General features: G+C 47.0%; 93 protein-coding genes, 5 tRNA genes and 3 other annotated features (1 of these 101 only partly in view). Of the genes, 20 read left to right on the top strand and 78 right to left on the bottom strand.

Translation table 11 applies throughout. The annotated features are described in order from the left end of the window. Positions 1-27: 27 nt before the first annotated feature. Positions 28-927: an NAD(P)-dependent oxidoreductase gene (locus ABN764_RS11330; protein ID WP_446671923.1), complete on the top strand. Its 900-nt coding sequence runs from the start codon at positions 28-30 to the stop codon at positions 925-927. 249 nt (positions 928-1,176) lie between these two features. On the opposite strand, the gene rarD is transcribed toward ABN764_RS11330, so the two are convergent. From rarD to ABN764_RS11310, 4 genes are all read right to left on the bottom strand, one after another. Continuing rightward, on the bottom strand, positions 1,177-2,130 hold the full coding sequence (rarD, locus tag ABN764_RS11325; RefSeq protein WP_065292415.1) for an EamA family transporter RarD: 954 nt from the start codon (positions 2,128-2,130) through the stop codon (positions 1,177-1,179). A gap of 281 nt (positions 2,131-2,411) precedes the next feature. Continuing rightward, positions 2,412-4,430, bottom strand: a complete 2,019-nt coding sequence (gene tkt / locus ABN764_RS11320; RefSeq protein WP_446671922.1) for a transketolase — start codon at positions 4,428-4,430, stop codon at positions 2,412-2,414. A 304-nt stretch (positions 4,431-4,734) separates the two neighbouring features. Next, entirely contained in the window at positions 4,735-5,640 is a 906-nt protein-coding gene (gene purU / locus ABN764_RS11315; protein WP_072727361.1) for a formyltetrahydrofolate deformylase, read from the bottom strand. A gap of 191 nt (positions 5,641-5,831) precedes the next feature. Further along, positions 5,832-6,953, bottom strand: coding sequence for a deoxyribonuclease IV (locus ABN764_RS11310; protein ID WP_072727362.1), 1,122 nt, complete (start codon positions 6,951-6,953; stop codon positions 5,832-5,834). A 126-nt stretch (positions 6,954-7,079) separates the two neighbouring features. On the opposite strand from ABN764_RS11310, the gene ABN764_RS11305 reads away from it, so the two are divergent. Further along, positions 7,080-7,550, top strand: coding sequence for a DUF2621 domain-containing protein (locus tag ABN764_RS11305; protein ID WP_021256378.1), 471 nt, complete (start codon positions 7,080-7,082; stop codon positions 7,548-7,550). Between the two features lie 112 nt (positions 7,551-7,662). Beyond that, positions 7,663-8,589 carry a TIGR01777 family oxidoreductase gene (locus ABN764_RS11300; RefSeq protein ID WP_446671921.1) on the top strand — a complete coding sequence of 309 codons (927 nt, stop codon included), beginning with the start codon at positions 7,663-7,665 and terminating at the stop codon, positions 8,587-8,589. Between the two features lie 185 nt (positions 8,590-8,774). On the opposite strand, the gene ABN764_RS11295 is transcribed toward ABN764_RS11300, so the two are convergent. The 10 genes from ABN764_RS11295 to ABN764_RS11250 form a co-directional block, all read right to left on the bottom strand. Further along, positions 8,775-10,622, bottom strand: a complete 1,848-nt coding sequence (locus tag ABN764_RS11295; protein ID WP_446671920.1) for a DUF6382 domain-containing protein — start codon at positions 10,620-10,622, stop codon at positions 8,775-8,777. Between the two features lie 61 nt (positions 10,623-10,683). Further along, positions 10,684-11,193, bottom strand: coding sequence for an A24 family peptidase (locus ABN764_RS11290; RefSeq protein ID WP_174810082.1), 510 nt, complete (start codon positions 11,191-11,193; stop codon positions 10,684-10,686). Positions 11,194-11,230: 37 nt separating this feature from the next. Next, positions 11,231-12,268 (bottom strand): AAA family ATPase, encoded by a 1,038-nt coding sequence (locus ABN764_RS11285; protein WP_268623672.1) that lies wholly within the window; start codon positions 12,266-12,268, stop codon positions 11,231-11,233. Continuing rightward, positions 12,237-14,492: an acyl-CoA cholesterol acyltransferase gene (locus tag ABN764_RS11280; RefSeq protein ID WP_446671919.1), complete on the bottom strand. Its 2,256-nt coding sequence runs from the start codon at positions 14,490-14,492 to the stop codon at positions 12,237-12,239. Before ABN764_RS11280 ends, ABN764_RS11285 begins: the two co-directional genes overlap by 32 nt. Positions 14,493-14,539: 47 nt before the next feature. Beyond that, positions 14,540-15,073: a pilus assembly protein gene (locus tag ABN764_RS11275; RefSeq protein ID WP_446671918.1), complete on the bottom strand. Its 534-nt coding sequence runs from the start codon at positions 15,071-15,073 to the stop codon at positions 14,540-14,542. Positions 15,074-15,260: 187 nt separating this feature from the next. Next, positions 15,261-15,437, bottom strand: a complete 177-nt coding sequence (locus ABN764_RS11270; RefSeq protein WP_021256385.1) for a Flp1 family type IVb pilin — start codon at positions 15,435-15,437, stop codon at positions 15,261-15,263. Between the two features lie 51 nt (positions 15,438-15,488). After that, entirely contained in the window at positions 15,489-16,370 is an 882-nt protein-coding gene (locus ABN764_RS11265; RefSeq protein ID WP_174810083.1) for a type II secretion system F family protein, read from the bottom strand. A 40-nt stretch (positions 16,371-16,410) separates the two neighbouring features. After that, complete coding sequence (locus tag ABN764_RS11260) at positions 16,411-17,184, bottom strand: type II secretion system F family protein (protein WP_065292410.1); 774 nt, start codon at positions 17,182-17,184, stop codon at positions 16,411-16,413. Beyond that, positions 17,159-18,424, bottom strand: coding sequence for a TadA family conjugal transfer-associated ATPase (locus tag ABN764_RS11255; RefSeq protein ID WP_446671981.1), 1,266 nt, complete (start codon positions 18,422-18,424; stop codon positions 17,159-17,161). The genes ABN764_RS11260 and ABN764_RS11255 overlap by 26 nt, the downstream gene beginning before the upstream one ends. A gap of 74 nt (positions 18,425-18,498) precedes the next feature. Then, the gene (locus ABN764_RS11250) at positions 18,499-19,626 is read right to left on the bottom strand and encodes a nucleotide-binding protein (RefSeq protein WP_446671917.1); all 1,128 of its coding nucleotides are present in this window, start codon (positions 19,624-19,626) and stop codon (positions 18,499-18,501) included. Positions 19,627-20,032: 406 nt separating this feature from the next. Between ABN764_RS11250 and ABN764_RS11245 the strand changes: the two genes are divergently transcribed. Then, a complete protein-coding gene (locus ABN764_RS11245; RefSeq protein WP_446671916.1) occupies positions 20,033-20,842 on the top strand; it encodes a DUF4097 family beta strand repeat-containing protein in 810 nt (269 codons plus the stop codon). A gap of 114 nt (positions 20,843-20,956) precedes the next feature. On the opposite strand, the gene ABN764_RS11240 is transcribed toward ABN764_RS11245, so the two are convergent. The 9 genes from ABN764_RS11240 to ABN764_RS11200 all read right to left on the bottom strand — a co-directional run bounded on the left by ABN764_RS11240 (position 20,957) and on the right by ABN764_RS11200 (position 32,354). Further along, positions 20,957-23,080 (bottom strand): methyl-accepting chemotaxis protein, encoded by a 2,124-nt coding sequence (locus ABN764_RS11240; RefSeq protein WP_446671915.1) that lies wholly within the window; start codon positions 23,078-23,080, stop codon positions 20,957-20,959. A gap of 149 nt (positions 23,081-23,229) precedes the next feature. Next, positions 23,230-23,511 (bottom strand): hypothetical protein, encoded by a 282-nt coding sequence (locus ABN764_RS11235; protein WP_072727370.1) that lies wholly within the window; start codon positions 23,509-23,511, stop codon positions 23,230-23,232. 373 nt (positions 23,512-23,884) lie between these two features. After that, positions 23,885-24,679, bottom strand: coding sequence for an alpha/beta hydrolase family protein (locus ABN764_RS11230; RefSeq protein WP_446671914.1), 795 nt, complete (start codon positions 24,677-24,679; stop codon positions 23,885-23,887). 87 nt (positions 24,680-24,766) lie between these two features. Further along, positions 24,767-26,374 (bottom strand): potassium/proton antiporter, encoded by a 1,608-nt coding sequence (locus ABN764_RS11225; protein WP_446671913.1) that lies wholly within the window; start codon positions 26,372-26,374, stop codon positions 24,767-24,769. A 194-nt stretch (positions 26,375-26,568) separates the two neighbouring features. Further along, entirely contained in the window at positions 26,569-27,546 is a 978-nt protein-coding gene (locus tag ABN764_RS11220; RefSeq protein ID WP_051614014.1) for an AraC family transcriptional regulator, read from the bottom strand. A gap of 202 nt (positions 27,547-27,748) precedes the next feature. Continuing rightward, complete coding sequence (locus ABN764_RS11215; protein ID WP_446671980.1) at positions 27,749-28,393, bottom strand: SGNH/GDSL hydrolase family protein; 645 nt, start codon at positions 28,391-28,393, stop codon at positions 27,749-27,751. A 133-nt stretch (positions 28,394-28,526) separates the two neighbouring features. Beyond that, complete coding sequence (locus tag ABN764_RS11210) at positions 28,527-30,443, bottom strand: heavy metal translocating P-type ATPase (RefSeq protein WP_446671912.1); 1,917 nt, start codon at positions 30,441-30,443, stop codon at positions 28,527-28,529. Between the two features lie 235 nt (positions 30,444-30,678). Continuing rightward, the gene (locus ABN764_RS11205) at positions 30,679-32,037 is read right to left on the bottom strand and encodes a DUF4097 family beta strand repeat-containing protein (RefSeq protein ID WP_446671911.1); all 1,359 of its coding nucleotides are present in this window, start codon (positions 32,035-32,037) and stop codon (positions 30,679-30,681) included. After that, entirely contained in the window at positions 32,034-32,354 is a 321-nt protein-coding gene (locus ABN764_RS11200; RefSeq protein ID WP_021256398.1) for a PadR family transcriptional regulator, read from the bottom strand. Before ABN764_RS11200 ends, ABN764_RS11205 begins: the two co-directional genes overlap by 4 nt. 390 nt (positions 32,355-32,744) lie before the next feature. Between ABN764_RS11200 and ABN764_RS11195 the strand changes: the two genes are divergently transcribed. The 6 genes from ABN764_RS11195 (at position 32,745) to ABN764_RS11170 (ending at position 38,517) form a co-directional block, all read left to right on the top strand. Then, positions 32,745-34,079, top strand: coding sequence for an ABC transporter substrate-binding protein (locus ABN764_RS11195; protein ID WP_021256399.1), 1,335 nt, complete (start codon positions 32,745-32,747; stop codon positions 34,077-34,079). A 136-nt stretch (positions 34,080-34,215) separates the two neighbouring features. Beyond that, a complete protein-coding gene (locus ABN764_RS11190; protein ID WP_021256400.1) occupies positions 34,216-35,163 on the top strand; it encodes a carbohydrate ABC transporter permease in 948 nt (315 codons plus the stop codon). 9 nt (positions 35,164-35,172) lie between these two features. Next, the gene (locus ABN764_RS11185) at positions 35,173-36,003 is read left to right on the top strand and encodes a carbohydrate ABC transporter permease (RefSeq protein WP_028531680.1); all 831 of its coding nucleotides are present in this window, start codon (positions 35,173-35,175) and stop codon (positions 36,001-36,003) included. Between the two features lie 63 nt (positions 36,004-36,066). Beyond that, positions 36,067-37,245 carry a hypothetical protein gene (locus tag ABN764_RS11180; protein WP_446671910.1) on the top strand — a complete coding sequence of 393 codons (1,179 nt, stop codon included), beginning with the start codon at positions 36,067-36,069 and terminating at the stop codon, positions 37,243-37,245. Between the two features lie 94 nt (positions 37,246-37,339). Further along, positions 37,340-37,558, top strand: a complete 219-nt coding sequence (locus ABN764_RS11175; RefSeq protein ID WP_138187730.1) for a hypothetical protein — start codon at positions 37,340-37,342, stop codon at positions 37,556-37,558. Positions 37,559-37,647: 89 nt separating this feature from the next. Then, positions 37,648-38,517 (top strand): polysaccharide deacetylase family protein, encoded by an 870-nt coding sequence (locus tag ABN764_RS11170; RefSeq protein WP_446671909.1) that lies wholly within the window; start codon positions 37,648-37,650, stop codon positions 38,515-38,517. Positions 38,518-38,712: 195 nt separating this feature from the next. Here ABN764_RS11170 and ABN764_RS11165 read toward each other — a convergent pair whose 3' ends face one another. From ABN764_RS11165 to ABN764_RS11125, 9 genes are all read right to left on the bottom strand, one after another. Then, positions 38,713-39,435: a BclA C-terminal domain-containing protein gene (locus ABN764_RS11165; RefSeq protein WP_446671908.1), complete on the bottom strand. Its 723-nt coding sequence runs from the start codon at positions 39,433-39,435 to the stop codon at positions 38,713-38,715. A gap of 438 nt (positions 39,436-39,873) precedes the next feature. Next, positions 39,874-39,959, bottom strand: a tRNA-Leu gene (locus ABN764_RS11160). 49 nt (positions 39,960-40,008) lie between these two features. Further along, a tRNA-Lys gene (locus ABN764_RS11155) sits at positions 40,009-40,084 on the bottom strand. 50 nt (positions 40,085-40,134) lie between these two features. Next, positions 40,135-40,209 (bottom strand) — tRNA-Glu (locus ABN764_RS11150). A gap of 197 nt (positions 40,210-40,406) precedes the next feature. Beyond that, positions 40,407-41,840: a magnesium transporter gene (mgtE, locus tag ABN764_RS11145; protein ID WP_446671907.1), complete on the bottom strand. Its 1,434-nt coding sequence runs from the start codon at positions 41,838-41,840 to the stop codon at positions 40,407-40,409. Between the two features lie 285 nt (positions 41,841-42,125). After that, positions 42,126-42,214 (bottom strand) — tRNA-Ser (locus ABN764_RS11140). 5 nt (positions 42,215-42,219) lie between these two features. Next, positions 42,220-42,295, bottom strand: a tRNA-Asn gene (locus tag ABN764_RS11135). A gap of 75 nt (positions 42,296-42,370) precedes the next feature. Beyond that, positions 42,371-43,186: a uroporphyrinogen-III synthase gene (locus ABN764_RS11130; protein ID WP_446671906.1), complete on the bottom strand. Its 816-nt coding sequence runs from the start codon at positions 43,184-43,186 to the stop codon at positions 42,371-42,373. A gap of 93 nt (positions 43,187-43,279) precedes the next feature. Further along, entirely contained in the window at positions 43,280-43,759 is a 480-nt protein-coding gene (locus ABN764_RS11125) for a SprT family protein (protein WP_446671905.1), read from the bottom strand. Positions 43,760-44,032: 273 nt separating this feature from the next. Here ABN764_RS11125 and cmpA point away from each other — a divergent pair, with 273 nt between their 5' ends. Further along, positions 44,033-44,152 (top strand): cortex morphogenetic protein CmpA, encoded by a 120-nt coding sequence (gene cmpA / locus ABN764_RS11120; protein WP_021254410.1) that lies wholly within the window; start codon positions 44,033-44,035, stop codon positions 44,150-44,152. Between the two features lie 240 nt (positions 44,153-44,392). Here the strand turns inward: cmpA and ABN764_RS11115 are convergent, their stop codons facing one another. From ABN764_RS11115 to ABN764_RS11095, 5 genes are all read right to left on the bottom strand, one after another. Continuing rightward, positions 44,393-46,591: a Tex family protein gene (locus ABN764_RS11115; RefSeq protein ID WP_446671979.1), complete on the bottom strand. Its 2,199-nt coding sequence runs from the start codon at positions 46,589-46,591 to the stop codon at positions 44,393-44,395. Positions 46,592-46,885: 294 nt separating this feature from the next. Beyond that, positions 46,886-47,236 (bottom strand): type II toxin-antitoxin system PemK/MazF family toxin, encoded by a 351-nt coding sequence (locus tag ABN764_RS11110; RefSeq protein WP_019422581.1) that lies wholly within the window; start codon positions 47,234-47,236, stop codon positions 46,886-46,888. A 3-nt stretch (positions 47,237-47,239) separates the two neighbouring features. After that, entirely contained in the window at positions 47,240-47,521 is a 282-nt protein-coding gene (locus ABN764_RS11105) for a CopG family ribbon-helix-helix protein (RefSeq protein ID WP_019422582.1), read from the bottom strand. A 262-nt stretch (positions 47,522-47,783) separates the two neighbouring features. Beyond that, positions 47,784-49,022 carry an alanine racemase gene (gene alr / locus ABN764_RS11100; RefSeq protein WP_446671904.1) on the bottom strand — a complete coding sequence of 413 codons (1,239 nt, stop codon included), beginning with the start codon at positions 49,020-49,022 and terminating at the stop codon, positions 47,784-47,786. 188 nt (positions 49,023-49,210) lie between these two features. Beyond that, positions 49,211-50,383 carry a LolA family protein gene (locus ABN764_RS11095; protein ID WP_142545757.1) on the bottom strand — a complete coding sequence of 391 codons (1,173 nt, stop codon included), beginning with the start codon at positions 50,381-50,383 and terminating at the stop codon, positions 49,211-49,213. Between the two features lie 239 nt (positions 50,384-50,622). Here ABN764_RS11095 and ABN764_RS11090 point away from each other — a divergent pair, with 239 nt between their 5' ends. Beyond that, positions 50,623-51,300, top strand: coding sequence for a M50 family metallopeptidase (locus ABN764_RS11090; protein ID WP_446671978.1), 678 nt, complete (start codon positions 50,623-50,625; stop codon positions 51,298-51,300). A gap of 65 nt (positions 51,301-51,365) precedes the next feature. Here ABN764_RS11090 and ABN764_RS11085 read toward each other — a convergent pair whose 3' ends face one another. From ABN764_RS11085 to ABN764_RS11015, 15 genes are all read right to left on the bottom strand, one after another. Then, positions 51,366-52,844, bottom strand: a complete 1,479-nt coding sequence (locus ABN764_RS11085) for a serine hydrolase (RefSeq protein WP_446671903.1) — start codon at positions 52,842-52,844, stop codon at positions 51,366-51,368. A 324-nt stretch (positions 52,845-53,168) separates the two neighbouring features. Beyond that, positions 53,169-54,089 carry an N-acetylglucosamine kinase gene (locus ABN764_RS11080; protein WP_446671902.1) on the bottom strand — a complete coding sequence of 307 codons (921 nt, stop codon included), beginning with the start codon at positions 54,087-54,089 and terminating at the stop codon, positions 53,169-53,171. A gap of 41 nt (positions 54,090-54,130) precedes the next feature. Further along, entirely contained in the window at positions 54,131-55,273 is a 1,143-nt protein-coding gene (locus ABN764_RS11075; protein ID WP_446671901.1) for an exo-beta-N-acetylmuramidase NamZ family protein, read from the bottom strand. 37 nt (positions 55,274-55,310) lie between these two features. Continuing rightward, positions 55,311-56,015 (bottom strand): PIG-L deacetylase family protein, encoded by a 705-nt coding sequence (locus tag ABN764_RS11070; RefSeq protein ID WP_021254418.1) that lies wholly within the window; start codon positions 56,013-56,015, stop codon positions 55,311-55,313. Positions 56,016-56,017: 2 nt separating this feature from the next. Then, entirely contained in the window at positions 56,018-56,986 is a 969-nt protein-coding gene (locus ABN764_RS11065) for a GNAT family N-acetyltransferase (protein WP_446671900.1), read from the bottom strand. A gap of 70 nt (positions 56,987-57,056) precedes the next feature. Then, on the bottom strand, positions 57,057-57,917 hold the full coding sequence (locus ABN764_RS11060) for a carbohydrate ABC transporter permease (RefSeq protein WP_174809722.1): 861 nt from the start codon (positions 57,915-57,917) through the stop codon (positions 57,057-57,059). Positions 57,918-57,937: 20 nt separating this feature from the next. Further along, positions 57,938-58,840 (bottom strand): carbohydrate ABC transporter permease, encoded by a 903-nt coding sequence (locus ABN764_RS11055; protein ID WP_044353459.1) that lies wholly within the window; start codon positions 58,838-58,840, stop codon positions 57,938-57,940. A gap of 89 nt (positions 58,841-58,929) precedes the next feature. After that, positions 58,930-60,357, bottom strand: coding sequence for an ABC transporter substrate-binding protein (locus ABN764_RS11050; RefSeq protein WP_065291381.1), 1,428 nt, complete (start codon positions 60,355-60,357; stop codon positions 58,930-58,932). Positions 60,358-60,391: 34 nt separating this feature from the next. Beyond that, complete coding sequence (gene murQ / locus ABN764_RS11045; RefSeq protein ID WP_446671899.1) at positions 60,392-61,306, bottom strand: N-acetylmuramic acid 6-phosphate etherase; 915 nt, start codon at positions 61,304-61,306, stop codon at positions 60,392-60,394. Positions 61,307-61,501: 195 nt separating this feature from the next. Further along, complete coding sequence (locus tag ABN764_RS11040; protein ID WP_021254307.1) at positions 61,502-62,362, bottom strand: MurR/RpiR family transcriptional regulator; 861 nt, start codon at positions 62,360-62,362, stop codon at positions 61,502-61,504. A 196-nt stretch (positions 62,363-62,558) separates the two neighbouring features. Beyond that, positions 62,559-63,587: an NAD(P)H-dependent amine dehydrogenase family protein gene (locus ABN764_RS11035; RefSeq protein WP_446671898.1), complete on the bottom strand. Its 1,029-nt coding sequence runs from the start codon at positions 63,585-63,587 to the stop codon at positions 62,559-62,561. Between the two features lie 96 nt (positions 63,588-63,683). Continuing rightward, complete coding sequence (locus tag ABN764_RS11030) at positions 63,684-64,526, bottom strand: MerR family transcriptional regulator (RefSeq protein WP_446671897.1); 843 nt, start codon at positions 64,524-64,526, stop codon at positions 63,684-63,686. A gap of 319 nt (positions 64,527-64,845) precedes the next feature. Beyond that, a complete protein-coding gene (locus tag ABN764_RS11025; protein WP_446671896.1) occupies positions 64,846-66,672 on the bottom strand; it encodes an adenine deaminase in 1,827 nt (608 codons plus the stop codon). Positions 66,673-66,848: 176 nt separating this feature from the next. Then, on the bottom strand, positions 66,849-68,645 hold the full coding sequence (locus tag ABN764_RS11020; RefSeq protein WP_268623643.1) for a flavocytochrome c: 1,797 nt from the start codon (positions 68,643-68,645) through the stop codon (positions 66,849-66,851). Between the two features lie 139 nt (positions 68,646-68,784). After that, entirely contained in the window at positions 68,785-69,333 is a 549-nt protein-coding gene (locus tag ABN764_RS11015) for a GNAT family N-acetyltransferase (protein ID WP_446671895.1), read from the bottom strand. A gap of 133 nt (positions 69,334-69,466) precedes the next feature. On the opposite strand from ABN764_RS11015, the gene ABN764_RS11010 reads away from it, so the two are divergent. Then, the gene (locus tag ABN764_RS11010; RefSeq protein WP_446671894.1) at positions 69,467-71,206 is read left to right on the top strand and encodes an ABC transporter substrate-binding protein; all 1,740 of its coding nucleotides are present in this window, start codon (positions 69,467-69,469) and stop codon (positions 71,204-71,206) included. A gap of 59 nt (positions 71,207-71,265) precedes the next feature. Here ABN764_RS11010 and ABN764_RS11005 read toward each other — a convergent pair whose 3' ends face one another. Both ABN764_RS11005 and ABN764_RS11000 read right to left on the bottom strand, forming a co-directional pair. Next, positions 71,266-72,291, bottom strand: a complete 1,026-nt coding sequence (locus ABN764_RS11005; RefSeq protein WP_446671893.1) for an alpha/beta hydrolase — start codon at positions 72,289-72,291, stop codon at positions 71,266-71,268. A 149-nt stretch (positions 72,292-72,440) separates the two neighbouring features. Continuing rightward, positions 72,441-74,126 (bottom strand): alpha/beta hydrolase family protein, encoded by a 1,686-nt coding sequence (locus ABN764_RS11000; protein WP_446671892.1) that lies wholly within the window; start codon positions 74,124-74,126, stop codon positions 72,441-72,443. 275 nt (positions 74,127-74,401) lie between these two features. On the opposite strand from ABN764_RS11000, the gene ABN764_RS10995 reads away from it, so the two are divergent. Then, positions 74,402-74,506 (top strand): DUF6254 family protein, encoded by a 105-nt coding sequence (locus ABN764_RS10995; protein WP_005543954.1) that lies wholly within the window; start codon positions 74,402-74,404, stop codon positions 74,504-74,506. Positions 74,507-74,722: 216 nt separating this feature from the next. On the opposite strand, the gene ABN764_RS10990 is transcribed toward ABN764_RS10995, so the two are convergent. From ABN764_RS10990 to ABN764_RS10915, 16 genes are all read right to left on the bottom strand, one after another. Further along, positions 74,723-75,037: a YerC/YecD family TrpR-related protein gene (locus ABN764_RS10990; RefSeq protein ID WP_065291372.1), complete on the bottom strand. Its 315-nt coding sequence runs from the start codon at positions 75,035-75,037 to the stop codon at positions 74,723-74,725. A 247-nt stretch (positions 75,038-75,284) separates the two neighbouring features. Then, positions 75,285-76,670 (bottom strand): Na+/H+ antiporter NhaC, encoded by a 1,386-nt coding sequence (gene nhaC, locus ABN764_RS10985; protein WP_174810417.1) that lies wholly within the window; start codon positions 76,668-76,670, stop codon positions 75,285-75,287. Positions 76,671-76,753: 83 nt separating this feature from the next. Then, positions 76,754-77,581, bottom strand: a complete 828-nt coding sequence (gene pdxK / locus ABN764_RS10980; protein ID WP_021254318.1) for a pyridoxine/pyridoxal/pyridoxamine kinase — start codon at positions 77,579-77,581, stop codon at positions 76,754-76,756. Between the two features lie 76 nt (positions 77,582-77,657). Continuing rightward, a complete protein-coding gene (gene tdc, locus ABN764_RS10975; protein ID WP_142545739.1) occupies positions 77,658-79,529 on the bottom strand; it encodes a tyrosine decarboxylase in 1,872 nt (623 codons plus the stop codon). A gap of 74 nt (positions 79,530-79,603) precedes the next feature. Then, entirely contained in the window at positions 79,604-81,013 is a 1,410-nt protein-coding gene (gene tyrP, locus ABN764_RS10970) for a tyrosine-tyramine antiporter (RefSeq protein ID WP_021254320.1), read from the bottom strand. Positions 81,014-82,083: 1,070 nt separating this feature from the next. After that, a complete protein-coding gene (locus ABN764_RS10965) occupies positions 82,084-82,764 on the bottom strand; it encodes a protein rep (protein WP_446671891.1) in 681 nt (226 codons plus the stop codon). Positions 82,765-82,844: 80 nt separating this feature from the next. Further along, complete coding sequence (gene tyrS / locus ABN764_RS10960) at positions 82,845-84,107, bottom strand: tyrosine--tRNA ligase (protein WP_065291396.1); 1,263 nt, start codon at positions 84,105-84,107, stop codon at positions 82,845-82,847. 115 nt (positions 84,108-84,222) lie between these two features. After that, positions 84,223-84,447: a binding site (T-box leader), on the bottom strand. Between the two features lie 99 nt (positions 84,448-84,546). After that, the gene (locus tag ABN764_RS10955) at positions 84,547-85,209 is read right to left on the bottom strand and encodes a hypothetical protein (RefSeq protein ID WP_446671890.1); all 663 of its coding nucleotides are present in this window, start codon (positions 85,207-85,209) and stop codon (positions 84,547-84,549) included. A 353-nt stretch (positions 85,210-85,562) separates the two neighbouring features. After that, positions 85,563-91,595, bottom strand: a complete 6,033-nt coding sequence (locus ABN764_RS10950) for an S-layer homology domain-containing protein (protein WP_446671889.1) — start codon at positions 91,593-91,595, stop codon at positions 85,563-85,565. Between the two features lie 521 nt (positions 91,596-92,116). Then, positions 92,117-92,899: a CPBP family intramembrane glutamic endopeptidase gene (locus ABN764_RS10945; protein WP_446671888.1), complete on the bottom strand. Its 783-nt coding sequence runs from the start codon at positions 92,897-92,899 to the stop codon at positions 92,117-92,119. A 692-nt stretch (positions 92,900-93,591) separates the two neighbouring features. Then, positions 93,592-95,229 (bottom strand): chaperonin GroEL, encoded by a 1,638-nt coding sequence (gene groL, locus ABN764_RS10940; protein WP_021254325.1) that lies wholly within the window; start codon positions 95,227-95,229, stop codon positions 93,592-93,594. A 124-nt stretch (positions 95,230-95,353) separates the two neighbouring features. Continuing rightward, positions 95,354-95,638: a co-chaperone GroES gene (groES, locus tag ABN764_RS10935; protein ID WP_021254326.1), complete on the bottom strand. Its 285-nt coding sequence runs from the start codon at positions 95,636-95,638 to the stop codon at positions 95,354-95,356. 299 nt (positions 95,639-95,937) lie between these two features. Beyond that, the gene (tatC, locus tag ABN764_RS10930; protein ID WP_446671887.1) at positions 95,938-96,720 is read right to left on the bottom strand and encodes a twin-arginine translocase subunit TatC; all 783 of its coding nucleotides are present in this window, start codon (positions 96,718-96,720) and stop codon (positions 95,938-95,940) included. Positions 96,721-96,797: 77 nt separating this feature from the next. Beyond that, positions 96,798-97,067: a twin-arginine translocase TatA/TatE family subunit gene (locus tag ABN764_RS10925; RefSeq protein ID WP_446671886.1), complete on the bottom strand. Its 270-nt coding sequence runs from the start codon at positions 97,065-97,067 to the stop codon at positions 96,798-96,800. Between the two features lie 127 nt (positions 97,068-97,194). Then, positions 97,195-97,695 (bottom strand): MogA/MoaB family molybdenum cofactor biosynthesis protein, encoded by a 501-nt coding sequence (locus ABN764_RS10920; protein WP_028531653.1) that lies wholly within the window; start codon positions 97,693-97,695, stop codon positions 97,195-97,197. A 139-nt stretch (positions 97,696-97,834) separates the two neighbouring features. Further along, positions 97,835-98,515, bottom strand: a complete 681-nt coding sequence (locus ABN764_RS10915; RefSeq protein WP_174811418.1) for a 5-formyltetrahydrofolate cyclo-ligase — start codon at positions 98,513-98,515, stop codon at positions 97,835-97,837. A 323-nt stretch (positions 98,516-98,838) separates the two neighbouring features. On the opposite strand from ABN764_RS10915, the gene abc-f reads away from it, so the two are divergent. Continuing rightward, positions 98,839-100,809, top strand: coding sequence for a ribosomal protection-like ABC-F family protein (abc-f, locus tag ABN764_RS10910; RefSeq protein ID WP_446671885.1), 1,971 nt, complete (start codon positions 98,839-98,841; stop codon positions 100,807-100,809). Positions 100,810-100,904: 95 nt separating this feature from the next. On the opposite strand, the gene ABN764_RS10905 is transcribed toward abc-f, so the two are convergent. From ABN764_RS10905 to ABN764_RS10875, 7 genes are all read right to left on the bottom strand, one after another. After that, the gene (locus ABN764_RS10905) at positions 100,905-101,381 is read right to left on the bottom strand and encodes a YbaK/EbsC family protein (RefSeq protein WP_446671884.1); all 477 of its coding nucleotides are present in this window, start codon (positions 101,379-101,381) and stop codon (positions 100,905-100,907) included. Positions 101,382-101,849: 468 nt separating this feature from the next. Beyond that, positions 101,850-103,424 carry a 2-isopropylmalate synthase gene (locus ABN764_RS10900; protein ID WP_446671883.1) on the bottom strand — a complete coding sequence of 525 codons (1,575 nt, stop codon included), beginning with the start codon at positions 103,422-103,424 and terminating at the stop codon, positions 101,850-101,852. Positions 103,425-103,569: 145 nt separating this feature from the next. Continuing rightward, positions 103,570-103,848 (bottom strand) — a binding site (T-box leader). 62 nt (positions 103,849-103,910) lie between these two features. Beyond that, positions 103,911-104,195: a binding site (T-box leader), on the bottom strand. 114 nt (positions 104,196-104,309) lie between these two features. Further along, positions 104,310-105,311 carry a tRNA (adenosine(37)-N6)-threonylcarbamoyltransferase complex transferase subunit TsaD gene (gene tsaD / locus ABN764_RS10895; protein WP_446671977.1) on the bottom strand — a complete coding sequence of 334 codons (1,002 nt, stop codon included), beginning with the start codon at positions 105,309-105,311 and terminating at the stop codon, positions 104,310-104,312. A 69-nt stretch (positions 105,312-105,380) separates the two neighbouring features. Beyond that, complete coding sequence (gene rimI / locus ABN764_RS10890; protein WP_446671976.1) at positions 105,381-105,830, bottom strand: ribosomal protein S18-alanine N-acetyltransferase; 450 nt, start codon at positions 105,828-105,830, stop codon at positions 105,381-105,383. A gap of 138 nt (positions 105,831-105,968) precedes the next feature. Next, positions 105,969-106,850, bottom strand: coding sequence for a tRNA (adenosine(37)-N6)-threonylcarbamoyltransferase complex dimerization subunit type 1 TsaB (gene tsaB / locus ABN764_RS10885; RefSeq protein WP_446671882.1), 882 nt, complete (start codon positions 106,848-106,850; stop codon positions 105,969-105,971). 3 nt (positions 106,851-106,853) lie between these two features. Further along, complete coding sequence (gene tsaE / locus ABN764_RS10880; protein ID WP_021254337.1) at positions 106,854-107,333, bottom strand: tRNA (adenosine(37)-N6)-threonylcarbamoyltransferase complex ATPase subunit type 1 TsaE; 480 nt, start codon at positions 107,331-107,333, stop codon at positions 106,854-106,856. Between the two features lie 296 nt (positions 107,334-107,629). Next, on the bottom strand, positions 107,630-107,821 hold the full coding sequence (locus ABN764_RS10875) for an H-type small acid-soluble spore protein (protein ID WP_028531648.1): 192 nt from the start codon (positions 107,819-107,821) through the stop codon (positions 107,630-107,632). 216 nt (positions 107,822-108,037) lie between these two features. Between ABN764_RS10875 and ku the strand changes: the two genes are divergently transcribed. The 3 genes from ku (at position 108,038) to ligD (ending at position 111,235) form a co-directional block, all read left to right on the top strand. Next, complete coding sequence (ku, locus tag ABN764_RS10870) at positions 108,038-109,141, top strand: non-homologous end joining protein Ku (RefSeq protein WP_446671881.1); 1,104 nt, start codon at positions 108,038-108,040, stop codon at positions 109,139-109,141. Beyond that, positions 109,141-110,187 (top strand): ATP-dependent DNA ligase, encoded by a 1,047-nt coding sequence (locus tag ABN764_RS10865; RefSeq protein WP_446671880.1) that lies wholly within the window; start codon positions 109,141-109,143, stop codon positions 110,185-110,187. Before ku ends, ABN764_RS10865 begins: the two co-directional genes overlap by 1 nt. Positions 110,188-110,293: 106 nt before the next feature. Beyond that, entirely contained in the window at positions 110,294-111,235 is a 942-nt protein-coding gene (gene ligD / locus ABN764_RS10860) for a non-homologous end-joining DNA ligase (RefSeq protein WP_446671879.1), read from the top strand. Here the strand turns inward: ligD and cls are convergent. Then, entirely contained in the window at positions 111,218-112,645 is a 1,428-nt protein-coding gene (cls, locus tag ABN764_RS10855) for a cardiolipin synthase (RefSeq protein WP_072727408.1), read from the bottom strand. The genes ligD and cls overlap by 18 nt on opposite strands. Before the next feature lie 185 nt (positions 112,646-112,830). On the opposite strand from cls, the gene ABN764_RS10850 reads away from it, so the two are divergent. Both ABN764_RS10850 and ABN764_RS10845 read left to right on the top strand, forming a co-directional pair. Continuing rightward, positions 112,831-115,038: a penicillin-binding transpeptidase domain-containing protein gene (locus ABN764_RS10850; protein WP_446671878.1), complete on the top strand. Its 2,208-nt coding sequence runs from the start codon at positions 112,831-112,833 to the stop codon at positions 115,036-115,038. A 148-nt stretch (positions 115,039-115,186) separates the two neighbouring features. Further along, positions 115,187-115,343, top strand: the 5' portion of a protein-coding gene (locus ABN764_RS10845) for a M23 family metallopeptidase (RefSeq protein ID WP_446671877.1). Its footprint extends 962 nt past the window's final position; the window shows 157 of its 1,119 coding nt (coding positions 1-157); it begins with the start codon at positions 115,187-115,189; the stop codon falls past the right edge of the window.

Raw genomic sequence — 115,343 nt, 5'->3', positions numbered from 1 at the left:
ATTCACAGTGCGAGAGGATGAGAGACAATGAAGGCAGCAGTACTTGGATTAGGCACGATGGGCGCGCCAATGGCAGCCAATCTGCTTAGCAAAGGATTCGAAGTAGCCGTATACAATCGTTCCACAGATAAGACCGTTCCATTAGTTGAGCAAGGTGCGACTGCCGTACATCTACCGCGTGAGGCCGCAGCACAATCCGATGTCGTAATTACCATGGTTAGTGATGATTCCTCCATAGAAGCGATCTATTACGGAGAAGACGGGGTGCTCGCAGGCGTTCGCTCTGGTCATATCGTAATTGACTGCAGCACCATATCTCCTTCTCTGGTTCAACAGCTCGCAGCAGCCTGCGCCGAGCGGGGAGCCCAGTTCCTTGATGCTCCTGTAACGGGCAGCAAGCCTGCAGCCGTCGATGGAACACTTGTCTTTATGGTCGGCGGTGAAGAGACCGCCCTGCGACAAGCTATGCCCGTGTTGGAAGCAATGGGACGAATGATCGTTCATATGGGTTCTAATGGCAGCGGCTCCATCACGAAGCTGGCCCACAACACAATTGTCGGCATTAACAATGCCGCTCTGGCAGAAGGGTTTGCAATGGTATCCAAGGCAGGCGTAAATCCCGAGGCATTCCTTCAGGTTGTGCGCAACGGCAGTGCAGGCAGTAAGGCAGCTGAACTGAAAGGTGAGAAGATTATTGCAGGCAACTTCGACAATCAATTCTCCCTGCAGTTAATGTTGAAGGACTTGAAGCTCGCTTCCGTGCTGACTGACACGATGCAGTCTCCGACACCTATGCTGGAGGTTGCCAAGAGTTTGTTCCAAATGGGCCAAACGGCAGGCTTTGGGGAAGAGGATTTATGTTCACTTGTGAAAATCTACGAGCAATGGATTGGTCACCCGATCAGACAAAGCAAGAACAACGAGTAGGATAAGCCTAATTCTAGATGTTTTATACACCAAGGGAGTGCACGGAATACACCGGCACTCCCTTTCATTATTCGTTTCAATTTCGATACTCACGATAAAGCCCAATGAAATTATTCACTAATAAGCTTTTCATCTTCACTACTGCATTTTCTGTACTGTCAGACGGTCTCTTTCTACGAAACCTGCGAACCTTGTATGATAAGCTTTTTTTGTGAAAACAGAGCGTCCACTTGCATAATGAGCTTTTCTCTATGAAGCTGTATATGAGCTATCCGAAGGATTCTGAGCTTGGGAAGCTTGCTTGGACGCTTTGGTATTCCTTACGATTCGAGAGAGCGAAAATACAGCTAATGCAATCCATATCAAGGCGAATGCAAGAAACTGTGGAGTCGTAAATTCTTCCCCGAACACAAACAAGCCAAGCAGCAACATGATCGTAGGTGCAATATATTGCAGGAAGCCTACAAGGGTAAATGATATTCGCTTCGCACCTGTAGCGAATAATAGCAGCGGAATTGCCGTTACAATTCCCGCTCCCATTAGCAGCATGATTATAGACGCTTCTTTATCCCACAGCGGGATCCCATTAGGATTGAAGAAGAAAAGAAATACAAGCGCAAACGGCGTCATGATCAAAGTTTCCACCGTTAACCCTGTCCATGGGCCTACAGATACCTTCTTCTTAATGAGTCCATAACAGCTGAATGTTGTCGCGAGCGTCAATGCTGCCCAAGGAAAGCTGCCGTAATATACGGTCAGGCATATAACCCCTGCTGCTGCGATGCCAACTGCTGACCACTCCGTCTTCGTCAACCGCTCCTTCAGGAAAAATGTCGCGAGAAAGACATTAAGCAAAGGATTGATATAATATCCAAGGCTTGCTTCCACTACATGCGCACTTTCCACAGCAAAAATATAAACGAGCCAGTTGATGCTAATTACAACGGAAGCCACAATGATACTTATAGCTTGTTTCTTATGGGTGAGCAGCTGCTTGATTTCTGCCATAGTGGACTTCCACTTCCCCAGCAATGCCAACAGGACAATCATGAATACTAATGACCAAATAATCCGATGAGCCAATACCTCTGCTGCTGGCACAGAGCCGAGCAGCTTCCAATAGATCGGAAGGAAGCCCCAAATAATATAGGACAGCCCGGCGGCTGCGATACCGGTCGCATAATGATTTTGCTTCTGTTTCACTCGTTTACTCCTCGCCCTATCCTTAATGATTTAATATATAAATTTTATTATATCAGTTCAGACCCAATATTAGGATGATATTTACAGATAAAATGGATCACAACGCGAACAAGGCCGCTACAACAGGGGACTTCCATCTCTGGTACCCGTTAAGCGGCCTTGTTCATTGCCGAGCCCCCTCGCCTGAATCGGCTAGAGAACGCACTTATTCTTATTTGCACCTAAATAAGAGTGAATCGAATCTTCCCCTATCCAGTGATTTGCTGCATTCGTTTCGTATATTACAGCAATGCCTTTACACGACTCACTACGTTTTCAACAGAGAAGCCGTACTCGCTGATGACACGATCTCCAGGAGCGGAAGCGCCAAATGTGGAGATACCAATGATGTCGCCTTGGTCTCCTACATAACGTTCCCAACCAAATGGTGAAGCCATCTCGATTGCAAGACGAGCCTTCACATCTGGAAGCAATACGGAGTCTTTATACTCCTTCGATTGCTTCTCGAACAGATCCCAGCTTGGCATGCTGACAACACGTACTTGAATGCCCTCTTCAGCCAATGCTTCTTGAGCGCGAATCGCCAATTGAACTTCAGAGCCTGTCGCAATGATTTGCGCTTGAGGCTTGCCGTCTTTCGCATCGGACACAACATAAGCTCCGCGAGCAACACCTTCGCGGGAAGCTGCTACGCCGCCTTCCAAGATAGGCAGGTTCTGACGTGTAAGCACAAGCACGACTGGGTTAGATTGGTTCTGTAATGTGTATGCCCATGCAGCGGATGTCTCATTCGCATCTGCTGGACGGATTACTGTTACGTTCGGGATGATACGTACAGACGCAAGCTGTTCGATAGGCTCATGAGTAGGGCCGTCTTCCCCAACTGCAATACTGTCATGCGTCAATACATATGTGACTGGCAATCCCATCAATGCAGACAAACGAACAGCAGGGCGCAGGTAATCCGTAAATACGAAGAACGTACCACCAAATACCTTCACACCACTATGCAATGCCATACCGTTCATTGCAGCCGCCATTGCAAATTCACGCACACCGAAGTAAATGTTGCGGCCGTCGTATTGGCCCGGACGGAACGCAGTCAGATCATTCAGGTGTGTCATTGTGGAGCTTTCCAAGTCAGCAGAACCGCCTGTCAAGTTCGGAACGTTCTTCGCAAGACCGTTCAAGGCATTTCCAGATGCGACGCGGGTGGACAATGCTTTGTCTCCTGCCGCATATGCCGGAAGATCCTTATCCCATCCCTCAGGAAGCTGTCCGCTAATTGCAGTTTCGAATTGCTTCGCAAGCTCAGGGTAAGCAGCTTGATAAGCTTGGAACATCTTATTCCACTCTTCGTTCGCCTGAATGCCCTTCTGCTTCACATTTGTATCGAAGTGGTTGTATACCTCTTCAGGCACGAAGAAGTCCTCGTGTCCCCATTGATAGAATTCCTTCGTCAGCTTCGCTTCATCAGCGCCGAGTGGAGAACCGTGTGTACCTCCATGTCCGCCCTTGCCTTGCTTGTTCGGGCTTCCGTATCCGATTACGGTCTTCACTTCGATCAATGTCGGCTTGCTGGAATCCTGCTTCGACTTCTCAACCGCTTGCGCAATTGCAGCAAGATCGTTGCCGTCTTCAACAAGCAGCGTGTTCCAGCCATAAGCCTCGTAGCGCTGACGCACGTTCTCGCTGAAGGACAGACCGGATTCGCCATCCAACGTAATATCGTTCGAATCGTATAATACGACTAATTTACCTAATTTCAAGTGACCTGCAAGCGATGCTGCTTCACTAGCAACACCTTCCATCATATCTCCATCACCACAAATAACAAACGTATGATGATCGACAACGGAATAGCCGTCACGATTATATGTTGCACCCAGTTGTGCCTCTGCCATAGCCATACCTACAGCCATTGCAATCCCTTGTCCGAGTGGACCTGTCGTTGCATCTACACCAGCCGTATGTCCGAACTCCGGATGACCTGGAGTTTTGCTTCCCCATTGGCGGAAATTCTTGATTTCTTCCATAGGAAGGTCATATCCGCTGAGGTGAAGAAGGCTGTACAGCAGCATGGAACCATGTCCAGCGGAAAGAACGAAACGGTCGCGGTTAATCCATGTTGGATTGGTCGGATTGTGCGTCATCGCCTTCGCAAACAGATGGTATCCCATTGGAGCAGCACCCATTGGCATGCCCGGGTGACCGGATTTCGCTTTTTCAATCGCATCAATGGCAAGTGTTCGAATCGCTGCCACCGATAGCGCGTCAATATTCATTTGGTTTGCAGTCATTGCTGATTTCCTCCTTGTCCCTACTCATCACAAGCTGAAAGCTATACAGAACAAATGAAATTGCGTAACTACCAAGCTTGTACGCTGTGCTCTATTTTGCATTCATTGTACCATTACTAGCCCATTCGATGCTACTTTAACGTGTGAAAAGCTATGGATATCAAGATCTAGTATAACCGAACTTCATGCTCAACTTAACAGTGGGATTATATAGTGGTGTTCAATCCCTAACCAGAGCAATTAAATAAAGCTGTTCCAGCCGCAGATTCAACTGCAAGCCGGAGACAGCCAGTATACCATCATTTTAATTAAACACAACCGTTTTGTTCTGATAAACGAGGATTCGATCCTCAATATGCCAATGCACAGCACGAGCAAGGACGACACGCTCAATCGTTCTGCCGATACGCTTCAGTTCATCCACATCCGCACGATGCGTTACGCGCTGAACGTCTTGTTCGATGATCGGCCCGCCATCAAGCTCCTCCGTTACATAATGGCCTGTTGCTCCAATCAGCTTCACGCCGCGGGTGTAAGCCTGTTGATACGGCTTGCCGCCAACAAATGCCGGTAGGAACGAATGATGAATATTAATAATTCGATTCGGATATTTCTCAATAAACTTCGGCGAAATAATTTGCATATAGCGCGCTAATACGATCAGGTCAGCCTTGCCTTCAACTGCTTCAAGCTGTTGGCGTTCAGCCTCTGGCTTGTTGCCTGATGTTACTGGAATATGAACATACGGAATTCCGAAGGACTCTACATATTCACGCATATCCGGGTGATTGCTCACCACCATCGCGATTTCAGCATCGAGATCGCCTGCTTGCCATTGCCACAGCAACTCTACTAGACAATGATCCTCTTTCGAGACAAAGATTGCAATTCGCTTTTTCTTGCTCACGCAAGCAATTCTCCACTGCATCTTGAATTCCGAGCCAATAGACTCGAATTCAGCCTGCAATTGAGGCAGCTTATCATCAAGCTGCTCCATATCGAATTCAATGCGCATGAAGAACATGCCGCCCTCTGGATCCATTGTATATTGATCGGACTGGACAATATTCGCTCCATGTTCATATAGAAATTTAGATACAGCAGAGACGATACCAGCTCGGTCCGGGCAAGAAATTAACATCCGTGCGCGATTGCGGGCTTGTTCCCCAGCCTGCTGAAGGGCATGAACCATCGTGTGTTGGTGCGTCATCTTTGTTTCTCCTCCATGAATTAGCGTTGCTTTCTGCAAATCTTACATAGATTCCCCATCATGATTTTTCTACTGCATCCCATGCTATCTTCATGCTTCACTCGTTCCTAAATTCCCCGTACAACCTACTTGTATCCTTCGGGATGCTCTGCTTCTGCTGCGACTTAATCACACACACAAGCTATAGCAGCTTATTTCCAGGCAGCTTGTCCAGCCAAGCAAACAGTCAGACGCTGATTAATTTCTTCCTCATTCAATTCAGGGAACAGGTTGGCTTCAGCAACCATATCATAGAGACGTTCCATCGGCTCGCGCGGATCTGCCTTTCTTGCTTTTGCATCCTTCTTGATAACATCCCATGTCGTCAATACGTAATCACGAGGGGATACATCCTGCTCTTTGAAGAAATGCTCAAGGCGCTCCACATCAGGGATAAAGCTTGCACCGAAACGCTTGTCTACATCACCGCGTAGAAGGGCGATTTCCGCTTCATACATCGGACGCTGCTTCTTCGCGTCCTTCCCGATCCACGGTGTCTCCAGAATAAATGGACGGCCAGCAAGCCCTTCATGATGCACGAGGCGTTGAATCGCTTCAAAGCCAAGCATTCCTGCACCGATTGGTGCGTGGCGGTCTTTACCGGCTCCAAGTGGATTTTTGCTATCATTAATATGAACAACGGCGATTCGATTCAGTCCCACAGTACGATCGAATTGCTCCAATACGCCATCAAGATCATTGACGATATCATAACCAGCATCATGAATATGGCATGTGTCCATACATACAGTTAGGCGATGGTTGTCCTCAACCTTCTCAATAATCGAGGCAATTTCCTCGAAGCTCCGGCCAACCTCTGTTCCTTTGCCAGCCATCGTTTCCAGTGCGATATTGACGTCCGTATCTTTCGTGTTGCTCAGTACCTCATTCAAGCCCTCAGCGATCCGGTTGACCCCGAACTCAGCATCTTTGTCGGTATAAGCACCTGGATGAAGAACGATATTTTTCACACCGATGCAGTCTGTGCGGCGAATTTCTTCTTGGAGGAAATTAACGGCCAGCTCAAACGTATCCGGCTTGTACGATCCAAGGTTAATAATGTACGGCGCATGCACCACAATTTCACCGATGCCGTGCTTCTCCATCAGTTCCTTGCCCTCTTCAATATATAGCGATTCAATCGGCTTACGACGCGTATTCTGCGGCGCCCCAGTATATATCATGAATGAGCTTGACCCGTAAGACAAAGCTTCCTTTGTAGCAGTCAACAGCCCTTTATCGGAAAACGAAACGTGTGATCCAATTTTCAACATGTAATTGCTCCTTTCAAAATCATTTCCCCTTATTCTACAAGGATTATCGAAATAATGCTAGGAATGGGGTATAATTCGATGTAAGCGTCTTAGTAAAAAGTACCAAAACACATGAGGTGAGAAATTATGCTTAGCTCGTCCACCCTTTTCCCAATGGCTGTCGATGGCCCCGGTCGTTGGTTTATGAATTCCATCGCATTTTGGACATTCGTCCTCTTAGGCTTCATGGCGATTGGCGGCTACTTCATGTTCCGCAAGTTTATGAAAGTACTTCCGATGAATGACGGGAAATCGAAGCTCGATTGGCAAAATTACTGGGTTGAGCAAAGCCGAAGCCTATGGACTGATGACTCCAAAGCATTTCTCGAAAAGCTTGTTGAGCCAGTTCCAACCCCCTTCCGTGATATTGCACGTCATTCGATCGCAGCCAAGATCGGGCAGGTAGCCTGTGAGAGCGGTGCGGCAGAAGTAACGCAAGATCATTGCATTCAAGGCTACATCATGGCCACACCCAAGCGAGACTATCGAAGCCTCGTTAAATTTCTCGACAATAATGGAATCGATTATACGCCATATAAGCATTTGCTTAACAAATAATCCAAGCCCTTTTCCCAACAGCAGAAATGAATGCGCCTACACAAAAATCATAATCAAGTACAATCACATCTTAGTTCTATCCATTCCATTAACGTGTTAGGAGGGATAAGACGTGAAAGTGATGATTTGCGGCGGGACTGGATTAATCGGCAGAGCTCTGGTTGACTTCTGGCTTCAAGAAGGACATGAGCTCATCGTCGTTACCCGCTCCCCAGCGAAGTTACCTGCCTATGAGGGGAGAAGTTCCATTCACGCTATTAGCTGGTCGGAGCTTGCTCATTGCCCTGAGCATTGCCATAACGTGGATGCCGTTGTCAATCTGGCGGGCGAGACGATTAATCAGCGATGGACGAATATCGCAAGGAATCGCATCCTCTCGTCACGGATCGTTCCTGCAAGAAGAATTGCGGTATGGGCGGGCAAGCTGTCCCGCAAGCTGCCCATCTATATTAGCGCCTCAGGCATCTCTATTTATGGGCCTTCCGAGACAGGGACATTCGATGAGATGAGCAATGCGGGTGGAGATGACTTCTTGACCGATGTCATCTACCAATGGGAAGATGCAGCAGATCACGTTCCGGCCGCGCGCTGTGTCAAGTTGCGGATTGCGCCAGTGCTCGCCAATGAAGGTGGGGCATATCCAATGATGAAGCTGCCGTATTTACTAGGCGTTGGAGGACGAATAGGCTCTGGGAAGCAGCCTTTATCTTGGATACATATTGCGGACATGGTTCGGCTTATTGATTTTGTCCTGCAAGACTCGATTGAGGGTGTCGTCAACGCCTCTTCCCCCGAATCCGTAACGAACGACGACTTCGGCAGAACGCTTGCGCGAGTATACCATCGCCGCCATTGGATGCCCGTTCCTGCTTTAGCCTTCAAATTTCTATTTGGGGAAATGTCCTCACTATTGCTGGAAGGGCAGCGTGTCTATCCCGCTAAGGCACTGGAGCATGGCTTCACCTTCCATTATGGAACGCTGGAGAAGGCGCTAACCGAGCTGCGTAATTCGGGGAGAAATCGCACTACATCCCGATGATCAGAAAGCATCTGATTATCATTTCGAATGGGAGTGCGACTGTACTTACATGAAACGCAATGTTGTAGATGTAAATCTTAGATCTAACTGATGTATATACTAGAATCCTTAACATGATTGACCTTAGTTACTCAGTAAGAACGGCATAACATAACAAAGAGGGTCAGACACACTATCTGACCCTTCTAACCAGCTCGGAAGATATACTGCGAACGAGCAACTGCGAGCTTATCCCCATCCTTCAACGGGTACAGCTTGTAGGGAATCAACAGTTCACCCTGCAGCTCCGTTCCATTTCTCGATCCCAAATCCCGAAGCTCTAAGTTGCCCTCTGACGTGCGAATCAATTCACAATGGTGCTTGGATACCCCCATGCTATCATTTCGATGACTCACCCCTTGCTCAGCACGCCCTATTATGAATGGAAATCCATGGAGTGGATGAGTTCCCACCACAGTTATTCCCGCTTCATCGAGCTGCTGCAGATATGGTTCCTGCTGCGAACCTTCCCCTTGCTCTTCCATTTCTCCAAGCATTACCGTTGCATCAATGCTCGAAGGGTTTAGCATTACCGTATGTTCGGTTAAAGCAGCATAATAGCGATCAGCCTTTGACATAATCGGAGCTTGATTCGTCCCATCTACCGACTGTGATCGCGGCTCATTGTCGAAGGATTGTGGCCCCAATTGAGAACTACTAGCCGGTATGCCAATTCTCTGTTGCTGCCCTATTCCCGCGATATCGGAACTTGAGACTGTTGCTTGAGGGGCTATTTGCCCATTCATATAACCTCCTGATGACTCCCTAGTCCATGTCGGGGAAGAGGGAACGAATTCCTTATGCTGCTGGCCCCCTTTTGCATGACTGCTGTGTGCATCCCTCGCATCTGCAGGATGAGGGAGATGTGACAACTCCATAGACAAAAAGTCGGGAAGCCTATTCGGATTATTCCACCCATGGCTGGAGCTTGGTTGGAAATCCTGTTCATCAGCACTAACTCGGCTGTCCTTCTTCCGAGAGAATCGTTTGCTCCACCACATGCTGGGAATCCCCGTTAAGTACATCGCTCCCAGTGCTATGACAACAATGTTCCAAATGACAGTGTAAGTGAATACCTCCGATGTAGGTTGAGACATATATCCGAACTTCCAACCTATTCCGGCTGCTGCAATTACGATTACCGAGGTTACCAAGGTATACTTCTTGGGTATCGGTGTTATTGCTTCGTTAGCCGTATCTGTTCCCGAATGGATGCTATGTTCTCGATCATATCCACCCATGGCAGGATTCGAAATTGATGCAGCGGATGTAACAGGTATTTGCTCTTGCCCATCTGCAAAAGGCTTCGCCGTCGAATTCCAACTGTTCTTCCCCTGCTCATTGTGCAAGCCAGCTTGTCCATAAGCAACCTGCTGCTTAGGTTCACGCTCATCCCTTTCACCGCTCCCCGGGAAAAACTGCCCTCGTCCAGATTGATTGGGGTTCGCAGAAGTGCCGCTTGCTGTGCCCACAATTAAGGATTGCAGCAAGCCTCGTACATCTGCAAGAGTCGTCCCCTCCTGTGACAACAACTGGACAAGACGCTGAAAGCCGTCACCATCCCAAGGGCTCACATGGGAAGAGAGCAAAATGCCTAATCTCTTCAATCCCTCTAGCCCCGCTTGGGGGTGCAAAGGTTCTTCTGTTGGAATGTACGCTGTATAAAGGCCGCTATTCCAGGAGTGCCCATCTACATAAATAAAACGCTCATGAAGCAGAATCTGATTCGGATGCAGCATATATGCACGGCATCCTTCCAACACATTGACCAGTTGGATCATCCATTCAAAATATTGAATTGCAGTAATCTGTAATGAACGCAGAACCTGCTCCAGCATTTTTTTACCACTAATATCGTACAAAAACGTGACCTCAAAATCGATTTCCCTAATTTCTATTGGAAGCAAATGAGGAACTTCGTTAAATCGCAGCATATTCACTTGATAGGTATCCAAGTCATTGGAATGAACCGCTGGTTCTCTCGTAAGGAGCATCCTCATCTTACCCTCGTGGATGAAATCCGACCGGTAACCATACATCGCCCCTCATCACCCCCTATATCCATAATTGAGTCCAATATACGGTTGCCGCTGCAGGCAGTACCGCCCACATAAATGGAAAGGTCGCTTGGTTCAATGTTAGCTGTTTCAAGGGTGTTACGGAGCGAAGCCAAAAAAATTGAATGATTGCGATCCCGATGCGCCTCCACCTTCTCCCATGCCCGAACAGCATAATCCCTGCTGCAATCAGTCCCCCATAGATAATGGCATAGATAAACGTCTCCCATGCAAAATTAGCTCCCATGCTGGCGCCAATCGCTGCAAACAACTTCACATCCCCTGCCCCGACCGCACGCAGCAAGAATAGAACAAGCATGCTCCCAAACCCACAGCCCGCTCCGAATAGACTGAACAGCAAACCGTCCCATCCACTTACAGCGCAATATCCAGTTAGAGCAGCAAGTACTATTGAGACCGTTAAATAATTTGGTATTTTACGAGTACGCAAATCCGTGGTGAACGCAGCCACTAGCAATATCCCACATAGCCAACTCGACCACATCATTTGGCAGCCCCCTTTTCCCATGCGGTATGACTCCAGATCACTTTACGATAAATTGCCTTTCCGCACTTCTACCGTCTCCCGTATTCATAACTAATCTCCACGTACCTGAGGTTGTATTGCCTGAGACATGCCATAGCCAGCTTATATTCCCATCGGCATCCGCTTCTGCCCAACCGATGTGCCTCGCTTGGCTCTTGCCGCTCTTATAGAAGATTACGAGTTCGACTTTTTCATGCGGCTTAGCCTTCGCTGTTAACTTGGCCTTGCGGCCTGGAAATAGCGGTTCCGGTTCCAAACTAACAAAAGCGGGTGGCGCACCTTTCTCTTCCGTGCCTGACTCTCTATTGGCTGAACCGGGCTGCGGACCATCCCCAATCCAAACTCTCTCAGATGCTCTTGCAGCGATCGTGATCGTCTTATATAAGAACGGCACACGCATCGGCAGATCATATTCCACTTCAATTGCGATATATGGGTCTTCCTTCTCCACAATATCCGGCAGCTTCACATGTGTGATCCGGATCCGATCTTCTCTAAGTGTCCCTTGAATCCCGTAACGGACGAACAATGGCTTTATCAAGGCTTCTCCGACTCGCGCTTGGCCCCATTCCCCCGCCGCTTCCGCTCGCTTCTCCGCCCAATCCACCACATGTTCGGATGCCCATTGATTCAATGGAGGTGGCAAAGCATTGCTGAAGCGCTCGGCGAAATGACGTGCTGTCATTTTCAGAGCGATTGCCGGCGGCTTGCGGAGCCAAGGACTGTTATTGTCCACTGCTTCCGCTCCAACCTTCTTCGTCATCAGTTCGATAGGATACATATGAGCGGCAATCTGCTTCACCGTATTCGTCGCAGCAGATTGCAAGGATGTCGTAATGACAGAAGCGTAAATCATATATACAAAAAACAAAAACAAAAGCAGCACCATAGGCAGCATTAGCGCAGCTTCGACTGTGATGCTGGCTCTACCGTCCCCCATATAGCGACGGAGCCAATTGCCAAATCGTACGAACCAGCCCCTTGCCCGAGCTAGTAACTTGCCACTAATAGGAGAACACAGATGTCTTTGTTGCATAGTATCTTCCATTCTCGACTTCACCGCCCAATATGCCGGTTTGTCCAATCCACTTCATAACCCCGGGTAGAAACCACAACGGTGTGCTTATTCGGAGCTCCGTCTCGCCATAGGTACCTCTTGTCGTGGGGTCGATACCTGTATTTTGATGAATGAGTGCGAGCATTCGCTTCAACATTCCTTCCCGACTGCCATGGACGAGCATAAATAATCGCAAGTGATCCGAGTAAGACAATGTGACGGAAGGCAAGTATTTCGAAATTGGCACTTTGTCTTGCGTAACAAGAAGGATTAAATCCTGAACTGCCTGTTCAATCCCATAAATAATAGCTGCTACTAATATAAGCAGCGGATGTCTCAAGTTCGCACATTCGATAAAGCCCTCCATTGTACGAATGGCAAGCCGCATAGCAAAGATCTCCCCCAACGCTGCAGCCACATTGCCTGCTGGATTATGAAGACCATACAATAGGTACTCCACTTCTTGATTATGTATGGATAAGGACTTTATCAGTTCTTCCGCAGACTGCTCTGAAGTAAGTATCGATTTCAAATTCGTAGGGTCATAGGTGTTGAAATAGAGAAACGCATACTCATCACGGTATAAACGATCTCTTAACATGCTAAATCCGTTAGCAATGCTATCATAGATAGAGGTAACAGCGTCCATAGACTCCTTCCCCTCTTCTACCGCATCGTCACGTTCTTGGTCAACTGCCGACTCCTCACTGGATTCATGTTCATTAAATGCAGCGATTGCATTAGCCTTCTCTTTCACTTCTTGAAACAGCTGTTCATGCTCCTTCAATTGATCATTCAGCTTCTTCAATGAGGACAATAAGTCTGCCGCTTTCCCGAGCTTTCTATTCGCTTCCTTCTCTTTCTGCTTGCGTTCATTCTCTGTAGATCGGCCCTGTTCAAATCGCTGTTCTCTAGCATCTATCACATTCGAGCTGCCAATATAATCTTTTGCATATTGCTCCCACTGCCTCCACAGACTGAGGATCGAAGTTTTCAAGTTATAAGCGGATATGCTTCTCCCGACGATTTGACTGACCATCGATTGAACACGGTTTGCTGCATCATTTACTTGTTCCATACTCCGATGCTGTTCTTCCATTTCCTGCTTCCATTCGGTAAGGAAGTCGTCTGGCAGCACTAGGTCATCAGCAGCTTCATTAATACGCTTAATCGAATCTGACATCTGGTCCGATTCATCCATTGTCCCTTCACTCTGCTCGCTAGATTGTCCAACTCGGTCATAACCGTTATAGTTCGAGCTTGCGCGTACCTCTTGAATGACACGCTTCATGTCCTCATTATATTGACGGGCTTTCTCTATATGCGACAGAGCTGTGTTCAATCCGATGCGATGTTGATCCAGCAAACTAGATGTTGTAGATGTCAGCCTACGCGATATATCCCATGAATCGGATTCATAGTCATCCGTTTCATTCTCATACTGCTTGTCCTCATCCTTACCGCGATTCGAATCCAGACGAATCTTATGTACATAGTCTGCATATTGAGCTCCCACATCCGCTGCACTTCTAATTGAACCAAGCGAGCTGTCGCGCATAATATCACTTTCTCCCGTTGCAATCCGACTAGAAAGATCAGAACGCGCCGCATAATTGCGAAGCGACTTCTGGAGCTTGAGGGCAGAGGCTATTTCCTTATCGCGCTTATCAACTAGCTTCTGCAGCTTGGATAACAGTTCTGTCGTCTGCGCTGCCTCCTTCATCACTTTGGACATCGGCTTCAACTTGCTGGACAAATCGAAGGCAAATTGAACAGGAGCTTTATACTTCATCTCCTCTAAGATTTGCCGCTCGAGTTCGTCATATCGACCAAGTTCCCTAGTGATCGAGGTAGTATGACTATCAAGCAGCACAGGCACCCAGGGAAAGACCCCCGTCGCCTTAAGCTCAGCCTGATCCCGCATCACTTCATCCATTATGAAAGCAGGATCGCTCTTCCCATAAGCAAACAATTGATACCGCTGCTGCAGTGCCGGTTCATAGGCGGACATGACGGAGCGAACTCCAGTCTGAGCGAGTACCTCTGCCCTCCATTCAGCAGCAGCAATTCGTGCGTAGTCAATCAGTACACTTGTAAATAAAAAGATTGCAGCTACTATGAAAATGAGCAGGACGGACACGGAACCTCGAATTTCTTTCCACAAATTCCGCCGTATTCGGGCATTACTCTCGTCCCCCATCATTTCCAGCACCTCCGCATGTATGAGACATCGCTACATCATTGGATTTGCTATTTCGCCGCACGCTTGATTGTATCTGCAGCTTGTTCATTCGATATCCCCTTCTTATTCCATTGAGCCAGCTTCGTTGACATGTACCTCGCAAATTCTACGGAACGAATAAATTCTACAGGCTCTACGACTGCAGCAGATGCTCCTCCTTCTCCAGATACACGACGTCTAGTTAAACGTTCGAATGCCGTTTGATACAATGGCCGTTCGAGTGAGACGGTCACCTTCCGCTCAATTGCAATATTGTCGAATTTCATCTCTCCATGGAATAACGGAGGCAGCAGTCTTCCTGCCCGTATCAGCTTCTTCTCCGGCAGAGACTCAGAGTCACTACTGACCGGCAGTGATACTTCGTTGGTCACACTGCCGGTCACAACACCAAGCAAACGATCCAGCATATAATCATCCAGAATCCGCCAGTACAGACCATCATGTTTTCCTACAGGGTAAGATCCCCTGGTTGCATCTTTATAGCTGTTGTCCCAGAACGCCGCCCCCCGTTCCGCCGCTAACGTAGCAGCATGTGATGACATAACATGCTGGAACATCAACATGGCGAAGAAGAGCATTGCTAAGCAGCAATAGAAAACAACCGGAAAGATTATACTCGCTTCAACGGTGTAGGCCCCATCTTCGGAGGCAAGCCGTTTCCACCATTTACGTAGCTTTTTATGCAGCTTGAAACCCTCCTCTATTACCTCCAATTATTACTTACAATTACTATTTAAAAATTTCATCCGTCTGTTTATCTACTTTCGTGAACAGCCTTGTCAGAAACCCTTTGATTTGCTCCCTAAAAGCAATCGCTAATACTACAATAACTGCAATGATAATGACCAGTTCTACCATTCCAAGCCCATCTTCTTCCGTCCATAACCGTTTCCAAAGTGAATTCATATCATGATCCTCCTTCAATTGAATTACATCATAAGTGAAATTGCTTATTCCTCACCCTTGCATCATTAACAATGCAGGAGCTCCTACGACAACTAGTACAACGAGGAACATGAGCATCATCGGAAACACCAGCTTGGTAGATACCTCTTCGCCTCGCTTGCGGGCCACCGCCTTGCGCTTGTCCCACAGCTGTCGACTCAAATCCGCCATCGCGAGCACAAATGTCTCTCCTCCACGCCGCTGATTAATCAGCACCGTCGTGACGAACATCGAAACTTCCTGCATCGTGCAGCGCTTCGCCAGCAGCTCCATGGCCTGAGCAAAAGAATAACCATTCTGTACATCTGACATCATTCGGAATAGTTCGATGTATAATGGGTGCTCGTTCTCCGACTTCTTCCGCTCAATGCAAGTTGCAAGAGCCTTGGGAACTGTCTCTCCCGCTTGTACGAGCAGATTCAGCTTATTAATCAATTCGGGGAGCTCCAGCTGAATATCCTGACGTCTGCGTTCCGCCTTACCGACAACCTCCTTCCCGCGTACTAGCGGCAGAACGATACCGAGCAGCATCCCTCCAGCCATGTTGGCGAAACTTCCGTCCGTCACAGCAGGGAGAATACATCCAGCTACGACGCCCGCAAATACATACAATCCCATCTCCGCCAGAAGTGCGCGATACATCGTATGGGACAGGGCTGGACCGTGCATTTGCATAAGCGACTGCCTCAACTGAACCAGTGCAGGATGCGTATCAAGCGTTGGTTGTAATCGTTCCAGCCACATCAGAGGTGCTGGAAGCCATTTCGCTGTCTTTACTTCAGACTGGATCGAGGCAAGTAATTCCGCATAGCGGGCCTTTCCTACTTGATTCATCACAGCATAAATCCCTATTACAAGCAGGCATGCCAATCCCCACATCCATGAGGGCAGCATTTACCAACCTCCTCCCTGCTATAATACATAAACGATATTACTACACTCTAATATCCATTAATTTGCGAATTAGCAAGATCCCAATAGACAACACAATCAATGCAGCTGTTGCAATCACTCTGCCGACTCCTTCATATAACGGCGTCATAAAATCAGGCGACGTCATATTGAGAAAAGCTAGAAACAAAAATGGAGCAGCCATCATCGCTTTCATCTCCAGCTTCTTCTGTGCGACTAATACTTCTATCTCCTGCATAATATCCATCTTCTCTCCAATAACGGAGGAAGTTCTGCGCACCACTTCAATGAAATCCCCGCCTGTCCGCTTGCAAGTAACAAACACATCTGCAAAATTCGCGATATCGTCCTGCTGGGCCCGCTCACTGAAGTCCATCATGGCTCGTTCCACTGGCTCGCCATTCTCCATTCGCAACGACAAAATACGAAGCTCCCGAATCATATCCACATCAGTTCCGGGATAGAGCAGCCTCAAATCCTGTGCAGCCTCACGGAAAGCATTCTCCATTGATCGCCCTGCACCTAGTGCAGAAGACAAAGAATACAAGGTCTGCTTGAACTGCTGGGTCAATTGTGACCGCTTTCGTTCCAGCAGTGTCCGCTGCCGAATCTGGGTAAATCGAACCCCAATGACTGACAGCAGGATCATCCCGATCCAATGCTGGTAGAATAGATATCCGATTCCAGCCATTACAGAACATCCAACAAAGATCGCCAGTAGCTGCTCCTTGCGGTTCAAATGATATACATCGTAGCGAGGCAGTCCAGCTTCAGTCTTGATCTTCGATCCCTTCATCGTCCGCGCCCCCTTCTGCTTGAGGCAGAGTCAGCCCCGCCATTCGCAGTTTGTCCACATGCTGCAGCGTATCGCGCTTAACAAGGCCTCCTAGAATTTTGCCGCCTTCCTGCCCATGTTCCACGAATTGATACAGGCTCGACAGCTTCACTTCACCTTCTGCAAATCCAATTACTTCTGCAATCTCCTGCACTTTGCGGGATCCATCTCGCATCCTTGCCAAATGAACAATGACATCAATTGCGGAGGCAATCTGCTGTCTAATGACGACAACCGGCAGCGAAGCCCCACTCAATACCATCGTTTCCAAGCGACTCACCATATCTTTGGGCCCATTGGAATGACCCGTAGATAAAGAACCATCATGGCCCGTATTCATTGCCTGAAGCATATCCAAAGCCTCAGCACCACGCACCTCTCCCACTATAATGCGGTTTGGCCGCATCCGAAGCGAAGCTCGAATAAGGTCACGCATGGCTATGGCTCCCTTTCCTTCCGAATTCGCATTGCGCGTTTCCAATGACACCAGATTCGGCACTGAATGAATTTGCAGCTCTGCTGCATCCTCAATTGTAATCACCCGTTCATCAGATGGAATGAACTGAGACAAAGCGTTCAAGAACGTCGTCTTGCCCGATCCAGTTCCACCACTGATGAACAAATTGTACTTCGCCCTTACCAGCGTCTGCAGAATTTGTGCCGCCTCTTCACTCATCGCGCCGTATCGTATGAGATCCTCCATATGAAGCGGCTTAGAAGGAAACTTCCGAATCGTTACCGTGGGTCCCTTAAGCGCAATTGGGGGCAGAACAACATGAACCCTTGATCCATCTCGCAATCTCGCATCGACGATTGGTGAAGACTCATTCACCGTACGATTTACTTGAGAGACGATCGCTTGAATAATGTCCTCCAGCTTCTCCTCGCTTTCGAAGGTATGATTTAATTTCTCCATATGTCCTTGACGTTCAACGAACAATTCCCGATGACTGTTCACCATAATCTCCGTAATTTCGGGATCATCAACGAGCGGCTGAAGCGCATCAAGACCACGGAAAGAATAAAAAACTCTGCGTACTACCATTCGAATATCTGCCGAGGTCAATTTCATCGCCTTCGAAAACGCAAACAACGCTTGTTCGATCCTCTCTGTTAATGCTTCATCAGATAACGGTTCCCCCCATTCCATACTCTCGCGCACCTGCTGCCGAATTGTAAGATACAATTCATCAAGCGACATCAGATTAGACTCTGTCCCAGAAGGCTTCAGCTGGAACTGGTACCCCTCGTCCCCATGTACCATCGACTCACCCCTTACCGCGCTCCGCTGAATAATCCCAACTCTGAACCTGCCCATTCCTCCAAGGTTGAGCGGAATACACTCGATTGAAGCCATTGATCAAATCGATAAATTTGCTTCCAAGCCGGTATGTAAGGCAGATATCCTGAGATCGGAGCATCACGCTGCTGCCATGAATTGAGCATCGTCCCCATATAACGATTCACACCCATCCGAATGAGCTTGCTTCGATGCCGCACAACAGACTCTTCCGCAAGCACCCACTGCTGCAGCAACAGCTTCGTCTTCTGTATATAGGCCATATCATCTAGGAGCAGCCACATTACCTGATCTGCCACATCCCATACCGCTTCGAATGGAGAGTGAAAATGCGCGCCCTCCACAATAATCAAGTCGTACTGCCCGCTGCTCCGAAGCGTATTCAACAATAATCGCAGCATACTGGCATCCATCCACTTCCATTCCTCTGCTAACTGCTTCGGATGGAGCATTCGCGCTCCTATTGCAGGAACACTCAGCATATATGGATCTAAGGACAGCAGCTCACTCCCAGGCCCTCCCTGAGCTTTCTTCAAGTAGTAAAATAATTGTGCTAAGTTGCTCTGATTTTCGTTCTGTTCGATCGCTTCTTGTAGCAGCAAACTGTATTCTTGGATCGGATCTACATTCAGAAGGAAGGGTCGAAGACCTGATTGAGCAGCCGCAGCGGATAAATGAAATGCCGTTGTTGACTTCCCAGCTCCGCCTGAGGTTGAAGTAACGCCAACGATACGGCACGCTGTGTTGCTCCGCTTGTCCCCTTCGAAGGCATTGTCCGATTCACAATATTCAATGATGGATTGGAACAGTTGCGGAATGGGCTGATATGGATTCTCTATCCTACAAGGGAAGTCGGCCTCTGTCAGTTGTTCAGACTTCTCTGCGGATAATGCGATCACGATTATTCCTCTCACATCGGATGAAGAGAGTGTCCCAAGCAGCTCAGGTGCCGCAACTAGAACATGTATGCCTGGCTTCAAACGCAAATAGTGACCAAGCGTATCCGCCTGAGTAAATACACGAAGGTGAAGCTTCTCAGCATAGGTCGATTGCTTCCAATAATCTGTGTATCCGTCTAAAATGCGCTTCTGCGGATGTGCCACTACGATATCCCATCTGTTAATCCCACTCCCCCCCTTTCTACTTCACGGATTAGAACGCCCCGCAATTCAATATGGACATAAAAAAACACCGCCATTAAACGGGCATCAATATTGATGCTTCGATTCATGACGGTGCTTCCGTACATTATTGTGTGAAGTTATTTCAACAGTATCATAATACCATCCAATTTTCAACATATTTTCCCTAAATAAATCGTTACAACCAATTTCCGGTCATTGTCAAATATGTCGATCCAAGTCTAGCCTCTCCGTCCTAGACATAAGTCTAGGACGTGAACAGACCGAAGTCCGTTACCAAATGTTTCTTAATCAGGTAACATGAAGCATGTCTTGTTTGCATAGTTCCCACTTGTAATTACACTACTATTTGAAAGGAAGACGAACAATGAGATACACCAAATTTGCATGTATTCTCTTATCCACAGCAAGTATAAGTTTAGCAGGGTGTGCTTCGGATCATACAACCACAGCTGCATCGAATACAAGCATCACAGAAGTATCTTCTTCAGCTATATCTGAAAAAGGTTCAACTGCACTGAGCAAAGTATCAACTAGCAATCCAAAGAAAAAACAATTTGATGTTAACCAAGTACATACGATCCGAATTCAAAGTACAGCTGCCCACATTACCGTTATCGGAGATCATCAATTAAGTCAAGCACAATATGAGCTTATAGATGGAACATCCAGGTCAATGGAGACAGATGTGAGCGGCACAATAAACGATAATACGCTGACGATTAAATTGCATTCTAAACAAAAAAGTTTCATAAATACAGATTCTCCGCCATCACTAATTGTCCGAGTTCCAGTCAAGGATTACGACACTTTAGAGATTATCAATGATTTTGGAAAACTCTCACTTGAATCCGAGTCTGGGCTGTATCCTAGCCATCTAGTTGTCAACGGCAGTGCGAGCGATATTTCATCCTCCAATGTAATGGGAATGGAGAGCACTAAGCTTCATACTGAGTTTGGCAAGATAACATTTGATTTTCCGGAGAAGCTGGAGTCACTGGCTGTAGAGCTGTCCACTAATATGGGAAGTATCACTAATAATGTCGAGTTGGACGGGGCAAGTACATCCAATATGATCGTATCGAAGAAAGTTAAAGGCCATATTGGGGCAGCCAATACGAAGAGCCCATCTTTATTGATTTCTACTCAGGTAGGCGAGATCGAATTAAATCGTTAAATCAGAAAATCAAGAAAAATAGCTACTGCCATTCTACTATATAGATGCTTTAAAGACGCCGATCATACAGGAGCCCGTATCTCTCGTTGGAGATACGGGCTTTCTCTATCGGTACTAATATTTGAATTGAGATAAGGTTTCCTTCAGATTCGAGGATACATCCTCAAGCTGCTGAGACAGCTCGACTAAGCGGTTCGATACATTCAACTGTTCCGTGCTTAACGATGCAACCTCTTCGGAAGTAGCAGATGCCTCTTCCGCGACCGCACTTACATTGCTCATCGCTTCTACCAGAATGGACTGTGCCTCATTTAGACGCCCAATGGAGCCTGTCACATTTCCAAGCTGCTGAATCATGCCATCCATCTGCTGCTGTACCGTTGAGAAGATGACATCTGTCTCCTGTACAGCTTCCGCTTGTTTCTGGAAGAGAGGGAATGCTTCTGACAACGCTGTTACGGTCTCCGTAATCTCTAGCTGAATCTTCTCCGTAATTTGCCCAACGATATCGATGGACTGTCTTGATTGATCAGCAAGGTTCCGAATTTCATCTGCAACGACCATGAAGCCCTTGCCTGCAGTTCCTGCACGCGCAGCCTCAATGGTTGCATTGAGGGACAGAATATTCGTTTGCTTCGTCATGTTATGAAGGACATCCAAAATTTTGCGAATCGATTGTGTACTGTCACTCAGTGTATTGACCTTCGTCGCAAGCGAGCGCATCATATCACCGGTGGAAGTCGTGCGACTCATTAAGGAAGTCATGTTCGATGCACCAAGTGTGCTCGATTCGGCAACCGCCTGTACCGAATGATCCATTTGTCCGTTGGCATCTATGACCTTCGACATTTGCGAAGCCATGCTGTGCGTGAGATCGTGACCTCGCTCAGCCTCTACCGCCAGCGAAGTGGCTCCCTTCGCAATTTCCTCTGTGGCAATCGCAATTTCCTTCGCAGAAATTGCAGTACTGCGTGATGCTTCAGACAAGTAAGAAGCTGTATCTAAGACGGCACGAGCGCTTGCATCTGTGCTCTTCACGAGATTCGTAATTTGCTCCATCATCGTATTAAACCCATTCGCAAGCTGGCCAATCTCATCCTTAGACTTAGGAACTGCGCGTACTGCCAGATTGCCCTGTGCACCCTCATTCATGAGATTCCGCAGCTTCACGAGTGGTGTCGCTACCCATTGAATCACCAACCAGCCGATTACGACTGCGATGACAGCGGCAGCCAGCATAGAGATGAATGTAAGTGTCAAGATGGACTTGGCTTCCTTCACCAGCTCAGCTACAGGGACCGCTCCAACTAGCAGCCATCGGCTCGACGGCATCTGATCATAGACCAGGAGCATCTCGCCATCGGAATCAGAGCTTATCTTCCCGCTTCCGCTAATCGCACTAGTATTGCCCTCCTCAACCTCCGGCAGAAGCCACTTCGGAGCTTCCTTGGTCAACTTCCCATCTTCCTCGGTATAAATAAAATGACCCGCACGATTCACCACTTGAACGGTAGATCCCTCGCCTAGATTAATCCCATCGAGCGACTTCTGGAAAGTAGCCAGTCTAATTTCCATCAGAACGATGTATTCAGCCATTCCGGAATTCAAATCACGCATTGGTCTTGCAATACCGAATGTAGCCTCCGGCGCCTTATCAACACCTTTCGGCATCGTATCTACCCAAATGGATTGTCCATTGCTCTTCGTTGCTTCTTCAAACCATGGTTGCTTGCGCAAATCGTCCAGCTTACTCCGAATGCCAAGTGCAGCCATCGTATTGCGCTTTGGATCAATTGGGATCAAATAAATGTTCTCGATTAATGGATTGCCAACACTGTAGGTTTGAAGCGTTTTCGTAATCGCTTCCGTAGATTGAATCTTTTCATAAGCGCTAAGCTGATTGTCCTTCAAGGTTTTGAGCGAAGCAGTCAGGTTTGGATCGAACATAATCTGCATCGTCATATTGTTGAACTGGGTCAGCTGAAGATCAATTTTTTGCGCTGCTTGGATCATAGTCTGATAATTGGACTTGGATGCTTGATCTTCAATTGCATTCTTGGAGAATAGATACGAAATCATGCCAACACTAAAAACGAACACAATAATGCTGATTACAAATACAAGAAATAACTTCGTTCCCACGGAACGGGATGGATTCTGAAATACGGATGAAACGAGTGATTTCCAATCCACTTTCCGTGATGTCGTCCCCTGTACTCTCTTAAGCCCCTTGAACAACCGATTCATCTCCTTATCGCTATAGGTACCTGTGCTGCTATTTAGAAAGCTCGTCCCCTTACGTGCGGCATCGTACCCGCTGCATAAAACACACCTAAGGGGAGAACTTAGCATCCAAATTCACAAACGCTGCTTCCTTCTCGTCTCTACTACAGTTCTAGATCAAAGCACTTCACTACATCCAATTTCGCCACCTGTACCTCACGGAAAAACTGGAAATCTGGATGCTCTTCCATCAACTTCGCGCGTGCCTCTTCCTTCAACTGTTCTTCAGTCATTGGTTCTTCTGACCCAATTACTAATTGATCGAGACGTTCTTTCTCACGGTGATCAAAATCAACTGCTTCTGTCGTTACATCCACAATATGAACATAACGGTACGGACTGTAGCCAACATGCTTAAACTCTTCATTCAATTTCTCATACTTCATCTATTTGCCTTCACCTTTCTTCTCTTAACCTCGCTGTACTTTTACGCACTACTACTAATATCGGTTAATTAGTCCTATTTCACAATAGTATTATGAAACATTTTCCTCATTTTTTTATTATTCAAACTGTATGCTCTGCAGCAAAGCCTCTAGAAAGAACAAAACGCACCCGCTCGCAAGCAGATGCGTAAATGGCGCAAAGTGTCCCGCCCTACCTGGAGTTGGGGGGCAGATGGACGGGCACATTGCATGACGTATACGCCAATGCATAGACGCCATACCTGAATCTATTGTGCAGCATTGCTCATACCAATAAAAGGAGATAAATCACATCAGTCACTTCTTTTTCCGTCCCCTACGCCATAACTTTTTGCTACTTATCTGTTAAGAATTTCACAACCGCCTCACAGACTTGCTTCGAATGCTCAGACAACGAAAATACATGATCAGAACCATCAATCCACGTAATGTTAGCACGCCCATCCATCGCAGCTGCCAATCGATAAGAAATATAAGGGGGAACAGCGCCGTCAGCCGTCCCATGAACGAACAACGTTGGACAGTGGATACGAGATGCAGCAGCATACATATCATGCTGTGCCGTATCATCCAGCAATCCTTGGCCTACGATGAAGCCATTCATGTCCATACGCCCTTCTTCCAACAGCTGCTTGAATCGTGAACCGGCCGCCTCTCTAGCTACAATATCAAAGATATTGGCAGCAGGGCAAAGCCCCACTAAGCGATGCACCTCTTCTCCCAGCTGTGAAGCTGCCAGAAGCGATACCGCTCCCCCCATACTGAAGCCCAGTAAGCTGACACGATTCGAATCAATGCCTTCCATACAACGCACGGCTTGAAATACAGTTAATGCATCCGCCAGCTCAGTTGACAGCGTCATTTCTTCAAACGTTCCATCACTCTCACCGCTGCCTGCGAAGTCAAAGCGAATCGCGGCGACACCAGCCTGTGCCAACTGTTCACTAAGCCGTCGAAAGAAGCCTCTGCCCTCCAGCATATGCCCTGTAAATCCATGACTCATTACAACTGCTGCTACTGGTTGTTCCGTAACAGGCAGAGTAATCAAGCCACGCAACGTCTTATCATCCCGCTTCCATTCCGTCGCAATTTTGCGAATTTTGTATGTGTGCTTCTCCAATCCTAGCATACGATTCCACTTCCCCCTTGAAAGTCATTGTATCGTACTAACTCATCATGGTATGTTCATCATGGTGCCTTCCCCTGCATGAATACATTAGTCTTTTCCTTGCCACTTATTCTCCGCAACCGTACGTTCTGTCGAGCTCACTATCGGTTGATTCTCTGTGTCTGATTGGGTGTCTACAGTTGTCTGGTCTCGATCCGCGGCACTGCCACTTGTCACCGTACATTGATTATCTTGGATCTGCTCGGTGAACAATCTTCTTATTTCATCCCTTTGATTTTTGGCAACGAGTACATAAGCCACATCTCCTGCCAATAACTGCGTGGTTCCTTTGGGCGCAATCATCTCTTCCCCACGAATTATAGCTGTAATCAAGGTGTCATCCGGCAACCTTAATTGATGCAAGTAGCTGTTCTCTATACAAGCACCAGGCTCAATCGTTTTCTTCACCAAGTCCATGTTCGTCTTCCCGACCGACACCAGCTCAAGCGCATGTACCTGCTGCCCGCCTGGTTCGCCAGCCAATCCAAGCCGCTTCGCAAGCGGAGAAATGGTAGCCCCTTGAATAAGGGCAGACGTCAGAACAATAAAAAATACAATATTGAAGAACAATTGTCCATGCTCTAAGCCTGCAATCATAGGATATGTCGCCATAACAATAGGCACCGCACCTTTTAACCCTGCCCAAGCAATAAGCGTCTTCTCCTTGCCTGTAAACTTACTATACATCAAGCTAATGAATACACCGAGCGGTCTTGCGACGAACATGAGAAGAATTGACAGCACCAGACCTTGCCATGTAATCTCCAGCAGTTGAAGCGGGAACACGAGAAGTCCAAGAAGGATGAACATCATGATCTGCATCAGCCAGGCGAAGCCCTCATTGAATCTTACAATTGTAAAACGATATTGCAAATCGGAATTGCCGATGACAAGTGCCATCACATATACAGCTAAGAAGCCGCTGCCCTTCAGCAGACCAACACCGCTATAAGTTAGGATCGCGAATCCGATTGCAAGTATAGGGTACATGCCAGATGTATCAAGGGCAATTCGATTCAATACTTGAACGATGAACCAGCCTGCGAGCAGTCCTAAGCCAAGTCCAAGTCCCATTTGCCATACAAATGAGAACAGCATTTCCCATACGGAAAGATCCGGAATCTGAATCCATTCAATGAATGATATCGTCAAGAAGACGGCCATCGGGTCATTCGTTCCTGATTCCGCCTCTAAGGTGGAGGTCAATCGCTTCTTCACATTCTGGCTTCCGAGAACTGCGAACACGGCTGCGGCATCCGTAGAGCCGACAATCGCACCGATCAACATGCCCTCTTTCCAATCAATTCCTAAGATAAATACCGAACACACACCAAAAACCGTAGCAGTAATCAATACACCGATGGTTGCAAGCGATACGGATCCGCCAATGACAGGTCGAATGTCACGCCAGCTTGTCTGCATTCCTCCATCGAACAATATAATGATCAGAGCCAAAATCCCGAATAGCTGCGTTAACTTCGCATTATCGTAATAAATGAGAGGATTCAATGCCATCCCTACAATAATAAACAATACAAGTGAAGGCACATTGAATCGATTCGAGAATTTGGCACTAATCACTCCCGCTAGAAGTAAAGAACCAAATAAGAAAATAATCATATCCGTCGTCCACAAATTCGCATCATCCCTTTTCATCACTATATCGCATACAGTATCGTCCAGCACAATCAAGATGGAATATGGAGGATTGCGTTTACATACTGTACCTCCATTATACTGTATACCTACCGAATAAATAAGAATAACTTATGAACAGGCTGCGAAATATACAACCGGCAACAAGAACGTGTCGCCGGTTCCTGTATATGAATCATAAGTATTCGTTATATTTAGCGGCTCTTCTTGCGATAATGAGAAGGAGGGATTCCCGTCCACCGTTTGAACATCCTTGAAAAATGCGTTAAGTCGCGAAATCCGACTGCCCGACATACCTCTGCTACTGTAGTATCTCTTGTCAGCAGCATCTCGCTTGCCTGACGCATGCGGAAATCATTCAAATATTCGTTAAATGACTTGCCTGTGTAGGATTTAAACACATCACAGAAATAGGTCTTGGATAGTGATGCAAGCCGGCAAATCTGCTCCAGACGAATATCCTCATGAAAATGCTTATGCACATAATCAAGAGAGACTTGAACAGCCTCTCGGTGCTTATTTATACGATCTTCCTCCTTCTTTACCTGCACGACTGTTCTCGTGTCATTGTCTTCACTTCCCCGGCTCAACAGAACGAGAAGCTTCAGCAAATTCGCCTTTAAAACAAGCCCGTAATGAGCTGTCTTCATCCGGAACTCCCTCTGCATCTCCTCCAGAATCGTCCTCACATGTCGTTCTTCTTCACCGGAGAGAGACATTAAAGTTGGCTTCCTTCCCCCTTCACTTAGCACAGGATGCAAATACTGATAGTCCATGAAATTACTCTGGAGTTCAGGCTGGGTAAAGCGCTCATTGATATAATAAGGTAAGAACTCGCAGCCAATGACTTCCGTCTGTCGTCCCGGAATCCATTCCACACCGTGTACCGCAAACGGAGGCACGATGCATACACTTCCCGCGAGCATTTTGTGACGTCTCCCGAGATAAGAATGCATGATCCCTCCCTTCACGACATACCAAATTTGAAAATAATCATGGGTATGCTCATGCAAATTGCCGTGAGTGTGGTCGATCCGATACAATTTGCAAGGGAGAGCCTCTGGAAATTCAAACTTCGAGTGAAAAAATACGACACCCTTTGATGAGAACTCCTCAATGCTTCTGCCAATCCACATGTTTTTCATTGCGGGCTGACTACCTATTACAGACATCAATTCCCCTCCTATTCGCTAGAAATATCGAATTTGGAAAGCTCTTAATGTAAGCGTTTGCACGAACAGCGGTTTATCCCTCTTCTCAACAAGCATGTTTAACAATGTGGAAGTTTAAAGACTGTCTATGAGGGAAAATGCGACAGGAAGGCCCAGTGATCTTACCTGAAAAAATCATGTAGGCTTCCTGTTCCCATGAGGATTACTCCTCAAAACATGCCTGATACAGAGCTTTGGCTAGAGCCATATGTCCAACCGCGCTCGGATGAACGCGATCCCATGCCAGTGTAGCCGGATAGAAATGCTCCAGCAGCTTATCCATGACCTGCTGTGTATCTACAAATAATGTACCATGCTCATTCGCGATCTCCTTAACAATTCGACCGTATTCATCCATCGTTCGGCGCATCGCATCTTCTTGGTTCGGTTCAATATAATAGGGTGTCATTAACGCAATCCAGCGTACATTCGGCTTGGATCGTTCAACGAGACGATTCAAGGTGTCATAATATTGATCCAAACCTACATGCTGCTCCGACACGAAGGGCATATCGTATTGACGCCAGACATCATTAATTCCAATACAAATAACAAGTCCGTCCGGCTCCAATTGTTCGACATCTGTCTCCCATCTACGCTCTAAATCAACCACTGTATTCCCACTAATGCCCATATTCACAATGCGAATTCCCATCTCAGGATGCTCCGTCTGAACTAGTGCATCGAACATGGATACGTATCCTTTGCCATTGGCTCCGAATAATCCTTCCCCATACGGTCTAGCCCGCTCACAATCCGTTATGGAATCTCCAATGATAACGATCTTATCCCCATGCTGCAGCATAATACAATGACCTCCCTACACATTATGGAAACAACATCCAAAACATAACCTCACTTAGGAGTTTTTTTCCACATACCTAATTCAATAGGGAGATCATCAATTCCTGCCCACTTGGGCAACCATTCAAATTTTTATGTTAGGATCGCAGTAGCCGAAGCCCATTCAGGATGACAAGAATCGTACTCCCCTCGTGTCCGACGACTCCAAGCGGGAGAGGAATCCCGAGTATGAAGTTAGTTGCAATTAACCCCGTAATGACCGCTACAGCGAATATGATGTTCTGCTTTACAATCGACTGTGTTCTTCTCCCCAGCAGGATCGCATGCGCGATGTTGGCCAGATCATCGTTCATCAAGACAACGTCGGCGGTCTCCAAAGCTGCGTCACTGCCTGCCGCCCCCATAGCAATCCCGACAGTTGCACTGGCCAGTGCAGGCGCATCATTGACGCCATCGCCTACCATCGCCACCTGTCCATATTGCTCCTTAAGCTTCTTAATAATGTTGAGCTTATCTTCAGGCAGCAGTTCGGAGAACACCAAGTCAATTCCTGCTTGGGAAGCAATAGAACTTGCCGTCTGTCTCTGATCGCCTGTCAGCATGGCCACCTCTATGCCCTGCCGCTTCAGTTGCTTCACCATTTCAATCGCCTCTGGGCGAATGCGATCCTGGAGCGCGATCACACCGACAACACGCTCGGATCTCTCCACCACAATCACCGTCTTGCCTTTGCATTGCAATGATTCGATCTGAGCGCGAATCATCTCATCCATCCCTTGCTCAGAGCAAATATATGACGGCTTGCCGATTCTCCATTGCTTCCCTTCCCATTCAGCTTCAATGCCCTGCCCGGCATGTGCTTGGAATTGAGTAGGGCGCAGCAAACGCTCAGTGGCTTCTGTATGCTCTTGGTTACGCTCTGCTTCAGCAACAATTGCCTTAGCGATCGGATGTGTGGACAGCTTCTCCAACGCTCCGGCAGCAGATAGAAGCTCCTGTTTATCCATTGATTCATACGGAATGACATCCGTAACCTCCAGCTTGCCTGAGGTGAGCGTTCCAGTCTTGTCAAAGGCAATTGCCTTTACGTGCGAGATAAGATCCAAATATGCGCCTCCCTTGAACAATACGCCTTTTCGTGCGCTGTTCGAGATAGCAGACAGTGTTGCTGGCATGATAGAGGCAACCAATGCGCATGGTGAGGCAACAACGAGAAATACCATTGCCCGATAAAAGGCATCCGACCATGCTTCTTGCAGCAGCAGTGGGGGAAGAACTGCAAGCGCCAAGGTTGCAGCAATAATCACTCTTGCGTATATATGTTCAAATTTCTCAATCATCCGCTGCGACTTGGGCATCTCACTCTGAGCTTCTTGAACGAGGCGAATGATCTTCGCGAAGAGAGACGAGTCACTTGATCTCGATACAGTAACATACAAAGCCCCTTGCCCATTCACCGTTCCTGCGTATACGTCATCCCCCATGGCCTTATCTACAGGAATGCTCTCTCCTGTAATCGAGGATTGGTTGACAGAGGATTGGCCATCCTGAACCGTTCCATCTGCTGGTATACGCTCACCTGGCTTTACAAGCACAAGATCCCCTATTATCAACTGCTCTACAGGCAGTAACCATTCAATCCCATTTCGAATGACGAGCGCTTGCTCCGGCTTCAAATCCATCAGCGCAGAGATATCCCGTGAGCTGCGGTTCATCGTAAAGGTTTCAAGTGCGCCACTCAATGCAAAAATGAAAATGAGCACTGCGCCTTCAGACCAGTATCCAATCGAAGCAGCGCCAAGTGCAGCAGCAATCATGAGTAGGTTAACATCCAAATCTCTGTCGCGAAGCAGCGTAACAATGCCTTCCTTCAGCTTAAGCCATCCTCCACACACGTAAGACAGTACATAGCACGCTACCGCCCATTGTTCAGCAAGCTGATTGCTGAACATGGCTAGCAGCAGAAACAGCAGGCTTCCAGCTGCAGCGCAGGATTCTTTATGTTCGCCAAGCCATTGCTTCCATGATGTTGTCATCGAAATTGTATTGTTCATTTCATTTCATCCTCTCTTCAAATGAAAATGACTATCGTTGTTAATCCCCTAAAAATGCATCATGCTGCTTCCGTGTTGGAAGCAGCATGTGTATTGAGAATGAGATTAATTTTCACTATGGTCATTTTTTTTGAATTGAGGCAACATTACTGTATTTATTATAATCAACAGTTCAAGAAATGTGAATATCTGCAAACAGAAAAATAAACTTTGAAATGGTGCGCACCTATATCTGTCAGGCTCTTGTCTCCCGAAGCTCGATATCGCCACTTACTGATGCAATCCGAACTACAGGTCCATCCACTCCAATACTTCCGCGGTAGTAATCCCTACGTTCCGTCTCTGTCCGTACTTGCGGAAGCTTCACGGACAAGTCTCCGTGATCTGCCATCGCCTCAATCTGAACATTCGCCGCCCACGATGAAATTCGAACGTCGATATCCCCGGATTTACTTTCAATCACCGAAGGGCCAATATCACGACCAAATGTGCACTCCACGTCCCCGCTACTCGACTTCAACAAGAGTGCTCCGTTCAATTCGTCGATTTCAACTTCTCCAGAGTGGCTAACGATATCCATATTAGCTCGAATTCGCTCTGCTTCAATATCTCCTGAAGAAGAGGACAAGTACCAATTAAGTCCGACACCGTCGATGAGACTAAGATCACCTGACGTGACTTCTGCACGCAGCTCTTCAGCATGAAGCTGCTCAATTTCTACATCTCCGGATGATGTCCTAACTGCCATTGTATGCGTGTTAATGCGGCTGACGTCCACGTCACCTGAAGATGCCTCCATACTTATCCGTTCGGCCGAGCTATATTCCATACGGATATCTCCGGATTTGCTTGTTATTCGTACATCCTGAAATGACCCTTGCCGAATCACTCCATCTCCTGATGACAATTCCATTTGTAATTGGTCTGCACGAACATGCTGCATGTCAATATCTCCTGATTCAGACACCACTTGAATGTCTCCTTGGTAGCTGCTAGGCACACGGATATATAACTTCTGGTCGCCATACCGTAAATTGATAAAGGAGAAAAAGCGCTTCGCATCGTATCTCATTCGAGCCGATATTGTATACGTATCTCCGTCTATATAATCACGAATATCGAACTTCTCTGGCTCATCCGACTCGATACGATAGCCGATCCGGTCTCCTTCATATGATTCAATGGCGACATCCACCTCACTAGTATGTATGCGGAGTGTGTGAATACACAAATTCGATTGACTGCGATCTTCTTGACTAAAGGAAGAAGCAGAGAATGTGTGAGACGATTCCTCAGCATACGTTTCTTCACTTACTGAATATCCATCACTGCGTTCTCCTTCACCATTAGAACGTGTATCCCCCTCAGTCTGTCCCTCTAGTGAAGCCTGCTGACGATGCTGTTCAAGAATTTCGCTTGCAATGGTCTGTACACTGCCCAGTGCATTTAGAATATCCTCTTCGGTCTTGCCAGTCTGCATCGCATCTTGGAAGTGAGCCTCAAAGTCCGTCATGATCTCCGCACGCTCAGCCGAAGGAATCTCCCCCAGCTCCCGTTCCAATCTTACGAGAAATTCTAACTTCTGCATGCTCATTTTGACATTACCTCCTTAATCATCTCATCTACACCTTTGGAGAATAGACTCCATTCCTTCAGCATTTCATGCATGTAGGTCTTGCCCGTATCCGTCAGCTTGTAATACTTGCGCGGAGGCCCCTCCGGTGACTCCTTCAAATAAGTTGAAAAATACCCTTCCTGTGTCAATCTGCGAAGCAGTGGATACATCGTTCCCTCTGCGACCTGGAACTTCTCTGAGATGCGATGAACAAGCTCATACCCGTATCGATCTTGTTCATAGGTAAGTACAAGTACACACAGCTCCAGAACTCCCTTTTTAAATTGAACATTCACGACATCTCCACCACCTTCCCTTGTCATTGGTAATTTCCTACATTGTATCATTCACTACTGTGTATTGCAAGATACCTTTTCATACACAATCTATTAATAATTAAAGCGATTTAGCTTTAATAGAAATTTACGAAATCATGAGTTTCTATAGTAATGATTGAAAACGCATTCACATAAGATGAGATAAGCTTTTGCCACAAGGTTCCCATAAACAAGCAATGAAATTATTTACAATTCCTTATCTTCTGCTTAACGCTATGTTTAATATTGGCATTTACAATGAGGCATGTGCACAGATTCGACGAATTTCGCTAAAGATTTGGATTAGTTAGCTAACAAGATGTATCACTATGGGAACCTGTTATTTTAATTCTACTAAGGAGTGTAATTATGAAAGCAAAACGCTGGTTTACCCTGCTCACTGTCATCTCTCTACTATTTATATCCGTTATTGGTTGTTCGAGCGGTTCATCTTCTGGAGAAGGCCAAAGCAGTGAATCAGGTGCAAGCGCGCCTGCTGTGAAGGAGGAAGATAAGACACCTGTTAAAATTCAATATTGGCACTCCCATGCAGAAGCTCAGACTGAGGGCTTGAACTATATGATCGGGGAGTTCCAGAAGAAATATCCTTACATTACTGTCGAGCCTGTATACCAGGGCGGATATGAAGACCTACATAAGAAGCTGCTTGCGGCTGTAGCTGCCGGCGATGTTCCAGCGGTAACGAACGTTGAAGTATCTTCCTTGCCTATCTTCTCTCGTGATGGTATTTTCGAAGATTTGACACCTTATGTAGAGCGCGACAAGGTTGATACTTCCGACTTCTCGGAAGGCATGCTTAAGGCATATGCGTATGAAGGCCGTCAATTTGGATTCCCGCTAATCGTAAGTACGAGTGTTATGGTCTACAACAAAACATTGCTTGATAAGCTCGGCGTTCAGCCTCCGCAAACTTGGGCAGAAATCGAAGACTACAATAAGAAAGTTACAGAGAAGAAAGACGGAAAAACAGTTCGCTATGCATTTTCCGTTCCAGGCTGGGATAACTGGTACTACGATCCTTGGATGATTAACGGCGGCGGTTCTGTTCTGAACGAAGACATGACAAAAGCAGCAATCGATACACCTGAAAGCCTGCGCTACATCGAGAACTTCAAGCGTTGGGTTGATGAAGGCAACATGCACATCGGTTACGGCAAAGGTGCTTCTGGCACAATGCGTCAAATGTTCCTGGAAGGCAAAATTGGTATGGTTGAGCACACTTCCGCAATGATCAAAACATACGTGGAAAATGCGAAGTTCGAAGTTGGCGTTTCCTTCTTGCCGGGTGACAAAACACGCATCTCCAACATCGGCGGCGCTGGCATCGTCATGATGAAAGGTGCTAAGGACAATCAAAAAGAAGCAGCTTGGAAGTTCATTCAATTCATGACAGGCAAAGAGAACAATTTGAAGTGGGCAGAAAAAGTAGGCTACCTCCCTACACACAAGTCGGCCATCGATACAGAAGAAGGCAAAGCGTACATGCAGCGTTGGCCACAATACAAAGCCGTGCTTGACAACTTCGACCAAGTGCAAGCGCGCATGCAGCATCCATTGTACCCTGAGTTCAGCAACCTCTACATCGAAGCAATGGGCAAGATGGTTCTTGAAAAAGGCGACCCAGTGAAATTGATGAAGGAAGCAGCTGTGGAAATTAACAAGGTACTCGAAGATAGCAACTAGATAGCAACTAACAATTGCGTGTGTACATCTGTGGTCAAGCAAGGTCGTCTCCCCTATATACCACACGGGAACAGGGCATGCGGCTTTGGCTTGACCTTTCTTTATCATTGTTCTAAAGGAGAGGGCGATTAAACAGATGAATGGTAATTCCGGAATTTCGAATGATACGCCGGCAGAAGCTGTGAAGTACAAGCGGCCTTGGTCATGGTACCGCTTCTCCGAGAAGTTGAAGGATTTCAGCTTCGCGCTGCCGGCACTGTTGTTCCTGCTTATTTTTACGTATGTTCCACTGGTATTCTCGATCTTCATTAGTACAACGAACTGGAATATGTCGCGGCCAGTGATGAAATTTATCGGGGCGGATAACTATACGAAGCTGTTATCCAGTGAAGACTTCTGGAAGGTACTTACGATTACGTTCAAATACACGATTTTCGACGTGTTCTTTACGATTGTTATTGGGCTTCTACTCGCACTTTTATTCAACTCTAAATCCAAGTTTTATAATTTCTTGCGTTCGATCATCTTCATGCCATACTACATCTCTATGGTCGTCGCAGCCATGATTTTCTTGTGGATATTTAACGGTGAATACGGCCTTGCCAACTACCTATTGGACTTGGCAGGATTCGATAAGATCAACTGGATGACGAATCCGAACACGGCGCTCGGCGCTCTTATTACAGTATCCCTATGGAAAGGCGTCGGCTTCGCAATGCTGCTGTTCATTGCCGGCTTGCGCAGCATCCCAGTTGAATACTATGAGGCTTCTAGCATCGATGGCGCTTCTCGCTGGAACCAATTCTGCAATATTACGATCCCATTGCTGTCTCCAATGACGTTGTTCCTTGTTATTACAAACTTCATCGGATCGATGCAAGTATTCCAGTCGATCAATATTATGACGAACGGCGGACCGCTGAATGCAACGAAGGCGATGGTGTTCTGGATCTATCAGATGGCCTTCTCCGAGTTCCGGACAGGCCGCGCATCTGCACTGGTCGTTATTTTCTTCATCATTATTATCGCCTTAACCGTAATCCAGCTGTGGATATCGAAAAAAAGAGTTCATTACGAAGGGTAGGCTTAGCGGATGTCAAAATCCTTATTTTCATCCATCCGGTTGGCAGCAGCCATCCTCATTACATTAGTGATGTTCTTTCCAACCTATTGGCTCGTTGTCACTTCTTTAAAAACACCGTTCGAGCTGCGGCTCGCGATTCCATCCTTCTGGCCAGAATCGTTCCGCTTCCAGAACTATATTGATGCATTCCAGGCTTCACCGTTCGGCCGTTATTTCTTCAATACAGCCGTGCAGACGCTTGGGATTATGATTCTGCAGATTAATGTTGCCATCTGGGCTGCCTTCGCCTTCGCGAAGGGAAATTTCTGGGGACGCGATAAATGGTTCGTTCTCGTGCTTGCTGCGTTGATCGTTCCGGAACAAGTAACCTTCGTTCCTGTATATGTGATGATGTCCAAGATTGGCTGGCTCAACACTTTCTTGGCATTGATCGTTCCGCATGGTGCGTCTGCTTACGGCATCTTCCTGCTTCGTCAAGCTTTCAAGTCGCTTAACAATGATGTGCTGGAGGCTGCTCGAGTCGACGGTGCTGGCCGGTTCCATCAGCTGTATCGCATTCTCGTTCCGATGGCGATGCCGACGATTGCGACACTGATCGTGCTCACCTTTATCGGCAGCTGGAACTCGTACTTCTGGCCGCTTATTATGACGAACTCGGACAGCATGCGTGTGTTGACGGTTGCGGTTGCGATGATGCGCGATGCAGTAGCAGGCGACGAAGCACTTACCTTCCATTTGCTTAGCGCTGCAAGTGTGATGGTTATTCTGCCGATCGTCATTGTGTTTGCTTTTGCACAGAAGCATATCGTCTCAGCACTCGCGAATTCAACTTTTAAATAATTTGACAGCTGCATGCAGCTGCTCTTATCTATGTACCATCTCATCTACTAAGGAGGCTATGTAATGAGTTCTCAGTCTACTTCTTCACGTTGCCGAAAAAGTGTTCAAGCACTGCTGCTCTCCACTATTCTCTTGTCATCTGCCGTTGCCTGTGCCAATGGTGAGGAAGAGCCGGCAGGCTTGAATCAAGCTGCTGCACCAGTCACACAAGGATCCAACACAACTCCAAGTGCGGCTGCGACAGTGGCTGCTGGCAAACTGACGCAACAAGAGGTGAATCCGAAGCTTCGCATTGACAAGAACGAGTTCAAGCCGCTGCTCAACATTGCACAGGATGGACCTATTATTCCTGGTCTGCACGAGCTTGTTATCCCGCAGGGCCTTGCCTACTCCGCGGAACAGGGATGGCTTGTTATGTCAGGCTACCGTGATGTCGGCGTCAGCGTTATCGCGATTATGGATGCCAAAACTGGTCAGCTGCTGAAGTCCTTCGAACTGTATGATGCTGTAGAAGATCCGTACACGGGTCACGCCGGCGGTGTTGCCATTACGAATGGTTATGTGTTCGTTGCTTCCGGCAGCAAGGCCAGATATGTATCGATTGATAAAATTAAGCAGACAGAAGATGGCGGACAGCTTATTTTCGACGGACAATTCAAGGTCAATACGAACGCATCCTTCATCTCCTTCGAGGACGGCAAGCTATGGGTCGGCGAATTTGCGCACGGCACAAGCTATCCAACAGATACTTCCCATCATATGACTAACCGCGATGGCGACCAATATCGTGCTTGGATTGAGGGATTCTCGGTAGATCCAAATATCGGATTGCCTGTGCAATTGAAAAAATCCGGCGACAAGCTGGTACCTGAGCAGCTCCTCTCGATTCCGAATCGAATTCAAGGGGTATCTTTCTGGAATGGCCACTGGGTATTGAGTGATTCCTATGGTCGTAACAGCAATAGCACGATGCTGTTCTTCACCGATCCTCGTGGGCAAGCGCCTCACCAGAAGGTAACGATTAGCAACAAGGAAGTTCCGCTATGGTTCCTGGATAAAGCTGAGCTTAAGCTGATACTTGACGGACCTCCAATGGCTGAAGAAATAACTGTTGCTGATGATTCCTTATATATCAATTATGAGTCTGCCTCTGAAGGGATTGCAATGACAGGAAGCTATGCAATGGATCGTGTGCACATCCTGGATATGAAGCAAGTCGAGCAAATGTGGAAAAATAAATAAATTATCTCGCAGAGTCGTCATGTGACGGCTCTTTCTTTTTGCCTTATAATGAATAGATAGAAAATGTACGCTATGGAATAGGAGTCTTATGATGATGAATGAACAGCAATGGCAGGATTTGCAGCATAGAGCAGCAGCACTTATTGAAGCACATAACAAGGACTGCTCCCCTTTAATCAAAGAGATGGTTGAAGAAATTAAGGAACTTCAAGCAGAGAATGATCGCCTACGCAAAGCACTGAGTTCCGCAAGGAAACAAAATGGTGGTCACAACCATATGTCTACCAAATTAAAGGATGCGCTATACGAATAAAATCCGTGTCGGATGGATAATTTACGACCTTCCTTCGAACCCTATGTACATACTTGATTTGATGAGCATCGGTTCAGGAGGTTCCACCAATGATTACACGACCAATTCTGCTCGGATTATGTACCATGCTAAGCATATATGCATCGGGTTGCAGCACGACAAGCACGTCCCCTCAATCCCCTTCCGCCCAAAAATCACATGAAGGATATTCGATTCAACAACGGCAAGCACGTGTCGCAACGAAGGAAGCTCCTTCCTTCGTCGGCGGCAATGAGAGCGATGTACGGAGCCCTAAGCCGCTCACCTTATCTGAACTGCGCAGGAAATACCGCTCCCACTTCATCATGCAGGGCCCATCTGACGAAAAGAGGGTTGCCCTGACATTCGATGATGTTCCCGACAACCACTTTACCCCGCAGGTTCTTGATGTGCTGCGTAACTATGGGGTTAAGGCAACATTCTTCGTTGTCGGCAATCGGGCGGAGAAATATCCAGAGATCATGATGCGCATCCTAGAAGAAGGCCATATCGTCGGCAATCATTCCTATGATCATCCGAATCTGCCGAAGCTCTCTAATGAGGCCTTCCATAATGAGATTCTTCGCACACAGAATATTCTGCGAGCTGCTGCGGGACGTACGATCAACTTCATTCGACCGCCTTACGGCAATATAAGTGAAGAGCAAATTAAATGGCTTGCCTCACAACACATGCTGATCGTGAACTGGAATGTTGATTCCCTAGATTGGAAAGGGCTCACCGCAGAGCAAATTGAAGCCAACATTATGTCTCACCTGACTCCTGGTGCTATCGTGCTCCAGCATGCTGCCGGCGGTAAAGATCATGACTTAAACGGTACTGTCAAGGCGCTCCCACACATCATTGAGGAGCTAAATCGACAAGGCATTGAGATGGTGACATTAGATAAGCTGCTAGGCAAGCCGGCATATCGGGAATAGCCCGTAAAGACGTCTAGCAACCGGTACAGAAATGCCTGTCGTGTGGTCCTATTACGGATAAGAACAAGAATAGATTTCAGTGGTGCGAAGACTCATCACAGGAATAACGCAAAAAGAGCCGTGAGATCCCGTCCTCAACAGCTCTTTTCGTAGTCAGATTGCATACCGATTACCGCTCCGTTTCTAGTTGTATTTCTAGCCTAAGTGAATGATGGTTAGAGCCGCACCAGCAGCATTGTTAATAAGCGTAGCTGTTCCTAGAAGTCCAAACATTTGGAGCGATATTGTTGTGTTCGCAGCCAATGTTAGAATGACGTCATTGTTAAAGGTGGATAACGTGAGAACAGGTGTTATCGTAGAGGCTACATTGGCTACTCCGTTGATAAGCAGTCTAGATCCCAGCAACAAGCCAGCGGTTAAATTAAGCTGATACGAGATGTAATATCTTCCCGCCGTAGATACGGTAAAAGTATTGCTCGAGCCATTCACGCTTATTCCAGATCCAATGTTCTGGTCGCTTGGGAGCGGAACGAGCGTACCTAGCACGACGACCGCGATTGATGCTCCGGTAGTATTGGCAGCATACGAGGATGTCGCGGTAGTGCTCGTCCCTGTAGTTCCAGTTGCTCCAGTTGCCCCGGTGGCTCCGTTAGAGCCAGTAATCCCCGTTGCACCCGTAGAACCCGTTACACCTGTCGATCCCGTTACGCCTGTAGTTCCCGTTAACCCTGTGACTCCGGTAGAGCCTGTTCTCCCTGTGACGCCGTTCTGACCAGTTGATCCGGTTGATCCAGTCGCTCCAGTTGCTCCTGTAGCACCTGTTTCTCCCTTAGGCCACACAGGTACAATGATCCCGGATGCCTTTGCAAGCCATGATAAAAATGGATGACCGTTTAGAAAACGATAATGATTGTCCATAAACAAACTCCTTTTCGAACCGCCATCAGCTTATCATCTCTAAGAGAGCTACTCTATTAGTTCGTACATATTCCATAGTATTGAAGTCTCACTCAATATGACTTGGCTTATATCCAAAACAAATAGATTTACACTCTCATTACTTGTAGTACGTCCTTCTCCATCACTTCAGTTAACTTACTATCAACCTTGGCATTTTCAATAGTCCGATCGATCAGCGTTCACCATAACATAAATAAGAGCCGCGAGATTCTATATTCTCAACGACTCTTATGGTAAACAGATTTATTCGCTTATATACACATCTAGTAGTTTTGAGCATTTATCACGGCTCTCGTCCCTAAACCAAAAAATAATCGTATGTAATGAAACGTCAGCCGAACATGATTGAAAACACTAAAAAACTCCTTGCTGCGCAAGGAGTTGTCATAGTTAATTTGGTGCGGTAGAGAGGACTCGAACCTCCACGGGCGTACGCCCACTACCCCCTCAAGATAGCGTGTCTGCCATTCCACCACTACCGCACGTATTTTGGGAAGGATGTCTATTGACATCTCAACCGAGGAATAAAACTGGTGAGCCATGAAGGACTCGAACCTTCGACACCCTGATTAAAAGTCAGGTGCTCTACCAACTGAGCTAATGGCTCATGGTGCAAGAACATTGCTGTTCGCCATGTCACTCCAACAAGGATTGAAGTGGTGACCCGTAGGGGATTCGAACCCCTGTTACCTCCGTGAAAGGGAGGTGTCTTAACCCCTTGACCAACGGGCCATATCGTTGTCGTTTCTTACTTCTTTCTCATCACCTCTCGGCGACAATTAAGAGTATATCAAACGATACGACCGTTGACAAGCCTTTTTTTAAAAAAACTTTTTTACCATATTTATGAACTGTTTTCACCCTGTTCGACAGCTATTCTCTGCACCAATTTTGGCATGGTTAATTGCTCTTATAATATGCCCGCATCCTCAAATTAAATACGACAGGAACAAGGTGGCTGTACCGAAATAAACCGTCAGCGAGAAGATATCATTCAATGTTGTAATAAGTGGCCCTGATGCTACAGCTGGGTCGGCGTTAAGCTTATACAGCAAGATAGGAATTGCTGTACCCGCCATTGTACCGATGATAACCGTCAGGAATAGAGAGCAGCCCACTACGAGCCCCAGCGCTAAGCTTCCCTGCCATATCCCCGCTACAAGGGCAACCGCGGTACCGCACACCGTACCGATGATCAGACCTACGAACAATTCTCGCCACAGGAGCCTCGTAACTGTTCCCTTGTCTAAATGCTCTGACGCAAGTCCTCGTATTACCACAGCAAGTGACTGCGTGCCTGTGTTTCCTGTCATCCCTGCAATCATGGGCATGAAGAAGGTCAGCGCAACAACCTGCTGCAGCGTCCCCTCAAACCAACTAATAATGCTTCCCGACACAAGCCCAAGGAACAGAAGCATAATCAACCATGGCAAACGTCTGCGGGCGGCTGTGAAAGGGTTCGTTCGAAAGTCAATCGTCTTGTCCGTTGCCGACAACTTATTAATGTCCTCATGCGCTTCTTCCCGCAAGACGTCAATGACATCATCAACGGTTACGATCCCTAGAAGCTTGTCATCTGGATCAACAACAGGCATGGACAAGAAATCATATTGTTCAAATAGGCGTGCCACTTCCTCTTGATCTGTATCGACGGTGACGGAAATGACCTTCTCATTCATAAGCGATTGGATGGTATCCGTCTCCGGAGCCAGCACCAATTCACGGTAAGTCAACGTACCGACCAGCCGCTTCTGTTCATTGACTACATACAGATAGTGGACGTTCTTCGTCATCTCAGCGAACGCCTTCACCTTCTCAACTGCTTCCCGCACGGTGTAACGCTCATAGAACCAGACATAGCGGTTTGTCATCAATCCGCCCGCGGTCTCCGGTTCATAAGTCATCAAGCGGCGTACTGTGTCGCTCTCCTCCCGCTCCATGAGCGAAAGCAAGAACTCCTTCTCTTCCACACTAACCGCTGCCATCATATCAGCCAAGTCGTCATTGTCCATCCGGTTCAATACTTCTGCCGCACGATTGCGGCCAAGCATCTGGAAAGATTCCAATTGAAGATCCGGATTCAACTCACGGATCATCTCCGTTAGCTGACCTACTTCCAGCACCTCAAGCAGCCGAGAGCGCTGCGACAAATTCACATGCCGATATACGACCGCTAAATCATAAGGATGCCAATAGCGGAGCGCATACTTCACTTCATCAACAGAACCCTGCAAAATGAGTTCTGCCTCATCTATGATCTCATCAGTATCGTACGATACCGTGTCCTTATCCTTGTTCGAGTCTGCTTTCGTTATCTTTTTCTCGTTCCATGCTTGCTTCTGCTTATCACGTTTACTTCCCATTACCTCACCCCCCACGGATAACAATCCGTATATGGTGTACTCCGCTGCTACTTCAAGCCGGTATTTGAAACCCACCATTACACTCATTAAACGCACTGAACAATTGGCGAAACAGAATGACCATCATCTGTTCACACAGAATGCCTTCATAGTGTATGAAAAAAAGCAAGGAATAACCGCGATCTCTCACAGTTACCCTTGCTTTATCCATTTCGGCGATGATGCAATTTGCAATATGTATATAACAACAAAAAAATCCCTTGCGGGATCTTGTCTGTACCATTGTGGCGGAGAGAGAGGGATTCGAACCCTCGCGGCTGTTACACCCTAACGCTTTAGCAAAGCGCCCCCTTCGGCCTCTTGGGTACCTCTCCATAAATGGCTCCCCGAACAGGACTCGAACCTGTGACAACTCGATTAACAGTCGAGTGCTCTACCAACTGAGCTATCAGGGAATGACAAGTACTAATTTATCATGAATCCGATAGAGTGTCAACACTTTTCAAAAAATAAAGTACAATAGCAGACAATCAGTTCGCTTCAAACCAGCGAGACAAGGCAACGATTAACGCCCCCATTCGCTCCTCATCTGGAACTAACATCCGCTTTATCCCTTCATCTATCGCCGCTGCAGCTGTAACTTTGCCCACCACCGCAAGCAGTGTTCGCTCTTGGAAGATCTGGAGCAGCTTATCCGCCATTCCTCTTTCCTTCGCATAAGCAAATAGGAATCGAAGTTGTGGAGCAGCCGTTACGGCAACTGCATCTATCTGTCCCGACAACAGCTCTGAAGTGAACTGCTCCAGTACGGCCTCATCGGGCGGAGTATGCCGGTAAGGCATCAGCTCTATAGATTGCGCACCTGCATCAGCAAGAAATGCGTTCAGGGTTGGGGCTGGATCCCCATGCAATTGCAGCGCAACTAATGAGCCGCGCCATTGTTCAGCATCATAAGATGCCATAGCCCTTACCAGACCAAGCGTTGAGCCGTCACCATCTCGAATATCCGGGACGATCCCAAGCCGCTTCAATGCATTAACGGTTTTGTAGCCTCGTGCTGCATGCCGTATCTGCTTCAGCTTCACTAGCAGTGCCTCTTCTCTCCCCGCTTCACGCGCCGCCTCCAGCAGCTTCTCAAGCCCTATTCCTGTCGTCCAGACAGCCCACTGCACAGGTGCGTCTATTACCTTGTCCACTTCCGCAGCCAGATGGTCAAAATGCTCGAACATCGTCCCTTGAGTTGGCCTTACAAGCGGTATTCCTCCCTGCTTCGCAACAAGCAATGACATCTCCTCAGCTTTGCGTGGACCTGTAATTGCAATAACCTTCCCCTCACATTTCGGCATGACAAGACCTCCCTCAGCTATCGTTTAATTGGTTCACTACGAGTACGAGTAATGCTGTACGATGAACATTATTGCTGTACGTACGGCAGTTCATTATTTCTCCACCTGCTCGGTCATTAGCAGCATCTTCAATTTTCCGTGACAACGACCACATACATACTTACGAACATCCACCTTCCGTTTGCGCATATAAGCTTGTCCGCACTGTACACATACCAAGCGGTATCGATAAGGCATTTGACGGGTGCGGGCAACATCCGGCAGCGATTTGCAATATCTAGATCCTCCAACTGCTTGCAGCAGCTGTCTGAAATCTGCATCCCGATGCTTGTACCCTTTCCCTTCCAAGTGCAGATGGTAATGACAGAGCTCATGCTTAATAATACGTTCGACTTCTTCCAGGCCATTCTGCTCCAGCTGCTTCGGATTGATTTCAATATCATGCGAGCGCAGCAAGTAGCGTCCTCCTGTTGACTTCAGCCGCGAATTATAACGTGCCTTATGCCGAAAAGGCTTCCCGAAATCACGGAGCGAAACATATTCGATCCATGCTTGCAGCTGTTCATCTGACATCTTCATCCCCCTTTCGCCTCTTCGTCTCAGACTGCTGTTTCTAATCCTGTTCGAGTTGCTTTCGGGGTATGCCTACATTGTAGCGGGAAAGGTTGTTCCCTACAACAACAAGAATGAAGCATAAATTCCTTTGAGATACAGGCAGAGATGCTTGCAGAAATGCTTGCAAAGATACCTGCAGAGACGATTGCGGACCTGCACCAAATGCGGCCAACGCCCATATGATAGCGTTACAACGACGATTCTCTCGTCCCCGCCGAAGGAGGGATACTCATGCCGCAATGGTTATGCAATCAGCTAATGCGCGCCTTCAATAAGAAGGATCGCCGTCAAATTAAGCTATTAAATGAGTGTTGGTTTTTTTACCGTTCGAAGCCGCGTGCGCATACGTAAATGGCTCCGTACGCTGCGCAACATGCACAAGCAGAAAGTCAGGCCTTAGATCATCATCGTATATAGGGAAAAACCCCCGATTAAACGAACGGCGTCTCCTAACAAGGTGTGAGACCGTCCGACTTCCTCATCGGGGGATTTTCGTCATGCTGCAATATGCTACCGTCATGTTTCATAATTTACGATTGCATGTATTACATATACGGTTTTAATGCTTTCGTTCTATCGCTTACCCCTCTATTACTTCGGAGCCTTCATGGTAAGACCGACCCGCCCCTTCTTCATATCCACTTGCAGTACCCATACCGTTACATTATCACCAACAGAGACAACATCAAGCGGATGCTTCACAAAACGGTCGCTAAGCTGAGAAATATGCACGAGGCCGTCATTCTTAATGCCGATATCAACAAATGCACCGAAGTCAATAACGTTACGAACCGTTCCCTTCAGCTCCATACCAGGTTTCAAGTCCTCAATTTGGAGGACATCTGTACGGAAAATAGGCGGCGCCAACTCCTCGCGCGGGTCGCGACCCGGACGCAGCAAGCTGTCGATAATATCCCTCAGTGTAGGTGTACCTACCTCTAACTTCTCAGCCAGCTCATTTAGATTCGCCCCGCTCAGTGCCTGTGTTAACGCAGCTGTCCCAATATCCTCCGTACGAAGTCCCATGAGCGCGAACAGCCGATCTACAACTCCATACGACTCTGGGTGAATCGGCGTCTTATCAAGAGGAAGATCTCCATCTGGAATACGGAGAAATCCTACACATTGCTCAAATGCCTTCGGCCCCAGACGCGGCACCTTCTGCAGCTGCTTGCGAACCGTAAATTTCCCGTTCTCTTCCCTGTACTTCACGATGTTCTTAGCCAAGGTTGCATTGATGCCTGATACATAAGACAACAAGGACGGAGAAGCCGTGTTCAAATCTACACCAACATGGTTAACTGCCGATTCCACAACGGCGCCCAAGCTCTCCTCCAGCCGCTTAGGAGCCACATCATGCTGATACTGGCCAACTCCAATAGCCTTAGGTTCAATTTTAACCAACTCCGCTAATGGATCCTGCATTCGACGAGCAATCGATACTGCACTGCGCTCTGCAACATCCAGAGAAGGAAACTCCTCTTGTGCTAGCTTAGAAGCCGAATAGACACTAGCGCCAGCCTCATTGACAATTACATATTGGATGCCAGCTCCACCGCCTGGACGGGACTTCAACCAATCTGCAACAAATTGCTCGGTCTCGCGAGAAGCGGTTCCGTTGCCGATTACGACCAACTCAACCCCGTACTTGTCTGCGAGTCTGCTGAACGTCTGCTCAGCCTCTGCCACCTTATGGTGAGGGGCTGTTGGATACGTTACTGCTACTTCCAGCAGCTTGCCTGTATCATCGACCACGCACAGCTTGCAGCCTGTCCGGAAAGCGGGGTCGACACCTAATACGGTCTTCCCCTTTACTGGCGGCTGTAATAGAAGACTTCGCAAGTTCTGTGCGAACACTTGGATTGCTTGCTCCTCAGCCTTGTCAGTTAGCTCATTGCGTACATCCCGCTCAATCGACGGTGCAATTAGTCGCTTATATGCATCTTCAATCGTCGCCTTCAGTAAGGAAGTGACGACAGAGTCGCGTTGGATCACTTTCCGCTCCATATAAGCATGTACCTGTTCCACAGGCACATCTAACGCAACTTTCAGAATGTCCTCACGCTCACCGCGGTTAATCGCCAATATCCGGTGAGAAGGCAGCCTGCGAACCGGTTCCGTGTACGCATAGTACATCTCATATACCGATTCCTGCTCTTTGTCCTTCGCTTCGGTACGAATTATGCCCTGATCAAATGTAAACTTACGAACCCAGGCACGTATAGCAGGCTCATCGCCCACCATCTCCGCTATAATATCAAGCGCACCCTGCACCGCATCCTCAGCGGTAGCAACGCCCGCTTCTTCATTCACATATGAAGCAGCTTCCGCTAGCGCGCTGCCTTGCTTCGGGAACGTCAGGATCCAGTTCGCCAGCGGCTCAAGCCCCCGCTCCTTCGCCACGCTTGCCCGCGTTTTCCTCTTCTGGCGATAGGGACGGTACAAATCCTCTACCTCTTGCAGCTTCGAAGCTCCTACAACTGCTTGCTGCAGATCCGCTGTCAGCTTTCCCTGCTCCGCAATCAGACGAAGCACCTCACGTTTGCGATCCTCCAGCCCGCGTACATAAGCAAGCCGCTCTTCGAGTGCGCGCAACTGGTTCTCATCCAACTCTCCAGTCATTTCCTTACGATATCGCGCGATAAATGGAATCGTATTGCCCTCATCCAATAAGCTGATAGTTGCATCTACCTGCTTCGGATTCAGTGATAATTCGCTTATAAGCTGCTTGCGCAGTCGTTTTGGCTGTTCCGCAGCCATCTGTTCTAGCAAGGGTTCCAATGCTGTCATATCGATAACGGATTCTTGTCCTGCCATTCGTTACATCCTCTCTGCAACCCGAACCCTCATCGAAGAATTCGAGATATTAGGTATCGCCGGCATTTGTCCGGCATTTACGGTTTCTTAGATTGATGCCTGATCATTATGCTCTCTCTATTTTCGCAAAATTGAGCCTTATTTTCCAGCGCAAAGGTCACAAATCGTTATGATCCGATTCACAGAGGGATATAGCTGTATCCCTATTTCTGCTCATAGCAAAAAAGAACGAGGCAATCCCCGTTCTTCTCATTCTCAATATCGTATCTAGAAGTCGATCAAGCCCACACTAATTTGCAAGCCTTCATCAACCTTGCGCATCGTTTCCTCATCCAAGTGCGTTATCTTATCCGTCAAACGCTGCTTATCGATCGTACGAATCTGTTCCAGCAATATGACCGAATCACGATCAAAGCCGTGGGTTTCCGCATCGATTTCGACATGGGTCGGCAATTTCGCCTTCTGGATCTGGGCTGTAATCGCCGCAACGATCACCGTTGGACTGAATCGGTTGCCAATATCGTTCTGTATGACGAGGACAGGTCGAACCCCTCCCTGTTCCGAACCAACGACGGGCGATAAATCCGCAAAAAATACGTCGCCGCGCTTCACAATCAATGTTTACACCCCGCTAACCAAACGGCCGAGAGTGCCATCCGCATCTTCTTCCGCATAAAAAGCCTCCGATGCCATTGTGAGATTGATTTTAGCCATTTCCATATAGCCACGCTGCATCGATTCACGAATGTGCCGTTTCTTGCGCTCGTTCAAATATAATTTCATCGCTTGTCGGATAAATTCACTCCGATTGGATTTCTCCATAGCGACGATGCCGTCCACTTCTTGTAATAATTGGTCGGGCAAGCTGATCATGATCCGTTTGGTGTTCTGAATATTTGCCACCTGTCCTCGCACCCCCAAAACCTTTCCTGCCTAGTTACCATTATGTCGATTCCGTAGAAAATTTATACAAAAGAATATATATGCCCAATGCAGACGAAGTATGTTGCATCACCAACAAGTTCGTCTCAACAACATCCCCACTGAGCCTCTCCATTTCATTCGCCCTTGGGACACCAAAATCCTTCAAGTTCCGCAAAAAGTTTCGCGGTAAATGGTTCCAAATGCCGAATTATTGGATACGCGGCACTGCAACCTGCATTATTTATCCAAGCAGGAGCGGATTCGACACCTTTACGACTTGCCCGTTGTCGATGTATACGCGCGGTACACGATTCGAGATCATGCATGTGACCTCATAATGTATCGTGCCTAACCATGCTGCTACCTCGGCTGCTGTAATGCATCCCTCGCCTTGACGGCCAATGAGCACAACTTCCTCACCTGCTCCAATAGCGCTAGCAGCCTCACCTAATGGCAGCAATGACAGCATGCACTGATCCATACAAATATTCCCCACTACCGGTACACGTTGCCCTCGAATGAGCATCGAGGCTTTACGCTGCAGCAAACGTGAATAGCCGTCTGCGTAGCCTACCGGCATCGTAGCTATCCATTCACCATCTCCTGTATGGTAATTGACCCCATAACTAACGCCCTCATTCGCAGGAAGCGGCTTGCTGTGGCTAACCGCACTCTTTAAGCTAAGAACCGGCTCCAGTGCAATGCTCTGCTGATTGACTTCCGCGGATGGATACAGTCCATACAGACTGATGCCAACACGCACCATCTGATCGCCCCAACTCGGCATGTCAATCGCGGCCGCACTGTTGCTGGTATGGACGATCGGGATCGTAATCCCGTGTTCCTTCAGGACATCAACAACCGTCAGGAAACGATCACGCTGTACTTGCGCATACGACTTATCCGTCTCATCTGCTGTCGCGAAGTGAGTGAATAGTCCCTCTACCTCGACTCCTTGAATCGCTTTTAACCGGTTAATCGTACGTACCGCATCCTCTGGACTGCGAATCCCAAGGCGCCCCATACCCGAATCAATCTTGACGTGAACCTTCAATATGCGACCGGCGTGATTAGCAGACCATTGAGAAGCCTGCTGCTCCAGCGCCTGCACGCATTCTTCTGAAAATATATTCAATGTAATATCATATCGAAATGCCGCTTCTATTGCTTCTGGCGGCGTATATCCGAGTATCAATATTGGCGTATGGATGCCTGCGTGGCGAAGTTGGATCGCTTCCTCCAAGAACGCTACATTCAAATAATCAACACCAAATTGTTCTGCGGCGCGAGACACTTCGATCGCACCATGTCCATATGCATTTGCCTTTACACATACACTTAGCTTCGTCGAAGCTGGCATTGTGCTGCGAAATGCTTGCAAGTTCCGGCGCAATGCATCTAATGAAATCTCTGCGCGCGTCGGGCGAAAATAAGTATCCAAGTCAACCACCTTCTCCGTCTCCTCGTCTCTCCCGTTCAATCGTCAGTATCCTATGTTACTTGCCGTCAGGAAGACTGTCAACCAACGGAGACCGTGATTACCACCCTTTTCTAAGGAAATAACCGCATAGCTAGTCAGAATCATCCGTTTCCTCACTTGAGATATGCATAAACGCGGCCCGAATTCCATGTACATGAATACGGACCGCGTAAGTCAGATACTCTATCTTATTTCCCTGGCTGGTCGACTAATGATTGTGCAATCTTCACCATTTCAGCGGTCGGGAGGTCTGCGCTGACGATGCGATATTTAACGCCATCATACATCCATGTGAGCGCCTTTTGTTCCTCGCCCGACAACTGTCCGACCGTGAAGCCAAGATTCAAGCCTTCCCCAATTGGCAGCCCTGTCTCCATATCCTTCGGACGAGATTCCATAAGGGTGAAGTTATACGTTCCTGTATAGCGAATCACTACAGCATGCTCCTTGCTGTCTGGAATTGCCGGCTCATCCTTCTTCGCTACCCCCTCTGGCAAGTAGGATGGCTCAATAATTCCAAATGGCCCAAGCTCAGCTTCATCATTGCTGCGATCATTTGCTCCAGCATCAGAGCCTGTTGTCTCCGAACCTGTTCCTTCTGTCGTACCCGATGATGGCTCTGTGCTGTCTGGATGCTCAGAATTGTCAACTTGAGCATTCGTTTCCTTCGTTTCGCCTGTTGGAAGCTTATTTACCTCGACAGTCGTGTTTGGAAGCGCGGCGTTCTTCATGCTCGTCATATTGCGCTGCATATCGAAGGAATCCTGCTCGAACTTCTTGCCGAAGTCGAATTGATTGAACTTCATTTCCACAATGACCTTGGAATCTGAATCACTCACTTGTACTTGCTTCGGTGCATAGCTATCCTTGTTTAACCATATTTTCTGACGAACCAAAGAGTCAGTCTGATAATTAGCCGCCACTTCAAATACATAGTCTTCACCATCTGCTGTGAACTGGCGAGCATTGTCAGATAGGATGCTGCGTACTAACGTTTGATACAAGTACACTTGGCCTTGGTTCTCTGGCCAATCACTCTGGAAGCGGAAGATTTTATTCAAGCTTGGTGTCAGGACGAAGACGCCTTCCTTGTTGCGAAGCACAATTTGCGTAATATCCTTCTTCTCATTCTTTAGCTCAATCCGGTAGTACGACGGGTTCTGATACCATACCTCAACCCGGTATTCAAGCGGCTGTTGACCCGAGTGCAGTGTCATCGTGCCGATGCCTGCATAGCTTTCCAGTTTACTCATTACCTTGTCCAGATCTTGAACCACCGCGGTCGCATCCTTTTTGCCGCATCCAGCTACTAGGATTGCTACGCTCATCACGATGGCCAACACCCATGTGATCCGACGCATGAGATCATCCCCTCTGACATCAATATTCTTCGATTCGGTGTACTCCTCATCACTGATAACATGTCTATGTAGGAACTTGGACGATTATGCAGACTAGCATGACAAGCGTGACAAGTTATCTTTGTGAAATTTACACCCTCCGGTTCAAGGAATACACAAATTAGCGTCGAATATCATGAGAGGGAATCAAGATAAGAATATCATTGGATCGATTGCAGATTCAGGGAGTAGTGATTGACATACGATCTTGGACAAAAGTTATCTTATTTATTGTAGCTACCGCTTGCTTGACGCGGTTCATCCCGTTCTCAAGCTTCTTTCGCAATGTGGATACGTTAATTCACGAGCTGTCTCATGCCCTTATGACCCTAGTACTCTCAGGCAAAGTGATGTACATTCATTTATTCAGTAATCAGAGCGGCGTTACTTATTCTGCCTATACGTCGACGTGGAAGGCCATTCCGATCTCCCTTGCTGGATACATCGGCGCTTCATTATTTGCTGTACTGCTGTTCTATTTGTATGCTCGCAAGCAAGAAGCCGCTGGACTGATCGCTATCGCGTCCTTAGCGCTCATCAGCTTGATTCTATTTGTCCGTAATGGTTACGGGATGATGTGGTGCGCTGGCTTCGTCGTACTGACAGGCCTCATCTGGAAGTTCGCACCTCCGTGGCTTCGGAGCGGTTACTATTTACTAATTGCGTTCATTTGTCTCGTGGAATCGGTCATAAGTTCCGCATATCTTGTCTACTTGTCCATGAACATGCCACGTGGGGCAGGAGATGCTGCCAATCTCAGTCATGTTACCTATATTCCAGCCATCGTGTGGGCGCTGCTGTTTACCGCTATATCGCTATGGTGTGCAAGAATATCAATGGGCATCTTATTCCATGGCACTCGTAGAGGGAATCGGTAAACATTCCAATAAGATAGGAGCTGTCCAGCATGATGGGTTTCACCCATGTCGGACAGCTCCTTCGTTTATGTAATCGATGAGTTTTTTGTTCGCCTGAATGTAATATCTTTTGCACCGGGTTCTATATTGAGTGGGGCACTTAGCTGAATCACATTTCCTTCTTCATCGGCAACAAATTTTATATTCGCTGTTACCCCCAACATTTCTGAATGTATCGTGAATACATGCTCCCCAGTCTGACTCATTCGAAAACAGCCTAAATGAAAATCAGCCTGAAGTCCATTCTCCACGACTTGAACCTTTACGATTCCATATCCCGGATGATCATAGTGTCCTTCATACCTCTGGAGTGTAGTTGAAGAAACCAACACGGCCTCTCCTCTTGATGCAGCGTTTTCGGCTGCCATTTGTTTTCGTTGTGCTTCCCATTTGTGAATATCCTCACGGAGTTGTTCGCACCATTCAATAGGATCAAGATTCAAAAGCCTATCATAGACAGTCAATGCTAAAGATGTAGGAAGCATGGTACCTTGTCTGTTCGTCAGCAGAACAATGCCGATCCTTTCATCGGGTAGGAAAGAGATGTGCGAAGTAAATCCGTCGATGCCACCCCCATGCTGAAGCATGCGGTATCCACGATATGATTCGAATCCCCAACCTAAACCATAACTGCTTAGTGGAAATTCTCGCCTTCCATTTATCATTGGTGGGCAAGACATTTGCGGGGAATGTAAGATCGCAAGATTCCTCTCTGAAATAATTTGCTTCCCTTTGAACGTTCCTTTTTCAAGATGAGCAATCAACCAATTACTCATGTCCATGACTGTACTATTAATAGAACCAGCAGGCCCAATCGCATCGAAATTACGATACTCAACTTCTCGAAGCTGCCCCTCCTGTTCGATGTAGGGAACTCCCGCATTATCATGCAGCTTCAACTCATTCACGGAAAAGCCGCTCTCCTTCATTTCCAGCGGATTGAATATTCGCTCTTGAACAAGTTGTTCCCAATTACACTCCGCTACATGCCCTGCTAAATATCCAGCAGCCGTATACATAATATTGTTATACTGCCAAGTTGACCTGAAATCGACATTAGGCTCGAGGTATTTGATTCGCTTGATTATCTCCTCGCGAGTCAAGATAGAGCCGTACCACATATTATCATGCCGCGGCAAACCGGTACGATGACACAACATGTCTCGCAGCGTAATTCGCTCCGCTGCCATCGAATCGTACATATCAAAGTCGGGGAGATACGTGCGCACAGGTGTATCCCATTCAAGCTTCTCATCATCTACAAGCTGAGCGGCTACCATTGCTGTAAATGCTTTCGTACAGGAGCCAATGGCAAACATCGTATTTGGTGTAACAGGTAGCTTGCGTTCCACATCCCGATAACCGAATCCTTCTGCCATAATGATCTCTCCATCCTTCACAATGGCGAGTGCTAAGCCTGGGACGTTCCACATTTCCAATTGCTTTTTGACGAGAGTATGCAAGCCTTCCAATACGTACTGAGCATCCTTTGTCGTATGAACCATTGAGTTGGCACTCCTCTATTGAATCAATGTGGCGTCGTCTAGCATCTTGCCTCCAGACGCGCTGACAAGCTCCTCTACTACCTATTGTTGATGCGCACCCATTACTCACAGCAAATATTATCCAGAATAACCCATTGATAGCGAACGATGATTCTCTCACTACATAATCAATGGATCTTTTAGAACAACTGAGTATTCATTTCATAATTTTCTTCAACATACAAAAATCGCGGTTATTCATACCCTCTCCTCAGGAGAAAGAGATACGTGTCACCGCGATTTAGTAACGAATGCTAGTGTACTTTTTCTAATAAGCTCGCCCTCCTAGGAGCAGGCTGCAAGCTTAGCTAATGCCATGATGACTGCGCCATGCGCAGCATCTTTCTTCGGTGTAATGCAGTCCATATTGGGATAGTGTTCCTTGAGCATGGCTATGAAGGCATCCCGCACATTGCTGTTCTTCAGCAGCACGCTTCCTGCCATAGCAATCGTTCCTGACTGCAGAGACAGCTTCTCTACAACCGGGATAATAAGTTCACAGAGAGAACTTGCCGCCTTGTGAGCAATCTCCAGAGCCGCAGAATCGCCAAGCTCACATGCCTGCGATAATATCGGAGCAAGAGCTGCGATATCCTTCTTATTCGTCTGCTTGTCGTATACGAATCGAATCAATTGCTGCATAGACTCAATCCCCAACTGTTCCATAACCATATCTGTAATCGGCGTTGCAGGTATGCGTCCGTCGTGTGCCCGTACTACGATGGATAACAAGTCACGTCCGATGCTATAGCCACTGCCCTCATCATCGATGAGATGGCCGTAGCCGCCTGCGCGATGAGACTGACCCTCTTCATTTTTCCCATAACAAATGGAGCCCGTGCCAGCAATGAGAATGATGCCATATTCACGATCATGGGCGCCGTACAAGGCTGTCTCTTGATCGCCGGTAATGATCAGCCCACCTTCATATCCGCAATCGCGAACAATGGATTCCAACCGTGTTACGACCGTCGGGTTGCTGACTCCGGCTGCACCAATGCACACCTGCGCACAGTTGCCCAGCCCGCCGCATACGCTGGCGATCGTCTCAAATATTTCTTGCAAGCTTGCGCGCACACTCGCTTCATCCTGACCATTGATATTAATGGCTCCAGATGTGAAGGTATGCACGGCTGCTCCATGTTCGTCCGCTATCGTTACTGCCGTCTTCGTACCGCCGCCGTCTAAGCCCGCTACGTATGTCAACGTAAGCTCACATCCTTCATCTTCCTTGTAAAGAAAGATTTCTATTTATACAAATGATACTGCTGCTTCATGGTTCTGAATTCTCTGCTCTCTTCACGGAATTGCTCCAACATCGCTTCTACATCAAGAGATTCCTCACGATACAACTTGTCTCCGCAGAGCAAATCAATGAAAGGTCTGGAATTCTCCTTCACTGGCGGCAAGAAGGCGAACTGCTCATAATTGCGCTTAATAGTGAACATAAGCTTAACTCCCGCTTCAAACGGTTGCACCGCGCGATTGTCGAGCACATGGATCTGCACCCCGCCGCATTGCTCTCCTTCGAACTTCGAGAAGGATGGCTTGAAGTATACTGGACGGAATATAATGCCCGGCAGCTTCTGACGATTCATCTCGTCTGCCAGCTTCTCTGCCTCAATGAACGGTGCACCTATCATTTCGAATGGTGCTGTCGTTCCTCTGCCTTCTGATATATTCGTTCCCTCGAATACACAAGTCCCCGGGTACAACAGTGCTGAATCATAACGTGGCAATCCCAGAGACGGCATAACCCAAGGACGCTCCGTATCTGTGAACTGCATCGACCGCTCCCAGCCATCACAGCGTGCGACATGAAGCTTGCAGTTCCAATCCATTTGTTCGTTCGCCATCAGAGCGACCTCGCCTGCGGTCAAACCGTACCGAACCGCTAATGGATAGTTGCCGACGAAGGATTGATAGCCTGGTTTTAAGATATTCCCTTCAACCGTCATGCCATCAAGTGGGTTAATCCGATCCAGAACAACGAATTCCTTACCTGCCTTCGCGCAATCTTCCAGCGCGTACAGCATCGTATAAATAAACGTATAATAGCGTGCGCCAACATCTTGGATGTCGTATACAACCATATCCACTTCATCCAGCATTTCTTGACTGAGTCGCTTGGAATCCTTGCGATACAAGCTGTACACTGGAACGCCTGTAAATGGATCGATGTAAGTCTCAACCTGTGCCCCTGCAGCTAAGTCGCCACGAACGCCATGCTCCGGTGAGAACATCGCTACAAGATTGAAGTTGTCATGCATAATTTGAATCGTCGATTCGAATTGATTGTTCAATCCGGTCGGCGACGTAATGAGTCCAATTCGCTTGCCTTTGAATAGCTCCGTATATTCTCCAATACAATCAATACCGTTGCGGATCATAGATGCCTCCCTCTAAGTGCGCGCTCACTTGCCAATTTTACAACTCTGATTTTCGAACACACATTGTCTCTGCTGGAACCATGAACGTTTCCGCATATTGCTTCCGTGCCTCAATACCGCGGACCCGAGCCAGGTGCTTGTAGTATTCGAGATATGGGAATGACTTGCTGCCCGTTACGAACCAATGTAAGGACACTGCCTTCACCCACAAGTCGTAAGCTTCTTGCGAGAAGTCCACGTACACATAAGGCTTGTAGTCGACTGCATCCTCCCAATTTTCTGCATAATAGAGTGTAGAAGCGAAGAATGCAGGGAGTTCTCGCTCGAACGATGCCAGCCCAGCGAAGAAGCGTGCATCATTGACAATGCGATGGGTCGTCATATGATCCTTGTGCATGCTGTTCTTGAAATGCGTAATAATGATGTTCGGACGCACCTGACGAATGACATCGCAAACTCTCAAGCGCATTTCTTCATTATCCTTCAGTTCCCCGTCTGGGATTTCGAATACGATCGCTTCACCGCCGAGCATTTCCGCGAATGCCTTCGCTTCGTTCACCTTCTGCTCGCGATATTCCGCCATATCTTGTCCGGCTGGAACCCCACGTTCTCCTGCTGTCAAAGCCAAAGTGACAATACGGTCGCCCTTGAGTGCGTGGCTTGCCAATACACCGCCTGCCGTCAGCTCCATATCCCCCACATGTCCACCAATTGCTAGAATCGTTCGACGCTGCTCGCTCATACCTACAACTCCTTCCTCATAATTGAAAATGATTTGACTGTCTGGAAACCTGCCTTCTCGTAAATGCGAAGCGCAGGGTTGGTACTGCCTGTGAACAACGACATATATTCCGTTCCAATGCTGCGAAATGCTTCGCAAAGCTTGAAAAACAAAATGGTTCCAAGTCCATGTCCCTCATGTTGCGGGCTCACGCCAATGCCTGCAAAATATCCCCTACCGCTCTGCTGGCGAATGACCGGCCCTGCGAAGCCAACTGCTTCTCCTTGATAGGCTGCAATCACTACGGGAACACCGTTAGCAGCTGCTTGCTTAATCTCCCTGGTCCAAAATGGGTTGTGTAGTTCCTCTAGCATCGACTCAATCCCACGATGACGATTAAGGTCGTACAATTCAACCGCGTAGCCATCTGCTGCCGCTTTCAATTCTTTGTTCGCGATCTGCTCCGGAACTTCGAAGCTAGCCAATGGCAAATACATCGCTTGTTGAACCGCTCGCTCGAAGTAGCCATACTCCAGCAGATAATGATAGAATTCACTTCCGACAGGCACCCCAGGCGCATTGTTATGCTCATGCTGCGGTGTATTCGGAATATACCAAGGAAGCATCATTGGATTGAAGAACAGGATATCTGCCTGCTTCTTCCCAAGCTCACGGAAACGCCCCTCAACTGCATCCAGCATTCGTGTATAGTACTCGTCTGTACGGTAATTCCGAGACAAGACGATGCAGGTGATATATCCAGCATCATGACCTAGCGGCAGATCATCTCCCGTACAGCCGCAAGCGAAGCCCTGCACACCGCCTTCATCATCAAGCAGAACGAATGTGTTCTCCGAATCGAAGTATGGGTTAGAACAAAATATGTCATAGAAACTCGCTGCTGTAAGCTCTTTATATCCATCGCGAACTGCCTCTTCATTCCATAATGCGATAACGTCTTCCCTATATTTGTTGTCCCATTTGACAAGCATCGCAGGACCTCCAATTAAACATTAAACCTTCATCGCAGCGATGAAGGTTCAGGATTAGATTGCAGGACTATTAGCCTTTCACCGCACCTACGGTTACCCCTTGCAAGAAGTACTTCTGCAAGCTGAAGAAGAGAATAAACATAGGCAACGCTGAGATTGTAGCCCCTGCCATCATCGGCGCAAAGTAAGTCGTGTTGGCAAATCTGAAGTTTTTGAGGCCTACCTGAATCGTCTGCATATCCATCGTATTGGTAACCAAGAATGGCCAGAAGAACGTATTCCAGCTATCCATAAACGTCAGGATCGCCATTACCGCGAGTACTGTTTTAGACAAAGGCAAAATGATTTTGAAATACACTTGGAACTGGTTGCAACCTTCAATCTTCGCACATTCCAATACCTCATTTGGAATACTGCTCATGAACTGCTTCGAAAGGAAGATATTATATACAGTAACGAGACCAGGTAAAATCAAAGCGCTGTACGTATTTTGGATTTGGAAAATGTTAACGATTAAGATGTACAACGGCACTTGTGTTACCTGATACGGAATCATCATCGCAACGAGAAGCAATGTAAACAATGCTGTTCTGCCTTTGAACTTAATTTTGGAGAAGGCATAGCCAGCCATACTTGCAAAGAACACGTTTGATACCGTAACAACAGCCGCCACAAATAATGAGTTCAATAACCAGCGCAGTGAGTATTCACTGTAATCAAAGAAGAATTTATACGATTCAAAAGATATTTTGGTTGGGAAGAGCGAGTAGCTCATCGCCCCAGCTTCGACGGGATCCCCAAAGGAAGAAATAAGCATAAAATAAATAGGGAAGATCGTTGCCAAAGCAAATAGTAAAAGTATGAATATGATGGCAGCGTTTCTCGTATGTTTAGCCGCCGGATTTCCATTATGCGGATTGTAAAGTGACATCGTTGGCTTCTCCCCTTTCCTTAGTACTCCACGTCTTTACCCATAAATTTGAACTGAGCGAACGATATAATAGCGATAATTCCAGCCAACACGAGAGATTGCGCTGCAGCTTTACCGAATTCAAAGTATTTGAATGCGTTGTCAAAGATGAGCAATCCGACCATTGTTGTCGAGTTGTCTGGGCCGCCGCCTGTCATCAGATAAGCGTTCTGGAATACTTGGAAAGAGCCGATAACACCCGTTACCAACAAGAACAGCGTAGTTGGCTTCAAGCAAGGAATGACAATGTACCACAGCTTCTTCAGGAAAGAAGCGCCATCCAATTCTGCTGCCTCATAATAACTATCATCAATACCGAGCAATGCTGCCAAATAAATAATGATGCTTGTACCATGGCTTGCCAGCCAGGACATCAGAACCAAGGAGAACATTGAAGTCGCGCTTGATCCGAGCCAGTTCAAATTGCTGATGCCGAACAGCCCCAATAGCTGGTTCATAATCCCGGATTCCATTGGATCGAAGATCCACAGCCATACAACGGACATGGCAACGCCTGATGCAACAGCAGGCAAATAGTAAACAGCCTTGAACGTCGTCTGTAGCTTCTTGCTGAGCGGCAAGATGAGAATGGCTACCGCAAACGAGATCATCAATGCAACGGGAACCGTAAGTACCGTATACACAACCGTATTCTTAATTGACTTCCAAAAGAGCGGATCTTTAAAGGAAGAAATATAGTTATCGAATCCTACCCATGTAGATCCTAGCGGTTTATAATCCTGAAAACTAATAATAAAGGCACTTACTACCGGATATGCGGTAAAGACTGCGAATACAACCAATGCAACCGCGATAAACGCATATCCCCAACCGGAATCTCCTCTAATTTTCCGTTTCTTCAACGGCTTAGCTAATTGGGCCATAATGCGAAACCCCTTTCAATACGCAATGTCATAAACATTTCCGGATAGCCGTACGTCGTATCATACGGCTATCCGAAGCTGACTTCTTCTTAGTCCTTCACAATTCCGTCTTCACCGAATGCTGCAATGGCTGCCTCTTTCACAGCATCGTACATTTTCTCTGGTGTAATTTCATTTGCGATCAATGCTTGCAGCTTAGGTACTATCACTTCTGTTTCCAATTTAATTGCTTTTGCAGCCAGATCTGCTGGGATGTCTGGACGTGCAGGAGTTGCATGGCTAAGCAATTTTTCTACAGCCTTTTCATTGAACTCGTCTCTTTCGATTGGCATTTTTTCTGCTTCTTTTCTAGCCGATTCCGTAATGTGCGCTGCAAAGAGATCATTGTTCGTTGTTGCTGCTACTTTACCGCTTGCAAGGAAGTACGCAGCTTTTACTACGTTCGCTTTATGCTCAGCCGTTGGCTCATTCTTTCCACGGAATGTTACATAACCATCTACTGCAACTGCGGATTTCTGCTCTTGACCCAAGAAGGTTGGAACCGGAAGCACCGTATATTCGACCGGAATGCTGCCTTTTACTTCGCTGCCGTCTTTTTTCGCGATTTTTTCGTTGTTTTCTTTTGAATTGTTTTCGAAAGTAGCAAGACCTTTACCTGTAATCATCGTTTGCCCTGTCAGGAACATGTTCCAACGTTTTCCAGCGTCTACAGAGCTAAGTTCTTTCGGCATGGAGCCGTCATCAATAAGTACACGAATATCTTTCAACACTTCAAGGAAGTTCTTGCTTGTGTAAGCGTATTTCATGTCTTTATCGAAGAATGCAGGCATGCCTGCATTTTTAACCAGAATCCCCAAGTAATCCTTGGAAGCTACACCTGCTGTAGCGAATACAAAGCCATAGCGGGACGTCTTGTCGCCTTCCTTCACGACGCCCTTCTTCACAGCCTCACGGAACTCATCAAACGTCCAGCCGTCTTGCTGAACTTTCTTCCAATCGATTCCTGCCTTCTCCAAGAACTCTCTGTTACCGCCCAAGGCATGAACTTCCATATATGCCGGGAAGCCGTAAAGTCCGTTACCACTCTTCATGTATTCAAGCGGAATTTTGTCATAGTCTGCAATCATTTCGGGCGTTGCTACACCTGTCATATCCATTAGCATGCCTTGCTGGATATACTTTGGAATCCCTGCAGATGGGATGAATGCAATATCTGGCGGACTGCCCGCGTTAACTTGTGTATCAAGCTTCTGCGTCACATCTTCCCAGCTTGCTGGCTCAATCTTCAGCGTCAAGTCAGGGTACAACTCGCTAAATTCCTTCTCCATTTGCTTGAAGTTATCTTGGAACTTACCGGATACTGGTGGCAACAAAGCTGTAATTGTATCTTTTCCACCTTTGCCTCCGTTCGCCTGTTCTCCGGATTTTGCATCATTGGAACTTCCGCAAGCCGATAGCAAGGAAATTGCCAAGGTAAAAGCACAGATGGACGCCAATACACGCATTTTTTTTCTCATTGATAAAGCCCCCCTCAAGGATATCGAATGATTTCTATACCGCTTTTGTAAACGTGCCAATTGCTTTTTTCAAACTACCTTCACTCTGCTCTAATGCCCGTTCCGCTTCAGCTGCGTCAAGTCCTGTCTTAATCATCATGATGGCTAGTTTGCAGTTCATGGAAGCGCTTTCTAAATAGCTAGTCGCAGTCTTCGCATCAACGCCTGTAACCGCTTGGATAATCCGAACTGAACGGTCGCGCAACTTGATATTACTCGCTTTCAAGTCAACCATCAAGTTATTATAGGTCTTCCCAAGTTTAACCATTGTGCAAGTTGTCAGCATATTCAGTACCAACTTCTGGGCTGTACCCGCTTTCAATCTTGTCGATCCCATAATGACTTCCGGCCCTACAACAGGTGAGATGCATACATCGCAGACGCCCTCTAGTTTGGATTGCTTGTTATTCACTACGCCGATCGTCGCCGCACCAATTTCCCGCGCCTTTCTCAAGGCAGCAATTACGAATTGTGCGCTTCCGCTCGCTGTAATGCCAACAACCACATCCTTGTCCGTCACGCCGCATCTCTCGATTAATGCCATCCCCTCCTCTGCATCATCCTCGCAGCCTTCAACGGCCCATCTCAGTGCAGTGTCTCCCCCAGCGATATGTCCTTGCACTAGCGAAGGGTCAGTTCCGAAAGTGGGTGGACATTCTGAAGCGTCGAGGACGCCGAGTCTGCCGGAAGATCCAGCCCCGACATAGAACATTCTACCGCCATTTTTGAGCGCATTGTGCAGGGTGTCGACCGCTTTGGCAATTTGCGGAATCTCTGCTGCAACCGCTTGCGGAACTTTTGAATCCTGCTCATTCATGAGGCGCAGCATCTGATCGGTTGTGCACTCGTCTATCACTAATGTCTCTGGATTGATTTCTTCTGTCGTTAGACCCGCCAGATACTCATCCATAGCCATCCTCCTATCCTGTGTTGTATAACTTGCTTATATATCCATCTTAGACCTAAATGTCATCATGGTCAACAGTTTTTGAAATAAAATTTTATTATAAAATAAATTATTGTTGTTTTATTTTTATTTTTCAACAAAAAAAGACACCGGCGCACGTGCCCTGCCGATGTCTGCCATGTTGATCTGTCCTTCGTATCAACGATGCTTGCTGGCCAAAATATTATGTGTTTTCGTCAAATACTTCTTCACATTCTTATATTCCGCACTCGCTACTCCTGCAAAAAGAATATCGATAACCGTTAGCATTGCGATACGAGAGCCCATCGCACCGCTGCGAATCGTAACCTCAGGCGTGGATATGCTCAGCACGATATCGGCATTATCCGCCAGCTCGCTTTTCGTATACTTCGTTATCGCAATAATACAGGCGCCATTTTTCTTGGCGATTTCCAACGAATCCAGAATATCAATCGTGTCGCCTGAATTCGAGACAAAGATCGCCACATCGCCCTTATCGAGCAGTGTAGCCGCCGTTAACTGACTATGCCCGTCCGTATACGCATGGCACATTTTGTTGATACGCGAGAACTTCTGCTCCCCATCAATCGCAACGAGCCCTGATGCGCCAATACCGAAGAACACAACCCGATTGCTCTCGCGCAGCACCTGCACGGCACGGCCGATTTCTTTCCGGTCAATGACACAGAGCGTATCCTCGATGGATTTACTATTGTTGCGCGAAATATTAGAGATGATCGTATCTAAATCATCCCCTGGTTGAATGTCTGTATACTGATCCTTCTGCTCGTCATCCATCGATCCGATTGATGCGGAGATGCTGACGATAAAGCTGCGGTAGCCTGAATAGCCCATCGTCTTGCAGAAGCGAAGCACGGATGCATCGCTAGTCTTCGTCAGCTGCGCCAAGTTCTTGATCGACAAGTGCGGAATCTCTTCCAAGTTTGCGAGCACGTACTCAGCAACGATGCGTTCTACTGGCGTAAGACTATCCTTCATATCACGGATTTTGATCAAAATATTATCATGTATCGACATATGTCTATCCCTACTCGCCAAGAAATTTTATTTCGAAACAAAACTATCATTTTGGTATTATATTTTATTCTAGCTTGCATCTTGCCGGAATGCAATGACTTTCATCGCACAATTGTAAAATTTCCAAAAATTATACAGGGAATAGTTACAAAAAAAGGCAACAGCTTTTCAGCCATTGCCTTGTTCACGATCTATATTATTTCACGTAATAATGGAGCGGATAGGTGCGATATTGTGCCGGAGGCATTTTCTCGGTCGTGTAAAAGCCCGCTGGTGACTGCAGCAGATCCGGAATGCGATTGACCACCGTTGCACAGGTAAGCTCTACGGTGGCCGGGCACGAGATCTTAACCTCTGTCTTCGGCTCCCCCTTGATGATCCAGTCATTATGATCTACTTCATCCTCCGCATATACTTTGCCGATGCATTCTGTCACGATGACCGAGCCTTGATGGGTTACCGTAGTGACGACCGCGGACATACCCGTCGCGTCGCCGGCCGGAATCGTTCTGCCGAGTGTCGTCGAGTACAGATCTCTGTCATGCGTCATCGGAATCAACTGCTGATCCATCGACTTGATCGTCCAGCCGAACTGCGAGCACAGCCACTCATTGGCATTGCGCATGAAGGAAGGCAAGTCATTGTTGCTTGCAATCTTCTCTTCAAATTCCGCAAGCGTCAATCCCGCACCATGAACCTCTGCTAGTGCAATGCCGTACTCTTCCACGTTGTAGCTGGACATGCCTTCGATTCTCGTAATCTGATGCGTTGCCCCTGCCAATGTCGTGATCAAGCTGCCCCAGAATACATCCTGATATCCAGATCCCGTCAACGTGCAATTGTTGTCCTTCGCCAACCGATCTAATCGGTTCGTCAGCGCCGGAGAAGTAGTCCATGGATAGAAGGCCTCTTCGCATGTGCTGACGGCGTTCACTCCATAGCGCGCAGCAAGTTCGAATGCAGCATACGTATCGCTTAGCAAGCTCGTCGTCGCAATAATGCACACCTGCGCGTCACACTCCTTGAATACTTCCTCTGCATCCGAGCGAATTGGCACGTTCAGCTTCACGCCGAGTCCCGCTACTTCGCCAACGTCCTTGCCGACGACGTTCGGATTAAGATCGACTGCACCAACGATTTCAGCCCCTTTTTCATACAAATATCTCAAAAAGTAAATTCCCATTTTCCCGCAGCCATATTGAATCACTCTGATTTTTTCTCGCATGTGGACAGCCTCCTTAATGGATTGTTATTAATTTCACAATCTAATGTATCTGAAATACTTGTAGCTCCTATGTCCTCATCATAAACTCTATAGCAACTATAGAGTCAATCCCTTTTGTACGGGAATCTGCAATTTCATGAACATGTTGCGCTCCTCATGATGAAATACCGGCAGTTCAACTACGACTTCGCAAATGTAATCGCCTATGATGTCGTAATCAAGCTCGCGAACGTAGGCGAGCAGCTTATTAGCGCACTCCTGCTCATCGAAGAAACTGCTGCAATAGATGCACAAATAGTCGTGCTCGGGAATCCATTCAACCCCCTCTTGCATAGCAAAGTCATCATCGACAAATAGAAATATTTCCGTGGATACGAACTCACCTCGCTTCAACCTGTCCTTGCGTATCATTGAACCGACATTGCAGAAGTATGCCATCGGCAGGTGATTCACAATTGCCTGTGTTCGCAGCTCTCGCAATATATACTCATAGGATTCCAACGTGTTCTCATAGATATTGATGCCGCTGTCATAGCAAAAGATTTTGCGTGCAGGAATGTGCTCCAGCACAATATATCCGTCTTTGGGCGCTTGGATATACGTTTCATAATTGTTGATGCTTACATTAACTGCTCTCCTCATCTGCTCCAGTTCATTCATTTTCTGCTCAATTAGCGCCGCCTGCTTCCGCAGCATTGCAGGAATCGATTCGACCTCTTCATGATCGAGCCATGCCTTGATGCTGTCCAAGGACATTCCCAGATACTTCATATAGTTGATCATGTCCAATCTTGCGCACTGCTTGATTGCATAATACCGATAACCTGTGCTTTCTTCAATAAACTCAGGCTTCAAGAGACCGAGCTTGTCATAATACCGAAGTGTTTGTACAGAGGTATGATTCAGCTCGGCCATACGGCCGATAGATAGTTTCGTCATGACGGTGCACCTCAACTAGTAAGCTATTAAACGTATCTCTTCCTTTTCGCTTCATCATGTCGATTGTCCTTCTACGATCTCTACCGTTACAGCATTGGTTGTTAGCGTAAGACATTCCGTTTCTTTATCCTCCTCATGCCCACACCTTCAACGTATGCAAAAATAGTTCGACGATAGAAGGAGCAGCTGCAAGTGCCTCTGCATGCAGTTTCCACCTTTCTAATTCGCTAATTCATAAGAAAAGATTATATAAAAAAGGCGCTTTCCGCTTGGAAAGACGCCTGACTGAAATGACTGTATATGAAGATGAATGCTAATTTTATTGCTCCACGAACAATGGCACCTGAACAAAACCTTGTTCCGTCGTTTTGATGAGACCGATATCCGACAGACGGAGCTCGGGAACGACAACAAGCGCAAGCAGCGATAAAGTCATGAACGCATAGTTCATCGTGCAGCCTGCCTTGTTCAAAGCTTCGCTAACTGCCTTCGACTGTTCCGCCACTTGCTCGAACGACGCATTCGACATAAGGCCAGCAACGGGCAACGGCAAAGTTACGATTTCCGTCTCGGTAACGAGCGCGATACCGCCCTGCATATCGGCAACGACATTCGCTGCTTTCGCCATAAGCTCGTCGGAGTTGCCGATGACCATGACGTTATGACAATCATGTGCCACCGTCGAAGCCAACGCAGCCGGTTCCTGGAACCCTACACCGGATACGAAGCCTACTGCCTGCTTGCCCGTACCACGGTGGCGCTCGATCACGGCTAATTTACATAAATCCGCTTGATCTCGTAATGATGCGATTCCGTCTTCGACCTGCACAGACACAAGCAATTCCTTCGTGTCCACATGATTCTCCCTCACTTGAATCGAACGAGCAGTTGCAACACCTCCCGTAATCGGCGCTTGAATCACGAAGTCTTCTGCCTTTACCGGACGAGCCAAGTGTACGGAGCGAATCGCTGATTCGGGATAATGGAACTTTGGAAGTTCGACGACCATTTGACCATGCTCGGCGACTACTTGTCCGGCAGCAATCGTCATGATTACATTCACGTCGGAAATATGACCGTCCAGCATAATCATGTCCGCGAACGAACCCGGCGTAATCGAACCTACATCCCGCGCCACGCCAAATCGTTCTGCCGTATTAATGGTTGCCATCTGGAATGCCGTCACAGGACGCACTCCCTGCGCAATCGCATGGCGTACAACGAAATCCATATGTCCTTCATCTACTAGCGACTCTGGACTCCGATCGTCGGTGACGAGTATCATGCGGCGCGAGTCGATATTGTGCTCAGTATGGGCCTTGATTGACTCCGCAACGTCATGCCATGCGGAACCGCGTCTCATTTTCGCATACATGCCCAGCCGCACGCGTGCGATGACATCCTCCGCATTCACGCTTTCATGGCAACCGGTAATCCCGCTGGCGGCATATGCTGGCAATCGCCAGTCTTGAACAGGCCATGTATAGTGTCCATCAGCTACTCTGCCTGCGCGCAAGGCAGCTTGAATTTCCCCAATCATTTTGTCATCGCCGAATACGACGCCCGGGAAGTTCATGACTTCGCCAAGGGCAATCATGTCCGGGCCCCACGTAAAGGCTTCCGCTACCTCGGCCGGTCCAATCGAAGCGCCTGCCGTCTCCAGCTCTGGGCCGGTAGAAGGCACGCAGGAAGCGACCTGCATGTAAGCGGCGAGTGGAGTCGTTCTCGCTTCATCAAGCATAAGCTTCAATCCCGGAAGTCCGAGAACGTTCGTAATCTCATGCGCGTCGAAAAAGCCGCCTGTTGTCCCTTTTGGCAATACAGCTCTTGCAAATTGCGTTGGCGTAATCTGGCTGCTCTCAATATGGCAATGCCCGTCAAGCAGTCCGGGCGCTACATAACGGCCCTGTGCATCAATAACTTTCGTCGTGTCTCCGATAAGATGACTTGCATCCTTGCCTACAAATGCAATCCTTGAACCTTGTACACCGATGGACATATCGTCCAATATTTCTCCAGAAGTCACATTGACCAGCTTGGCATGCTGAATGACAAGCGTCGCTTTCTTATCTCCTCTTGCCGTTGCTACGAGGTCAGGCACGCATTCTGCTAGATGCGGTCTTGCAAAGAGTGATGCGGATCCCATTATGTCGATGTCTCCTTTGTAAGAAAAATATGGTTATACATGATGCCATCCTCCCATTATAGGTGATTGGGAAAATATTCTCTACAAGAAAAGGCCGCAGCTAAGCTGCGGCCTACTTCCATTTACTATGATTAGCTTGTTAATCAGGGTTCACTATAATCACATCTGCCTAACTTTTATTTCACTGACTGTTGTCCTGCAATACGGCCAAATGTAATGGCGTCCGCAACCGCGTTGCCGCCGAGACGGTTCTTGCCGTGGATGACACCTGTTACTTCACCTGCTGCGAACAAGCCTGGGATCGGTTGTCCCTTCTCATTCAATACTTGAGTCGTCTTGTTGATCACCACGCCACCCATCGTATGGTGAACGGATGGAACTGCTTTTTCAATATAATAAGGGCCCTTGCTCATGTCCTTCAGGCCAGCACGATGATGGAAGTCCTTATCGTCTCCTGCTTTTGCGAAGCCGTTGACCCGCTCAATTGTTGCCTTCAATGCAGCCGGATCGATGTTGAAGAACTTTGCAGCGTCTTCAAGCGTGTCCGCTTTATACAGCATGCCTTCCTTCACGAGCGCATCGTATTCGTCCTTGTGCACCTCGTGCGTTTTGCTAATATTCGCAATATCTTCGTTCCACAGTTGGTAAGCGTATTTTCCCTCTTGCGCCAAAATTGCCTTAGAAATTACGTCGCGGCGTTCAAGTTCTTCAACAAACCGCTTACCGCTTTGGTTCACAAGGATTGCGCCATCGAAGCGGCTGTCCGCTACGAGTGAAATAACACCTGTTACTGGATCGCAGACCGGATACGTTTGAATGCTCTCCATGTTCGTTAATGCTGCCCCTACATCCTGAGCCATCACGATACCGTCACCTGTAGAGCCAGGAGCATCTGTTGTCATGTATTTCTCGTCATACTCCGGATTATATTTCTTACGCATTTCTACATTGGAGCCAAAGCCGCCGGATGCAATGATAACGCCCTTGTTCGCATGGAATGTCAGCTTGCTTCCTTTAGCGCCTGTTGCTTCTACGCCGATTACTTTGCCAGAGCTGTCTGTGAGCAGTTTTTCCACTTTCGTATCTGTCTTCAGCGGAATGCCAGCCCCATCCAAATGCTTCTTCAGCTTCGTAATCAGCTCTGCCCCTGTATGTCCCTGTGGAATAAGCGCGCGCTTCACGGAGTGTCCACCGAACTGGAAGAGATGATCCGGCAAAAATTCAACCTTGATCTCATCCTTCAGCCATTCTGCTGCTTGGGTCGCATTCTCAGCCATCGTGCGCACCATCTCTGGATCACCGACGTTGTCGCCGCCCTTCAGCGTATCCTTAATAAACAATTCGACATCATCTTTAATGCCAAGTTTCTGTTGAACCCATGTGTTCGCTGCGTTCATTTCCCCGCCGGAAATCAATGTGTTGCCGCCAACGGTTGGCATCTTCTCCAACAGAACGACAGTAGCCCCTGCCTTCTTCGCTTCAATTGCCGCACTGAATCCCGCTCCGCCTGCACCAACCACAACGATGTCATAGGTTTGTTCCGCAGGCTCCTCGGATTTATTGGAGGAATCGGCCTTCTTCGCGATGAGCGTAATTCCGGCTTTAGATACAGCATCTTGGACTGCATCAATGAAGCCATGACTCGTCATGCTGGAGCCGCTGATTGCATCTACTTCAGCCGTATTGGTGGTGATCATATTTTCTTTCAGCTGTTTATATACAGGCTCGGCCAGAACTTCGTTCTCCTTCTGTTCGAGTACCTTAATATCCGTAATTTCATTATTGTCGAATGTAACCTCTACCTTGATCGCACCGTGCTTGCCATCACCTTCCCCGACAGATGTAATGGTCTTGCCTTGTTCCTGCTGTGCGGCTCCTTGCGATTCCTTGCCACTTCCATTGCCACAAGCTGCTACCATTACAATAAGACATAAAATGAGCAGCCAAGTTCCAGCCTTACGAATGCTCTTCATGTTGTTATACCCCTCGTCTGTATATACTGGTTGTCCGCTGCGCATGCGGAAGATGTACCGTACATAGATAAGAGTAGCATATATTTGTAATGTTAAAAGTGAAAGTTATCACTTTCACCTAGTATATCTTTTATTTTCATTATTTTAGAAATAGACTTTGCTTCATGTACTCCGATTGCAGCAGTCCCATATGGATAATATCGTGCCAAGCTCCATTACGGAATAAGGCCTCTTTTATAACCCCCTCTTGCTTGAAGCCTATTTTTGAGTACAGCCTAATCGCTCTCTCGTTAAAATCGAACACCCGTAAGGACAATCGATGCAAATTCAACTCATTGAAGGCATAGTGCAGCAAAATCTGCAATGCTTCCTGACCGTACCCTTTCCCCCAATAATCCGGTTCGCCGATATCGATAATCAGCTCCGCATTGCGATTTTTGTAATCGATTGAAATGAGCGACATGATTCCGATGGGCGTATCCGTGTCTGCGTCACCAATGATATACGATTTCGAACTCGAAGATCCAAGTATAACAGTGCGAACAAAAGCATCAGTATCCTCAGGAGCATATAAATCCATATGCGGATTCGTTGTCTCCATCACCCTTGCATCGTTTCTCCAGCTATGATATACCTGTGCATCCTGCTCCGTCATTTTGCGCAATCGGATTCTTTCTGTTGTGAACATAGGAATGCCTCCCTGCTTCTCTCTTGTTTAGAAAACTAATAATAATTGCTTTATCCCTATTATCAGCCTTGCAAAAAGAGGAAAAAAGGGTATAATCCTTGCTTACATGTCCCCTTTTAGTGAGGTGAGTCAATTGCTTCAACTGGATTATTTATCATTGCGCGCCTATCTCTACGAGCGTGAACATGAGCGTATCGCAGTGCTGCGGCTGCAAGAACTGGAGAATGTATGGCATTGCAGCCGGAAAAATGCTAAACGAAAGCTACTTAAGCTGGTATCTGAGTATGGTTGTACTTACATTCCCGGACGCGGCAGAGGAAATCAATCCGAGATTTGCTTCGTTACGGATTTTTATGAGGATCTGCTTGATTTCATCCAACTCTGTCTTCAGCAACAGGACATGGAGCAGTTGCTCCAAGTGCTTCAGCTTCCTTTTCCAAGGCAGTGGATCGGTGATTTGCAAAAGCCTATACAAGAGCAGTTGGGGCTGCAGCCTGCAACAGTAGGCAAGGATGTGTTACATGCAATTACGACCTTTCCGGTAACGAATCTTGATCCTGCGTTCGTATCGATCACCTATGATTCAATGCTTGCCTCGTTGATCGGGGATACACTGCTCCGTTATGATGCCAATCAGAATGAGCTTGTGCCTCATTTGGCTATTGGGTGGGAGGTCGATGAGCAGGGGTTAATATGGACGATGTATTTGCGAAAACAGGTATGGTTCCATCACCATCGCGCTTTGACGAGTCGGGACGTCAAGTTCAGCATGGAGAGGCTCATGCATTCAGCCTGTCCCAACCGATGGCTTGCCCGGGATATCGCATCTATAGATTGTCCTTCGCCACTCGTGGCTCGGATTATACTACATCGCTCGAATCCTTTGTTTGGACGCTATCTAGCATCAACACCGATGATCATCCTCCCCGAAGATGGTGAGAATACGGACAGCTTCTTTATCGGCACAGGGCCATATCGAATTGTATCCTGCCAGCAGAATCGAGTTGTACTGCATGCATTTGATTCGTATTTTCGCGAGCGCGCTTATATGGATGAAATTCATTGTTGGCAAATGCCCCCGGAACGGGCACATCTTATCCAATATGACATCCCTAGCACTGGAACAGCTCCGTTCAATTCGGCATATGATCGTCCCACGGAACTTGGATATCGGTTTGCTATGTTTAATTCAAAGCACTCTTCTACCATGCAGGATCGCATGTTGCGGAAAGCGTTGAACGAATTGCTGGACATGGAAACCATGTGGAAGGAGTTAGGCAGAACTGGGCTTATCCCAGCCTCTCATTTTTTCCCATGGAGAAGCACACTGATCAGGAAAAGTCTAACAGAGGCAAAAAGATGGCTAGCCTCCAGCATATATAGCGGCGAAAAGCTGCGGCTATATATGCTGGATATCCCAGAGGCATGGGAGGAAGCAGAATGGATTCAACAAAGGGCGCTCAGTATCGGGATCCATATCGAACTTCATCCCTACTCCTTTAACGATGTCCATGATTCGACGAACGATCCGCACATGGATATCATCCTGTCCGGTGAGGTATCATCACTGGATCCGCATCTGTCAGTGCTTGCTGCTTTCCGTAGCGATGCATTGGCTTTCAGTCGTTATTTGAGCAATGAACAGCTCGAATGGATTGATTCCCAATTCGTTTTGTTCCAACATGAAAATGCGGAGGAGAGAGAAAGACTAATTGATCGCATTGTCCAATACGTAGTTGATGAAGCCTGCATTGGTTTCATGCATCATCCGCAGCACGTGCGCCCCATTCATCCGATGCTGCAGCATGTTCAATATGATTCATTTGGATTTGCTGACCTGTATAAATTATGGACTCCACCGTTAAAAAATTAATATAACCAACAGGAGCGCAATGTGCTTTGTCTTATTTTGTGCATGCTGGCTCCTGTTATTTATTTGCTTGCGTACTGCCTCAAAAATGACAAAGATTGCTCCAATGCCTTCATTCCAGACTCGGTATCTAGCTTAAATTGAAACTCATGCTCGGTAATCGCTTCATCCTGCTCGAAAAATAGCGAATGAACCGGGACATTCACTGCCTCCAGCCTTGCAGCCAGCTCTCTTCCGTGCTCCTCAAATGAATTTTTGTTGCCATCGGTAATAAAGGTTGGCGGATAATCCTTCGTCACAAAGTTCACAACCGAAGCTAACTTCACCTTCTCCACTTCATGCCAATTCTTCTCTCCGATGTAGCTCCAAGCTACTTGATTCAAGAAAAATTGCACAGGCAGCGAATACTTCGTACTGTGGAACAGTTGAAGATCGAATGGGCCGCAATACAGCAGCATTCCCTTTATCGTGTCTCGTGGCACTGCTTGCTCCATACCCATTTGACGTGCCAAATCTGAGTTCGTCTGAATAGCTGTATAGTTGCTGGCAATCTGTGCTCCTGCCGAATCTCCGGCAAAGAATAGCCGATTTTTATCAATCGGGAAGCGATCTGGATTTGCCTTCACATATTGATAACATTCATCCAGTTGCAAAAGAGGTGTAGGATATTTGGCTTCTGGTGCGCGCTCATAATTCATCGCCAATACCACATAACCTTGACTTGCTAACATGGTGGAAAAAATCGCAAGATCCTTCTTATCCCCTCCAACATACGCACCTCCATGCACCCAGATAATAGTCGGGTATGATTTCGCTTCTTCGGCGCTTGATGATTGTGGCAAGTATATATCGAATCGGTTGTCCTTATACCTTGATGGATAGGTCAAATCATGCTGAACCTGCACTTGGCTGCTATACGAAGCATACCCTGCTGGCTGGGTCGCGATTGGAGTCTCAAATAGTTTTCTTACAAACAGCGCCGTTAATGCAGGTGTGCTGTTCACCAATATGTAGGGAACCAAAATAATGAGAACAAGGGAGATCAGAAGCCAGATTCTGCGTTTTCGCGGTTTTTTCGTACGTCGCATGACCAGCCCCCCTTTGACTATTTATCCATTATAACGCATAAATCATTCCACTCAAAAATCACAAAGAGCGCATAGCCTAGCTATCCAGACTATCACGCTCTTAGTTATAAGCCAATGCTACATTGACGTGTATAACGGCAACGATATCATTAAGATTGAGTTTTTATCCATTTCGCCATGTCTGTAATGACTTCAAACGGTACGTTGCCCGGCAGCATATATTCTTCTCCGGTCGATGGTTTATCATACGGTACAAAAACATGGTTCAGCTTCGGATACAGCTTGTATGCGACATTGGTACGAGACGACAGCGCCTTCTTCCAGCCGTCTAAATGCTCCTTGCCCACTTGGACATCATTGTCCCCTTGGATGAGGAACATCGGAACTTGCTGAGTCTTCGCAATGTCTCCGCCATAATAGTCACGGAAATCAAACCACCAAGAAGGTGTGCCGATTGGCAGATTTTCCGGGTAGTTGTCGACTGTATATTCTTTATTTTTTATGATTTGAAGGGACTGCTTCCAAGCTGCTACTTGTGCTTCCAATTGAGCAATTGCCTGCTCTGGAAGCTTCGACTCCTTCGCACGAGCCAATTGGCCTTCGAATTGCGTCAGCATGAGATCCTCAAGCGGGCCAGATGGCCCTGCTGCAACTACAGCTCCCCGAATTGCCTTCGCAGTATCTTGAGCAAGAATTCTAGGCACGAGCATTCCGCCTTGACTGTGGCCAAGCACAAAGATCTGCTGCTTGTTCAGCCGCTTGTCTTGGGCCGCCCAAGCAACCGCATGAAGGGCATCATCTATCGTCTCTTCCTTCACCGTAAAGCGTGGAACTGCGGTGGACTGATACGAATATTCACGCGTCCGCTTCTCATAACGAATCGTTGCAATCCCTTGCTTGGCAAGGCCGACGGACAGGTCACGGAACATCTTGCTGCTGCCGATCGATTCATCTCGATCATTCGCACCCGATCCATGTACAAGCACCAGAACCGGATAATTTCCGTCTCCTGTCGCTGGCACTGTCAGTGTGCCCGGCAGCTTGAATTCCCCTTCTCCGATTACGATCGACTCTTCTCTATAAGCACCCTTATCATCATAGGATGGGGCTTGATACTGACCTTGGGGTACGAAGTTGAAATACATATCATCCACCAAGCCGTCCTTAGCATAACGGAGTACCACGGATAATACCGAGCCTTTATCAGTCTTGAATGAGACGGCAGCATTACGATGCACATCATTTTCAGTTTGCGTGACTTGGATCAATTGGGTTGGCTGCCCGAACATCGTCGTAATTTGCTTGGCAAACATGCCGATCGGGTACACGTGACCCGCTTTCTTGAGTGCCGGAGTCAGAGAAGATTGGATCTGCTCCACCGCTTCCGGACGGTCAGCGGCTGCTGCGAATTGCATGACAAATTGAGACGCACGCGTCTTCCAGTCCGACGTCTCTGCTTCCACTTTCCCATTTACCCACTTCGCTTGAATGTGCAGGGCTTCACACAGATCGTTCCAAGGTACAACCAGAGTTCCTTGCTCCACTCTAGGTGCCGCAGTCAGCTTCAACGGTTGGCCGCTAATCGTCGATTCAACAGACCCGCTGCGTACGATCCATACACGATCCCCATAAGTAACCGTTGCTTCTTTCGTACTCTGATCCCACTTTACATAAGCTCCAATTGCGTTCGCCGCTTGCCGCAGTTGCACCATACTAGCAGTTTCCTTCTTTTCTGATGCCGCTTCCTGCTTCGTCTCCTCCGCAAATGCAGTTGGGACTGCGCTCCCGAGCAGCAAGCATGCTGCCATCATCCATTTCCAAGCTGATTTATTCAATTGGAATCCCCCCGGCCACAGAATTAGAACCCATTAGACATTTAGATAAATGTCTAAATAAAAGATATCACAACACCCAATTCCATGTCAAAAGAATCCATAACCCCTCTCCCCCTAACATTGGCGGGGATAGTCGCTATGAATCCAGCTCATATTAACAACACATTCGGTTCACGATTGAACTGAGTGCAGCACGGCTAGACAGATGCTTGCATCTATCCAGCCGCAAACTTACTATGCCTTATTGGGCTCATTTCAAGAGGAGGCTATCATCCATGTCCATTCCTAAACATCGCCGGGAAAACGCCGATAAAATCCGCAAGCAAACACCGCATGCGCATGGCAAGGTGAAATCATTCAAGGAGCTTGTTGAGGAGTAACATGCATGATAAGGGGCGACTTGGGCATTTCGCTTATCTCGTAATGATGCAGCGAAGCTTAGTCCCCCTCCTTCTCCCTAATGGTATGAAAATTGTATCGTATCACAAAGAATGAATTGATTTGAAGGCTGATTTTCCTTCTAGGTGCAAAAGCTTGCATGGAGAGGTATTCATTGTACGCAGATACATCGTACGCAAAGTCTGAAGATTGGAAACTTACTTCTCTGGATTGTTCTCTGATTGTTCTTTCATACGTGCGAATACGAATTCATAGCTGTGGTTGCCATGATTCAAGGATCGCTTAACGCGTGAAATGGTAGCCGTGCTTGCATTCGCCTCAGCTTCAATCTCACTGTATGTGTTATGGTTGTGCAGCATCTTCGCAACCTGAAAACGCTGAACCATCGTCTTAATTTCATTTACTGTGCACAAATCATCAAAGAAAGCATAGCACTCTTCAATCGTCTCCAAAGATAAAATCCCTTGGAAAAATTCATCTAACGCTTTCCCCTGCAGCTCTTCTATTAACATATGTTTACCTCCTTGAGTACTGACTGGCTGATTTCCAATCTCATCATGTTGAAGGTGGGATTAGAAGGTCATTCATATGACATATCCAGTTATGTGATTTTTTTCTCCAAGTATCTGAAATAGGTATAACATATTATAGCATTATTTTTCATTAGTAATTAATACCACATATTTCATAAGAAGAGCAGCACCTTCCATAGAAAAAAAGCTGGCTCTATGCACCAACTTTTCTTCTTATCGTTTGCGATTATGCTGCTTTGGAAGCTTTGGAAGCTTTCGTAGATTTTCCCAAGAAACCGTACAAAATGTTGAGAAGCGGTGCAACAATACAGAAAATAGCGAACGGCAAATATTCAAGTGTCGATACGCCGAGTGTCCCTGTAATAAATACCCCACTGACGCCCCAAGGAATGAGCGCATTAAAAGCTGCTCCGCCATTGGCGAGTATTCTCGTCATTTCCTTGCGTCCCACATCAATCGCATCATACTGAGACTTGAACGCTTCTCCCGGTAAAATAATGGACAAGTACTGCTCTCCAAGGAGAAGGTTAATCCCCATCGAGCTAAGCGCCGTCATCAGAATCAGCTTTCCTTTTGTGCTAACAAATGAAGAGATGCGAGAAATAATCGTTTTGATGATGTTCATTTCTACCAACAGCCCGCCTAATGATAATGCAAGCAAAATAAGGGATACAGACCACATCATGCTCTGGATACCGCCGCGAGACAACAGCTTGTCCACGCTCTCAACGCCTGTCTGCGCAACATAACCATCCTGCATCAGCTTAGACAGGCTTGCCAAGCTTGTTTCTGGGTGATAAATAAACAGAACTCCGATGGTAAAGACAATGCTTAGCAGCAAAGTCGGGATGGCCGGAATCTTGCGCCATGCACATAAGAAGAGTACCAATACCGGAATCAAGGTCCATGCAGATACGGTAAATGACGAATTCAAAGTCTGAACAAGTTCATTGATTTGTTCGCCTGTCGTCAGCACCTTCGCGTGACCTACAATTCCAAAGAACAAAAGCGAAATCAGGAAGGCGGGAATAACAACTCGCAGCATATAACGGATATGTTCGAACAAGTCAACCTCACCAATGGCCGAGGACAGGTTCGTTGTATCCGATAAAGGCGAGACGTTGTTTCCTAAGAATGCACCTGAAATGATTGCCCCGGTCGTAATGGCGGGATGGTATCCCATAATCTGCCCCATTCCGAAGAAGGCAATACCTACAGTTGAGATCGTAGTGAATGAGCTCCCTACTGTAATACCAACGACTGCACAAATGATAAAAACAGAAGGCAAAAAATATTTAGCGGACAAGATGCCAAAGCCATAAACCATAATCGTCGGAATTGTTCCTGCTGCAATCCACACGCTGATTAAGGCTCCAATTAGCATAAAGATGAGAATAGGGATTAATCCGGGTGTAATGCCGTTCGATATTCCTTTGTGAACGCGATCCCAAGATATGCCCTTTATTTTAGCGAAGACGATAATAATCCCCAGAGAGAATAGTATCGGAATTTGTGGATCCATGCTTAAGCCGATAATACAAGCTCCTATAATGGCTAATAAAACAACTAAAAGAAATAGGCTTTCTTTCAGTGTAACCTCTTCTTTCTTCATATAAGCCGAACTCCTTCATGACCAACTATTGCAATGCTGCGCTCGCAAATGGGGTCTATAGATTGGACATATACCTGCTGTGTTTAGCAATTCATGCGTTGTTCAGCCTTATTGTACGCACCATGCCATACAGGTCCTACAAATTGATTAAGCGCGAATCCGCCTCCAATGCCTGCTGTAACGAATTGCTTCGCTGTAGCTACTGCATCCTTGACCGACATCCCCTTCGCAAGACCAGCAGCGATAGCCGCCGCAAATGTACACCCTGCACCATGATTATGGTTCGTATCCAGCTTCTCTGCTTCGAACAATGTGAACGATTGACCATCGAACAGCAGATCAATAGCCTTCTGATCTTCCAATGTCTTGCCACCCTTAATGACTACGTGCTGTGCTCCAAGCTCATGAATCTTGGTTGCAGCTTCCTTCATATCCTCTAGCGTGCTAACTTTGCGAATTCCCGCAAGCTGTCCCGCTTCGAATAAATTGGGCGTCACAACCGTTGCTCTAGGAAGCAGAAGCTCTCGAATGGCTTCCCCGTTTTCCGGTTGAACAACTTCATCCTCGCCTTTGCACACCATAACTGGGTCGATGACGACATTCGTGATGTCGTGCTGGTCAATAACCTCTCTAAGCAGTTCGATCACAGGAATGGAACCGAGCATGCCTGTCTTCATCGCATCTAGTTTGCCCCCAGATAGTACGGTTTTAATCTGATTGCGAACAAGTTCAGGATCAATCGGATATACGGCATGATGCCAGTTGTTATCCGGATCCATCGTAACGATGGAAGTAATGGAAGAGAAGCCAAATGTTCCGTATTCTTCAAACGTTTTCAGATCCGCTTGTAGTCCAGCGCCGCCGCTAGAGTCCGAACCTGCAACCGTTAATACCTTTTTGATGTTTGTCATATCCAGCACTCCTTGGATAAAGAGGAATGCGCAACAACCGAAGATTGTTACGCATTCCATTTTATAAATTTGAAACTTACATTTCGTACAAGTATATTTTTTCCAGCTTGTCTTGAATAGCTTTCTCAATCTTAAGCGCATATTCTTCGAATACGTCTTTGTCATGAGCATATGGAGACAAGGCACAAGCACGAAGGATTGTAACTTTTTCAACACGATCCCATTCTGCTCTGCTGAATCCAAGGCTGTTGACGAATTCCAATGGGCTGTTGCCATAGTCAGGAATTGCAAAGTCTGTATGAGAAGTGATGAATTCGTTGTTATACAATCCGCCCTTCACATAGGAAGCGTAATTGAAGAATTCATGGTTCAATTTGTTCATTTTCTCCAAGTCTGTGTTGCCTTCTTCGTTAAATACATAGTCAACCATGTTAAAGTCTGGTTTAGTCAATGGATGAAGTTTAATCACTTTGCCATTAACGTTGAATGTTCTTTCCTTCAAGAAGTTGTAGAAGCGATAAGCGCCTTCGATGCTTGCGCCCATCAACTTACCAAAGCCTGTAACGTTAAGCGGCAATACTTTGTGAGCTGTCCATACAGCTGCTGCTGTTGCACCGGCTTTGGAACCTTCGAGAATGTACGCGCCGAGCAATGCTGGGATATCTGCACCCTTCTCGAACACGTATGTTGCGAAGTAAGAGATTGCATCGCGCATTCTGATATCTTGAATAACGATTGCACCTGCAGAGTAAGGGATATAGCCCATTTTGTGCGGGTCAATTGTAATGGATTCAACTTGGCTCATTGCTTTGAAGGCTTCATATACGTCTTCAGTAAGCCATTCGTCCTTCAAGCTCATATCTGTGAAGACATTGTGTTTCTTGAATACTTCATTAATTTTGTTATATTCGATGAATTGATCGTTTTCATCCAAGAAGATGGAACGTGCATATCCGCCGTAAGCTGCATCGACATGGATATAGAAGTAAATGCCTTCCTTCGCCAATTTTTCACGAAGGGCAACCATTTTATGAATATGGTCGATTTGACCTTCTTCTGTACTGCCGACTACGCCGACAACCCCAAGGACTGGTGTATTTTCTGCTGCCAGTTCACGAATGCGTGTTTCCAGCTTTTCAATATCCATGTGATAGCTGCTGTCTACATCGATTGCTTCAACAGCATCCAAGCCGATACCGATAATGTCGGCTGCTTTCAACCAGGAATAGTGTTTTGTTTGTGGAATCAACCATTTACCAAGCTTGTCCAAATAACGGCCGCTGCGTGCGGATTTTGCTTTGATATCATCCAATTTGTCTTGAACTTTGTCCAAGATGTCCATAATTTCATTCGTAGGCATGTTGAGCAATTCCCATTCGGATTTGCCTTCTACATGCTCAGGTGCAACTTCTTTAATTGCAAGCGGCAAGGACTTGATGTTACGTGCATACCAGAGACCTTCCAAGTTCGCGATGGAACCATCGGCACAGATGTGACCCCAGCTATGTCCTTCGCGATAGCTCATCATTTTGCACAATTGATGTCCAACTTCTTCTTCCATTTGGGATGTACCCGGAGAAGATTCATAAGCTACGTTGTTACCATTCCATAGCATTGCTGCTGTATAAGCGATAATCGCAGGCATCAATGTTTCAGAGTTCATATGACCCCAGAAGCGTCCTGCTGTATGCCAAGGCAAGGATTCGGAACGAAGCTTGGAAGACAATTGATCGAATACGCTGCGCATATGGTCTGCAGTATTTTGGAAGCTCTCAGAGCTCTTATCGAAAGGAGAGATGACTGGCAAATCTTGCGGTTGATAGTTTTGTCTCCAGCCAACATGCTCGTCCACAATTTTATTCAATACTTCTTTGAAGAGATTAACGTTCTCGCCTTTAGAACCAAGGAATAATGCTTTCAAGTTAATTTCCGGAATTTGATAGTTCATGTTCTATTCCTCCCGTGATGTATAAATGAATTGAATGTGATGAAACGAATTGATGAAGCACTTAATTTGTGAAACTATTCACTCTTTTTCCAGCTTGGCTTCTTGAATTTATATATGATAAGGGCGATGCCCACCATAACAATTGTTGCGCCTACTTGATAAATGATATAACCCGTTGTTTGGCTTGGTTCGAGAATAGATGGTGGAATCAAGCTAACAACCAATGTAATGCCTACGCTCAACAAGGCCAGCAAAGCTACGAACCACATCAAGCCATTGCCTTTGCTGCCAAGTCGGAATGGTCTTTCGACTTCAGGCATTTTGTAACGAAGACGAATTGCTGAAATTGCGATAAAAGCATATACGAGACAATAGAGAATTGTCGTTGTAATTGTGATAATCAAGAACGCACTGTTTACGTCAGGTACTACGATATAAAGAACGGAAACTAACGAGATAACAATCGCTTGAATCAATACGAACGAAATTGGAATACCTTTTCCATTTCTCTTTTGGAAGAATGGCGGCAAGTTACCATCTTCTGCGACCTTGATCATCGATTTACTTGGTCCAAGTACCCATGCACTAAGCTGAACGAGTACACCGATCAAAATCATTGCCGAGATAATATTAACGAAAATTGATGGAATGCCTAAGTCTTCACAGAAGATCAGGTAAGGCTGCGTAATGTTCGCAAGCTCCATTTTCCCCATTGGAACACCGTTTGCTACAGTAAGACCTGCAATCAGGTTGAAAATAACCAGCAAGATAACGGAAGCGATAACTGCAATCGGATAGTTGCGTTTCGGATTTTCGATGTTATTCGCATGTACAGAGGAGATCTCTACACCAGCGAAGATAAAGATGATACCGGACAAGAATGCCAAGCTTCCCAAATCGCTTAGATTCGGCAACAAATTGCTTGCTTTGAAGTCAGCCAAGTAACCTTGTGGGTTAATTCCATTTTTGAACATATACATAAGACCCAGGATTACAAGAATAACGAATGGGATATACACCCCGATAATTGCGCCCCAGTTACCTGCAATTTTGACCATATCGAACTTCAAGTTCAATAATGTAACGCCCCAATATGAAATCAGGATAACTGCGAATATGAAGTAATTGTTTGATGATAAATCGGGAACATTAATGACGTATCCGAATAGAACCCCTACTGTGGATGCGACCATTACCATCCCGAAGAACATTTGTACCCATAAGAGCCATGAGGTAACGAAGCCCCATTTCTCGCCTAAAGCGTTTTTAACCCATACTTGCGGTCCGCCCTCTTCAGGGAACCCTGTTGACAGCTCGGCTGACATCAACGCGATTGGCAAGGCGAACAATACGGCTGCAACCAACATATAAAAGATTTGAGTCCAGCCGGTGGCGGCAAGTGTCGGCACACTACGAACAGTACCGAAGAACGCCATCGTAATCCCAATTAACCCGAATAGCGTCAACTTTTTTGAATTGGCCATTGATCTATCCTTCTTTCTCTCAGTTGTCTAACCTTTTCAATCTTCCTAAATTATTCAAATCAATGAATAAGGTATGAATTGAAACTATAGGAATGCAATTGAAACGCTTCGAGCTCACCCCTTGATCATATGAAATTATTTATATAGTTTTGTTAATCGATTAACTTGCACCGTCAGTATACGCCTCATTTTTTTGTTCTGTCAATTCGATTCAACACCTTGTCACATAAGGTTTTTTCGTCATTTTCCAGAATCTTGTTAGCAAATACTTTAAAGCTTTTTCCAGCAATTCGATGAAGGCTTTAAAGGTTTTTCGCTTCTATAGGTAAAAGCATTTCCAGGGTGAAATAGTGAATATAAATTCGGTAAATAGTATTTTTATATATACATCAATTCATCTTCTCTATCATTTATTTATTGATATTGAACACACATCCTTTCAATCATGAAATAAAAGCACTCATGGGGATTGGTTGCCTACTAGACGATATCACTATCATGCGTTGGGGAAGTTGTTCTTATTCCCTAAGGTTGAACGTAATTGAGGGCAAAACTGGATTGGGGAACAAAGAGTGAAGAAAATACAAAAGGGAATACTTATACATGCTGGGGAATATGTTTACCGGCTTGCTGGAGTAAGGGAAACCTCTCAGAAATAGATAATACCCTCTCTATTTCTATTTTTTATCAAATTCCACTCAAATGCTTGAAGTACGCAGACACAAATGCAGAGGATTAATTTGGTAAGTAATTATGTTGAAATCGGCTATTCTTATATCAAAACAAGTACTCTTTCTTATTTTCCTATGATAATCCTCATATTTTAGTTGTGAAATATATCATAGCCAAACATTTCAATTTTTGATCTTTTAATTGCCTTTATAGATTAATGCGCTCAATCTGCATCAGAAAGTGTATAATTTCTCTTCAACTCCCACTTTTTTGAACCAAGCAGCATTCATTGGTGACGTTCCGTACAAAGAAAGGACTGGATTTTGTCTCAATCCAGTCCTTCAAACTTCTATCATCTATATAAATTAAATGATGACTCTATTTCTTAGGATGATGATCTATTTGAGCCGTATCCCAGGATACCAATCGAGCATGATTTCGAATGCAGCGTTCGCTACGACATCTTCTATTCGGTACTCGCTCAAATCATATACAGGGTCAGGCTTCAACTTCTCCATATATTCCTTCATCACTCTGCTGTATCCAATTAATCTGCGAGAAGGGAGTAGGGTACTTGGCTCACTACTCTCCAACCTTCGTTGTCCCCTATTCACTACAAGCTTGTCCAAGCCTTCGTCCATCTTTTGAACAGTCGCCTGCTGATCGCCCTTTGGGTTCACAACCTTCACGTTCACGGTCACATGGTCTACAGATTCTTTATCCAAAGCTCTGCACCATAGACACAACCACGACTCTGCCTTAATATAATACCTGCCTTGAAAATAACTCTTAATTGTTGGAAGCAGAATATGTAGCTTAGGCTGGCAACTCTCTTCATTTCGTATAATATCCAACATTCGAAAGCAACCTAGCGATATCTGCTTTACCTGTTTATACTTGCATAATCGATTGAACGCAATCAGCATACGGTCAAGTTCTTCATTCAGTTGATCGAGAGCCACTTCGGCAATCCCGAGATCGAGCATAAGCCAATTGACTTGCATGTCCTGATTGATAGCCGATATAATGCGATGATTCAGTAAAGCACTTTGCAGCGATTTTTTCCATGATTCTGGCATTTGGTTATCCTGCCCCCTAACTAAAGGAGATAAAGGAAAGAGAATAGCTGTAGCAGCTATTCTCCAAATTTCATAAGCAACTATTCTCCCAATTTCACGAGGCTGTAGCTCTTTTTCCCTTTACGGATAATAATGAAGCGGCCATCGAAGGAATTGTCCACAGTAACTGTCATTTCCAGATCCGTTACTTTTTCTCCATTCATCGAAATTGCACCGTTCGCAATATCTTCACGCGCTTGACGCTTGGATGGTTCGATACCAAGATCAACGAGCCAGTCTACAATGTTTTTCTCTTCCTTAGAAGCATGGAATGTAGGCATATCTTTGAAGCCTTGCTCGATTTCATCTGCAGTCAGCGCTTTGATATCTCCGCTAAACAAGGCAGCTGTAATTTTCTGAGCTTGTACCAATGCTTCTTCGCTATGAACGAATTTGGTCATTTCTTCAGCAAGTACACGTTGAGCTTCACGTTTATGCGGCTCAGTTTGTACTTTCTCTTCCAACGTCTTGATTTGCTCTTGCGTTAAGAATGTGAAGAATTTCAGGTATCTAATTACATCACGATCATCTGTGTTTGCCCAGAACTGGTAGAACTCGAATGGAGTCGTTTTGTTCGGATCGAGCCAGATTGCACCGCCAGCAGTTTTACCGAATTTCGTACCATCTGCTTTGAGCATCAATGGAATTGTCAAACCAAATGCTTTAGCTTCTGATCCTTCTTTTTTGCGAATCAAGTCAAGGCCGCTTGTAATGTTACCCCATTGATCCGCGCCGCCGATTTGCAGTTGTACGTCTTCATTAACGAACAAGTGATGGAAGTCCATCGACTGAAGAATCTGGTACGAGAACTCAGTGAAGGAGATCCCCGTATCGAGACGGCTTGCTACGATATCTTTCGCCAGCATCGTGTTGACGCTGAAGTTCTTCCCGTAGTCGCGAAGGAAATCAAGAATTGTTACGTTATGAGTCCAATCGTAGTTGTTCACCATGCGCAGGCCAGTGTCGCCTTCGTTCAAGAACAGCTTCTTCATTTGCGCAGTCAATGCATCTACGTTATTTTGGACTTGATCCATCGTTTGCAGCGTACGCTCTGTTGTACGGCCGCTTGGATCGCCGATTGTCCCTGTTGCTCCACCAATCAAGATCACCGGACGGTGTCCTGCAAGCTGGAATCTCTTCAGCATCATGAATGGAATCAAGTGTCCGATATGCATGCTGTCCCCAGTAGGGTCAACACCACAGTATAATGATATCGATTTCTCGCTTGTTAATTTACGCAAACCTTCAGCATCTGTCTGTTGATTAATGGCACCGCGCCATTCCAATTCATCGATAATGTTCATCATTGTGATTCAGCTCCTTGGTGTGAATTTATATTTGATAATTGGGAATGTAAGTTCAAAACGCTACCTTATAGGTTTAGAAAAACAAAAAAATCGTCTCCTTGTCTATTGTAGACATAGGGACGATTAATTAACCGTGTTACCACCCAGCTTGCATGAACAGTGCTGCAGCCACTATTCATACCACTCTCGGCAATGATATCGATTGCCAATCCGCTTAGCGTTACCTAAGAACCTCCGGAGTGTAATTCGCAATTCATTGTGTGTACCAGGTCGCATCAACCCCTGGCTTTCTGAGAACAGTGACAACATTGCTACTTCGCTCTTTCATCGGGTTATTCAATATTAGATTACTGACAATCATAGTGCTATTCAAATGGTTTGTCAACATTATTAATTTGAATATTAAAAATAGGAGGCAACTAAATTAAAAATCAATTTATAAATTGAAAGCAATGTAAATATCCAGAATGAACTGCAAACCTGCCGGATTCGGTTTCGGTGGATTAGGAACCAAGTAATTGGTTCCCTCAAATGAGACAACAATACTGACTACCCTGTCTGCATCCAGAGCCTCAACTGTAAACAGAGTAGAATATACGCGAGTGCTTTGCCAGTTATAGGGTTCTATCTCTGTTAATCCTGTAGCAGGTATATTGGGGGTTCCCGCTACCAATACAAGTTCATCTAACCCATCTGGCTGAGGAGCTGCTTTTACAAACTGATTGTTTATCAACTCAAAAAGCTCAATTTTTGCTTCCATCGCATTATCGGCAAAAGCAATTAATGTAACAGCGAATGCCTCAGTTGTCCCGCTTGGAATGCTTCTCCCAGCAGACGCAGCGCCAAAAGCTACCGTCTGTCCATCTGATGTTGTTTGATCCCAAATGTATTCAGGGTTGGGATTATCCCCGAAAGGGGGAAAATTATCATTATCATATTTTTGGATTAATGGCCAAACCGGATTCAGATATCTGGGAACCGTAGCTGGATTAGCTCCTTGTACATTTGCTGCATTAAATGCAGCTTGAGCCATGTTAACACCAAGAAAAACAGTAGACGCATTACTGGTAATCCTTTGAAAAGCAATAAGATTAGCCATATTACACATCGCCTTTCCCTGTTAGATTGGGTGATTAAGAGCAGCGAAAAAATGAAGAAGTCATGTACATTCCTACATGCTATGTGTGTATAACTGAAATTGTCTGTGCTTGTTTGTGTGTAGGATGAAATCGCCATTGATCGCGAAGGATTCAATGCCTTTCGGGCGAAAGATGATATTGATTGGAATCCCATACCCTAGTCACTGTAACTGGGGTCTATACGATGATGCCGCTATTATCTCCTGGGCTTACGCTAGTGTCTACCAGACCGCATATGAATATTTGTACTTCCAGCTCATGAAAAGACCGTCAGGATGATCCCTGACGGTCTTTTGGGTTCTGCGCGTATTCGTTACTTATTCAACATCATATACAGCATCTTCGAGATTTGCGCTCTCGTTACTGAGCCGCGCGGATCGAAACGGTTGTTGTCTTGGCCGTTAATGATACCCGCTGCTTGCAGCTTCGTCACCGCATCCTTCGCCCATCCGGCAATGCTGCTCAAGTCAGCAAATGCTGGCACGGAGGATGATCCCGCAAGTGGCTTTTTCATGTATTCTGCCATTTTGGCTAGAATCACTGCCGCTTCTTGGCGCGTAATCGGCTCAGTCGGACGGAAGTTGCCGTTACTGCCCTGTACCAATCCCAGTTCAGCCGCTTTGCTCACAAAGCCTGCATAGTAACGGTCTGCCGCTACATCCGCGAATGGCGTCTGTCCTTCTGCTGCTTGGATACCCAGCGCACGGATGACGAGCGTCGCGAAATCCGCTCTCGATACATGCAAGTTCGGGCGGAATTGGTTATTCTCCATCCCCCTAATGATATTCTTCGCAGCCAGCTTGAGGATGTACTCATCAGCCCAACCGCCAGTTAAATCAGTGAACTGCTTGTGCTGCTCAAGCACCGCGAATTGCGCCAGTTGATCCGTCGTGGAGTTAATTGTGCTCCCATCGAACGTACCAGCGATCATCTCTGCTTTGCCATCGACCAGACGATACATATTCGCGTAATCTTTCTGCAGCATCTTCATTTGCTCTGCCGTTAGCGTACGCTTCACGGTAATCGGACCGCTGAATTGCTGAACCGCCGTCTCTGTCTTTCCTTTGACCGTTACTAGCTTGAGCGTGAATACTACGCTTGTCGACTTCAGTTCACCGTTCGAGCTGATTGCCGCGTTGATTGCCGTCTGGATTGAGGAATTCATCGTCGGATCAATATGAAGTACGATGCGATCCGCATCTGCGATGCCATTCGGCAAGGAAGCTGCCGGAATCGTCACGGTAAATCCAGAGCCCACAATTTCAATACTCAATTTGCGCTCTTTCGCTTTCTGCACACCAGCCGCATCCAACACGAGCTGAGCCGCTTGTTCCGAAGACGTTGCCTCGAGCTTAATCGCCACTTTACCGTGCTCTGCTTCATTGACTGCTTTTTCAAGCGCAGCGCGATCTACCTCATAAGCGCCATCCGCGCCCGGTTTAATGCTCATAACCCCTTTGTCCGAAGAAGTCTCCGGCTTAGGCTGAGGTTTTGGATCAGGCTTTTGTTCTGGCTTTGGATCTGGTTTCGTAGTACCAGGGCCTGGATCAGGATTACTCACCTTACCTGTATAGAAGCCCCAAATATCCGATAACACTTGACCGCTGTTGCCGTCTTCTGCCTTCGTATACCATTGATAGTAGCTATCGCCCTTGAGACCATTCCAAGTAAAAGCTGCCTGCTGGCCGCTCTGCACGTTGTTCACTTTGCCGATCGGTAATTCACTATAGACCTTCACGCCAATGTAGTCGGTTGCGACGCGTTTGGTCTTCGGCTGTAAATCCAGATCCAGCGAGAACTCGTCTTTGCCAGGATAGAACTCAGGATCATAGTAATTGTAATCGTCCAAATACGGCGAATACGTCTTGATGTGAAGCTTGTTGTTCTTCATGTCGAACTGCATCAGACGGATATAGCCGAGACCACCTTCCGGCGCGCCTTGATAGTCAGCGAGCATCTGATAGACTTTGCGCTTCTCGCCGTTGTCGTCCTCCAGCTCATCGATCTTCAGCTGCGCATCGTGATAGTGTCCGGACAATGCCGCGATGACGTTCTTGTTCGGCTTAATGACTTTCTCGAAAATCTTATCGGCAATCGGGGCACGGTTATTGGATACGAGCATGTATTCATGCAAGCACAAGATTGCCTTACGCTCCGGATATTTCGCTACGACTTCATTCATCCAGTCGATTTCCTCGTCACCCAGGCCCCAGCCCATATAGACGATGATAAAATCATTGCCTCCGGCCGAAACGAGATCGTAGTGTCCGCGATTGTTCTGATAGGACTCGCCGTACGTTGGCATATCCTTGAATCTCTGTTCTCCGAAATATTGCCAGTACTTCGTATAGTCGTTGTCTTGGTGACCAACATCATGGTTACCAGCAAGCACGCCGTAAGGAATGTTGGCATCTTCCAACACCTTCATATCCTCGTCCGCTTCCTGCCATTGATACTCTTGATAGGATTTATCGACGATGTCTCCCGTATGGATGACATATTTAATATTGTTGCTCTCTTTGTTATCCTTCACCCAATTCACGATTTTCTTGTAAATCTGAGGATAACTCTGCGAGTAGTACTGCGTATCCGACATCCATACGAAGGAGAAATCATACGGATCTTGGGCCGTATCAGACTTCAGTTCCTTCATCTCCGCGATCTCATCTTGCACGATGATCTGGATTGTCTGTCCCATTGCATAGTCTTCGACTTTAACCGTGGACTTCAATTCGAAATCCTCTGTGCCTGCAATGCGGGTAACGAGCTGCACCCATTTCTTCGCGCTCTCGTTCCAAGCATACAAGCTGACTTTACGTCCTTCGATCGATTTGCCCTTCCAGACGATATCGACGCGATCTGTCTTCTGAACCGCTGGGTCAAGCTTAATCTGATAACGTTGGTATGGGAATTGCTCCACTGCGTCATTGACTAAGTAATCGCCGTCTTCTGCGCTGATCTTACGGTAGTCCTCTACCGTTAATGTTTGCTCTCCTTCCGGAATCATGACTTTCGGCGGTTCGGTATCGGATGCGTTCATGAAGCCTGTGAATCCTTCTGCAGTGCGGTTGCCATCATATTGGAAGCCTCTGTAGAACGTGACGTTCATCGGATCATTCATCGGATCCTGCACTTTCACCTTCAGACCCACGCTGCCGCCCAATTCGGATTGACCTTGCGTCGGCGCGATCAATTCCGGCTTCAGCGGATTTTCCTCCGGCGTCGTGAATGTGACCGTGCGCTCCGCTTGATTACCCACCTTATCGGATGCCATAATCGTCAGCGTGTGCTTGCCCGCCTTCATGCTGCCGGAAGATAAAGCATAGGGAAGCTTAATATCTTGGTTATCCAGCTTCACGATCACTTGGTCTACGCCGGCAAGCTGGTCTTTGATCTCCGCATCCAGATTGAAGTTGCCGCGGTACTGCTTGCCTTCTTCAACATTCGGCTTGATCGAAGGCGGCGTATTGTCTACCGTGACATTCGCTGTCACGTCAACGTTGTTGCTATCGGTCACTTTCACCTGATGCGCGCCGTCCGCCACTTTGGTCGTATCCCAAGCATAGGCGCGCGACTGGAAGTACTTCGCATCCAGATTGAAGTTGAAGCCAATTCCTTCCATTTTTACCGGGCTGTCGCCGATCTTGATTTCTTTACCCTTCACGTAGAGTGGATCCCAAATCTCGGTACCGTCCGCTAGCATTAAGCGTACGTTTCGTACTTCGAAATCGTCTTTATTCTCTTCCTTGCGGTCATCGAATGGACTTGTCTTCGAACCTGCACGAATATAGATCACGTTATCCGCACCAATATGGAAGCGGCTCGCATCGATTTTAAAAGTCAATGTCGTATACGTCGGGATCGGATCCATGAACGTATAGAGGATCGTCTTATCCTTCTCGCTCTCCGGCCCCATCGTGACGGCATTCTTGAAATAATAGTCCACGTTCTTCGCTTCGAAGACGAAGTATGCATCATGCTCTAATGCATCGAACGAACCTTGTGTAATCGCTTGGCCGTCTACGCTTAACTTCAACGTATTCGCAGGCGCTGTCTCCGACGTCCCTTTCAACGTCTTCGTGCCGTTCACGATATCCCCGTTCTTCACGTTGAGACGGAGCGGATCATGACCCGGCTTGCCGGTGATGTCCACCTTGGCCTTTGCCGTCTCCACCTCATTTGTACCGTCAGATACCATGAAATAATATTCAATATACTTGCTGCCGATCAGCGTAGCTGCAGGCACGAGATAATGATACAACGAATCAGTGAAATTCTGCGTCAATGCATAACCGGTATAATCCGCTTCTTTGTCCGTGCGGATAAAGACTTTTACTGTCGCCACTTGCCTCTCATCATCCGCAAAAGCTTTCAGATCAAGGTTCTGCGATTGCTCTACCGACGTTATGCCAGAGCGGTCTTCTGCCTTTGGTGGCGTCGTGTCTTGCTCGACATGTACAGGCACGGCCGGAACGAGCGCCGGATCGATCATGCCAGGAGCAGGCGCCGCGAGCCCGGAACTTGTCTTGATCATCGTGATGCTGCCGTCCATTGGATATTTGAATAGAATCGCTTTGTCTTCCTTGGTCTCGTCGCTCACGCCGCCTTCATATACGGTCGTTGCGTCATAATTGGCATAAGAAATTTCTTTGCCCGTGTTCGTCTTAATGACGATACCACGGCGACCCGAATTCGCCATGCCGTCACTCATGATTACGAACAAGTTCGCATCCTCAACCAAGTTCGTCTTGTGGAAGTTGTTGAAATCCGCAGCCGTATAGCTATTGTTCGCGCCGTTCTTAATCCAGAACACAACCGACTGCTGAGAAGGAATCATGAAATCTTCTTTGGTCGTAGGCCATTTCAAATCAGCTTCCGGTCCATCATCAGGATATCGATAGTTGACCTTGTAGTTCTTAAAATCGATCGGTGAATCGGTATTGTTGTACACTTCAATCATTTCGAATGCGTCCGATGACGTGTTCGGCACGTTCGTCGTGTTCGGAACGATCTTTGTCACCAGCAAGGACGGCACCTTTGCTGCGTTAAATGGCGGGATATTGACATCCACGGAGTAGCTCTTCTCGACGTCTTTCACACGAATGGTGTAATCGAGCGTAGATTCGACGAACGCATTCGCCGGAATGGTCACGCTATAATCATTGCCATCAGGTTGCAGCTGCTTCATTGTCAGAAGGGTGTACTTCGCCTGCGATGGCGACTTGTACAGCAGCTCCACTTTGTCAATTTTGACTTTATCCGGATTGTTCAGCTTCGCAGTAATGAGCAGATCCTTCGCATCGACTTGCTTCGCCGAAGTATGCTCGATTTGAAGCTTGTCCCCTTGTACCGGCGGCAAAGATTCGATCTCGACCGCATATGTACCCGTACGCTCCGGCTGCAGATTTCCGTCCGCCGCTTCAATATAGTATTGAAGCAAATTGCCATCAACGACCGCTTGGCCCGGAATCGTAGCCGTATGCTTCAAGCCGTCAGCCGACGCCATCACTAGCGGCGTATAAGCCGCCTGAACGTCTGTTTTATAGTAGACGGAAGCGGTAACTGAAGTCAGGTTGCCTGTGATGGACGCATCGATCGGCACATCTTGATTCACGAGCGTCTTGCTTGCCGGCACGTGATCGAAATTCAAAGCCGTAGCAGCAGGCGGTTCCCCGATATCCGAAGGGAATGCCGGCACTTGAATCGCCTCAACGGTTCCTGGGGAAGCCGGTTGTGATTCCGCTGCGCCTACCATCGCCATATTCTTGCTTGCATCCATTGGATAGCTATAGTGAATGCCGAAATTTTCTTTGGACTTGGTTACCGAATAAGCCGCTTTGGCAATCTCGACACCGCCTAGCGTATGAATCGCTACGCTGCGTTCTCCCGTATTCACCATGCCTCCGCCGGCATCAATCCGGAACAAATTCGTGTTTTCAATCAAATTGGACGTATATCCGTTAATTGTATAATTGCTGTTAAATGCATCCGCCGTCTCGTTCGTATTACTGCCATTCATGATCCAGAGCACGATCGTCTGATGCGGCTTGATAATCACGGGAACTTGCTTATCCGTAAGCGACCAGTCATTGTTGCTGCCGTTGTTATACACGATTTTGTAATCTCTGAAGTTGATGTCTCGGTTCGTATTATTGTAAATCTCAATACTCTCATAGCCGTCGGCCGAATTCACATTCTTCGTATCTGGCACCAGCTCCGTAATTAATAGCTCTGGTACCTTAGTATAATCGAATCCAGGTGAAGCTTGCGCCAATGCGGGCTGCAGCACGCCAAGCAGCATGCTCCCCAGCAATGCCAGAGACAACCATTTTCTGCGTATTCGCATGTGATCTTTTCTCTCTCCTTTGTTATCTGTTACAGAATGGTAGATGTATTGCTACTGAATTCTACCTCCAAATTGTAATATCCAGGTCATCCCCATATGGAGTGTCTGTAAAAGAAAGTGAAAGCAAAAAAAAAGGAATCACGCGATCTAGCCAGGGGGATGCACCATTTATTTAGAACAGAGTATTATAATAAATATAGTACCTTGACTGTCAGTGTAATATATTTTATTATGCAGTTGTGGAGGTGATTGTATGAGCGAGAACAAGATCACATCCGACCTACTACGCGGACATACGGATACGATGATGCTTATATGTTTGCAATAAGGGTGTATAAAAAGAGGGTATAAAAATTTTAACCGCCGAATGCTCGACACAGGCATCTCCCTAAACAAGGCGGTAGAGTAGAAACTGATTCAGAAGGAAAGTATTGAACAAAGAAAGATGATCGTATACAAAGCTGTAGAACAAAATGAGTGCCCCAGCAAATAGAGCTGAGGCACTCATCTTATAGAGTCGCTCATTGCGACATTTGAGGTTGTTGATCGGTAGAATTAGTGATGCTACTCTCTTGCGCAATATGCTTCTTCCAAAGATAGATCGCATAAAACAATAAAAGTGCTACCTGCACGGGTAGTATAATAATTCCAGTTTCGATACTGCCTTCTGTCAGAAGTGAGATAAAGTCATGTGCGGCATGCCATACAATTACGAACCACAAGTTCTTCGTAATCGATACAATCTCCGCGAATACAATACCAACCAGAAAAGCATAAACAACCTGCAGTAAGCTGTAGCCAATATTTTGGCCACCAAATGCATTCGCCATATGTAATACCCCAAATATTACCGACGACCATATGATCGCCGCTTTAATTCCTTTTTCCCCTATGTACCTTAGAGCCAACCCCCTAAAATAGATTTCCTCATTGAAACCAATCGAAATCGTAAATAACAGGGTAAACACATATTGTACCGGACGTATTTCACCACTGAAGCCATACGCTACAATAGAAAGCACTTCAATCACGAGCAGCGGAATGTAAAACATAACCTTACTACTGCTCTTAGCCTCGCTATAACGGAATCCGTAATCATATAACGAAAACCGTGACTTCTTCATAATCATAAACCCAATAATGGCTGATACAGCGAGAAAAGCTGCCAATACTAACAAGCTATGATCATCGTCTAACCCGATAGCCTTCGTTACAGCGAAGCCGGTTGCTGTCATCAAAGTGCAAAGCAATCCTACAAGTATTGCCGCCCAGTATGGGTGTCTTATCGAAAATTCTGTCTTCATCAATACTCCTCATTTCGCTCATTAGTATTGTTAAGGAAATAACGCATACCTACCTTGGTATGAATGATGCAGCATTTCTCTGCTCTCCGCAGCGTGTCTCTGTAAGTTGATCCGGGATGGAGCTTCGGATTCGATTGAGCACTTGCTCGTATAGTGGTTTGCTTAAATCCAACGTGATTCACATTCCGCAACAATCATGTCATTCAATGAGCTCCTTCCTTTGGTGTATCATTTGTATGTAGTGTATTATATCACTTAATACACTACATACAATAGGTAAATGAAAAATTGTTAAAAATAATTCCTCAAACTGGATATATCAAGATAACTTCAGCTCCGTGTACAGGAATTCGATCACTGAGTTCAACAAAAAGAACAGCTATCCAGCGCTTGTGCGCGAATAGCTGCTTTGTCGATAACGGATAGGTTCACTTATTAACTGATTAAAACTGATCGCCTTGTCCACGAAGACGGGCCATTTGCTGCCAGACTGTACCAACAGCCTCTTCACCAGAACGGATGCGCTCAATCGCCATCTAGAATATGGCTGAGGAACATCTATATGCAGTAAAAGAAACCAATAAAAAAGAAGCCACTCAAACGTTCAGAGAACGAATGAGAAGCTTCTCATAATCAATGTAGATAATTTAGGCGCGGTCGACCATCTTCGAATTGCTTCGAAAATGATTCTATTACATCATGCCGCCCATTCCGCCCATGCCACCCATGCCGCCCATATCAGGCATGCCGGCTTTTTCTTTCTCTGGCTTGTCAGCGATAACCGCTTCAGTTGTCAAGAACATAGCTGCAACGGAAGCTGCGTTTTGCAACGCGGAGCGTGTTACTTTTGCAGGGTCAACGATACCTTGAACGATCATGTCAACCCACTCGCCAGTAGCAGCGTTGTAGCCTACGCCAACTTTTTCATTTTTCAAGCGCTCAACGATAACGGAGCCTTCTTGACCAGCGTTGTCAGCGATTGTACGAACTGGGGACTCAAGAGCTTTCAGGACGATGTTCACGCCTGTTTGCTCATCGTCGGATGCAGTAACAGCTGCAACTGCATTATATACGTTCAGAAGCGCAGTACCGCCACCTGCAACGATACCTTCTTCGACTGCTGCACGAGTCGCGTTCAAAGCATCCTCGATGCGCAATTTGCGCTCTTTCAATTCTGTTTCAGTAGCCGCACCAACTTTGATAACTGCTACGCCGCCTGCCAATTTAGCAAGACGCTCTTGCAACTTCTCTTTGTCGAATTCGGAAGTTGTTTCTTCCAATTGCGTACGGATTTGGTTCACACGCGCATCGATGTCCGCTTTGTTGCCAGCGCCATCTACAACGATTGTGTTTTCTTTTGTTACGCGAACTTGGCGAGCAGTACCCAATTGATCGATCGTAGTCGATTTCAATTCGAGACCGAGCTCTTCTGTAATGACTTGGCCGCCAGTCAATGCGCCAATATCTTGCAGCATTGCTTTACGACGGTCGCCGAAGCCTGGAGCTTTAACAGCTACGCAAGTGAATGTACCGCGCAATTTGTTCAGAACCAATGTAGGAAGAGCTTCGCCGTCTACATCTTCAGCGATGATAACGAGCTGCTTGCCTTGTTGAACGACTTTCTCCAATACTGGCAAGATTTCCTGGATTGTAGAGATCTTCTTATCTGTGATCAAGATGTACGGATTGTCCAGAACAGCTTCCATCTTGTCAGTATCAGTGATCATATATGGAGAGATGTATCCGCGATCGAATTGCATACCTTCAACCACTTCAAGCTCTGTGTTGAATCCTTTGGATTCTTCGACAGTGATTACGCCATCTTTGCCAACTTTCTCCATCGCTTCAGCGATCAACGTACCTACTTCATCGTCAGCTGCAGAGATCGCTGCAACTTGAGCAATGTTTTGCTTGCCTTCGATCGGCTTCGCAATGTTGTGCAATTCTTCAACTGCTGCACGAACAGCCTTCTCGATACCTTTGCGAACTACCATTGGGTTCGCGCCAGCTGTAACGTTCTTTAAGCCTTCGCGAATCATCGCTTGAGCCAGAACTGTAGCTGTAGTTGTACCGTCACCAGCAACGTCGTTTGTTTTCGTAGCTACTTCTTTAACGAGTTGCGCACCCATGTTTTCGAATGCATCTTCCAACTCGATTTCTTTCGCGATTGTTACACCGTCATTCGTAATAAGCGGAGAACCGAATTTCTTCTCCAATACAACGTTGCGACCTTTTGGTCCAAGTGTCACTTTAACCGCATTTGCCAAAGCATCTACACCACGAAGCATCGCACGACGTGCTTCTTCAGAGAACAAAATATCCTTAGCCATTAGTGAAACCCTCCTCAATTCGTATCAATATGTTCATTCATTCATCTTCATGTATGTGATTCAGCGGTTCCCTCTCTGGAACGTGATCATGTGATTGCAAAATGAGCGCATACGCTCTCCGGCTCTATTCGCCGATTACTGCGTGGATGTCGCTTTCTTTCATAATCAAGTATTCTTTGCCTTCGAATTTAATTTCAGTTCCAGCGTATTTGGAGAACAGCACGCGGTCGCCTTCTTTTACTTCCAAAGCCACACGTTGGCCGTCTTTCCACACTCCGTTACCTACTGCCACAACTTTGCCTTCTTGCGGCTTTTCTTTGGCAGTGTCCGGCAATACGATTCCGAAAGCTGTAGTTTCCTCCTTCGCAATTGCCTCGATCAATACGCGTTCACCTAAAGGTCTGATCATGAAAAATAGCCTCCTTTTAAACAAGAGTTATAAAGTGAAGAATCCGCTGCCCGATAGTACGGACAAGGGCTCCACAACAAAATTAGTAATGTGTTAGCACTCGATAGTGGTTAGTGCTAATAACAATTCTTATGATACTTATTTTAAGATTCGATTGCAAGGGGGTATTCGCTTAAAAATTTTTAACTTTTTATAACCCCTATGTCTCATAAGCTTATGAAGACGGGCTGTTTTCAACAAAAAATGCAGGTAAGAAAAAGTGCAAATCGAATCACACTCTCTCTACCTGCATTTATAACTTAGGCGATTGTCGCATCTGCTGATTCATCGAACTCTTTCTCCCAAGCAAGCTGTTCTGCTATCTGTTTGCGATAAACAATCGAAGACAAGAACACACTTAACTCATAAAGAATGAGCAGCGGAATCGACACCAAGATGTCCGAAATGACATCCGGCGGCGACAGCATCGTACCTAACACAATTAAGACAAAATACGCTAAACGGCGCATTTTACGCAGCCGAAGCGGATTCAACAGCCGTATTCGTGTCAGGAACATGATTACAACTGGCAGCTCAAACAGCAGTGATATCGGGAGCAATATATTGAACATGAACGAGAAATATTGCGTAATCCCATACGTCGCTTGCAAATCCATGTGTTTATTAATACTAGAAGTGAACTCGAAAGCCATCGGAAAGACAACAAAATACGCAAATGACAGCCCTAACAAAAATAATACGAACACAAAGGGCACATAACGAAGAGCCGCTCGTCGCTCTATCACTCTCAAGCCGGGACTGACAAAAGCCCACAGTTGATACAGTGTAATCGGCAGCGTAATCGCCAAGGCAAAAATAAAGGCGAACTTCATATAAATATTGATGCCATCCCAGAGCGAAAATCCATGCAGCGGCATATTTTTGGCCGGCTCGACACTGCGCAGGTAGGTATAGATCGGATCAGCTAGTATAAGTCCGCCTACAAGCCCGATAACAAGCGCCACCAGAATGAGAACAATCCGTTTGCGCAGTTCGACAATGTGCTCGACCATTGTCAGTTTGTCTTCCTTTTCTATCGACATTGCTACACCAGCCTGTTCATCACATTGTTGCAATCTTCATTAGGTCACAGCCAGAAGGTTGTGACACCAGCGAAGCATTATTCCGGCAAACGCCGTTGTGATTCGGATTGAGTCGCCGAAGCCGTAGAAGAAAGCTGTTCAGACTTCTCTACACCTACATGCTGCACTTCCTTGCGAACAGGCTTGGATTCTTCGTCATCACCCATAATATCGCGTGCACCTGCTTTGAACTCCCGTAAAGTACGGCCGAATGCGCGGCCAAGCTCAGGAAGTTTATTTGGTCCGAACAATAACAAGGCAATAATCAACAGCAACAGAACACCAGAAACCCCGATTCCGTTAAACACCTTGTAATTCCACCTTTCATTGCCTCTATAGAATGAAATGCTATGATATACATCATAACATACTAGATATGTAGAAAATACCAATGAACTGTAACAAATTTATGAAAATCATTCCAAATTCGGCACACTACTCGAATTCGTCCGCACTGCTCAAATTCCCGCTAACCGCGTACAAAGCATGCGGCAACTGGTCGATAATCGCCAGCAAATGATCATGTACACCCTTTGGACTTGCAGGCAAGTTGATAATGAGTGATTTGCCTCTTATTCCACAGACTGCACGAGACAGCATTGCCTTGCGGGTTCGCTGCATAGCTGCGTACCGCATTGCTTCTGCCAATCCAGGAACTTCCTTATCAATCACCTTCATCGTCGCTTCAGGCGTCACATCACGCGGAGCTAATCCATTTCCTCCGGTGGTAATAATTAAGTCCGCTTGGAAGTAGTCAGCCATCTCAATTAATGATGCTGAAATATCATTGACCTCATCCGGCACAATCCGGTATTCTACAACCTCACCATGCAATTCTTCCTCGACTAGCTCACGGATAACCTGTGCGCTCGTATCCTCCCGTTCGCCACGTGAACCTTTATCACTTGCTGTTAATATTGCCACTTTCCAAAGCATGTCCATTCCTCCTTCCGCCATTCGCCAATTCATCATAATAATCTCTTGTTCCATGCTAAAGCTCGTTTATATTTTCTCAGCTGTGTCTGTCTAGTCCAATATAAAAAGTCGCAGTCTAATCAAAAATACCATGAGTCTGCTACTGCAATCCAAGTTCGAGCTCTTCCTGCGAAATCCTTCCTCGCTCGCAAAAAATTATGCCTACTTCGGAAATAAGCAGATCCACCCCAATGTCATGGGGCTCCATCGGAACATCATCAGTAATCTGCCAAGAATAGACACAGCTTATCCGCACGACCGATAGATCCTCTTCGACTCCTTGTTTGTTCGTGAAGCTCTCCATATAAGACTGCCAGAAGCGGTCATAATATCCAGCCCCTAATCCGAGTCTGCCGCCTTCGGTATCAAATGCAATACCAGGTACAATAATCACGTCTAGACTTGTCCATTCTTCGCTCGGCAGCACATCCGTATGTGCTTCAGGTTCACGGAGCCCGAAGCAGCCATCCGTAAACGTCGTGCGGTCATCCCATCGATGCAGTGTCATTGTTCGTGTAGCAGGGATTGTTCGCGGCAAGTAAATCTGATCTCCAGCTTCTAAACAAACAGCGAGCAAGGGTTTAATGTCCAACTCTCTTCCAAATGGCCAATAGCCAAATATCCGAAGTGGGCGCTTCAAATGTGCCCGCAGCTGCGCGAAATAGGCAGAAGCATGGTTGCATACTTCTGCACTGGATACAGCGTACTCCTTCTCCATTACCGCCTTTCGGCGCTGTTTGAATCGTTCTCGAAGTGTGCCTTTATCTGCCGCTTGCTCCAACTGTACCCCTCCTCGGCTGCGTTACATTCTTCCATTCGGCGTAAATCTCTTATGTATGTTCATTTGCTCTTATTTTCACTCATTTTCACCATTTTCAACCTTAGTTTACCATCCTTACTTCATTTCCGCTAGCTATACGCAAGCATTCTCCATTTTCGATACCGACTGCTTTCAATATTATCATCTTATACATGGAAAGACTTCGCACTTTTCCGCATTTTCATGTAAACTTAAGGGGATATGTTCAATTCTGATTGCTCTTGTAGCACGGATTGGACAACCTCTTAAGACATGGTAGTTTGCCCAAAACGGAGGAGATACCGATGCTGCTTCAAGCGAACGGCATATGCAAAAGTTACGGGATTACCCCCGTGTTATCAAACATTACTTTTCAAATTTTAGAACGTGAGCGGATCGGCCTAGTTGGGGTCAACGGCGCCGGCAAGTCTACGCTCTTGCAAATGATTGCGGGAGAGCTCACACCTGATGATGGCATCATATACAAGTCGAAGGAAACTCGAATCGGCTATCTTGCCCAACATACCGGTCTCCATTCAGAACGGACGATTTGGGAAGAGATGATGTCCGTATTCTCTCACCTCATTGAGGCTGAGCAGGAGCTTCGAGAATTAGAGCGTCTTATTGCTGACCCTGCAACTGCGGAGAATGAATCTCGATATGAAGAGATCTTGCGTCGATATGCGGAGCAACAAGATTGGTTCCGCCAGCATGGCGGCTACGAGATGGAGACGCGTGTGCGCAGCATCTTACACGGCATGGGATTCGGCCAGATGGATCCGAACACGATTCATATTCACACGTTGAGCGGTGGACAGAAGACGAGATTGGCACTTGCCCGAATTTTGTTGCAACAGCCTGATTTGCTCCTGCTTGACGAACCTACGAACCATCTAGACATCCATACCCTTACATGGCTCGAAGGTTACTTACGTTCCTATCCTGGCGCTGTCCTTGTTGTATCGCATGACCGATACTTCCTAGATGCGATGGTGACGACGATCATCGAGATCGAACGCCATCAGGCCAAGCGGTATACAGGCAATTATTCGAAATATATCGAGTTGAAGGCAGCCGAATATGAGCAGCAAATGAAACTCTATGAGAAGCAGCAAGTTGAAATAGCTAAGCTTGAGGACTTTGTACAGCGCAATATCGTACGCGCCTCAACAACCAAGCGTGCACAAAGCCGTCGTAAAACACTCGAAAAAATGGAACGAATCGATAAGCCATTTGGGGATCTGAAGCGTGCAAGCTTCAGCTTCGAGATTACACGTCAAAGCGGGAAAGATGTGCTTAAAGTAGAAGAAGCATCTGCATCCTATGACCATAAGCCTCCATTATTTCGCCACGTAAGCTTCGAATTGAAGCGTGGAGAAATGGTCGCACTCATTGGCCCGAACGGAATCGGCAAGTCAACCTTGTTGAAAGCATTGACTGGCAAGCACGATCTATTAGCTGGACAGATCCAATGGGGCACGAATGTTACGATTGGTTACTATGATCAGGAACAGACAAATTTGAACCCGAATGTAACCGTCATGGAGGAAGTATGGTCTGCCTATCCGCATATGGATGAAGTTCGTATTCGAACCGTACTCGGAAGCTTCTTATTCAGCGGAGACGATGTACAGAAGAAGATCGCTTCTCTCAGTGGTGGGGAAAAAGCTAGAGTAGCACTAGCCAAGCTGATGCTCCTACAAGCAAATGTGCTCATACTCGATGAACCGACCAACCATTTGGATCTATTCAGCAAGGAAGTGCTCGAATCCGCTCTGATTGACTATGAAGGCACACTGCTCTTTATTTCACATGACCGTTACTTCCTGAACAAGATGGCTGAGCGCATCGTGGAAATGAGTGCAGAAGGAACGTGTCATTTCCTAGGAAATTATGACGACTATGTAGAGAAGAAGCAGCAGCTGGAAGAAGATAAGGATCTGCTCTCCACAAATCCATCTCAGCCGAGCAAACCTGCTTCATTCCAGAGCAGTACGGCGGAAGGCAAATCAGATGCAGCACCTAGTGGATTGTCTACGTATGAAGCAGATAAGCAGTCAAAGCGAGAAGAACGCGCACGACAACGTAAGCTGGAGCAAATCGAGAAGCAAATTGCCGAGTTGGAAGCAGAGATTGCTGCTCGTGAACTAGAACTTACCGAACCCGAAGTGTTCAATGATTATGTACGCGTCCAGTCGATTCAGGAACAATTAGATGCGTCCAAGGCCGCACTTGATGAAGTATATGCCGAGTGGGAGCTGCTTATGGAGGCATAAGAGAGTTTATCCTCATTACGTGTTGAAAAAGGGATTCCCCATTGGGATCCCTTTTTTGTATACACTTTAAGCACCATACAATTTAACCATATGAATTATGTGATACAAACTACCTTTCCGTTCGTCAATTCCACTAACTGCTCAGGCGTTAACTGAAAGACAGCTTTGGGATGACCTGCTGCGGCCCATATCACTTCATATTTCATCAGTTCTTCGTCGATCAGCGTCTCAATCGATTCCTTATGGGCAAACGGCGGAACACCTCCGATCACATAGCCTGTATGTTCTCGGACAAAATCAGCATCTGCCTTGCCAATCTTTTCGTTCAATAGATAACTGATCGCTCTCTCATTTACGCGATTCGTCCCACTTGCCACAATCAGCAAAGGGAGGTCTGCAGCCTTTCTGCGAAATATAATTGACTTTGCGATTTGCGATATTTCACACCCGATTGTGTTTGCGGCTTCTTGCGCGGTTCTCGTGCTATCCGGCAGCTCAACAACCTGATTAGGCAGACCCCTAGCTGCAAGCTTGTCCTGCACAATCTGCGCACTGTTCTTAAGCTCATCCATTCCAACACCTCCATCACAGCTCGGTGAATCGATTTTACTCTGAATGGCTACTTACAAGATGGATGGTCAGTGCTGAATAACATCAGCACCGAATCATTATTTATCGCTAGTACGATAAGCCATCCTGCAGCATTCATGCCCTACATTTCATTCCACGAAATGGAATTTTCATGAATAAATGCAGACTTTAAGACCACATCCACGTAAATCACAGGTTATTCACAAGAATCATTGTTATGAAACAGAAATCTAATTTTCATTTTTACTCTTTTTTTACTGGTAGACCAGTGTTTTGATTTTGTAAACCAAGATTATCCACTGTTTTATCCACATTATCCACAATTCCAGTGTATTCCATTGCAAATGTTATTCTTTTTTTCACCAAAACTAGATCCTTAGTCCTGCATGGCCGAAAGCGTCCTATCCACATTTTCAACGGAATATGTGGATAACTTTGTCCACACTCCGTTAGGATACCCCCACAATCCCCGACTGGGCAATAGGGTCTGACTCAGCCACTTGGCCTCGAACGGCTTGATTGCATGCAGCAACATAGGCTTGTGCAGCCGCCATTACAATATCTTGGTGCATCGCACTTCCTTGGTAGCGGCATTCATTGCACGACACGGTAACTATGGCCTCGCCCGCAGCATTCTCCCCGGAAGACAAGGAATGAAGCTCTAAGTCTTCAAATTGAATCGGTTCAGAGAAGGACTGCGTAATTGCCCGTATCACGGCTTCAATTGGCCCGCTGCCCACACCGGCGTAAGTATGCTCCATTCCAGTATCCTGCTTCTTAACTACCACGGAGGCAACACGACTGCGAGAGCTCCCCGCTATTACTTGAACATCAAGCAGTTCAACAGCCTCCAGCTGTTCATTCAACGTCTCCCCGATGCAATGAAGCAGTTGTTCATCCGTCACAACCTTCTGCTGATCAGCCATGTGCTTGAAGTTCGCATATACCTCTTCCAACTGATTCGTATCCAATGAGACTCCATATTGGGCAGCTCTATGCTTGAGTGCATGGCGTCCCGAATGCTTGCCCAGAATAATCATATGATGAGGAATGCCCAGCTCAACAGGATCCATGATCTCGTAAGTGCTGCGGTTTTTGAGCAATCCATCCTGATGAATACCAGACTCATGCTGGAAAGCGTTGCGGCCCACAATCGGCTTGTTGAATGCAATCGGGAAATGCATCATGCGGCTAACCATGCGAGACGTTTCGTATAAGTGCTCTGGCTTGATCTGCGTGCCCGCCCGCAATACATCATTCCGCGTATTCAGTGCCATCACGAGCTCTTCCAACGCGCAATTGCCTGTGCGTTCCCCAACCCCATTTACCGTTACTTCAATCTGAGTAGCTCCTGCCTGAATCGCAGCGATACTGTTCGCAACAGCAAGACCCAGATCATTATGGCAATGGGCACTGAATTGAACTTGGTCTGCCCCCCGCGCGCCTTGTCTCACCTTGCGGAATAATGCTCCGTACTCCTCAGGAAGAGCATAACCAACTGTATCCGGCAAGTTAATAATTGTGGCTCCTTCTTGAATAGCAGTCTCTACAAGTTCAATTACATAATCAGCGTCTGCGCGTGTCGCATCCATAGCCGTGAACTCAATCTGATCTACAAATTGCTTGGCGTAGGACACCATTTCCCGTGCCATTTGCTTCACTTCTTCCCGAGTCTTGCGCAGCTGATATTGCAGATGAATATCCGAAGCGGAAATAAAGAGATGGATACGTCTCTTCGCTGCATCTTCGGTTGCGCGAACCGCAGCATCGATATCCTCTTTTACCGCACGTGCAAAACCACAGATTTCGACCTCAGGGAACATTCTTGAAATGCGCTGTACGGCCTCAAATTCCCCTGGGCTGGATACCGGAAATCCCGGCTCCATGACATCTACACCCAATGCAGCAAGTCTTCCCGCCAGTTCCAGCTTCTGATCCAACGTGAGAGCTGCACCTGGTGCTTGCTCTCCATCCCGCAGCGTAGTATCAAAAATTCGAATCATATTGCTATTGTTCGTTGACATAGAAAGTCCTCCTTCATATGGAAAGGCTATAGGGAATCAGCATAGAAACTCGTTATTCATCTTCAAACGGAAATTATTTTTCTGTCGTCCAGAGACATACTCCAAAAGGAGAAATGAATACAAAAAAACCTATCGTCTCCACGTATCAGGAGACGACAGGTTGTATGCCGCGGTACCACTCCGATTGAAGGCCATATAAGATGCAGGCGCAGCCAGCTCCTATTCGAGACCTTCCTCTCATGCCTGATAACGGCAGGTACCGTAACTGCTTATCGAATATAATCGGAATATCGTCATATCCAATCATGCTCGTTCAGCTGTTCCACTCCCAGGCGAGTTCAGACTTTACTGTCACTGCGTCGCATCACCCCGCAGCTTGCTGTGAGACAGTTCAACTCTTACTACTCCTGTTCGTTGTGTATGAATACTATCTTATTGTCGTGTCGTTCGATTAAGTTGGGTGACAATAAAAAAACCTGTCGCCTCGTTAGAGACGACAGGTGTTCTGCCGTGGTACCACTCTAGTTGATGAACTCCATCTTCGCGACAGATGAAGCCTCATCCGCTTCATGCACATGTCGATACACGCAGGCCACAGCCTAGAAATATATCGTCATGTACGCCCGATGACGGGGGCTACCGTATCTGCGTACTTCATTCCGCCGATCCGCTCACAGGCGAGTTCAGGCTTGCTGCCACTGCGTTGCACCATCCCGCAGCTCTCTTCATTTGAACAGCAATTTCCCTACTACTCCTGATCTTAGCGTTATACCGTATTTCCCATTCCATGGAAGGATTTAGGTTTGATGATTATTATATTGCCCTCATCTGAAATCGTCAATACCTAATTATCGACGCTTGAAAGAAGCTGCATTCTGCAATGGATTACACGGACCACTCTTCTAAGGAGAACGATGGCTCTGCCTTGAAGTCAAGCGGCGTAGACTGACCATGCTTCCACTTCAAATAAGCAGCTGCTCCGATCATTGCCGCATTGTCCGTACAATATTCGAATGGCGGGATGAGTAGTGGAATCCCCTCAACAGCACAGCGTTCTGCCAATGCGGCCCGCAGGCCCCGGTTGGCGGCAACCCCACCGCACAACAGAAGCTGCTTCGCACCGTATTGTTGAACAGCCCGCATCGCTTTGCCAATCAGCACGTCGATGACAGAGAGCTGGAATCCACGGGCAATTCCTGCGTAATTCGGCTCGTCCCCCTTCATCTTTGCCTGGTTGACCGCATTCAGCACGGCAGATTTCAATCCACTGAAGCTGAAGTCGTACGATTCGGGATCAAGCCAAGCTCGGGGCATCTCGACCTCCTCGGTTGATTCAACTGCCAGCCGGTCGATATGCGGACCTCCCGGATATGGGAAGCCGACTGCCCGTGCTACCTTGTCATAAGCCTCGCCTACTGCGTCGTCTCTTGTACGCCCGATTACCTGGAATTTTCCTTCTTCCTCCAAGAGCACAAGTTCTGTATGACCCCCAGACACTACGAGCGCCATGCATGGGTACTCAATCTCTTCCACTAGTCGATTCGCATAAATATGACCCGCAATATGATGAGTTCCAATGAGCGGAATATTAAGAGCCATAGACAGTGATTTGGCTGCGACAACGCCAACAAGCAGCGATCCGACTAGACCCGGCCCTTGTGTTACCGCAATTGCATCTACATCTGCCATCGTAACGTCTGCTTCCTGAAGCGCCTGCTCCAGCATCACCGTAATCGTCTCGACATGCTTGCGAGAGGCAATCTCCGGAACAACTCCGCCGAAGCGGCGATGAACGTCGATTTGACTGGACACCATATTGGACAGCACCTCTCGTCCATCGCGGACGAGAGCTACTGAGGTCTCATCGCAGCTCGTTTCAATAGACATAATGAGGCAAGAATTATCTTTAATAGATTGGTTCGTCAATGATTTCACCTGCTTTAATCAGTTAGCGCCTTAGGGTCTTGCATAGGGAGCCTTAGGATCCAAGTCTGACCACATAATAAGCGCGTCTTCTTGGTTATCGGAGTAATAGCCTTTGCGCACGCCTTGCGAAGTGAAGCCGAACTTGGCATACAATCGCTGTGCGACATGATTCGAGACACGCACCTCAAGTGTCATTCGCAGCATTTCAAGTGAGTGCGCCAGCTGAACTAGCTCTTGGAGCAGCATTTCTCCGAGCCGCTGCCCTCGATATTCTGGATGTACAGCAATATTCGTAATATGCGCCTCATCCAGGACGGTCCACATTCCTGCATAACCGATAATACGCTCACCCGCTGTCATCACGATATATTTTGCAAATAAATTGTTCGTCATCTCATTACGGAAAGCATCTTGTGTCCATGGCAACGTAAATGAAGCATGCTCAACCGCGAGCACACCCGAGATATCATCAATCGTCATACGGCGAAATTGAACATGTTGAGCTTGTTTCAGCTGAGAAGAGTGGTTAACATTCGCCTCGTCCTGATCAGCATGTCGCGGCTGTGACACAATTCCAGCCTTCTGTTCTTCAGCTTGTCCCATCCAAAGTACGCTCCTTTACGATTGTTGTACAGCCTTGGCTGCCGCCTGCTCCTTCGCAAGCAGCTTCGATTCCGCTTCCGTCAATTGTGTGTAATTCGGCTCCAGTCGGTGTGTGTCACCAATCTCACCTTGATGGAAGGCCTTGCTTCCAATTCGGCCGATCCAATGGGCCTTCATCAAACAAGGAACCGCATGTATCCGATCTCCGAATTGTTCTTGAAGTGCTGCAATTCGTTCCATATGCGGCTCAATCTCTCCGACGAACCATACATGTTCGGGCATATCAGCCGGCTCTAAATCAGTGGATTGCAATACGTGTGCCACCTCTTCCGCCACCTGACTGAACAATCGAATTCCATCCTCTTGCACGCGATATCCGAGCTGTGTATCCCATTCCGATTCTTGTCCAGAAGTCTTATCTTCTACTTCGACAGCACCTGTATCTGTTCCTGTGCGGAACCGAGCCGTATATACTTGGCCTCTCCGAGCGTCCACTAACGGATAAACCCAGTCTTTGCCTATCTTTAGGGTCCCATCTGAGACTTTTCCCTCGCGAACAGCTTCTAGTCCACTTAGCGCTAATGCATGCAAGCTTGACACGCCTACAACCGGCTTGCCCCATGCCCAGGCCATGGTCTTCGCAGCTGTAACGGAAATTCGCACACCTGTATAAGAGCCTGGTCCAATCCCCACTGCAAGGAGAGAAAGATCGCTCCCCTCCCAATCCAGACCCTTCAGCATGGATTGCATCGCTGGAACCAGCTTCAAGGAGTGATTGCGTTCAGCCTGCGATTCAAGCTGAGCTGCCGTTCTCCTATCATGAAGAAGCGCTAGAGCCATAGTAGAAGTAGAGGTATCTAACGCTAACACCTTGACTTGCTCATGTTGTACTGCCATGATTCATACTCCCATCCGTTTCAATTCATTCACCCATGACACGTACGGCTCCCCGTATCCAGTCAATCGAATGATGCGTTCTGTCTCTCCCTCATTCTGAATGAACAAGTGCAAATGCTGTGGAGGCAAGATCGGGGTAATAATGCTGGACCATTCCACCAAGGACACGCCTTCTCCATAGAAGTACTCATCCAGCCCCAGCTCGTCCGCTTCCGCCATCGATATCCGATATACGTCCATATGATATAAAGGCAACGCATCGCCTTCGTATTCCTTAATAATCGTAAAGGTTGGGCTGTTCACGACACCCGTAATGCCCAGCGCCTTCGCTACAGCCTGTGAGAACCTCGTCTTGCCTGCGCCTAAGTCCCCATCAAGCGCGATTACAGTTCCCGCATGGAACCGTTCAGCCAGCCGGGAAGCCAGTCGTTCCGTATCCGCTTCGCTGCTTGAGCGGAAGGCAAATTCCGCAATTTGATTCATATTTGTCCTCCATCACGATACGTATAGTAACTAAGTTATCATTATAGCATAAATTCAACATCTCCAAACCGAGGTCTACCTTAGAAACATGCGAAGTCATCGTACAACTATACCCTTAGGAAAATGATTTCTATGACCCTACATGCTATCCATGGTACACTCCCCTCTCCATCCTAAAACCATTTTCACCTGCCAAAAAGAAAGGCATAAATCAAATGTCTAATAGACAAAAAGACACCTGCATGCCGCAGGCGCCTTCTCCCTTCTCTTGATACCATCATTCCTTACAAGAGACGTTAATGCTTTTTCTCCTCAACGAGGCGGTCTACCGCTACCGTCTGCGTGTTCAATGGACTCGTTCCCACTTGAACGGTCGCCATACTATTCGCTACATCCACGCTTTCAATCCACACAGACTGCTCCCCATCCAAGCGAACGGGCACCGTATCCTTCATCTCTAATATTTGTTTCGCACGGTTGGCATCCATCATCATGCCCCATCCTCCTTCATTTTCAACTCCGCATGCGGCACATCCTGCCTGCAGCCACCTTCTGTTAAGATGGCTCAGCGCTTCCTATTTCATGCATGCTTCAGAATGGGTAACCCCAGTGCATCTTTCACATACTGAGATCAGGCAATCATTTTGCATTTCTCATGCTTACTAATGAGATCATCAAGTATCAATAAGCAAAGGAGGCACAGCATGCACACGGTTTGGAAAGGCGCCATAAGCTTCGGCCTTGTACACGTCCCTGTCAAAATGCATACCGCAACCGAGGATAAGGATATATCCATGCGCATGATTCATAAAGAATGCGGAAGCCCGTTATCCTACGTTCGATCCTGTCCGGTATGCGACAAAGAGGTGGCCTGGGACGAGATCATCAAGGGATATGAGTATGAGAAAGGGCGTTTCGTCTTATTCGACAAAGAGGAATTGGAGCAGCTGCAAGAAGAGGCCAACCGTGCTATCTCCATCATTGATTTTGTCGATTTGCAGGAAATTGACCCAATTTATTACCAGAAAACGTATTACCTCTCCCCGGACCAAGCAGGGGCGAATGCGTATCAACTCCTGAGGGAAGCCCTCAATGAGACTGGCAAGATTGGAATTGCTAAGGTTACCCTTCGTGCAAAGAGCAGTCTTGCTGCAATCCGTGTGTTGAACAATTGCCTCGTAATGGAGACGATGCACTACCCCGATGAGATCCGGGCTTCGACTCAAGTACCGAATGTTCCGGAACAGGTACAGGTGAACCCTAAAGAACTCGAGATGGCCAAGCTGCTTATTAGCCAGTTATCAACTACCTTCGAGCCTGAAAAATATACGGACGAGTACCGAGCACGCTTGTTGGAACGTATCGAACAAAAAATTGCAGGACAAGAGATTCGTACCGCTCCAGCTGCTCAGCCTACCGCCAATGTCGTTGATTTGATGGCTGCATTGCAAGCTAGTATCGAGGCAATGAAATCACCTGCACCGATTAGCACGGATACAGGCGTAAGCCAGCCGGTAACAGCAAGCAATGCAACAGCAACAGAAGGTGCATCGCCCCGGAAACGAAGAACAACTAAACGAAAATCAGAAACGGCAGCACAGGAAACAAGTACCGAGCAGACCGGTGCAAATGCAGCTGCTAATGAGTCAACCTTGTCCGAAGAAGCTCCTCGAAGCAGGCGCAAGGCTCGCAGTACTTCTACACGCGTGCCAGCTAAGCAAGCAGCTAGCGGAGAAGCTGCAGAACCAGCCCCTCCTGCACGTCGACGCAGAAGTACTAAGAAATCGAAGGAAGGCTTGAGCTCATAATGAGAGAGAATGGGCCGCGTGATCGGACTGCAACATCGATTGCCAATTCAAACGTTCCCTCACAATCAGGCTTACTTTCTATATGTTCTAATCAAGGTACAGCTCAGACGAAGGAATCTCTTTCTGATGCGTATCGATTGCCTGCGCCTCCCATGTCCCCACTGCTGTCCTCCCATATCCCGACAGGAGCAGGCTGGACGCATCAGCTAAAGTGGGATGGGGTACGCATATTAGCATTATGCTCTCCTGGGAGCGTACAGCTGTACTCGAAGAAATTGCTTAACAAGACCAGCATCTATTCAGAAGTTACCGGGATGCTCAATCAATGGGCGAGAACGCTTCGACACCCTGTGCTCTTGGATGGAGAAGTTGTTGTAATGGATCCTAAGACGCTGCGCCCGTCATTCCCGCTTGTGCTTCAGCGGGAGCGAACAAGATCGCAAGGAGCAGGTGAAGCGTTACAAGCCATCTACGTGCTCTTTGACCTGCTCGCATGCAATGGGAAGGATATCCGAGCATGTCCCTACTCAGAGCGATATGAACGCCTTATTAGCCTCCCAATACCATCAACAGAACGTTGCTTCGTCACGGATTGCTTCGATGATGGCGACGCCTTATGGCAGTGGGTCAACGAGCGTGGGTGGGAAGGAATCGTCAGCAAGCGATTGGATTCGCCCTATGTAGAAGGAAAACAGCATCGAGATTGGATGAAGAAGAAGAAGGATATGCAGCTAGAGTCTTTCGCAATTGGCTATGTGCGTAAGGACAATCGTCCTTCAAGCATTGTCTTGGCGGATTCTACAGGGCAATATATGGGCAAGGCCTCTATTGGATTGGACGAGCTCCGCAGACAACTGCTTACGGCATGGGCAATCAAACATCCAGCAGACCGTCCAGTAACACTAGGGCTGCCCGCCTCCTTATCGAAGGAGCAGATAATCTGGTATCGACATCCGATCCCTTGTCTCATCGGTGCTCTAGAATACACAGACGCCGGCTTGCTTCGCCATCCGCGCATCTTAACACTGCCATTGCTTAATACCTGAAATTCCAAAACACTTTCAAACACGATACCTGATAAATTCGGCTATAGCGCATTGAAGAGCGGCCAAAGAGCGGCCATCATTATGTGCGTGAAGGAGGTTTCATACATTGGGAACTTCGAAGGGGACTGGCAGCCAGGCACAGACTTCTTCCGCGACATTGAACATCGGCGGAAATCATGTGCAGATTACCAATCCTGACAAGATGCTGTTCCCCGAAATGGGGATTACTAAAGGACGATTCATACAGGAGCTTGTAAGGCTTAGTCCTTATCTGCTTCCAGCATGTGAAGGGAGATACTTAACGACAATACGTTATCCCGATGGAGTGAGCGGGAAATTCTTCTATCAGAAAAATGCCCCTGAGCCCACTCCGCCTTATGTTCAAACGGCTGTATCAGAAGGCATTTCTTATGTGGTGCTCAATGACATTACAACACTGCTCTGGCTTGGGAATCTGGCATGCATCGAATACCACCCTTCTCTGCATAAGGTTCATGACCCGCTTCCGACGGAGTGGATTATTGATCTCGATCCATCTGTAGAAGAGGAGCCTCGAATCATGGAGGCAGCCTCGCTCGTCGGTGATATGCTGGAGCCGCTGGGGCTCCGCTCCGTGCCGAAGACCTCCGGTGCAACTGGCGTACAGATTGTAATCCCCATCGAGCAGGGCCCTTCCTTTACTCAGTTAAAAGAACTGGGACATGTGGTTGCGGCTTATTTATGCGAACGTCACCCGAAGCTGTTCACGATTGAGCGATTCAAAAAAAATCGCGGCACTAATATTTATATCGATTACATGCAGCATGACAAAGGACGAACCATCGCGGCTCCCTATACACCACGAGCAACGCGATATGCATCCGTCTCCATGCCGCTTACTTGGGATGAAGTCAGACGGAATCCGATGCCTCGGGATTTCCATCTGCTTAATGCTGCTGATCGCCTGCAGCTAACAGGCGATCTCATTCAGCTTGAGCCGAAGCAGCACATTGAGCCAGTATTGGAAGCACTAGCAAGCCACATTGCTGCATTACAGAAGCGGCGATAGCAGCCGAGCCAACGCCTCGGCTGCCCGTTGCCAGCGGGAGCGATGAACGAACTTCGTATAATCAATTTCAACACTGTCATCAAAATCCTTATAGAAGTCCTGCTCCAATCGTTCAATTGCCTGCTTGTCGAACAACACCGCATTGATCTCAAAATTACTAAAAAAGCTACGCATATCCAAATTTGCAGTTCCGACTGAACCCAGCGCGTTATCCATAATAAATGCTTTTGCATGGGCGAAGCCTTTCTGATATTGATAAAAGCGAACCCCGGACTGCATGAGCTCTTCCACATAGGATAAGGAGCCCCAATCTACGATGCGTGAATCCGACTTCCCCGGAATAATAACCCGCACATCAATTCCGCTTACCGCTGCCGTCTTCAATGCAAGCCGGATGCTTAAATCAGGAATGAAGTATGGCGTTATTATCCACATCCGTTCCTGCGCCGAGCTTAATGCTCCGAAGAACAGCTCTTGAATGGCATCCCAGCTTGCGTCTGGCCCGCTTGAAATCATCTTCACCTGCTCACAGCCTTGACAGGTATGTTCAGGAAATAGATCCTGCCGATCATTCGGCGGCTCCTTCACAAAGGACCAGTCGTGCAGAAAGACGGCCTGAAGCGCGTAGACACCATCCCCTACTACCCGCAAATGTGTATCTCTCCAAAACCCCAGCTTGTGGTTCAACCCTAAATAATCGTCGCCGATATTAATACCGCCAACAAATCCAATCGTCCCGTCAATCACGACAATCTTGCGATGGTTCCGGTAGTTGAGCCTGCGCCGAAAGAAAGATACCCACACAGGAAGGAACCAATGAAATTCCACGCCTGCCTGCTGGAGCTTGCGCACATATTTGCGCCGCAGCTCAATGCTTCCTACCCCATCCGCAATGATGCGCACCTTGACGCCTTCCTTCGCCTTCGCAATCAGTGCTTCTTGAAACATCGTGCCAATACCATCATCTCGAATAATATAAAATTCCATATGTATATGACGCTTCGCCCCGCGGATAGCGTCCAGCATCGATTCAAACGCAGCCTGTCCATTCGTTAATACCTCAGTCGAATTGCAGCTGGTTATCGGGCTGGGCGACAAAGTAGAAATTAAAGAAAACAAACGTTCATGCTTAAGCATATCGCTGTTGTTCAATTCCTCAACTTGATCAATAATACTCAACTTGGACAGCTCGCTTTTATTAACGTATTCTCCCCACAATTCATGCTTGCGCACACGTCTACGAGCCGTATATTCCTGAGCCAGAAAGTAATACATGACAAAGCCAATGAGAGGAAAGCAGAAAAGAATCAATAACCAGGCAACTGCTTTTGATGGATGCTTGTATTCTGAGAGCACAATCGTCACGATTTGGAAGAAGTACACAAGCAATATTACGATGACCCATATCATGAATTCGTGCAACCTCCGTAATGTGACGTCTTCTATTTATACCATATTCCTATCCATTCCAGATCATTTGATGGTTCACACGAACAGTACTGCGTTTTTTCCATTGTATCCTCTTGTACAATAACCACACTCCATGTACAGTAAATATTACTACCCCAACACTTTCCATGGAGGATCAGTCGATCATGAACCGCAGAATTCGATTGCGCGTATTTGCACTAGGTATGATCATGGTATTTGTTTTTCTCGTCTTAATCATACGCACGTTCTGGATTCAAGTCATCAGTTATGATTTCTACATGGAACACAATGTAAAGACCTGGGCGCGCAGCGAGGTTCTTCTGGCCAAAAGAGGCACAATATATGATCGAAACCAGAAGCCGCTTGCTCTCGAAGCCTCAGCATATAATCTGGTGGTTTTCCCGCAGGAGATCGAGCATCTGAAGCAGCAAAGTCGAGTTGCCGATGGGCTTCATCAAATAACGGGCAAACCTCTTCCCGAGCTCAATGATCTCATTAGCCGAACGAAGCAGCGCCAAGTCGAAGTGCGCACAGAAGGCTGGCTCATGGACTATTCGAAGCTCGATGATTTCCGCACCCTCTTCGGCAAAGAATTGGATTATGGAGAGTGGCTGCATTTCCCTGATTATGGGGTTGGATTAATGAAGTCCTCCAAGCGTTATTACCCCTATAATCAATTAGCCGCTCACGTACTCGGATATATCAATAAAGAAGGACAAGCTGTATCCGGCATTGAAGGCAAATTCAATGAACAGCTGCAAGGCGTTAATGGCAAGGCAGCATTTCTGAGGGATAATCGCGGCAACCCCATTGCACTGGCAAGCCGTTCGACAACATCGCCCATTGACGGTCAGTCCGTAACGCTTACGATTGATATCGAGGTTCAGCGGTTCGTAGACGAGGCCATGACTCGTGTCATGAAGCAATGGCAGCCTGCCAGAGCCATGGCCGTTGTTATGGATCCGCATTCGATGGAAGTGCTGGCTATGTCCTCGAAACCGGATTTCAATCCGAACCGATACTGGGATATATCGAATATTGGCGCCTTGACGAACGATACCATACATTTCGGATACGAGCCTGGATCAACGTTCAAGATCGTTACGCTTGCGGCTGCCATTGAGGAGAACGTATTCCGACCGGACGATACATTTGTCTCTGGCTCGATCAAGGTTCCCGGCAACGTCATTCACGATGTGAAGAAGGATGGCTGGGGAACGATCAGCTACCAGCAAGGATTGGAGAAATCAAGTAATGTCGCCTTCGTCAAACTGGGCCTGGAGAAGCTCGGCAAGGAGAAGCTGTACAACTATATTGACCGCTTCGGATTTACACATCCAACAGGCATCGAATTAAGTGGAGAGGCAGCGCCTCTTGTTCGATTTGAGCGTCCCTCCGAGGTTGCAACCGCGACCTTCGGGCAAGGTAGTGTTCGCGTAAACACACTCCAGCTTGCTGCCGCCTATGCCAGCATCGCGAACGGCGGGAAATGGATGCAGCCGAGTATTCTGAAGAATGACTCCGCTCCTAACGCTCAGACTGAGCGTCAGGTCGTCTCCCCTGCCACTGCGAGAGAGGTCACAGAGCGCTTGGAGCAAGTTATCCTAAAAGGGACTGGCAAGCCCGCTATCATTGATGGCTATCGGGTAGCTGGCAAGACCGGAACTGCACAGAAACCAGCCAAGCGAGGCTATAAGAAAGGAAATTGGCTTATTTCATTTGTCGGCTACGCACCGGCCGATAACCCGAAGGCTGTCGTCGCGATTGTAGTGGATGAGCCCGATCTTGGGGGTGACTTCACCTTGGGTGGTCAGGTCGCTATGCCCGCCTTCCGCTCCATCATGCTCAGTACGCTTCAATATATGGGGATTAAGCCCGATCCAAGTCTACTCCCTACTAACGATGAAGGTTCTGAACCACCGGTAAAGATCAACAGCAAAGTGGAAGTGAAGAATACAGCTGTCGTAGGAAATTATAAATCAAAACCGGTAAAGGACTCCGTGCAGGCTATCAAAGATAGACGCATGCATGCCGTTGTGCTTGGAAAAGGTACGCGAGTGCTTGAACAATATCCGCAGCAGGGTGAAGAGCTGTATGAACAGCAGCCAGTCTATTTACTAACAAGCAAGGAGAAGGACATTCCCCTCCCTTCGCTTGCCGGATTGTCGCTGCGAGATGCACTTACCATCTGTCAGTTGCTTGATCGCAAAGCCACCATCATCGGAGAAGGGTATGTCGTAAAGCAAGAAGAAAGTACGACCGGAGAACAACGATCTGTAACACTCTATTTACAAGCCGAAAGCTATCGAAATCCACAACAAGGCTCTACTTCTTCTGAAACTTTGGCGCCAACCAAGACAGAGAACAAGTGACGCGTCCACGAAAAAAGGTATGTTTTGAGGAATCGTTGAATAGAGATCAATAGACAACTTTCTTGCGAGCATACGAATCGTGCGCGAGCAGCAAGCTAACCCGGGAAGGGGGAATGCTTGATGACGCGTCTAAAGTTGAGGTGATAGGATGAAACGGCATTGGTGGAATGGATCGATGACACTGCTTGTCATTCGTGATGCAGATCAAGCAGTGAAGCAGGTCAGTGTATCGAAAATGCTAGTTGTCTCCGTCCCGATTGCGGCAGTCATATCGATATCTGGACTCTTTCTGGCTATGCAGTGGA

Origin of the sequence: Paenibacillus wuxiensis (assembly GCF_040195695.1) — a bacterium.
GTDB classification, from domain to species: domain Bacteria; phylum Bacillota; class Bacilli; order Paenibacillales; family Paenibacillaceae; genus Paenibacillus_B; species Paenibacillus_B suaedae.
Note: the sequence above shows the minus strand (reverse complement) of the source record. Positions and strands in the feature narration are given on the sequence as shown.

Excerpts from the sequence above, each read along its gene's own strand:
- ABN764_RS11265 (WP_174810083.1), bottom strand. The coding sequence starts at position 16,370 with ATGCTGCCCTCATGGATGTGGGGATTGGCATGCCTGCTTGTAATAGGG.
- ABN764_RS11130 (WP_446671906.1), bottom strand. The coding sequence starts at position 43,186 with ATGCCGAAATGTGAGGGGAAGGTTATTGCAATTACAGGTCCACGCAAA.
- ABN764_RS11015 (WP_446671895.1), bottom strand. The coding sequence starts at position 69,333 with ATGTTCACAACAGAAAGAATCCGATTGCGCAAAATGACGGAGCAGGAT.
- mgtE (WP_446671907.1), bottom strand. The coding sequence starts at position 41,840 with ATGGGAAGTAAACGTGATAAGCAGAAGCAAGCATGGAACGAGAAAAAG.
- ABN764_RS11275 (WP_446671918.1), bottom strand. The coding sequence starts at position 15,073 with ATGTCATCACATGCTGCTACGTTAGCGGCGGAACGGGGGGCGGCGTTC.
- ABN764_RS11230 (WP_446671914.1), bottom strand. The coding sequence starts at position 24,679 with ATGCTAGGATTGGAGAAGCACACATACAAAATTCGCAAAATTGCGACG.
- ABN764_RS10900 (WP_446671883.1), bottom strand. The coding sequence starts at position 103,424 with ATGTCAACGAACAATAGCAATATGATTCGAATTTTTGATACTACGCTG.
- ABN764_RS11205 (WP_446671911.1), bottom strand. The coding sequence starts at position 32,037 with ATGAGCATGCAGAAGTTAGAATTTCTCGTAAGATTGGAACGGGAGCTG.
- ABN764_RS11195 (WP_021256399.1), top strand. The coding sequence starts at position 32,745 with ATGAAAGCAAAACGCTGGTTTACCCTGCTCACTGTCATCTCTCTACTA.
- ABN764_RS11235 (WP_072727370.1), bottom strand. The coding sequence starts at position 23,511 with ATGAAGTATGAGAAATTGAATGAAGAGTTTAAGCATGTTGGCTACAGT.
- ABN764_RS11180 (WP_446671910.1), top strand. The coding sequence starts at position 36,067 with ATGAGTTCTCAGTCTACTTCTTCACGTTGCCGAAAAAGTGTTCAAGCA.
- ABN764_RS11285 (WP_268623672.1), bottom strand. The coding sequence starts at position 12,268 with ATGCAACAAAGACATCTGTGTTCTCCTATTAGTGGCAAGTTACTAGCT.
- ABN764_RS11210 (WP_446671912.1), bottom strand. The coding sequence starts at position 30,443 with ATGAACAATACAATTTCGATGACAACATCATGGAAGCAATGGCTTGGC.
- ABN764_RS11305 (WP_021256378.1), top strand. The coding sequence starts at position 7,080 with ATGCTTAGCTCGTCCACCCTTTTCCCAATGGCTGTCGATGGCCCCGGT.
- ABN764_RS11295 (WP_446671920.1), bottom strand. The coding sequence starts at position 10,622 with ATGCTCCTTACGAGAGAACCAGCGGTTCATTCCAATGACTTGGATACC.
- ABN764_RS11310 (WP_072727362.1), bottom strand. The coding sequence starts at position 6,953 with ATGTTGAAAATTGGATCACACGTTTCGTTTTCCGATAAAGGGCTGTTG.
- ABN764_RS10955 (WP_446671890.1), bottom strand. The coding sequence starts at position 85,209 with ATGGCTAATCTTATTGCTTTTCAAAGGATTACCAGTAATGCGTCTACT.
- groL (WP_021254325.1), bottom strand. The coding sequence starts at position 95,229 with ATGGCTAAGGATATTTTGTTCTCTGAAGAAGCACGTCGTGCGATGCTT.
- ABN764_RS11330 (WP_446671923.1), top strand. The coding sequence starts at position 28 with ATGAAGGCAGCAGTACTTGGATTAGGCACGATGGGCGCGCCAATGGCA.
- ABN764_RS11220 (WP_051614014.1), bottom strand. The coding sequence starts at position 27,546 with ATGTCTGTAATAGGTAGTCAGCCCGCAATGAAAAACATGTGGATTGGC.
- ABN764_RS11170 (WP_446671909.1), top strand. The coding sequence starts at position 37,648 with ATGATTACACGACCAATTCTGCTCGGATTATGTACCATGCTAAGCATA.
- tsaE (WP_021254337.1), bottom strand. The coding sequence starts at position 107,333 with ATGAATCAAATTGCGGAATTTGCCTTCCGCTCAAGCAGCGAAGCGGAT.
- ABN764_RS11290 (WP_174810082.1), bottom strand. The coding sequence starts at position 11,193 with ATGATGTGGTCGAGTTGGCTATGTGGGATATTGCTAGTGGCTGCGTTC.
- ABN764_RS11095 (WP_142545757.1), bottom strand. The coding sequence starts at position 50,383 with ATGCGTCGGATCACATGGGTGTTGGCCATCGTGATGAGCGTAGCAATC.
- ABN764_RS11025 (WP_446671896.1), bottom strand. The coding sequence starts at position 66,672 with ATGGGATCCGCATCACTCTTTGCAAGACCGCATCTAGCAGAATGCGTG.
- tsaD (WP_446671977.1), bottom strand. The coding sequence starts at position 105,311 with ATGTCTATTGAAACGAGCTGCGATGAGACCTCAGTAGCTCTCGTCCGC.
- ABN764_RS10995 (WP_005543954.1), top strand. The coding sequence starts at position 74,402 with ATGTCCATTCCTAAACATCGCCGGGAAAACGCCGATAAAATCCGCAAG.
- ABN764_RS10965 (WP_446671891.1), bottom strand. The coding sequence starts at position 82,764 with ATGCCAGAATCATGGAAAAAATCGCTGCAAAGTGCTTTACTGAATCAT.
- ku (WP_446671881.1), top strand. The coding sequence starts at position 108,038 with ATGCACACGGTTTGGAAAGGCGCCATAAGCTTCGGCCTTGTACACGTC.
- cmpA (WP_021254410.1), top strand. The coding sequence starts at position 44,033 with ATGCCGCAATGGTTATGCAATCAGCTAATGCGCGCCTTCAATAAGAAG.
- ABN764_RS11050 (WP_065291381.1), bottom strand. The coding sequence starts at position 60,357 with ATGAGAAAAAAAATGCGTGTATTGGCGTCCATCTGTGCTTTTACCTTG.
- ABN764_RS11060 (WP_174809722.1), bottom strand. The coding sequence starts at position 57,917 with ATGTCACTTTACAATCCGCATAATGGAAATCCGGCGGCTAAACATACG.
- ABN764_RS11030 (WP_446671897.1), bottom strand. The coding sequence starts at position 64,526 with ATGACGAAACTATCTATCGGCCGTATGGCCGAGCTGAATCATACCTCT.
- ABN764_RS10905 (WP_446671884.1), bottom strand. The coding sequence starts at position 101,381 with ATGGATGAGCTTAAGAACAGTGCGCAGATTGTGCAGGACAAGCTTGCA.
- ABN764_RS10875 (WP_028531648.1), bottom strand. The coding sequence starts at position 107,821 with ATGGATGCCAACCGTGCGAAACAAATATTAGAGATGAAGGATACGGTG.
- ABN764_RS11185 (WP_028531680.1), top strand. The coding sequence starts at position 35,173 with ATGTCAAAATCCTTATTTTCATCCATCCGGTTGGCAGCAGCCATCCTC.
- ABN764_RS11070 (WP_021254418.1), bottom strand. The coding sequence starts at position 56,015 with ATGAGCGAGCAGCGTCGAACGATTCTAGCAATTGGTGGACATGTGGGG.
- ABN764_RS10850 (WP_446671878.1), top strand. The coding sequence starts at position 112,831 with ATGAACCGCAGAATTCGATTGCGCGTATTTGCACTAGGTATGATCATG.
- ABN764_RS11255 (WP_446671981.1), bottom strand. The coding sequence starts at position 18,424 with ATGTCGCTTGATGAATTGTATCTTACAATTCGGCAGCAGGTGCGCGAG.
- pdxK (WP_021254318.1), bottom strand. The coding sequence starts at position 77,581 with ATGACAAACATCAAAAAGGTATTAACGGTTGCAGGTTCGGACTCTAGC.
- ABN764_RS11005 (WP_446671893.1), bottom strand. The coding sequence starts at position 72,291 with ATGCGACGTACGAAAAAACCGCGAAAACGCAGAATCTGGCTTCTGATC.
- ABN764_RS11035 (WP_446671898.1), bottom strand. The coding sequence starts at position 63,587 with ATGCGAGAAAAAATCAGAGTGATTCAATATGGCTGCGGGAAAATGGGA.
- ABN764_RS11260 (WP_065292410.1), bottom strand. The coding sequence starts at position 17,184 with ATGAAGGGATCGAAGATCAAGACTGAAGCTGGACTGCCTCGCTACGAT.
- ABN764_RS10945 (WP_446671888.1), bottom strand. The coding sequence starts at position 92,899 with ATGAAGACAGAATTTTCGATAAGACACCCATACTGGGCGGCAATACTT.
- ABN764_RS10920 (WP_028531653.1), bottom strand. The coding sequence starts at position 97,695 with ATGCTTTGGAAAGTGGCAATATTAACAGCAAGTGATAAAGGTTCACGT.
- tyrP (WP_021254320.1), bottom strand. The coding sequence starts at position 81,013 with ATGGCCAATTCAAAAAAGTTGACGCTATTCGGGTTAATTGGGATTACG.
- tyrS (WP_065291396.1), bottom strand. The coding sequence starts at position 84,107 with ATGAACATTATCGATGAATTGGAATGGCGCGGTGCCATTAATCAACAG.
- ABN764_RS11165 (WP_446671908.1), bottom strand. The coding sequence starts at position 39,435 with ATGGACAATCATTATCGTTTTCTAAACGGTCATCCATTTTTATCATGG.
- ABN764_RS11270 (WP_021256385.1), bottom strand. The coding sequence starts at position 15,437 with ATGAATTCACTTTGGAAACGGTTATGGACGGAAGAAGATGGGCTTGGA.
- groES (WP_021254326.1), bottom strand. The coding sequence starts at position 95,638 with ATGATCAGACCTTTAGGTGAACGCGTATTGATCGAGGCAATTGCGAAG.
- tdc (WP_142545739.1), bottom strand. The coding sequence starts at position 79,529 with ATGAACTATCAAATTCCGGAAATTAACTTGAAAGCATTATTCCTTGGT.
- nhaC (WP_174810417.1), bottom strand. The coding sequence starts at position 76,670 with ATGAAGAAAGAAGAGGTTACACTGAAAGAAAGCCTATTTCTTTTAGTT.
- tkt (WP_446671922.1), bottom strand. The coding sequence starts at position 4,430 with ATGACTGCAAACCAAATGAATATTGACGCGCTATCGGTGGCAGCGATT.
- ABN764_RS11040 (WP_021254307.1), bottom strand. The coding sequence starts at position 62,362 with ATGTCGATACATGATAATATTTTGATCAAAATCCGTGATATGAAGGAT.
- ABN764_RS11245 (WP_446671916.1), top strand. The coding sequence starts at position 20,033 with ATGAGATACACCAAATTTGCATGTATTCTCTTATCCACAGCAAGTATA.
- ABN764_RS11075 (WP_446671901.1), bottom strand. The coding sequence starts at position 55,273 with ATGATCCGCAACGGTATTGATTGTATTGGAGAATATACGGAGCTATTC.
- ABN764_RS11020 (WP_268623643.1), bottom strand. The coding sequence starts at position 68,645 with ATGAAGAGCATTCGTAAGGCTGGAACTTGGCTGCTCATTTTATGTCTT.
- ABN764_RS10990 (WP_065291372.1), bottom strand. The coding sequence starts at position 75,037 with ATGTTAATAGAAGAGCTGCAGGGGAAAGCGTTAGATGAATTTTTCCAA.
- ABN764_RS11055 (WP_044353459.1), bottom strand. The coding sequence starts at position 58,840 with ATGGCCCAATTAGCTAAGCCGTTGAAGAAACGGAAAATTAGAGGAGAT.
- ABN764_RS11115 (WP_446671979.1), bottom strand. The coding sequence starts at position 46,591 with ATGACAGCATTGGAACCCTTGCTAGAACAGATGGCTGCGGAACAGCCA.
- purU (WP_072727361.1), bottom strand. The coding sequence starts at position 5,640 with ATGACGCACCAACACACGATGGTTCATGCCCTTCAGCAGGCTGGGGAA.
- rimI (WP_446671976.1), bottom strand. The coding sequence starts at position 105,830 with ATGACGATTGATGATATCTCGGGTGTGCTCGCGGTTGAGCATGCTTCA.
- ABN764_RS10950 (WP_446671889.1), bottom strand. The coding sequence starts at position 91,595 with ATGCGAATACGCAGAAAATGGTTGTCTCTGGCATTGCTGGGGAGCATG.
- ABN764_RS11125 (WP_446671905.1), bottom strand. The coding sequence starts at position 43,759 with ATGTCAGATGAACAGCTGCAAGCATGGATCGAATATGTTTCGCTCCGT.
- ABN764_RS11190 (WP_021256400.1), top strand. The coding sequence starts at position 34,216 with ATGAATGGTAATTCCGGAATTTCGAATGATACGCCGGCAGAAGCTGTG.
- ABN764_RS11175 (WP_138187730.1), top strand. The coding sequence starts at position 37,340 with ATGAATGAACAGCAATGGCAGGATTTGCAGCATAGAGCAGCAGCACTT.
- cls (WP_072727408.1), bottom strand. The coding sequence starts at position 112,645 with ATGATATGGGTCATCGTAATATTGCTTGTGTACTTCTTCCAAATCGTG.
- ABN764_RS11280 (WP_446671919.1), bottom strand. The coding sequence starts at position 14,492 with ATGATGGGGGACGAGAGTAATGCCCGAATACGGCGGAATTTGTGGAAA.
- tatC (WP_446671887.1), bottom strand. The coding sequence starts at position 96,720 with ATGTCGATAGAAAAGGAAGACAAACTGACAATGGTCGAGCACATTGTC.
- abc-f (WP_446671885.1), top strand. The coding sequence starts at position 98,839 with ATGCTGCTTCAAGCGAACGGCATATGCAAAAGTTACGGGATTACCCCC.
- ABN764_RS11085 (WP_446671903.1), bottom strand. The coding sequence starts at position 52,844 with ATGGTTCATACGACAAAGGATGCTCAGTACGTATTGGAAGGCTTGCAT.
- murQ (WP_446671899.1), bottom strand. The coding sequence starts at position 61,306 with ATGGATGAGTATCTGGCGGGTCTAACGACAGAAGAAATCAATCCAGAG.
- ABN764_RS11065 (WP_446671900.1), bottom strand. The coding sequence starts at position 56,986 with ATGCTTGTCAAATGGGACAACAAATATAGGGAAGACGTTATCGCATTA.
- ABN764_RS10865 (WP_446671880.1), top strand. The coding sequence starts at position 109,141 with ATGAGAGAGAATGGGCCGCGTGATCGGACTGCAACATCGATTGCCAAT.
- tsaB (WP_446671882.1), bottom strand. The coding sequence starts at position 106,850 with ATGGCAGTACAACATGAGCAAGTCAAGGTGTTAGCGTTAGATACCTCT.
- ABN764_RS11225 (WP_446671913.1), bottom strand. The coding sequence starts at position 26,374 with ATGAAAAGGGATGATGCGAATTTGTGGACGACGGATATGATTATTTTC.